We start from the raw sequence: 113,007 nt of genomic DNA on the forward strand, positions 1-113,007 counted from the left end.
TGTCCGTCCGATATGTCGGCGCAATGCCAAACTTGGCATGCGCCCATTCCTGCAATTCGGTCTTGGCATCGCGACGGGCGCCGTCGGCACGGGTCGCCCGCTCTTTCCAGTGAAGCAGCACGAATTTACGCGCCGCCTCCAGCCCGCCGTCGAGATAGATGGCGGCGATGAGCGACTCTACCACATCGGCGCGCACATTCATCATCGCCTTTCCGGTGATTTTCTTCACGTCGGAACCGGTGCGGATAAACTGGTGCAGCGCCAGGTCGTCGGCGACCAGGGCGCAGCTCTCGGCGCTGACGAGCTGGTTCAGCCGCACCGAAAGTTCGCCCTCGTTGGCATCACGAAAGGTCTGGAACAGAAGCTCGGAGACGCAAAGCCCCAGCACACGGTCTCCGAGGAATTCGAGCCGCTGGTAGTTCGATCCCCTGGCATTGCGGGCGCTGGAATGGGTCAGCGCCCGATCGAGCCGTTCCTTCTCGCTGAACTGATAGCCAATCACGGCCTCGAGCTTGGCCCGATCCTCCGCGCTTAGCGACCGCGCCTTCATCATTCGACCGCCTTGAACAGGCGGTCGTAGCGCAGGTTCGCCGGCCACTTCCAGATCTCGCGGAACGAGGTGTCATTGCCGAGCGAGAAGAAGATCAGGCTCGCGCGGCCGACAAGGTTCTCGGCCGGCACGAAGCCGACGTCGAAGCGGCTGTCGGCCGAGTTGTCGCGATTGTCGCCCATCATGAAGTAATGACCTTCGGGCACGATGAACTCGCGGGTGTTGTCACCGCGCGAATCCGGGAACTGATCGAGCGTGTCATAGGAAACGCCATTGTCCATGGTTTCGCGGTAGACCGGAACGTCGCCACCGGTGTCGTACTGATCGTCGGCGCGGAAGACACCGTCAGGCGCGCGATCGATCGGCTTGTCGTTGACGTAGAGAATGCTGTTGCGGACCTGGATGCGATCGCCCGGCAGGCCGACCAGACGCTTGATGTAGTCGATGTCCGGGTTTGGCGGAAAGCGGAAGACGACGATGTCGCCGCGCTCCGGCTCGCTGGCGAAGATTCGGCCCGAGAACAGATCCGGCGAGAACGGCAGCGAATACTTGGAGTAGCCGTAGGCGAACTTGTTGACGAAGATGTAGTCGCCGACAAGCAGGGTCGGCATCATCGAGCCCGACGGAATGGTGAAGGGCTGAAAGAAGACGGTGCGAATGACCACGGCCAGGAGCAGCGCCTGGATGATGACCTTCACATTCTCCCAGAGACCGCTCTGCTTCGCTTCTGTCTTTTCTGCCACGCTGCTGTCTTCCTTTGTCATCGGCGCGCTGGATAGGCGCTCCGCTCAATCAACTGTCATTCGCGCTTTCGGTTCCAGCCTCACCGGCGGATGCGCAATTCTGTATCCATGCTGCAAGGGCGCTCTGCCCCCTGCAATCGGGCACGCCCGGATTTCTCAACGGAATGCTCTAAACCGTTCCCTCTGGCGGGGCAACGGGGAGTGCTTCGATAATCACGAAGGCCTGCGCCAGCGGGAAATCGTCGGTAATCGTCAGATGGATTGCCGCCCGATGCCCCTTGGGCACCATCGCCTGGAGCCGTTCGGCAGCACCACCGCTCAAATGCATCGTGGGCTTGCCACCGGGCATATTGATGACGCCCATGTCTTTCCAGAAGACGCCATGCGCTATTCCGGTGCCGAGCGCCTTGGAACAGGCCTCCTTGGCAGCGAAGCGCTTGGCGTAGGAGGCGGCGCGGTTCTTGCGACCTTCGGACTTGGCAATTTCCACCTCGGTGAAGCAACGATTGACGAAACGCTCGCCGAAACGCGAGAGCGAGTTTTCGATGCGCCTGATGTCGATGAGGTCGCTGCCGATACCGATGATCATGATGTGGACCTTGCACCGGACGCGCGCGCGCGCCTGCGGCGGGACTGGAAAAGACGGGCTGCCTGATAGGCAAGAGGATAGAAGATCAGTGCGCCGGCGGCGGCAAGCGGAACCGATCCGATGAGCATAGGCTTGAACACAGGCCCCCAAAGCGCCGACAATTCGAGGTGCTCGACCATATGCGCGACGTCCGCGCCGGTTGCGGGACCTGACGCCTGCGGTCCCATGATGACCGTGCCAAGTTCGTAGGACGCGGTCAGGATCATCGGGATGGTCACCGGGTTGGCAAGCGCCGTGGTGATCGCTGCCGCAAGCAGATTGCCGGAGAACGCGGAGGCAACCGCGACCGCGATGATGATATGCAGCCCAAAGAAGGGCGTGAAGGAGGACGCGGCACCTGCAGCGACCCCGACCGCAATCGAGTGCGGTGACGACGACAGGCGCAGGATGCGCAGCGCCATGTATCTCGGGCCACGCCGAAAGCCCTTGCGCGGCCATAAAAGCGCGCGAAGCCTCTCGGATATCGTGACCGGTTTTCTACGTCTGAATAACATTATGCCGTCATGACCGCATCTTGAAACCGCCAGTCGGCACAAGACGGCGTGTCCGCCTGTTTAAAGGCCGCAAGATAGGCGTCATGCCCCTTGCTTGCAACCCGCTGGCGTGTGGTGCAGCGATCACGATTGAGCCATTCGCCTGGCGCATGGCTCGCCATTCCCGCCATCATGCGGGAACAGGCAGCGGCTTAGTAGCCGTTGCGGAACAGGCCGCGATCGATCTGGCGCTGACGGTATTCGAGATCGATGCGATCGACCGAACCGTTGAGATAGGCGAGCTCGCGCTCTTCCTGAGTGGCGACGCGCAGAGCGCGGGTGATCTTCTTCAACTGATTTAACATGGCAAACCTCTTCGTTTACCTCCCATGCAGAAGATAGTTTAGAGGTCACTGTTCCACCAGAGCCAGGAAGAGACAGCAGCCATGCGCAACAAGCATGCCTTGCCGTTTTTCAAGCCCCGACCTGCCTGTTTTGAAGGCAACTGCGCAAAACGGACGCGCACAGGCCCAAACTTCACCGCCGAATGCGAGTATCGCCAACCCTCACGGACGGCCAGACAGACGGAGGCAAGAAGAAGAAAGTGCCGGTCATGATCCGCCTGCCAAGGCGAGACCCCGACGGAAGGCGGAAGCAACGGCGCCGGTGGTGACGGTTCGGCAGCTATGCGAAAGTCGAGCGGCGCCCCTTCACTCGAAGAGGCGCTTGACCGTGGAGATGCTCGGCAATTCCTTCAACTGCGTGATCAGGTGGTTCAGCTGCCTCAGATCCCAGACCTCGAGATCGAACTGCAACTCACTGAAGTCGGCAGCCACACGCCCCATGGAAAGCGAGCGGATGTTGACGTCGCTCGTCGCGATCGACTGGGCGACCTCCGCCAGCGTGCCCGGCTCGTTCAAGGCGCTGATGGCGATGCGCGCCATGAAGCGGCTGCTGTTGGCCTCGTCCAGATCCCAACGCACGTCGATCCAGCGCTCCGGCTCGTCGTCGAACTTCTGCAGGATCGGCGACTGGATCGGGTAGATGGTGATCCCCTTGTCCTTCTCCATGATGCCGACGATACGGTCGCCCGGAACTGCACCCGCCGCGCTGAAATGCACGCCGGCGTTACCCGAGAGCCCTCGGATCGGCAGCGCTTCCGGACCTTCCGCTTGCGCCGGCTCGCCCGCCTCCTTGGATCGGCCAGGCAACTTGAACACCATGCCGGCGGCACTGCGCATGTTGAACCAGCCATCGTCGGCGTTCGGCTTGACGGTGACGCGCTCGTCCTGATGGTCGGGGAAAACCGCGCGCAGCACGTCGAGCGACGACAGTTCGCCGCGGCCAACCGACGCGATCGCATCCTCGACCTCTTTATGTCCAAGCCGATGCAGCGCGGGCTTCAGCGCTTCGCGTGAAAACGTCTTGCTGGCGCGCTCGAAGGTTCGCTCCAGAATGCGATAGCCGAGGCCGGCATATTGCTTGCGGATGGCAGCGCGCGTCGCGCGCCGGATGGCGGAGCGCGCCTTGCCGGTGACGACGATTTCTTCCCACGCCGGCGGCGGCACCTGGATGCCCGAACGGATGATCTCGACTTCGTCGCCGTTGTTGAGGCGCGTGACCAGCGGCATGATGCGGCCGTTGATCTTGGCGCCGACGCAGGTGTCGCCGATGTTGGTGTGGACCGCATAGGCAAAGTCGATCGGCGTCGCGCCACGCGGCAGCGCAATCAGCTGCCCCTTCGGCGTGAAGCAGAACACCTGGTCCTGGAAAAGCTCGAGCTTGGTATGCTCGAGAAACTCTTCCGGGTTGTCGCCTTCGGCGAGCGACTCGATCGTGCGCCGCAGCCAGGAATAGGCGTTCGAGGTCGGCGACAGGGCGGTTTCCGTCGAGACCCCCTCGCCGTCCTTGTAGAGCGAGTGAGCGGCGATACCGTATTCGGCGATATCGTTCATCCGGCGCGTGCGAATCTGCAGTTCGATGCGCTGGCGCGACGGGCCGACGATGGTCGTATGGATCGACTGGTAATCGTTCTGCTTTGGCGTCGAGATATAATCCTTGAAGCGGCCAGGCACGACGCGCCAGCGGGTGTGCACGATGCCAAGCGCGCGATAGCACGACGGGATATCGTCGACGACGATACGAAAGCCCCAGACGTCGGAAAGCTGCTCGAAGGACAGGGATTTCGACTGCATCTTGCGGAAGACCGAATAGGGCTTCTTCTGCCGCCCCTTGACTTGCGCGCCCTTCAACCCCTCGGTCTGGAGCAGCTCAGTCAATTCGTCCTCGATCTTCTTGATCAGGCCTTCATTGCGCTCGGACAGCTCTTCCAGGCGGCGGGTGACGGTTTCGAAGGCCTCCGGATTGATATGGCGGAACGAGAGGTTTTCGAGCTCCTCGCGCATATCCTGCATGCCCATGCGGCCGGCGAGCGGCGCATAGATGTCCATCGTCTCTTCGGAGATGCGTGCCCGCTTCTCGGGCGTCATATGGTCGAGCGTGCGCATGTTGTGCAGACGATCGGCAAGCTTGACCAAGAGGACGCGCACGTCGTCGGAGATCGCGAGCAGCAACTTGCGCAGGTTTTCCGCCTGCTTGGCTTTCTTGGTGACGAGATCGAGCTTCTTGATCTTGGTCAGGCCCTCGACAAGCGCACCGATGTCCTCGCCGAAGAGATCATCGATCTCCTGCCGGGTCGCGGTCGTATCCTCGATCGTGTCGTGCAAGAGCGCGACTGCGATCGTCGATTCGTCGAGATGCATTTCCGTAAGGATCGCCGCCACTTCCAGCGGGTGGGAAATGTAGGGGTCGCCGCTTGCCCGCTTCTGCTGCCCGTGCTTCTGCATCGCGTAGACGTAAGCCTTGTTCAACAGGGCTTCATTGACGTCGGGCTTGTATTTCTGAACGCGCTCAACGAGCTCGTACTGGCGCATCATTCGCTGGCGGCTCCATGGGAAAAGACAATAAAAAAAGTGCGCCAATCATACGAGTGGCGCACTGCTTTGAAAACACGCGGGAACGCTTGTTCCGTTACGGATCTCAGTAGTCGTCGCTCTTTTCCGGGGGCACGAGGCCCTCGATGCCGGCCAGAAGTTCCTCTTCCGACATGCGGTCGAAAGTGATTGCCTCCGGCTGGTCGTCGTCTTCCGCCGTCTCGGCAAAAGTCGTGTCGGCATCGGCTTGCACCAGCGAAGCCGGATCGGGCTCGGGCTCGTCCACTTCGACGTGCTTCTGCAGCGAGTGGATCAGGTCTTCCTTGAGGTCGCCGGGCGAGAGCGTCTCGTCGGCGATTTCGCGGAGAGCCACGACGGGGTTCTTGTCATTGTCGCGATCGATGGTGATCGCTGCGCCCTGCGAGATCAGGCGGGCGCGGTGGCTGGCGAGCAGCACGAGTTCGAAACGGTTGTCGACCTTGTCAATGCAATCTTCGACGGTGACGCGGGCCATTGCCTGTCCTTTTGGGCTCAAAGCGCGGCGATCATCGCCGCAGCACGGATTAACGACACGAGACCGGAACGGCCGCCGGATGACGGCCTCGTCGGCTCCGATTTCTGGAATTAGCCGCCCGGATACAATCAAAACAGCATAAGTTCAAGTTTTTCCTGCACGGAGCGCTCACATCATCCTTTACTGCGTGATAAAATGCGACGCGGACGGGCTGGACTTTGTATTCACACACCCTAGTTGCATTTTCTAATACAAACCGGAAACGCCTGGTAGAAACTGCAGATTTCCGATGTGGACGAACTGCAGCAACTGCTAAAACTAGCTATATTCGCGTGCCGCCGCTTGGAATAATGCAAGTGGTTAACTACATTATTTGCAATATCAGCAATTATTAATGTAATCGCCGTATTTTCGCGCATCCGCCGACGGGCCGCTTACCCGAATGTGATGCGCACCAAAAAGGAATAACGATGTTTGACCCTCGCGAGAAAATCGCTCTTTTTATCGACGGCGCCAACCTCTACGCCGCGTCGAAGAGCCTCGGTTTCGACATCGACTATCGCAAACTGCTCAAGGCATTTCAAAAGCGTGGCTATCTGCTACGCGCCTACTACTATACGGCTCTCATCGAAGACCAGGAATATTCGTCGATCCGTCCGCTGATCGACTGGCTTGACTATAACGGTTACAAGGTCGTGACCAAGCCTGCGAAGGAATTCACGGACTCGCTCGGTCGCCGCAAGATCAAGGGCAACATGGACATCGAACTTGCGATCGATGCCATGGAACAGTCAGAAACCGTCGATCATCTGGTGATCTTCTCGGGCGATGGCGACTTCACCACGCTCGTCGAAGCGCTGCAGCGGAAGGGTCGCAAGGTTTCGGTGGTATCGACGATGTCGACCCAGCCACCGATGATCGCCGATGACCTGCGCCGACAGGCGGATCACTTCATCGATCTCGTCACGCTGCGGGCCGAAATCGGCCGTGACCCATCGGAACGCGTTCCCCGGCAACATGTCGAGCCGGTAGCCGACCCCGTTGGGATCTGAGCGAACCAGTCACTCGCCAAACAACGAAAAAAATTTTTAGGCAGGGCGTCGGGGCGAGAGTGCGGCTGCGTTCAGCCGCGCTCTTTCAGCAGTCGGCTCTTCTGCCTGTTCCAATCGCGCTCCTTGGCGCTTTCACGCTTGTCGTGCAATTTCTTGCCCTTGCCGAGCGCCAGCTCGAGCTTCGCCCGGCCCTGATCGTTGAAATAGATCTTGAGCGGAATGAGCGACATGCCTTCGCGATTGACGGCCCCCTGCAGCCGGTTGACCTCGCGCTTGGACAGCAACAGCTTGCGACGGCGGCGGGTCTCATGGTTGAATCGGTTTGCCTGCAGGTACTCCGGCAGATAGGAATTGATCAGCCAGATTTCCCCGCCCTCGTCGGTGGCGTAGGATTCGGCGATGTTTGCCTTGCCTTCACGCAGCGACTTCACCTCGGTGCCGGTCAGAACCAGGCCGGCCTCGTAGGTGTCGACGATCTCGTAGTTGAAGCGGGCCTTTCGGTTTTCCGCGACAATCTTCTTGACCGTGCGCTGGCTTCCCTTGGGTGCCATCAGTTCATCAATCCTGCATGTCTGAGCGCCGAGTCGATTGCGGCTTCCGTTGCCGGCTCCAGTGTCGAAAGCAGCGGCGAACGAACCGCGCGGCTCATACGGCCGAGACGGTTCAGCGCGTACTTGGCGCCGCACAGGCCAGGCTCCATGAAGATCGCCTTGTGCAGCGGCATCAACTTGTCCTGATATTCCAGTGCCTTGGCATAATCGCCAGCAAGGGTGGCCTGCTGGAATTCGGCGCAAAGCCGCGGCGCGACATTTGCCGTGACCGAAATGCAGCCGACCCCACCATGGGCGTTGAAGCCGAGCGCCGTTGCGTCTTCGCCGGAAAGCTGAACGAAATCCTTGCCGCAGGCCATGCGCTGCTCGGATACGCGTTCGATCTTGCCGGTGGCATCCTTCACGCCGATGATCGTCGAATGGGCCTTGGCAAGCGCGGCCATGGTTTCGACGCTCATGTCGACGACGGAGCGACCGGGGATATTGTAGATGACGATCGGCAGCTTCACGCTCTCGGCAATCGCCGAATAGTGGGCAAACAGGCCCTTCTGCGTGGGCTTGTTGTAATAGGGTGTAACGACGAGCACCGCGTCCGCACCCGCCTTTTCGGCGTGCTGCGCAAGCTCGATGGCTTCGGTCGTGTTATTGGAGCCGGCGCCTGCGATTACCGGCACGCGGCCGGCGGCTGCCTTGATGCAGAGCTCGACGACCTGCTTGTGCTCGGCATGCGAAAGGGTCGGGGATTCACCTGTCGTGCCGACGGGCACGAGACCGGAGCTTCCCTCTTTTATCTGCCATTCCACATGCGCGACGAAACCTTCCGCATCCACCGCGCCGGCGGCGGTGAACGGTGTTACGAGAGCGGGAATGGAACCCTTGAACATGCACAACTCCTGACGGCTCAAAGGACGAGCATACACTCACGCTTTGGCCGTAATCGACGGTTAAAAAACTGCCGCACCATAATCATGTGAGGGGGCTGCGGCAAGCGCCGTGACACGGCATTTCATGCCGGTTTTCACGTAAAAGCTTGACGTTCAAGCCGCATAATCCTTGAGGCTCGCCACCCGGTGCTAAGGTGGCGGCGGTGCGATTGCTGTGATCTATAAACCCCGGTAACCTTTCGTTAGGCAATCCGGCGGCAAATGAATGTGAGACACGGGGAAACACGGGGCTCTTGATGCGCGGATCAATTCTTCTGCCTGTCGCCGCCATGATCGGCACAGCGCTTCTGGCCTCGTCGGCCCTCTCCTCCGAAGCCTCGAACACAGTGCCGGTACCGGGCAGCAAACCCGCAATCTCCGACAAGGTCGGGCGCGTTTCGGGTAAGGACATCACCGGCGCGATCCCGGCGACGGTATCGCCCATTCAGGGCGGCTTGAAGGTCGGTCTGGATGCGCTTTCCGACAAGGATCCGACCAAGGCGATCACCGTTCGAAACGGCATGCACGAGGGCACGCTCGATCGTCATATTCTGACTTGGGCAATCGCCGTATCGGGGCAACGTGGCGTCCCCTCCTACGAGATCGCCGACGCCCAGCGCGAACTGCAGGGGTGGCCGGGCCTCAAATCGCTTCGCGCCCATTCCGAGCGCGCACTTTACCGCGAGAACCCGGCAGCCCCCGATATTCTTGCCGCCTTTGGGCAGACGCAGCCCGAAACCACGGAAGGGACGATCATCCTTGCCCGCGCGCTGGTGGCACAGGGGCAGAGTGCGACCGCAGCAACGCGGCTGCGCGCGCTCTGGTTCAAGCAGGGGCTCGACAAGGATGTGGAAACGCAGATCCTGTCGGAATTTTCCGGCCTGCTGACGGTTGCCGACCACAGACGGCGGATGACGATGCTGCTTTATCGCAACCGCGTCGAGCAGGCCGAACGCTTCAGCGATCTCGGCAAGGCGCAGTCGCTCTATCGCGCCTGGGCCGCCGTCAGCCGCGGCAGCACCAATGCCCCTGCGCTGATATCGGCGATCGACGCCTCATGGCATAAGGACCCGGCCTATCTGTTCATCCGTATCGAAAGCCTGCGTAAGCAGGACAAATATGCGGAGGCCGCCAAGCTGCTGGCCACGATGCCTAGGGATCAGGACGCGTTGGTCAATCCCGGTGAATGGTGGACCGAACAACGGATCGTCAGCCGCGGCTTGCTGGACAAGGGGGATTTTCGCGGCGCCTACCGAGTTGCCGCAAACCACAAGGCAACCGAGGCGACCGATATCGTCGATGCAGAGTTTCACGCCGGCTGGTTCGCGCTGCGCGGCATGGAAGATCCGGCCGCAGCATCGCAGCATTTCCGACGGATCCTTGATGTTTCCAACCGGCCGCTTTCGGCGTCCCGCGCTTGGTATTGGCTCGGCCGATCGGCGGAAGCGGGCGGACCGGGCAATGCCAAGGACTATTTCGCCAATGCCGCCCGCTTTCCAGGCACCTTCTACGGTCAACTCGCCGCTGCGCGGCTCGGCCACAAGGCACTCAACGTTACCTATCCCGCCCCTTCAGCGGAAGACCGTGCCCGTTTCGAAAACCGCGAGGCGGTTCGCGCCATCGCACGGCTGGAAGCGGCAGGTCACGGCTGGCGTGCCGACAGCATCTATCGGGCACTTGCGGAAGAACTGACGAGCCCCGGCGAACTGGCGATCCTTTCGGCACGCGCCGAAAAGACCCGCAATCATCAGCTTTCACTCCAGATCGGCAAGACCGCCTTTGGCCGTGGCATCGATGTCGCTGCACTCGCTTTTCCCGTCGGCGTCATCCCGTCGACCGCCAACATCGATGGCTCGGGCAAGGCGCTCGCCTACGCGATCGCGCGCCAGGAAAGCGCCTTCAATCCTGCGGCGGTCTCCACGGCCAACGCGCGCGGCTTGCTGCAACTGCTGCCCGGCACCGCCAAAGGGGTAGCCAGCCGCTACGGCCTTGCTTACTCCAAGGAGCGCCTGACGAGCGATGCCGGATACAACGCCACCCTCGGCGCGCATTATCTCGGCGAGCAGATCAACAGCTTCGGTGGTTCCTATATTCTCACCTTCATTGCCTACAATGCCGGCCCGCGTCGCGTACCGGACTGGCTCAGCCGCTATGGCGACCCGCGCGGCAAACCGATCGACGAGGTCGTCGACTGGATTGAGCGCATCCCGTTCCAGGAAACGCGCAACTACGTCCAGCGCGTGATGGAAAACTATCAGGTCTACAAGGTCAGGCTCGGTCAAGGCGCTGACATAGTCGCCGACCTTAGAATGGGACGACAGTTACCTTAGCGCAATTCCAGCAAGAGTGCGCAGCGGTGGTGCGTCAGACATCGCATAAAAACAAAGAGATAGCGCGCTTCTATGAACCCGTGCCAACGGGAAACGCTACTGCATGTTTCGTTAGATCGTATGCGATTCAAGGATAAAACATGCAGCAATTCACAGTGCTACCGCGACCTTTGCGCGTCTGATAAGACCCGCGGCGCTGTAGGTTCAGATTGGTTGTTCGTCGTTATCGTTGACAAATGGAGATGATCAAATAATCGTGATAGCAGAAGGCGGCACAAAGTACGATGTCACGCATTTCCCTTCTTGAAGGTTCCATCCTCCCCGAAGAAAATGGTGAAGGCAATGAAGACGTTAACAGTTATCGCCCTGTCGGTGGTGACAGTAATGAGTGGCGTTCCGCCAGCACAAGCATTTCCGATCGCCCCGAAGATTGCGTCTCAAGCCACCGATGTCCAACCGGCGCAATTCCCGTACGAGCGCGGTGAAGCGCGGAAGAGTGCTAGCGGATGTGGTTTCCCCTATTGCGGCCGTGGCTATCGGTACAACCGGCACGGTTACTACGGCGACAGACATGGCCATTATCGCGATGGTTACCGCGGATACTATCGGGACCACGATAATGATGCCGGCGCGTTCATCGGCGGACTTGCGGCCGGTGCGATCATAGGCGGCTTGTTGAGCCAGCCAAGATACTACAACCGTCCGGGAGTTGCCGGCGGCAGCTCACATACCAGCTGGTGCTACGCCCGATATCGGTCCTATCGAGCCTGGGACAACACGTATCAGCCTTATGGTGGTCCGCGGCGGCAGTGCAATTCGCCCTACTGAAAAGACTGGATGGGGCGGCGGCCCCTCGCACCCTCCCAATGTTTCCGCTGCTCCGGTATCGGCGCGAAAACGTGGTTTTAAAGCCTGTGACCGGCGATCTCGCGGTCCAAAAGGTAGCGCGAGCGGCGAGTCCTTTCATTCCCTGAACGCCGGACCGCCTGCTTGCCGTTTCCGTTTCAATGGCTACGATCCGCCCGGGTGCAGATGGAGGGCGAGGCTGAAATGAACGAGTATGGGGCGGATGCGTTTCGGGAACATCGCTTCCCCGGGGTTGGCGGATTGCAGCTCTACGCGCGGGCCTACGGACCTGGGCCTCAGCCACGAGCGGCAACTCCGGTTATCTGCCTGCCAGGGCTCACGCGCAACAGCCGAGACTTTCACCAACTTGCCACCTTTCTTGCATCGTCGTCGGGAGGCGGGCACCCCGTTATCTCATTGGACTACCGTGGCCGCGGGAATTCGGAACGCGACGGCGATAAGAGTCGCTATACGGTTGCAGTCGAAACGTCCGACGTCATCACCGCGTGCGCATATTTCGCTATTGAAAAGGCAATTTTTATCGGCACCTCACGTGGTGGGCTGATCCTGCACCATTTGATCGGCCTGGCCCCCGGCTTGATAGCAGGGGCCGTGCTCAATGACATCGGGCCTGTCATCGAAATCGGGGGATTGCTCGGGATCCGGGACTATCTCAACACAGGGACCGGACCGGTAAGTTGGACCGCAGCGCCCAACTACCTGAAAGCCATACACGGAGACGATTTCCCGATCCTTCACGAGGTCGAATGGCTGCAGATGGCAAGGGCGATCTATCGCGACGAAGGCGGCATTCCTGTCGTCGACTTCGATCCAGCAATTGCGGCACAACTGCAGGCGCTGACGTCGGACATGTTGCTGCCGGATCTTTGGCCCCAGTTCCACGCCTTTACCGGGCTTCCGATGATGGTCGTTCGCGGCGAACATTCCAAGCTGCTGTCAAGCACCACGGTCGATGAGATGAAGAGCAGGCATCCCAACTTGACGACCGTGACAGCCGCCGGACAAGGCCATGCACCGCTGCTGCATCTCGACGGCCCCAGGCATGCCATAGCCGCCTTTGTTCACCACTGCATGTTTCCTTAAATCCTATTCGATTTAAGGATAAAAACATGCAGCAATTCAAAGTGCTACGGCGACCTTTGCGCGTCTAATAGGACGCGCGGCGCTGTAGCAGCGAACGCGCGCCTGCGCTCCCGCCTGAGATCGCATTTCCTTTATGGAAAGCGCCAAACGAAAAAGCCCGGCTCGAAAGCCGGGCTTCTCTAAACTGACCGAGGTCAGATCAGATTAGAAGTCGCGCTGCAGGCGGACGAAGCCGAATACCTGGTCGTCGCCGTTGTCTTCATCTTCGTACTGAACCGATACGCGGGTAGCGAGGCCTTCGGTGATCTTGTAGTCAACCGTTACGCCAGCGCGCCATGCATCGTCGCCGCCGAAGCTGTTGACGGAATCCTGCAGGCTACCGAAGTACTGAGCGCCAGGAGTGATCGCCAGCTTGTCGGTTGCGTTGAAGCGGTACGAAGCAGCAACGCTCCACTCAGACTGAGCCCAGTAGGTGTTCGGGTTCGAAGCCCAGATACCAGCAAGCTGGAAGACGCCCGGGCCGAGGTCTGCAGAGAGCAAGCCGCGGATCGCGCCTTCTTCCCACTCGGTGTCGTAGCCGCCGAGCAAGTCGAAGGAAACGCCGCCGAGCGAAGCCGAAACGATACCGGAGATGCCAACGCCGTTTGCCTTGGTGGACCAGCCTTCGAGCTCGTCGATCGAGATACCGGCCTGGAAGGTGCCGCCGTCATAGAGGTAGGCAATCGAGTTGAACTCGGTGACGTTGCCGAGCGTGTCGGTTTCGCCGTTGATGCCCTTATCCCACCAGTTGTAGAAGAAACCGGCCTTCAGGCCACCGAGCTGGATGTAGGCTTCATCAACGTCGATGAAGTCGCTATCGCCAGAGTCGGTGTCGTTGTCGGCATTGAATTCAGCAGCGAAGAAGCCGGTGAGCGTGCCGTACTCGGTGTCGCTCTTGGCATCCCATGCGACGTAAGCGCGCGAGAAGACATCCCAGTCCGACGTGGACTGATCGTTGAAGCCGTCACCGTCGAAGTCATGGTTCGCCTGGTTGTAACGGCTCTGCGATGCCTCAGAACCGAACGAGCCCTGAACGCGGATGAAGCCGCTGAGCTTCAGGCAGGTTTCGGTGCCCGGGATGTAGAAGTAGCCAGTGCCGAAAGCGTCGCAAACGCGAACGTATTCCATGGGCTCCGGCTCGGCGGCGACGATTGCGTCGGCTGCCTGTGCGCCGGATACTGCTGCGAGAGCTGCAGCGGAGCCGAGAAGAAGGCTCTTGATGTTCATTTCTGACCTCCAGTCAAAAGTTTCAAACGGGTCTGGGTATTTTGCTGAAGGACAGCGTTCCCTGCCCCATCCCCAACGTTCAAGAAGTCGGACGATCAACCGCCCTTGCTTCCGGATTTGAAAATACAAGACGCGGTCATCGGCGCAACGTCCAACTGATGAGATCGCGTGCTTTGCCTCGCCCTTCGCCGAACCCTGTTGCTGAAACGACACAAAATCGCCGCATGCGGCCCGAGAAAATTAACAAAGGATTAAGAAAAGCCTTTATTCCCTTGAGCTTAGCGTAAGGACAAGTGGCATCTCCTGTTTCAGAAAGAGGCAGAAAGCGGCCCAAATTGGGGGGAAACGCCGGTCCGGCTGCCAAATTCCTTGGAAGGAGCGACGTGCTGCATCGCCACATTTCTCAGAATCGACATTGCGGGTTGCCCCTCCGACAGCGGGAATCACCAGAATCAATTTGCGAGATTCGCAGTTGATCGTGCGCAGCGCCTGATTCTGAGCGGAGAAAAGCCGAGGAGATTCATGAACATTGGCGCGAATGGCGCTGCGAGTGTTTTCCCGCTCGCGACTAGACCGATGTCACATGGGTAAAGACGAGACCCATCAGCCGATGACCGAGATGCGACGAGTGGGAAAATTCAACCTTGGAAGGTGATGGCGGAGAAGAAGGGATTCGAACCCTCGATACCCTTCCGGGTATACTCCCTTAGCAGGGGAGCGCCTTCGACCACTCGGCCACCTCTCCGTTAGCGCCTGACTAGTGTCAGACCGCAGGCAATGCAAGATTTTTTTGTCGGTTTCCGGGAAATGATCGCATTTTCATGTGGGCACCGGGGGAACCAAGCCCCTCACGCGGCCGAAGACTCACGGGAAGCAGCGGTTCGACTGTGGTCGAGAGCGGCAGCAATGCGAGACGAACAGGACCGAGCCTACTGCATGTTTCCTTAGATCGTATTCGATTTAAGGATAAAAACATGCAGCAATCCAAAGTGCGACAGCGACCTTTGCGCGTCTAATAAGACGCGTGGCGCTGTAGCTTTCACCAGCACGTTTCTATGACTTTCGCGAAAGCCTATCGATCGCATCGAGCGTTGCCGCGCCAAAGTCCCCGTCGACAGGACCACTGTAAAAACCGCGATCCTTCAATAGCGCCTGCATTTCCTTGCGGAAGGCCGGCGTGAAATTGCTCGGCTGGGACTTCAACTCCTGAAGCTTGGCCGGATCGCCGCCCTCGATGCTGGCTGCCGCCCAGCGCACCGCCTCCTTCGCATCCGCCTTGGTGCCCAGGCCATAGTCATAAAGGCGGCTCAGATTTCCCATGGCGTAGGCGCTGCCGGCATTCGCCGCCATCTCGTACCAGGTGCGGGCCTGAGCATAGTCCTGGGTGACGCCGGTGCCGATATCGTAGAACCAGCCGAGCAATGCCATGGAATAGGAATCCCCGACATTGGCCGCCTTTTCATACCAGGTCTTGGCTTCGACATAGTTCTGCTCGGTGCCGAGCCCGTTCTGGTAGGCCCAACCGAGCGACGACATCGCGTTGACGTCGCCACCTTCGGCGGCCTTCTTGTACCACGACAGCGACTGCGTCAGGTCCTTGGGCAGGCCGAGGCCCTCTCTGTAGAACCAGGCCACCGTCGCCATCGCGTTGGCGTAACCCTGGTTGGCGGCCAGTTGGTACCATCTGGCCGCTTCATCATAATCCTGGGCGATGCCGCCATAGCCCTCGCGATAGAGCCAGCCGAGCGATGCCTGGCCATAGGCATTGCCGGCCTTGGCTGCTTGCTCGAACATCCGGCGGCCCTGGTCGACATCGACGGCGCCATCGGTGCCGTAAACGGAGAACCATGCCAGATTGGTCAACGCGTACATATTGCCGCCGTCGGCGGCCTTTTGATAATTGTGGCGTGCCTCGACATAGTCGCGTCCGGCATCCTGTGCCCGGCCCAACATATTGACGAGCATCATGTCATCCGGGTTTTCGTTGACCGCCTGGGCGCAGGCCGTCAGTGCGCGGGCGGAATCAAGCTTCAAGAAATTCACACCAACGAAGCCGGGCATCGACTGAGGTTCACCTGCCAGCAGATAGCAGTCGCGCGAAGCCTGCGTGTCCTTGCCGGTCTGCGAGATGTTGAGGCCCTTTTGTGGTTCGAGGGCGGCGATCTGCTGCTCGGCCTCTGCCTTATGCTTGCTGTCGGGATAGCGCTCGAGGAACCGCGTCAGCGCGGCGGCATCGGTCGATTGCTTGAGGGCATCCCAGGCGATCTCGTCAGGGGTCACGCTCGACATCTGCTCCGCCTCGGCCAGGAGCTTCAGCTTCTTCTCCGCCAACATCTTGTAGACGGGATCGGACCCATGCTTGGCGAGAAAGGCATCGATCAGGTCTTTGTCGGCGAGATCGCGGATGTTCTGCCAGTCGGCAGCGGCAGCCGACTGGCTGTTCGGCGAGAGCTGCTCGCCGTTATTCGTGATGTTGATGTTCACTTCCTTTATATTCAGGAAGATCTGCGCACCGCCAAGCGACCCATAGACAAAGGGCTCCTGACCGCGGTTTGTGACCGAAACCACCTCATCGCGGACCTTGCCCAAGGCGATTCGCACATCGACACCCGGCTCGGTGAGATATTTGGCAAGTGCGGTGGCAAACGGGCTGTTCTTGCCCTCGCCATCAAGCGCCACTGTTCCGGCCTTGGAAGCGAAAGCGACAAGCAGGTCGGCCGATTCCGGCTCGACACGCGCCAGGCCCCGCGAAACTGCGCGCGTCGAGATCGAGCGCGTCATGCTTTGCTCGAACGGATTGTTGCGACAGGCGTCGAGTATCACCAGCTTGAGCTTCGTTGCGCCCTCGAGCGAGCGCTGAACCCGATCAAGGCCAATCGCCTCGTCCTCGATATCCTTGTCCGTCTTCAATTGCACATCGGTCGGCAGCAGGAAGTTCTGGCCGTTCATTTCCATGCCGTGGCCGGAATAGTAGACGATCGCCACGTCGGCGCCCGTCGCCAGATCTTCAAAATCGCGCAGCGCCTTGACCATGTCCTGGCGCCCGAGGTCATGAACGGTGGTGACGGAATCGAAGCCGGCCTCCTCGAACGAAGCCTTCATCAGTTCGACGTCATTGGCGGGATTGTTGAGTTGCGAGGTCGCTTCGTACTTTTCGTTGCCGATCAACAGGGCAACGCGCTTTGCGGCCAAGACCTCGGCCGGCGCAAACGCCGACACCGCCACCAAAAGAATGACGAACGACCGCCAGCGCGACGAATGCCCCGAAAACATGCTCTTCCCTCCGGCGTCACCCCTTATCCACCAACTCCTCGGGAGCAGGATTGAGGAGGCGCACAACCCCAATGACGGCACTTCGGGACGATGCCAACGCCCCACAATCATGCCCAAATGAAACTATTACGTATGAGCCAGGGGCTTTCAATGTCTCCGATCGCCATATTTTTTGAGGTGGCTCGTCGTCTGCGCCGCCGCAAGGTCGAAGCAAGCAGGCGATCTTAACCCGGACGCCGCATCGCTTGCTCCGGGTGATTCCGGCCGAGCCTGATGCGTTTCCTGCGCCAATGAAAGGCTATGCGTTCTCGGAGTTTGCCATGTCGATGAAAATGCACGTCGCGGAAGCGAAGCCAGGACAGCTGGCAACGACGTATCAACACTACTTTATTGAGCGTCCCTGCCGGATTCTCATCATTGGCCAGCACCTCAAGGCAAAGACCAAATATCAATGCCTGCTGCGTCACATTTCGATCGCCGGCGCCATGCTCGATTTCAATGCCGCACTGATCGTGCCGAAACACTTCTTCCTCGAGATCGACGGATTCAAGGAAGAGATCGGCTGTTCCCAGGTCCACCGCAGCGGCGCGGAACTCGGCGTGCGCTTCAACATGCTGCTGGCGCCCGATTTCATCAGCCGGTTGATCCGCATGCAATTTTCAAGCGGTGGCTTTTGATTGTGGCCGGCTCCGGTACACGGAAAATGACCGATGTTAGATTTTTATCGAACTCCTTCAGGGGATTGCAAACTTCTCAACCGAAACTGCACTCGACTTACCTCGGCATTCACGCGAGGATTAAGCGTGGGCGAATGAGTTGCCCACGATCGAAGGCCGAGTTTGGCAATGATCGCATTTCGCGATCCGGCGTTGGCGGAGAATGACAGATGCAGCAGACGATGTATTCCTGCGTGCCCTCGCCGTTCTACGAGCGTCGCTACGAACGCTTTTCCATCGGCCATGCCGCCACCCTGACGACGGTGCAGCCGGGCCTTGGCAGCGTGTCTGTCAGGACCTGTCGGATGATCGACATTTCCCGCGGTGGCGCCAGCTTTGCCGTGCAGACCACCATCGGCCTGCCGCAGCATTATTATCTCCATATCATCGGCACAGCACTCCGCATCGGCTGCGCCGAGGTCTATCGCAACGGCGATCGCGTCGGCGTGCAATTCATCAAGCCGATCGAACAGAGCCTGCTGCGCGAGATCATCCGCCAGGAATTCTTTACCGGCCAGAACGCAAAAACGCCCAAGCGCCGCTGATGCCTCTGCGGCCGGCGCAACGGGCGTCAAAACGCAACAATTCGCGACGGCTTTCTCATCAAGGCGATTCCGCATTGCCGAAGCATGGGTTAAGTTCCGCGAACTTTGTTCGAACGGGGCCTTATATAAAGCATGTCCGCATTCTCTCGCTTCACGCCGCTCATCCAATCCCTGCCCTCCACCATTCCCTTCGTCGGGCCTGAGGCCATTGAGCGCCAGCGCGGGCGCGCCATCGCGGCCCGTATTGGCGCCAACGAAAGCGGGTTCGGACCTGCTGAAAGCGTCGTGCAGGCGATGCGAGAGGCGGCAACGGGAACGTGGAAATATGCGGACCCGGAAAACCATGATCTGAAGCAGGCGCTGGCTGCCCGGCTTGGTGTCCCTGCCGCCAACATTGCGATCGGCGAAGGCATCGATGGCCTGCTCGGGCAGATCGTGCGGCTCGTCATCGAACCCGGCATGCCGGTCGTCACATCGCTCGGTGCCTATCCGACCTTCAACTATCACGTCGTCGGTCACGGGGGCCGGCTGGTGACGGTGCCGTATGTCGGCGATCGCGAGGACCTCGATGGCTTGCTTGCAGCCGTCGAAAAGGAAAACGCCCCGCTCGTCTATTTCGCCAATCCTGACAATCCGATGGGAAGCTGGTGGGACGCCGAGCGCATCGTCGAGTTCGCCAGGGCCTTGCCCGAAACAACGCTCTTCATTCTTGACGAAGCCTATTGCGAAACCGCTCCTGCTGGGGCCCTACCCGCCATCAACAGCTTGATCGACATGCCAAATGTCGTGAGGACTCGGACCTTCTCCAAGGCCTATGGCCTTGCCGGGTCACGGGTTGGTTACGTCATCACCACGCCCGGGACTGCCCAGGCATTCGACAAGATCCGCAATCATTTCGGGATGAACCGGATCGGCGTGGCGGCGGCGGTGGCGGCGCTTGCGGATCAGGATTATCTGAACTCGGTAACGGCAAGGATCGCGCATTCGCGCGAACGCATCGCAGAGATCGCCAGGCGCAACGGATTGTCGCCGCTCGTTTCTGCGACCAATTTCGTTGCGATCGATTGTGGACGGGACGCGGTCTATGCGCGTGCGATCGTCGATACACTGATGAGCGACCACGGCATCTTCATCCGCATGCCCGGCGTAGCCCCGCTCAATCGCTGCATTCGCGTCAGCACCGGGCCGGAAGCGGAGATGGATCTGCTTGAAGCTGCCCTGCCGCAGGTTCTGGCCAAACTGGCAGGCGGCCAATAGGCCTTCATCTCCGGCGCCTGCGCGCTGGCGGGCGCCGCTGGACGGGAGCTTGCTCCCGCCTTGTCGTTCAGTGAACGGTCATCCATTCGCGGGCGGCACGAAGCGCGGCTGCGAGGTCGGATTTGCTCATGGTCATCGAGAGGTCAGCGCGCAGATCAACGGCGCGGTCGCAGCCCTTGATCGCGGCAATGTTCAGCCATTTGTGGGCGGCCACCAGATCGACCGGCCGACCGCGGCCGGTCGCATAGGCCAGACCCATTTCGCAGAACACGTCCGCCTGGTTTTCACCACCCATCGCGGTATTCGAAGCAACCTGCATATCAAAGCGTGCCATTGTCTTGTCCCTGTTTTGCCTGGTTGGTTTTCCGAAGCGGCCCGCCCTTTGGAGGCGGACCATGCTCCAGATCAGCATTCGTTTTTGGTCCCTGTTCGACCGCGCCTCTTTGTGGGCCTTTCCGAACCGCGCCATCTTTTGCAGCGTCGTCTTCGGTCATTTGGCGGGGTGAATTTCTCCGCTCGTCTTATGGGTCTTACTATGCAGCACGGCCTTCAATACGCGCTTAAAATGCATGATTAATTTGCGACAAACAAAGTCCAAACACTTGGTAAACTTGAGTTTTTGTTAAACATCGAAAGGCCGGAAATCCGGCGCATTCGAATAAAAATTTACGAAATATTCAACTGCCGATTTCAACCAAACGGTAACCACGAAACAAGCACCCGGCCTGCCAACGCCGTCCTTCCTCGATTTTTCTCCGCCTGAACCCGGCAAAGAAAAAGCATAAACGGCCTTGTTCAAGCCAGTTTACCTTTACGTACGCGTAAGATATCGTGCGCGCGGCGGTGAGGAGACTGCCTTTCAAACGAGGATATCTGCAGAGATGCCGGCGAAGCGGACCGCGCCGGCAACTTCTATCTGGAGGAATGAATGTACCGTACCCTGTTCATGACCGCGGCTCTCGCTCTTGGCGTCGTCGGAACGGCCGTTGCCGCCGAACCGATCGTCGGCAACTGGAAGACCGCAACCGGCGCTACGGCCGAGATTGCCCCTTGCGGCGGCGCTTTCTGCGTCACGCTGAAGACTGGCAAACACGCCGGCAAGCGGATCGGCAACCTGTCCGGCACGGATGGCAGCTATTCCGGAGAGATCACCGATCCCGAAACCGACAAGACCTATAGCGGCTCGGGTGCAGTCAGCGGCAACTCGCTGAAGATGAAGGGCTGCGTGCTCAAGATTCTCTGCAAATCGCAGACCTGGTCGCGCCTCTAGCTAGAGCATGTCGCGCAAAAGTGTGCCGCGCGTTTGCGATAACGGCATGCGTAAAACAAGAACTTAAATCGCGAGATCGCGACGCGCTTTAAGATCGATACAAAAGGGTGGCCATCGGGGTCGCTCCCAGAGCGTTGACAAACCCGCCGATATTTTCGGTGGGTTTTGTTTTTGAAATGTCAGGCGCATCCAGCCGCCTGCCAAAGACCGCCCATCTGCCGCATCGTTGGCTTGGGCGCGCGCCCTGCCCCGCGAGAACGGCGGCTATTTCAATCGCAAGATGAACGCCAGATGAACGACCGTATCAGCAAGAGTTCAGTTTGGTTGTGCGAAAACACGCTCAATCGATTTGAACCGCCTCCAGACCAACGGACAGAACCATGGACATTCTTGCTCGGCGCCTCACTATTATCAGCCTTCTTATGGTTGTTTTTGCGATGACCCTCGCGGCCGCAGTCAGCGCAGATACCGAACGTCGCCGCAGCAACACTTATCTCGGCTCGCTGACGGATTGCACAGCGCATACAGCGCAATACTGCCAAGCCAAGCTCTAAGGGAGAAACCGACATGCTGGCCGCCCTTTCCACATCCGCCTTTCTCTCGCTGCGTGTTCTTGCACTTGCCAGCCTGCTGATGGCGCCGGTTGGGGCGCTCGCCTATAGCAAGGCCAATGGCCTCGGCATCGGCAAGCAGGGCGCCGGCCTCGTTCTCTTCGTGACGCTGCAGCGTCAATCCATGAGCTGACCGAAGGCGCCACCGGCGCCTTTTAATTTGCCTGTCTCTCTTGCATCGCCGAGCGCCTTCCTGTCCTTTCACGGCTGAAAGGATCTGCTATCGATGCCAGCCTATGCCGTCTATTCCCTTGCCGCCCTTGCCGAGATCGCAGGATGTTTCGCCTTCTGGGCCTGGCTGAAACTCGACAAGCCGATCTGGTGGCTGATCCCGGGCATGGCGTCGCTGGCACTGTTTGCCTGGCTGCTGACACTGATCGACAGCTCGGCAGCCGGCCGAGCCTATGCGGCCTACGGCGGGGTCTATATCGCCGCGTCACTCATCTGGCTGTGGCTTGCCGAAGGCGTGCGGCCCGATCGCTGGGATCTGACCGGAATGGTCGTCGCGCTCATAGGCAGCGCCCTCATCCTTGCTGGACCACGCTAAGACCGCTTCTGCATAATGCCTTAAAGGCATTTATGCAGAGAGTTTAAAGCGTTACAGCGTCCTTTGCGCGTCATATCTGACGCGCAACGCTGTAAAGTTGTTCTGCCAGACGCGGTTGTGCATGCCAGCATCTTGTCGTTTGCTTGTCAGAGGCCTCAGCCTATAATGCGACATGAACAAGCGAATCTCTTCACACTCCGTCCTTTCCGTCTCCACACCCGATCCGTTCGAGCCGCAGTTCTTCGATGATCCGGCGGCGGCAGTCGATTGCCTGGAGGCGCTCTACGATCGCAATACCCGGTTCCTCACAGAGGCTTTCGAGGGGCTGGGCAAGAACGGCGTGACCCTGACGCGCTACCGCGCCTGCTACCCGCAGGTCAGCATCGAGACCAGCAGCTTCGGCCATGTCGATTCCCGCCTGTCCTACGGTTATGTCAGCGCACCGGGCGTCTACACCACGACGATCACGCGACCAAAACTGTTTCGGCACTATCTGAAGGAACAGTTGGGGCACCTGATGCGTAATCACGGCCTCGGCATTACCGTGTCCGAATCCTCCACCCCGGTCCCGCTGCATTTCGCCTTCGGCGAAGGCGCCCACGTCGAAGCGTCGGCGGGCGAAGCCATCGATATTCCGCTACGCGACCTGTTCGACGCACCTGATCTGACGACGACCGACGACGAGATCGCCAACGGCTCCTACGAACCTGGCCCGGGCGAACCCTCCCCGCTTGCACCGTTCACCGCGCAGCGCATCGACTATTCGCTTGCCCGCCTCAGCCACTACACGGCCACGAGTGCGACGCATTTCCAGAACTTCGTACTGTTCACCAACTATCAGTTCTACATCGACGAGTTCTGCGCCTGGGCGCGCCAGCAGATGGCGGAGGGCGGCAACGGCTACACGGCCTTCGTCGAGCCCGGCAACATCATCACGCCTGCCGGTTCCGACAAGCCGGAAACGGACTATACGCTCGCCCGCCTGCCGCAGATGCCCGCCTACCACCTGAAGAAGAAGGGCCACGGCGGCATCACCATGGTCAATATCGGCGTTGGCCCATCGAACGCCAAGACGATCACCGACCATATCGCCGTGCTGCGCCCGCATGTCTGGCTGATGCTCGGGCACTGCGCCGGGCTCAGGAACAGCCAGCGCCTCGGCGACTATGTTCTTGCCCATGCCTATATGCGCGAAGACCATGTGCTGGACGACGACCTGCCGGTCTGGATCCCCCTGCCGGCACTTGCCGAAGTGCAGGTGGCGTTGCAGGACGCCGTGGCGGAGGTCACCGGCTACCGCGACTATGATCTCAAGCAGATCATGCGCACCGGCACCGTTGCCACCATCGACAACCGCAACTGGGAACTGCGCGACCAGCGCGGACCGGTCAAGCGCCTGTCGCAGGCGCGCGCGATCGCACTCGACATGGAATCGGCGACGATCGCGGCCAACGGCTTCCGCTTCCGCGTGCCCTACGGCACGCTGCTTTGCGTTTCAGACAAGCCGCTTCACGGCGAGTTGAAGCTTCCGGGCATGGCAACAGCCTTCTACCGGACACAGGTCAGCCAGCATCTGAAGATCGGGATCCTCGCTTTGCAGAAACTTGCGGCGATGCCGCCTGAGAAGCTGCACTCCCGCAAGCTCAGAAGCTTCTACGAGACGTCGTTCCAGTAACCGTGACGGCGCCTACGGCTTTCTCTGCAGAAGCATCGACAGCATCGTGCCCGCGACAGCGGACACGATGATCAGCAGATGCGCGTTGACGCCGGCGCCGGCCAATTGCTCCAGCGCTGCGCGGTCCGCCCCTGCTCCGAAAGAAACGGCGCCGGCGGCGATCGCTGCGGGATAAGTGCCGACGCCCGCCGGCGCGTGCATCGGCAAGACGGAGGAGAGTTCGCCGCCAAGAGCCCCGCCAAAACAGGCAGCAAGCGGCGCGACACCCATGATCGCCAGAACCCAGGCGAGAACCACCACCTTGACCGCCCAATTCAGAATGGTCATCGCCCAGGCCCTGAGGAATGCCTTTGTCGTGCCGGGCAGACCTGTATCCAGCTCTTCGACGATCGATTCCAGTCTTGCCGGCAGCAACCGCCGCGCCAGGGCGACAACGCGATCCTTCAACAGAAAGAACGGAAGTGGCGCGACCAGCGCCGCGATCCAGAGCGCCCAGGCGACGCCTGATCCGCGGCCAAAAACCAGGCCGACTGCGGCGACCGTCAACAGGGCATGCAGGTCGAGCAGCCGCATGACCAGAAGTGCCGCGGTCCCCCGCGCCAGCGGGATGGAGAATTCCGACCGCATCAACAGTGGAAAGCTCGTCTCTCCGGCGCGAAAAGGCAACATGATGTTCAGGAGATTGTGGACTTGGGTGACGCGAAACAGCGCCAGAAACCGGCCTGACGTTTCCGCCGGGAAATAATCATAGATGCGATAGCAGCGAATGAAATAGGTGGCGACAAGAAGTATCAGGGCCGCGAGCCCGGAACCGACGCCGATTTTCGTCCATTGATCGAGCAGCGTTCGCCAGCCCCAGATCCACTGGACAAAAACCGCATAGGCGACAATCGCCGCGGCCGATATCAGCGTCACACGGTTGCGCGCCAGCCACGATCGCCGCTCGAACTCGCAGCCAGAATTCATCAGACGCCGATTTCCCGTGTTGAAACACAACTTTGCACGTTGGTTATCACCGATAACTGTGCAAGAAAATGATTATGTAAGCGCACCCCTATTCTTCCGGCTCGTGCAAGGCGCGCCGAATGCACGAGCGATCCCATGCTGCCCATCGAGCTATCCGTCGTCATCCCAGTCTTCAACGAAGAGGACAGCATTGAGCCGCTCATCACGCGCGTCAGTGACGCCATGGTGAATTTTTCAGCCCCTTGGGAGCTGATCCTGGTCGATGACGGCAGCACCGATCGCACGCTCACCAATGCAAGGAAGGCGCTCTGTCGCCCCGATCTTCAGCTGAAAATCATCGAACTGCAGAAGAACTTCGGGCAGACCGCCGCCATGCAATCCGGCATCGACGCGGCGTCCGGCCGGTTGATCGCCACACTCGACGGTGATCTGCAGAACGACCCGGTCGATATTCCCGCTATGGTCAAAGCAATCGAGGAGCGGCAACTCGACCTGCTCGTCGGCTGGCGCAAGAATCGTCAAGATGGGCTGTTGCTCAGAAAAATCCCGTCCTGGTGCGCCAACCGGCTAATCGGCAAGATCACCGGCGTCCGGCTGCACGACTATGGTTGCAGCCTGAAGGTTTACCGCGCCTCGATCATCAAGCAGGTCAAGCTGATGGGCGAGATGCATCGCTTCATCCCCGCCTGGGTCGCAGGGGTCGTACCCAGCAGCCGCATCGGCGAAATGCCGGTGACCCACCACGCGCGCCAGCATGGCCACTCGAAATACGGTATCTCGCGCACCTTCCGCGTGATCCTCGATCTGCTTTCGGTTCTGTTCTTCATGCGCTACAAGGCGCGCCCGGGCCACTTCTTCGGCTCGATCGGGCTTGCAGCCGGGGCGGCGAGCGTCCTCATCCTGCTCTATCTTGCCTTCGACAAGTTCCTTCTCGGCAACGACATCGGCACCCGCCCGATGCTGATCGTTGGCGTGATGCTGTTTCTGTCGTCGGTGCAACTCGTGACAACAGGCATTCTCGCCGAGATGATGGCGCGTGCCTATTTCCGCGACGACGAAACCACCAGCTATATCGTGCGTGAGGTCTTTGTACGGGATCAAACGAATGTTTGAGTTCGTCGAGCGGCGACCCAACCTCGTCACCGCCCTACTCGCCGGCTATTTCCTGCTCTGCATCAGCCTGCGTCTCGCCGTTTCGAATTCGCTCGAAATCGACGAGGCGGAGCAGGCATTCGTGTCGCAGTTCCTGCGGCTCGGTTACGGCGCGCAACCGCCCTTCTACAACTGGCTGCAATACGGGCTTGCATCCGTTTTCGGACCGTCTCTCGCGACGATGACGGTGCTCAAGAACCTGCTTCTGTTTCTTTGCTGTCTCTTCTATGGCTTCGCCGCGCGCGAAGTCCTTGCAGAAAAGCGCCTGGCGCTGATTGCCATGCTCGGCGTGCTGACACTGCCGCCGATTTTCCTACTTGCGCAGCGTGACCTTTCCCATACGGTCGCGGCACTGTTCGCCGTATCACTGTTTCTCTACGGCTTCCTGCGGACATTGGTCCGGCCGAGTCTCGCGGCCTATCTGCTGACCGGCCTTGCTGTCGGCATCGGCTTCATCTCCAAGTACAATTTTGCGCTTGTACCCGCCGCTGCCGTCCTTGCCATTCTGCCGGAACCCAAGCTACGCGAGCGCCTTTTCGACTGGCGTATCCTGGTCTCGCTGTTGGTTGCGGCACTGATCGCTTTGCCGCATGGCTGGTGGATCCTCGAAAACCTCGGCTCCGCCTCAAACAACACCTTTCTTGAGATGCGCGAGGCCCATTCCGAAGGCCGCCTCGCACAGGCGTTCGGCGGCGTGGTTTCGCTCATTGCCGCCACGATCCGCGGCGGTATCGTGCCGCTGATCGTGTTCGGACTCATATTCCGCAAGAGCATTCCTGCGATTTGGTCGGCGCAAAGCCAATGGACTCGCGTTGTCGGCCGTATGCTTGCAATCTGCCTCGTGGCAGTCCTATTGATTGTTCTGGGGGTCGGAGCCACGCATATCCGGGAAAAGTGGCTCGTGCTCTTCCTGATTCTCCTGCCGCTCTATCTCTGCCTCAAGGTCGAAGCGGCTGGCGTCGATGCCGCGTTTAAACTTCGACCGTTCCTGTGGCTCGTGGCCTTCATCGTGCTCACTACGCTGATGGTGGTTTCCGCCCGCGCAATCGTGCGGCCGCTCTTCGGCAAATATTCGCGATTGAGCATTCCCTACGCCACGCTGGCCGAAGCGGTCGTTAAGCTCGGGGGTCGCGAACCGGCCCTGATCCTTGCGAAAGACAGGTTGATCGGTGGCAACCTTCGCACGCACCTTCACGATGCTCCCGTGCTCACCCCCGGCTATCTTGACGCAGGGACGGCCAGCGCATCGTTGCCGCTGCTCGTCGTCTGGAGCGATGACGGCAAGGCGGAGCCAATCCTGCCCGAGGCGCTGGCAAACGCCATGAAAACGCGTGGATTTTCGACGACGTCGGCAACGCCACAGGTTCTGTCCCTGCCCTACCTGCACGGCAAGGCTGAAGACCGGTACACTTTCGGCTACCTCTGGGTCAGGGACTGACCCGGGGTCACGAACTAGACCGGTCGGCGCCGACGAGCAGTTTGAGTTCGCCGGGATGGATCCTCAACGCGACGTCGCGGCCCATTGGCAGAAGTTCGCCATCGATAACGCAGTTGATCTTCCGGTCGACCTTGGGGAAATGCAGGTCCAAAGCATGGCCGCTCATCTCGGTAATAACCGGATTGTCGCGGAACTTGCCGCGCAGCACGTCGAGCGCAAGCTTGGCAACGCCGGGCGGGCTCAACGGCGGTGCCGTGTAGAAGCCGAGATGGCCGGCGGTCACGTCATCAGCATACATCAGCGTATCGCGCCCGAACGGGTTGTTCGACACGGACACAGCCGAAACGTGCCGGCTTTCATGGTGACCATCCACGTCGAACTCGATCTCGAAATCCGGCGGATTGAGAATGACCCCGACCGCAGCGCGTGTGCTCGCCGTGATCTTGCCCAGGCGCGATCGAAAACTGAACGATTCGCGGTAGCGCACCATGCGAGCATGCAGACCCATCGAGAACTGGTGGACGAAGGCTCGGCCATCGGCGCTGCCGATATCGCCGTCGATGATCGTGCCCTGCGCCAGAACTTCCGGCACCTTCCAGATATCGAGCGGCAATTTCAGCGTGCGCGCAAAAAGGTTCATCGTCCCCGCAGGAACGACCCCAAGCGGCATGCCGGTTTTCCAGGCAACGCCCGCGGCTGCCGAAATCGTACCGTCGCCGCCACCCGCCACGATTGCGTCGAGATCGTCGCGCCGGCAGGTCTTTTCCAGGGTCTCCTGCATCTCGGCGCCCGAGACGGTCGCGATCTCGATCTGGTGACCCGCATCGCGAAAGACCGCCTCAACCCTGTTGCCATAGGCCGCCATGTCCGTCGTTCGGAAGGTCCCACCATCCCGATTGAAGATAGCTTTGATTTTCATGAAAGGCTTACAGGCTCCATTGCCGTGGCACACGGGCGTCCACTGCGATGAGATAATCGCAATCGGCGCCGTTTCCAGAGCCTTACCAAAACTTAACCTTGAACCCGCGTCGGCGGGCGCTCGAATTCACCGTCGCTGCCCACCTTTGTCTGCAGGGCGGCAACGTCGCCGACCTGCTTCGGCGTCACTCCGGCAGCTTGAGCGGACCACCTGTCTTGATCGAGCGGATGGCGAAGTTGGAACGGATGTCAGTCACGCCGGGCATGGCCAGCAATGTCTCCGTCAGCAGCGTCTCATAGGCGGAGAGATCTTCGACGACGACCTCAGCAAGAAAATCGGCATTTCCGGAGATCAGGAAGCAGGAGACAACTTCGGGAATGGCAAGCAGCGCCTCTTGCTGACGCTGGGCATTCTCGCGGCTGTGCTGGCCGACCTTGATTTCCACGAAAACGGTCAGGCCGAGCCCGACTTCCTTGCGATCGATGTCGGCCCGATAACCGCGCAGGATCCCCGATTTCTCCAGATTGCGGATGCGCCGCAGGCATGGCGACGGCGACAGATTGACACGTTCGGCAATCTCCACGTTCGTTGCCCGCGCGTCCTCCTGTAAGATCTTGAGAATCGCGAGATCGAATTTATCTAGACTTGGCATAGTTGATAATCCAGTGAGGCCGTATTGGCATATGATTGCGCACCATGGGCCATTTGAAGCATAAATCGCAAGGACATGCCCCGCCCCCAGGCAGTAATCTTCTTCCCAGGCCCAAGCGATTGTGGGCATTTAAATCGGGAAGGAAAATCAGATGGTTGCGCTCACACTCGATCGCGGCAACGCCACGCCTGTCGCCGCCGGCTATGCCGGCGCCTTCGTCACCGTCCTGATCTGGGCGGGGTGGATTCTTGCGACACGGCATACCGCCGGCACCGCACTCGGCACAATCGATCTCGGCCTCATCCGCTACGGCGTTCCTGCGCTGGTTCTTGCACCGGTTTGGCTCAAGATCGGGCTCCTGCCGCGCAAGCTTCCGCTGCTCCTGCTTCTCCTGATGGTGGCTGGTTCCGGCGCGCTGTTCTTTCAGGTCGCGGCCTTCGCCATCCATGCGACGCCCGCCTCTTCGGTCGGCGTGCTGCTCGGGGGCTCGATGCCGCTGGCGACGGCGCTGATCGGCATCACCCTCTTCGGAGAGCGTCCAGACCGGATGCGCATCGTCGGCTTTGCCGCCATCGTTGCGGGCGTTGCCCTTCTGCTCGCCCGCAGCCTTGCCGGCACCACTGGCACCGGCTGGACCGGCTACGCCCTCCTTCCGGCGGCAGCCACGCTCTGGGCGATCTATACCCACGCCTTCCGGCGCTCCGGCCTCAGCCCGCTCGAAGGCAGTGCACTGATCGCCGTCTGGTCTTTTCTTATCCACCTGCTGCTTGCCGGCATCTTCGGCAGCACGCTTGCAAGCGTTCCGCTGAAGGAGATCGCGCTGCAAATCACCAGCCAGGGCCTGCTCTCGGGCCTCGTCGCGATGGTCGCCTATGGCGTGGCCGTTCGCAGCCTCGGCGGAACTCAGGCCGCCGCCTTCACCGCGCTGACCCCGGTACTGGCAATGTTCGGCGGCGCAATTCTTCTCGGTGAACAGATCGGCCCGTTCGAAATTGTCGCCGCCATTGTCACGGCGGTCGGCGTGGCGCTCTCGACCGGCATCCTTTCACCGCGCAAGGCGTGAAGGATCAGAACGGAAAATGGCCCGGAAGCGAAAGCTTCCGGGCCACTCTGTTGCTTGGTACCGTCATTTTCAGCCGTGAACGATCTCGCGATGCTTCTGCAGCCGGTGGCCATAGGCCTGGCTGACGCGGTCGAAGATGATGGCGATGCCGACGATGGCCAGGCCGTTGAAGATGCCGAGCGTGAAGTACTGGTTGGCGATCGCCTTCAGCACCGGCTGCCCGAGCCCTTGAACCCCGATCATCGAGGCGATGACCACCATGGCCAGCGCCATCATGATCGTCTGGTTAATGCCGGCCATGATCGTCGGTAGCGCCAAGGGCATCTGCACATTCTTCAGTTTCTGCCAGCCCGAGGAGCCGAAGGCGTCTGCCGCCTCCAGCACATCCTTGTCGACGAGGCGGATGCCGAGGTTGGTGAGCCTGATCATCGGCGGGATGGCGTAGATCACCACCGCAATCAGCCCCGGAACCTTGCCGATCCCGAGCAGCATGACCACCGGAATCAGATAGACGAAGCTCGGCATGGTCTGCATCACGTCGAGAATCGGATTGACGACATTCTGGACTCGGTCCGAGCGCGACATGACGATGCCGAGCGGTATGCCGATGGCGATCGACAGCACGGTACAGACGAAGATCATCGAGATCGTCTTCATCGTATCGTCCCACATGTCGAAATAGCCGATGAGCAACAGCGTGCCGATACAGCCGGCGACGATCTTCCAGTTCCGGCTCGCAAACCAGGCGAGAACCGCGATCAGCAGGATGATGATCGGCCAGGGCGTGCGCGTCATGAAGCGCTCCGACTGGATCAGAAAGAATTGCAACGGCTCGAAGAACGCTTCGATACCGTCGCCATAAGCGCGCGTGAAGGTGCGAAAACCCTCGTCGATCGCCTTTTTCAACGCCCGCAGGCGGTCGTCATCCATATGCGGAAACTGGGTCAGCCATTCCATCAAATTGCCCTTCACTGCTCCCCGACGGCGGCCCCGTTTGTTTGTTTTTGTCCGCCGACAATCACCTAGAGCGTTTCCGGATCAAGCGGAGATTCGGAAACGCTCTATCTCCTTGTTTTCACAAATTTCCTTGCGGAAAATCGCTTCGCACTTTTCCAGGAAATGCTTTAGCAGGCGGCGCACTGAACGGTGCGCCGCCCAATTGCGTCAGTCGATGGCCATCAAAGCGCCGACTTCACCTTCTCCGCGACATCAGACGAGACCCAGGTGGTCCAGATGTCAGGGTTTTCCTGGAGGAAGTGCTTTGCACCTTCCTCGCCGCTGGCCTGGTTGTCGGTCATCCAGGCCATCAGCTTGTTGACGGTGTCGTTGGTCCAGGCACGCTTGTTCAGGTAGTCCAAAGCCGGGCCGGCGCGATCGGCGAACGTCTTGGTCAGGAGCGTCTGGACCTTGTCCTTCGGCCAGTCGTTCTTCTTCGGGTCCGGGCAATCGGCAACCGTGTTGCACCGCTTCCACTCCGCTGCATCCGCCTCGACGCCGTGGCCGAGCTTCACCATCTCGTATTTGCCGAGAAGTGCCGTCGGCGCCCAGTAGTAGCCGACCCATCCCTGCTTGCGTTCATAGGCCTTGGCAATCGAGCCATCGAGGCCGGCGGCCGAGCCGGTATCAACAAGCGTGAAGCCGGCTGCCTCGCCGCCATAAGCCTTGTAGAGCTGGGTCGTAACAACCGTGCCGCCCCAACCCTGCGGGCCGTTGAAGACGGCGCCCTTGCTGGCATCTTCCGGATCCGGGAACAGTTCCTTGTGCTTCAGCACATCGTCGATCGTCTTGATGTCGGGATTGGCGTCGACGATATATTTCGGCACCCACCAACCCTGGACGGCGCCGTCGGAAAGCGCGACGGCGGCGCCGACCAGCTTGCCTTCTTCAAGGCCGCGATTGACGACGTCGGGCAGAAGGTCCACCCAGCCTTCCGGCGCAATATCGGGCTGGCCCTTTTCGATCATCGAGGTGATCGTCGGCACGGTATCGCCGACGACGAGCTCGGCGTTGCAGCCATAGCCTTCCGTCAGAATGATCTTGTCGACATTCGCCAGAACCTCGGCGCTTTGCCAGTTCATGTTGGCGATCGTCACGTCGCCGCATTCGGCCGCCGAGGCCGTGCCGGCAAGGCCAAGAAGGCCGGCGGCCAGGCAAGTCGTTGCTAGAAGCTTGTTCATTTCTGTTCCCTCTGTTCTGGCGGTACGTCCCGTCGGACGACCGATCTCACCGCAGTGATCGGTCGCGTGTCAACAGGCTTGGGCCCTACTCAAGAACAACAGGGACCGAACGGCCTGCAGGTCCGTCGGCGCGCTTGGCGCGACAACGGCACCCTCAAGGCTATAGGGTCTTTCCGGCAAGGACTTTCCCATTTGCGTCAACGATTGCCTTTCCCAATGCTCCCGCATTTGTCGGGGCGCCGGAGATGTGGGCTCACCGCTGAGCAGGATGACGTTGCGCCGAGAAAAGCGCGCCGCACACGGGTCCGGTCGTGTGCTTGAAATGAAAGAGGCGCCGAGCCAGAGCTCGACGCCTCCAAATGTTTCCTTTTGCGCGGTCGCGCGAAAACCCGCCCTCACATGTTGGGATAGACCGGTCCCTCGCCGCCCTGCGGCGGCACCCAGTTGATGTTCTGGTTCGGGTCCTTGATGTCGCAGGTCTTGCAGTGCACGCAGTTCTGCGCGTTGATGACGAAGACCGGCTGGCCGTCCTTTTCCACCCATTCATAGACCCCGGCGGGACAGTAGCGCGTCGACGGACCGGCAAAGACGTCGAGCTCCGACGTGCGCTGCAGCTCCGGATTCTTCACCTGCAGGTGGATCGGCTGGTCTTCCTCGTGGTTGGTGTTCGACAGGAACACCGAGGACAGCCGATCGAAGGTCAAAACACCGTCGGGCTTGGGATAGTCGATCTTTTTGTGCTGGGCGGCCGGTTCGAGGCTCTGCGCGTCGGTCTTGCCGTGTTTCAGCGTGCCGAAGAACGAGAAGCCGAACAGCTGGTTGGTCCACATGTCGAGACCGCCGAGCGCTACGCCGACCGCCGTGCCGAACTTCGACCACAGCGGCTTGACGTTCCTGACCCGCTTCAGGTCCTGGCCGATGGCGCTGTCGCGCCAACCACGCTCGATTTCGATCGGCTCGTCATTGGCGCGACCGCTGGCGATTGCCGCCGCCAGCTTCTCAGCCGCCAGAATGCCCGACAGCACCGCATTGTGGCTGCCCTTGATGCGCGGCACGTTGACGAAACCGGCCGAACAGCCGATCAGCGCGCCGCCGGGGAACGACAGTTTCGGCACCGACTGGTAGCCGCCTTCGGTGATCGCCCGGGCGCCATAGGACAGCCGCTTGCCGCCCTCGAAGGTGCCGCGAATGGCCGGATGGGTCTTGAACCGCTGGAACTCCTCGAACGGGAAGAGATAGGGGTTCTTGTAGTTGAGGTGCACGACGAAGCCGACGGCGACCATGTTGTCTTCGAGGTGGTAGAGGAACGAACCGCCGCCGGTCTTCATGCCGAGCGGCCAGCCGAACGAGTGCTGCACCAGACCGGGCCTGTGGTTCTCGGGCTTGACCTGCCACAGTTCCTTGAGACCGATGCCGAATTTCTGGACGTCGCGATCCCTAGAGAGATCGAATTTTGAAATCAGCTCTTTGGCGAGCGAGCCGCGCACGCCCTCGCCGATCAGCACGTACTTGCCGAGCAGTTCCATGCCGCGGGCAAAGTTCGGGCCCGGCTCGCCGTTGCGCTCGATGCCCATGTCGCCGGTGGCGACACCGATGACGGCGCCTTCGTCGTTATAGAGCACCTCGGTTGCGGCAAAGCCCGGATAGATCTCGACGCCGAGCGCTTCGGCATGGCCGGCAAGCCAGCGGCAGACATTGCCGAGTGAGACGATGTAGTTGCCGTGATTGTTCATCAACGGCGGCATGGCGAAGTTCGGCAGGCGGATCGAGCCGGCGGGACCGAGCAAGAGGAAATGATCGTCGGTAACCTCGGTCTTGAACGGATGGTCGGCCTCGTCGCGCCAGCCCGGCAGCAACCGGTCGATGCCGATGGGGTCGACGACGGCACCCGACAGGATATGCGCGCCGACTTCGGCGCCCTTTTCCAGCACCACCACCGAAAGCTCGGGATTGACCTGCTTCAACCGGATCGCAGCCGAAAGCCCCGCAGGCCCCGCGCCGACGATCACCACGTCGAACTCCATACTCTCGCGCTCGGGTAGATCCATCGCCTCGCTCATACCGTCTCTCCAGTCTCGCCGGTCTTCTGCCAGCTCAGTTCCCAGGCCATATCATCTCGTCATGGCAAATGCAGTTTGGCTTGTCGAGCCGGGATGCGACAGTCGATGCCCGCTTTTGCGCATGAGGTCATGAGTTTAGCACAAATGTCTATATGACGTGAACGTAAACGTAAATACGTGATTTCACCCATGTCCTTGTGGGCCGCCGCCTTGCAGCCTTGCTTTTGCCGAATAGCCATGTCAGGAGGCCGGGCATTCATTTTCCGGCGGAAGACGCCGGCAATCCCATCCGCAACCAGCATTCGGCAAGGCGCCCTACGGCGCCGGAACGGCATGCCTTTCGCTTCATTCCGGGCTCCGCCGACCTTCCCGGCACCGGCCCAGAAGGCGGCGTGCGGAACAGAGCCGTGTCGCCTTCGCAAGCCCCGGAAGGGCGCGTCGCGAAGCGACACCAAAACACAGGCGTCAGGAGACATCATATGGCCAGAGCACTGGGCTTCGATTTCGGCACCACCAACTCGGTCCTCGCGGTTTCGGCAGGCGACACCACCCATTCGATGAACTTCGACAGCATGGCTGGCAGCACCGATGCGATGCGCACGGCACTCTCCTTCATGAAGGATTCCAACCTCGGCGCGTCCGCCCTGAAGGTGGAAGCCGGACAGGCGGCAATCCGCTCGTTCATCGACAATCCCGGCGACTGTCGTTTCCTGCAGTCGATCAAGACCTTCGCCGCAAGCCCGCTGTTCCAGGGCACGCAGATCTATGCCAAGCGCCATAGTTTCGAAGACCTGATGCGGGTGTTCCTCTCCAAGCTGAAGGACTATGCCGGCGACGACTGGGCGAGCCAATACAGCCGCATCGTCGTCGGAAGGCCCGTTCGCTTTGCCGGCTCCAGCCCCGATCCGGCACTGGCGCTCGAGCGCTACAGCGCCGCCCTTTCCGAATTCGGCTTTCCCGAGATCCACTATGTCTACGAGCCGGTGGCGGCCGCATTCTACTTTGCCCAGAACCTCAAGCGCGACGCCACGGTGCTGGTCGCCGACTTCGGCGGCGGCACCACCGACTATTCGCTGATCCGTTTTGAGACCAAGGCGGGACGTCTGACGGCAACGCCAATCGGCCATTCGGGCGTCGGCATCGCCGGCGACCATTTCGACTTCCGCATCATCGACAATGTGATCTCGCCCCTCATCGGAAAGGGGAGTCTGTTCAAGAGCTTCGACAAGCTGCTTGAAGTCCCGTCGAACTACTATGCGAATTTCGGCCGCTGGAATCAGCTTTCGATCTTCAAGACGTTGAAAGATTTCACGGATCTGAAGAAGCTGGTGCGCCAGAGCCTGGAGCCGGAAAAGCTCGAGGCCTTCGTCGACCTGATCGAGCATGACGAGGGTTATCCGCTCTACCAGGCGATCTCGGCGACGAAGATGCGCCTGTCGCAGGAGGAGGAAACCGAGTTCTACTTCTCGCCGCTTGGCGAGATGTCGCGCCGCACGGTGCGCCGCGCCGACTTCGAAAGCTGGATTGCGCCTGAACTTGCGCGCATCGAAGACGCGCTCGACGAGGTGTTACAGACAACGGAAACGCCGCCCGAAAGCATCGACAAGGTCTTCCTCACCGGCGGCACCTCGTTCGTGCCGGCGGTGCGCAACCTGTTCGAGCGGCGCTTCGAAAAGGACCGGATCGAAAGCGGCGGCGAACTGCTGTCCATCGCCCACGGCCTGGCGCTGATCGGAGAACATGAGGATATCGGCCACTGGACCGCGAATGCCGCATGAAGCCATTGGACCACATTTTCTGACGTGCTAGGTTGGCGCCCATGACTTCTGCCGACAACCTCTCCCCCGGCCAACTCGCCGCCCTGCTCGCATTCCACGCGGATGCGGGTGTCGAGTGGCTGATGGAGGAGGAGCCTGTCGATCGCCTCGCCGAGTTCGAAGCGATGAAGGCGGCGCGTTCCGACGTGCGCCAACAGGCCGATTCGCGCCCACAGACGAGCGCAAGCCAGCCGGTTGCGCGCCCGGAGGCCTCGCCTGCTACGCGGCAGCCGGCCAGCTCGGCCGGTGGCCAAGCTCGCGAAACGCGCGCGCCAGCACCTGCCGTCAACGCCCCTGCTGTGGCCATCCCCGACGCCCAGGCCGTCAAGGAGGCGCAGTTTGCCGCCGAATCGGCGCGGTCGCTCGCCGAGCTGCGGTTGGCAATGGAAGGCTTCGTCGGTTGCAATCTCAGAAACAGCGCCCGCAATCTGGTCTTTGCCGAAGGCGATCCGTCAAACGGCATCATGATCGTCGGCCCGATGCCCTATGCGGATGACGATCGCGACGGGCAGCCTTTCTCGGGCAGGCTGGGCGACATGCTCAACCGCATGCTCGCCGGCATCGGACTATCGCGCGAGGGCGTTCTGCTCAGCAATGTCGTGCCGTGGCGCCCGCCGGGCAACCGCGTGCCGACCGCCCGCGAGGCCGATATCTGCCGCCCCTTCATCGAGCGCCAGGTCGCTTTGGCCGAGCCCAAGCACCTGTTGTTGCTCGGCAATTTTACGGCGCGCTTCTTCTTCGGCGGCAGCGACACAATCCACCAGCTGCGCGGCGAATGGCGTGACCTTCAGATGGGCGGACACAGCGTCCAGACCCTTGCGACCCTGCACCCGCAGGACCTGGTGACAGCGCCGATCAACAAGCGCTTTGCCTGGCAGGATATGCTTGCCTTCAAGGCCCGCATCAACGGCTGACGGCCGCCTGCCCGTTTCATGAACAAAGTGTGAAGAAAGCCATGCGGTTTGCGCATATCTGCGCAGCGTTCTAGTGCATTGCAAAATCCATGTTGCAGCGCAATATATCAACACGGGAGGAATGGAATAAGGAACAAGAACCATGACTGCCCGCTTTCGCCCGATCCACAGCAGCTTTGAGACGCTCCGTCATACGGACGCTGCCCGGCGGACGCCGTTCAACCGCTTCGGCTCGGCAGCCAACGAGCAGATGACTGCAATCGGCCTTGCCCGGACCACCCGTCCGTCGCAGCTCTTCGCCGACTTCATCCAGCGCTGATCCCCACGCGATGCGCCAAAAGGCGTGTCGCGCGAAAGAGACGACGTAAGACAAGGAACAAGATCATGACCAAGCCCATTGCAAGCCTCAAGGTCCTGTTCGATTCGATCGCCGATATCGGCACTGCCGTACGTGCCTCGCGCGAATACACCGCGCTCAGCACCACCAAGGACGCCCGCCGCGCCCATCGCTCGGCGATCAGACCACTGCTGCCGAACTGATAGCGCCCGAGGACGGACCGTTACCGTCTTTTTGCTATCGGCTGTCGCAATCGACAGCGCCTCGAAAACTGGATAGAGCCACAATCATTTCGAGTTCGAAGCGATCGGTCACTCCGGCAACCCCGTCTGACTGCCCTCGCTCCGCATCGCGCCTTCGTTGCCAGCCACCCGGTTGGTCAAGTCGGCGCGTCTTTGTTTTCAGGAGCGCCGATGCTGGCCAGTCTCGCTTCCGTCCTCAGCCTGATGCTGTCCACTTTGTTGATGATGGTGGCCTTCGGGCTTCAGAGCTACGTCATCCCGGTTCGCTCCGTCGCCGAGAACTGGTCGACGCTGACGGTCTCGGTCATTGCCACCGGCTACACGGTCGGCTTCACCCTCTCCTGCATCATCACGCCGAAATTCGTGTTGCGCGTTGGCCATGTCCGCGTCTTCACCGCACTCATAACCCTGCTTTCGATCGCCATCCTGCTTTGCGGGCTGGTCGTCGACTGGCGTGCCTGGATCGCCTTTCGCGCCATATCCGGTTTCGCGATCTCCGGCAGTTATCTCGTCATCGAGAGCTGGCTCAACGAACGGGTGACCAACGAGAACCGCGGCATGCTGTTCTCGCTCTACCTCATCACCACGATGGTCGGCACCATCGGCGGGCAATACATGGTGCCGCTGGGAGACCCGACCAACACATCGCTCTTCATCCTTTGCGGCGTGCTGTTTTCGCTGGCACTACTGCCCACGGCGCTTTCTTCCTCGCCGATGCCGGCACCGCCGGCGCAGGCGCGATTCGACATTCCAGGCCTGTTTCGCCGCTCTCCGGTTGCCGTGGTCGGCGGCTTTCTCGCAGGCGCGCTCTCGGGCGCCTGGCTGAACCTCGGCGGCGTGTTCACGCAGAAGATCGGCCTGTCGACCGGCGAAGGCGCAACATTGCTCGCATCGCTCCTGACCGGCAGCGCCCTCTCGCAGATCCCGATCGGCCGCGCCTCCGACCGCATCGACCGGCGTATCGTCATGGTCGGCTGCGGCATTGTCGGCGTGATCTCCTGCCTGGTCATGTCCGCGTCGATCGGCAGCAGCCCGACGGTGCTCTATATCGTCGCCGCCCTCGTCGGCTCGGTCCTGTTCCCGATCTATGCGCTGAACGTCGCCCATGCCAACGACCTCGCCAAGCCGGACGAATATGTCGAGATCTCCTCGGGCCTGATGATCACCTACGGGCTTGGCACGATCTCCGGCCCGTTGATGGTCGGCCCGGTCATGGATCGGTTCGGGCCGGCGGCGCTGTTCATCGTGCTTGCCGTCTATTTCGCACTCTATGCAGGCTACGCCGCCTGGCGCATCCTGCGGCGGGAGCAGCACGAGGGTCTCGTCGCCAAGACCGACTTCCAGGCGACCACGGTGCTGCCGACACCCGGACCCGACGTTACCAGCCCGACCGCCCAGCAGGCGTCGCAGGACGGCCTGATCGAGGACGACACGGTGCCTGCTTGGGAACGACAGCCGGAATGAATGAAACAGGGGCCGTCAGCCCTGTGGCGTGACGTGCTTGCGCGCACCCCTGCGCTCCAATCCAAGCCGATGCTCGCGGAAGATGATGAAAATACCGGCGCCGACAACGATGGCGGTGCCGATCAGCATGGTGCTCGTCGGGATGTCCTCGAACAGAAAATAGCCGATGATCAGGCCCAGCACGATCGAGGTGTATTCGAACGGTGCGATCGTCGACATGTCGGCGTGACGGTAGCTTTCGGTCAAGAGGAGCTGCGCGACGCCGCCGCAGAAGCCGGCGATCATCAGCAACAGGAAGGCTTTCTGCGAGATGCTCGGCCAGCCGAACGGCAGGGTCGCGAGCGAAAAGACCGAGGCCGAGAGCGAGAAATAGAGCACGATCGTGTGGGTGCGCTCGGCCCTCACCAGCTTGCGCACCAACACCATGGCGATCGCGCCGAGCGCCGCCGACAGCAAGACCGCCGCCGCCCCGAGCGCCTCGGACGACCCGAGACCGCCTTCGCGAAACAGCGTCAGCCGCGGCCAGGTGATGATCATGACGCCGACCAGACCGATGACGACGGCCGACCAGCGATAAAGCCGAACGGTTTCGCCGAGAAAAATCGCGGCAAAGGCAACGGCGATCAACGGCATCGCATAGCCAATGGCGATCGCTTCGGGGAGCGGCAAGTGCACGAGGCCGTAAAAGCCGAAGCTCATCGCCAGGATGCCGACGAAGCCGCGTGCGATGTGAGCGCCGATATCCTTCGTCTTGAAAGCGTCGCGCAACTGTCCGCGAAGGGCGAGATAGCCGAGGATCGGCACCATGGCGAAGGCGGAGCGGTAGAAGGTGATCTGGCCGGTGGCGATCTCGCTCCCGGCCGCCTTGATCAAGGTCGACATGCAAACGAAGATGACGACCGAAAGGACCTTGAGCAGGATCCCCTTCATCGGGTTTTCGACTTCGGCATCCATGGAAAACGCTTTTCGAGCCTTAGCGGAGGACCGCGGCGGCGACAGTTTGGGAGATTTGGGTGAGAGGCTCACCGGAGAACGATGTCACTCTAGCTGCGCCGGCCGCGAAAGTCGGATCAATCTTCTTGATGAACCGACTTTTTTCTTGATGAGTTCATCGCAGCAAAGACAATCGCCGAGAATTCTTTAGCGGGGTCGAAAAAAACCTTTCCGGTTTATTTCTTGTTAGTGCCACTTCGATACACGTCAAGGCGATAAGGGAGCGGGAAGAATACCGGACACCATGTCTTTTCTGCCGGAAGTGCGGTCGCCGGCATCACAATCGTGTGGCATATCCGGCTTTTCGCCCTTTGGCCTTTTCACCATCACAAGCGCCCTCTACAAATCCACCAGTAGCAAGGCGCGAGCGGGACTGACCATGCGGACAAATACTGGCCAGATCATTCATCTGGAAGACTACCGGCCGACCGACTTCGTACTTGAAAGAGTGGATCTGACCTTCGAGCTTGACCCGAAGGAAACCAAGGTCGAAGCGCGGTTGATCCTGCATCGGCGGGAAGGCGTGGACGCATCGGCCCCGCTGGTGCTTGACGGCGACGAGCTGGTCATGACCGGCCTGCTGCTCGACCAGGAAGAGCTTGCAGCCGCGCTCTACGACGTGACCGACGACACGCTGACGATCCGTGGCCTGCCCGAGACCGCCCCGTTCGAAGTCACCATCACCACGATGCTCTCGCCCGAGACGAACACCAAGCTGATGGGTCTCTACCGCACCAACAGCGTCTATTGCACGCAGTGCGAGGCGGAAGGCTTCCGCCGCATTACCTACTTCCCTGATCGTCCTGATGTACTTGCCGTCTATACGGTCAACATCATCGCCGACAAGAAATCCGCTCCGCTGCTGCTGTCCAACGGCAACTATCTCGGCGGCGCCGACATGGGCGATGGCCGGCATTTCGCCGCCTGGTTCGATCCGCACCTGAAGCCCAGCTATCTCTTCGCGCTGGTTGCCGGCGATCTCGGCGTGGTCGAAGACACGTTCACCACCATGTCCGGCCGCGAGGTCGCGCTGAAGATCTATGTCGAACACGGCAAGGAGCCGCGCGCAGCCTACGCCATGGACGCGCTGAAGCGCTCGATGAAGTGGGACGAAGAGACGTTCGGCCGCGAATACGATCTGGATATCTTCATGATCGTCGCCGTCTCCGACTTCAACATGGGCGCCATGGAGAACAAGGGGCTCAATGTCTTCAACGACAAGTACGTGCTGGCCGATCCGGAAACGGCCACCGACGCCGACTACGCCAATATCGAAGCGATCATCGCGCACGAATACTTCCACAACTGGACCGGCAACCGCATCACCTGCCGCGACTGGTTCCAGCTCTGCCTCAAGGAAGGCCTGACGGTTTATCGCGACCACGAGTTTTCCGCCGACATGCGCTCGCGCGCCGTCAAGCGCATCGCCGAAGTCCGGCACCTGAAATCAGAACAGTTCCCAGAGGATGCAGGCCCCCTTGCCCATCCGGTCCGGCCGACGAAATACCGTGAAATCAACAACTTCTACACGACCACGGTCTATGAGAAGGGCTCCGAAGTCACCCGGATGATCGCGACCCTTCTCGGCCGCGACCTGTTCAAGAAGGGCATGGATCTCTACTTCGAACGCCACGACGGCCAGGCTGTGACGATCGAGGATTTCGTCGCCTGCTTCGCCGATGTCAGCGGCCGCAATCTCAGCCAGTTTTCGCTCTGGTACCATCAGGCGGGAACGCCGCTGGTGACAGCCTCCGGCGCCTATGACGCAGGCAAGCAGACCTTCACCCTGTCGCTCGAACAGACCGTGCCGCCGACGCCGGGCCAAAGCGCCAAGGAGCCGATGTACATTCCGCTGCGCATGGGCCTGCTCCTTGGAAACGGCGCGGAAGCCGACCTTTCGAGCGTGGCGGGCGCAGATATCACCGGCGACGTGCTGCACCTCACCCAACGCAAGCAGACGGTGGTTTTCTCCGGCATTACTTCGCGCCCGGTGCCTTCATTCAACCGCGGCTTTTCCGCTCCGATCAACCTGCATATCGAGCAGACCGACGACGACCTGGCGCTGATCGCGCGGCACGAAAGCGATCTCTTCGCACGCTGGCAGGCACTCAACGCCATTGCACTTGCCAATCTGGTATCCGCGACGGCCAACGCCCGTGCGGGCAAATCCGTGACCTGCGAAAAGGCGCTGCTCGACGGCCTTGTCGCCGCGGCGGCTGACGACGGACTGGAGCCGGCTTTCCGGTCGCAGGCGCTGTCGCTGCCGAGCGAAGCCGACATCGCCCGCGAGATCGGCGCCGACAACGACCCCGATGCCATCCATACCGCCCGGCAGCAGATCCTCAAGGCGATTGCGGTTTCCGGCCGCGGAACCTTCCTTCGGCTTGCCGACGAAATGGCGTCGACGAGTTCCTTCAGTCCGGATGCGGAAAGTGCGGGACGTCGAGCCCTGCGCAACGCCGCACTCACCTATCTCGTCCATGGCGAGGATGATCCGAAACGGGCAGCAGAAGTCTTCGCAGCCGCCGACAACATGACCGACCTCAGCCATGCACTGGCATTGCTCGCGCACCGGTTCCCGGATGCGCCAGAGACGGCTCAGGCACTGGCAACCTTCCGGAAACGGTTTGCCGACAACGCGCTCGTCATCGACAAGTGGTTCGCGGTGCAGGCGACAATCCCCGGGGCCGGGACGCTCAATCGCGTCAAGGCGCTGATGACCGAGCCGCTATTCAATGGCAATAATCCGAACCGTGTCCGGTCTCTGGTCGGCAGCTATGCCTTCGCCAACCCGACAGGCTTCAACCGCGCCGATGGCGAGGGCTACCGTTTCCTCGCGAAGCAGATCCTCGATATCGATCCGCGCAATCCGCAGCTCGCGGCACGCATCCTGACTTCGATGCGCTCCTGGCGCTCGCTTGAAGACACGCGCGCCGATCATGCCCGCAATGCGCTGAAGGAAATCGCTGGCGCGACCAAGCTTTCGGCCGATGTCAGCGACATCGTCGAGCGCATGCTCAAGGCCTGAAAAGGCCGGGAATGCAGGCATTTTTCAAGGGCCGGGTCGCTCGCTCGACCCGGCCTATTATTTCCCAACGATTAGAAATGGTTAAGAAATCTTTACCATTACCTCTGGACAAGGCGAATCGCCCTGTGATTCATTGAGTCAGATTCGGGCGAGCGGCGCGCCGAATCATCAGAGGGTTTCACATTGGGTAAGATGGCGGACGCGCGACCAGCGAGCGCAGCCGACGGGCGGTTGCGACTCAAGTTTTCGGGCTTTTCCGGCCTGGAACGCGAGTTCATCTCGCAGGCGAAGATTTTCGCCGAGCCGACGTCGCAGCGTCTTGCGAGCGCGGAACCTATTCTCAAGCGCTCTATCCCCATCCTCATCATCGCATTCCTGATCATAGTCGCCGTTTCGCGCATGTCCGGCATCATGGGCGAGCACGCCCGGATGGAAGACAACTCGCGCCAGACGGTCGGGCTTGCCGCGGCAACGGCGGTCGCGGCGTTCCAGGCTGACGGCATGACGCTGTTCGAAGAGGGCCGGCGTTGGGATGCCGAACAGCGGCTGACCCAATACCTGCCCAACACCATGCTCGACGCGGGCATGTTTCTTTTGACCGTGCGCAAGGATGGACGGATCTTCGCCAGCACACCTGATGGTGTGCCGCTGATCGGCCGGACGCTTGCCTCGGTTGCACCCGATATCGCCACGCTGCAGTATTACGGCGAACATTCCAGCGTCATGAAGACGGCCATCAACGGCGTCGACCATATCGTCGCTTTGGCGCAGTTGCCGGAAGCGGCCGGCGTCGTCCTGGCGGCAACGCCGGTGACCCAGCTCGAAACGGCCTGGCGCGACGAGGTTTCGCTGAATGTGACGCTGTTTGCCGGCATCTCGGCGATCCTGCTGGTGGTGCTTTACGCTTATTACATCCAGGCCAAACGCGCCCGCGACGCCGACGGGGTGTTTGCGGAATCGAACCTGCGGGTCGAAACCGCCCTGTCGCGCGGCCGCTGCGGCCTCTGGGATTTCGATCTTGCCAACCGACGGCTGTTCTGGTCGCGGTCGATGTATGAGATGTTGGGCATGCCCGGCGAAAGCAGCGTGCTTTCCTTCGGCGACGCCGCACGGCTGATGCATCCGGACGATCGCGGTATCTATGGCGTGGCGCGGACAATTGCCCGCGGCGATGCGCGACAGATCGACCAGGTGTTCCGCATGCGGCATGCGGACGGCCATTATGTCTGGCTGCGCGCCCGCGCCGAGATCATCCGCACCGTTTCAGGCCGCGCCCATCTCATCGGCATCGCCATGGATGTCACCGAGCAGCACCGCCTCGCCCAGCGCTATGCCGAAGCTGATCAGCGTCTGGCCGATGCCATCGAATGTACGTCCGAGGCCTTCGTCCTCTGGGACAAGCAGGACCGCTTGGTCATGTGCAACACGCACTACCAGGAAGCCTACAAGCTGCCGGATCACGTTCTGGTGCCAGGCACCGAACGCATCGCCGTACACGCCGCTGCGGCACGCCCGGTAGTGGAACGCCGCATTGCGGATCCTGACCGTAGCAACCATTCGCAGACCACCGAAGTGCAGCTCGCCGACGAGCGTTGGCTGCAGATCAATGAGCGGCGCACGCGCGACGGCGGCCTCGTTTCTGTTGGTACCGACATCACGCTGCTCAAGCGTCACCAGGTGCGGCTGCGCGAATCCGAGCGCCGGCTGATGGCGACCATCGGCGATCTCTCGGCTTCGCGCATGACCCTGGAGCGGCAGAAGACCGAGCTGTCGATCGCCAACGCCAACTACCAGGCGGAAAAAGAACGGGCCGAGGCGGCGAACCACGCCAAGTCGGAATTCCTGGCCAATATGTCCCATGAGCTGAGGACACCGCTCAACGCCATTCTCGGTTTTTCGGAGATCCTGCAGACCCAGATGTTCGGGCCGCTCGGCTCGGAGAAATACGATGAATACTCGCGCGACATTCACGACAGCGGCAAACACCTGCTGAACGTCATCAACGACATCCTGGACATGTCGAAGATCGAAGCAGGCCATATGCGCATCAGCCGCGAGACCATCGATCTCGCGCCGCTGATCGAGGAGACGCTGCGTTTCACCACGATCCCGGCGCAGCAGAAGAACATCCATGTGGTGCAGCAAATCGCCTCGGGCCTGACCGTGGTCGCGGATCGGCGGGCGATGAAGCAGGTGCTGCTCAATCTCTTGTCGAACGCGGTCAAGTTCACCAATGAAGGCGGGCGCATTTCGCTGCGCGCCCGCAAGGTCACGGGCGCTGTGACATTGACGATCGCCGACTCCGGCATCGGCATCCCGCGTGATGCCCTGCAGAAGATCGGCCAGCCCTTCGAGCAGGTGCAGAGCCAGTATGCCAAGAGCAAGGGCGGCTCCGGCCTCGGGCTTGCCATCTCCCGGTCGCTGACGCGCCTTCACGGCGGAACGATGAAGATCCATTCCGCCGAAAATGTCGGCACCATCATTTCATTGCGCATGCCCGATCGCGACAGCGACCCGCAGCCCTATCCCGAAACCACCGACTGAAAAATACGCCGGACGGCCTTCGACAGCCGCCTGATATCCGCCTCCAGCGTTTTCAGGTCGGGATAGTCCCCTGCCCGGCAGACGAGATCGACAAGACCGGCAGGCGCCTCCTTCGGGTCGAACTCGCCTTCGATGCACAGGCGCACGATCTGCGACAGCTCGGTAAAGAGGCTCAGCGCCTCCATCGTCGTGTCGAGATCATTGGGGTTCATCATCGCACCGCCGAGGACCTTCAAGGCGTCGGCCGTGTGGGCGCCGGCCTCAAGCGGCGGCACGCCCTTGGCGGGAGCGATCAGCGCCAGGTACTGCGCAATGAACTCGATATCGACCAGGCCGCCGGGGATCAGCTTGAAATCCCAGATGTCGCTTGGCGGCTTCTCGCTGTCGATCATCTCGCGCATCGAGATCACGTCAGTGCTGACCTTGGCGACATCACGCGTGTGGCCGAGCACTTCGGCGAAGATGGCATCGGCTTGCGCCTTCAGACTGTCGTCGCCGCAGATGCAGCGCGCCCGCGTCAGGGCCAGATGCTCCCAGGTCCAGGCCTCTTCCCGCTGGTACTTGGCAAAGGCGTTGATGCGGGTGGCGACCGGGCCCTTGTTGCCGGACGGCCGCAGCCGCATGTCGACCTCATAGAGTACGCCCTCGGCTGTGGGCGCTGAGAGCGCTGCAATCAACCTCTGCGTCAACCGGGTAAAATAGCGCATCGGATCGAGCGGCTTGCCGCCATCCGATTCCGGGGCCGCGTCGTCATAGTCGTAGAGCAGGATCAGGTCGACGTCGGAGCCCGCCGTCAACTCGTGGCTGCCGAGCTTGCCCATGCCGACGACGACAATGCGCCCACCCGGAAAATCGCCATGGACCGAACGGACCTCGGCGAGCACCGCGTCCACTGCGGCAGCGATGATCAGGTCGGCGAGATCGGTAAAGGCGCGACCGGCCTGCGCGCCCGAAATCGAGCCGGTCAACAGGCGGATGCCGATCAGGAACCGCTGTTCGGCGGCGATGATGCGCAGCCGGTCGAGCACCTCTTCATAGTGGCGGGCGCCGGCAACGAAGTTGGCGATGCGCGGCGCCAGATAATCCCGGGTCGGCAGCTCCGCCAGAAGGCCCGGGTCGAGCATGCCGTCGAACACATGCGGCCGCGCCGCGATGATCTCGGCCAGCCTTGGTGCCGAGGACATGATGTTGACGATCAATGACAAGAGCCGCGGATTGTTGCCGAGCAGCGAAAACAGCTGGATGCCGGCCGGCAGGCCCGAGATGAAATGGTCGAAACGCAGGAGCGCCTCGTCGGCGCGCCGGCTTTCGCCGAAGACGCGCAGGAGCTGCGGCGTCAGCTCCGTCAGCCGCTCGCGCGCCTCGACCGACTGCGTCGCGCGGTAGCGGCCGTAATGCCAGGTGCGGATCGTGTGCGAGATGTCCGACGGCCGCTGGAAGCCGAGCTTTCTTAGGGTCTCGAGCGTATCGGGATCGTCGCGCTGGCCGGTGAAAACCAGATTGCCCGTCTCGCTCGAAAGCTTCGCCTCCTGCTCGAAGAGCTGGGCATAACGGCGCTCGACGGTGCGCAGCACCTTCGACAGCGCCTTGGAGAAGGAAGCCGTATCCTCGAAGCCGAGCATGAAGGCGATCCGCTTCAGCTCTGCCTCGGTCTCCGGCAGCACATGGGTCTGTTCGTCACGCACCATCTGAATGCGGTGCTCGACATCGCGAAGGAACCAGTAGGCCTCGACCAGTTCGGCCGCGGTCGTCTCGTCGATCCAGCCGGCCGTTACCAGCGCATGCAGCATCGGCTCCGTCGCCTTCAGCCGCAGTTCGGGCATGCGTCCACCGGCGATCAGCTGCTGGGTCTGAACGAAGAACTCGATCTCACGAATGCCGCCGCGGCCGAGCTTGATATTGTGTCCCTTGACCGCAATCTCGCCATGGCCCTTGTGGGCGTGAATCTGCCGCTTGATCGAATGGATGTCGGCGATTGCCGCATAGTCGAGATACTTGCGGAAGACGAACGGCGTCAATTCCTTCAAGAAGGCATCGCCCGCAGCTATGTCGCCGGCAACGGGCCGCGCCTTGATGAAAGCTGCGCGCTCCCAGTTCTGCCCCCTGCTCTCGTAATAGAGCATCGCCGCCTCGACGGGGATTGCGAGTGGCGTCGAGCCGGGATCCGGGCGCAGCCGCAAGTCGGTGCGAAAGACGTAGCCGTCGCCGCTGCGCTCCTGGAGAATGCGGATGAGGCGGCGCAGAAGCCGGCCGAAGGTCTCGGATGCATCGTCGCGATCGATGATGATGCCGGACTGCGGATCGTAGAAGACCACGAGATCGATGTCGGAGGAGTAATTGAGCTCGAAGGCGCCGAGCTTGCCCATGCCGAGCACGACAACGCCAGACCCCCGGCTCGGGGCCGTCACGTCCTTGAGCGCGAGCTTGCCGCCCTGGTGACCGCTCAGCAGCAGATGATCGATCGTTGCCGAAACGGCAGCGCCGGCAAATTCGCTCAGCCAGCGCGTCGTCTCGCGACCGTCGAAATGTCGTGAGAGGTCCGCAAGCGCAACGGCGAAGGCTAGCTCGCGCTTGGCCTTTCGAAGCCGCGTCATGATCTCGGTATCTGGCAGTGCCACGCCGGGCTCTGCCGATACCCAGGCATCCCGCGCCCGCCGGACCCTTTCGGTGAGAAATTCCTGCAGCGGCTCCGACAGGAGCTGTTCGAGTATGCCGGGCTCGCTGCCGCCGGTGTCGCGCAGGAATGGCGACAGGGCAAAGGCAGCGACGATGAACGCCTTGAACGGCGTTTCGGATGCCAGCAGACGGCTGATCTGGTCATGGCCCTTGGCCATATCCTTCAGCACCGACAGCGCGGATTTGGCGTCAGCCTGGCTTGCCGGTTTGATCGGCGCCGTCTCCATGCCCCACCAGTGCCCTGCCATCGTGTCCTGCATACCGTTCCCCCGTGTTCTCCGCAAACCGGTCTATCAGGTCGCGGACGCCGGGAAAACCATGTGTACCGTCAGTCCCTTGCAGTTGTCAGCGCCATCAGCATCGGTTGCAGCCAGATCCAGCACACCATGATGCATCTCCATCACTGCCTCGACGAGCGACAGGCCGAGACCCGTGCCGGGCTTGGAGCGGCTCTCATCCAGCCGAACGAAGCGCTTGACGACTTCGTCGCGCTTTTCCCTAGGAACACCCGGCCCGTGGTCGGCAACCGAAAGAACGACTTTGCCGTCGCGCCTGCCGAGCGAAACCTTGATCAGCGGATCGGCGGCGCCTTCGGCATATTTGATCGCATTGTCGAGTAGATTGCCGAGCGCCTGGCCGACAAGCTCGCGATTGCCCGAAATCACCATGCCTGGCGCCACATCCGCCTCCAGCCGCAGGCCGACATCTTCGGCGACTGGTTCATAGAGTTCGACGCAATCCGACACAATCTGCGAAAGGTCGATCTCGCTCATCTCGGCAGCAGCCGAACCCGCTTCGACGCGCGAAATCATCAGGAGCGCATTGAAGGTGCGGATCAGCTGATCCGACTCGCCGATGATTTCCTCCAGCGCGCCGCGCTGACTTGTACCCTTGCGCGCAAGTGCGGCTTCCGCCTTGTTGCGCAGCCGCGTCAACGGTGTCTTCAGGTCGTGGGCGATGTTGTCGGAGACCTGGCGCAGCCCCTCGTTCAGCTTCTCGATGCGGCCGAGCATCGCGTTCAGCGATTCGGAAAGCCGGTCGAATTCGTCGCCGGAACCGCTGGTCGGCAGACGCTGCGACAGGTCGCCCGCCATGATCTTGGTGCTCGCCTCGGACATGCGGTCGATGCGCTTCAGCGCATTGCGGCCGATGGCAAACCAGATGATCAGCGCACCGAGGCCCATGATGCCGAGGGCGACCATCAGCGCCTGGCGCACCAGCGCACGAAACTTCTGCGGCTCCTGCAGGTCACGGCCAACAAGGATGCGCAGGCCGTTGTCGAGCATCAGCACATGGGCAAGTGCCACATGGCTGTCCTGGCGGGTCTCGTCGGTATAGCGCTGGTAGGCAAAGGGTTTCTCCGTCCAGCCTTCGCGATCGAGAAGGCCCGGCTCCAGGCTCGCCACATTGCCAGCAAGGATTTCACCGCTTGGCCCGGCGATCACATAGAGATTGGCGCCAGGCTGGCGCGCGCGCCGTTCCAATGAGCGCAGCAGCCCATTGATCCCCGCACGGGTATAGACCTGCTCGATCTGGGTCACCTCTGCGGTCACTGCGTCGCGCGTCTGCTGCTGTAGCAGACGCTCGGACATGCCGGTGACATAGAAGACGAGAAAGGCGGCGCAGAGCGAGAAGAGGATCAGATAGAGCGCGGACAACCGGACGGCGGTTGTCCTCAACAGGACGCCGAGTTTGCTCATGCGCTGGCGGTCCGGTCATCCTTGATCATATAGCCGGCGCCGCGCACGGTTCGGAGCAGCGGCAGATCGAAGTCCTTCTCGATCTTGGAACGCAGTCGCGACACGTGCACGTCGATGACATTGGTCTGCGGATCGAAGTGATAGTCCCAGACGTTTTCGAGCAGCATCGTGCGGGTCACGACCTGGCCGGCATTTTTCATCAGGTACTCGAGCAGCCGGAACTCGCGCGGCTGCAGCGGGATTTCCTTGCCCTGGCGGCGAACCGAGTGCGACAGGCGGTCGAGCTCGAGATCTCCGACCCGGTAGACCATGTCCTGTTCCGGCGTACCCTTGCGGCGGCCGAGCACTTCAACGCGGGCGAGAAGCTCGTTGAAGGCATAGGGTTTCGGCAGGTAGTCGTCGCCGCCGGCGCGCAGACCCGTCACCCGATCATCGACCTGGCCGAGCGCCGACAGAATGAGCACCGGCGTATGGACTTCCTTGCGACGCAGCTCCGAAATCACCGACAGGCCATCGCGGCGCGGCAACATGCGGTCGACCACGAGAACGTCGTAGCTGTTTTCGCTGGCCATGAAGAGGCCGCTTTCGCCGTCGCTCGCGTGATCACAGACGATGCCGGCTTCCCGGAACGCCTTTGCCAGATAGGCGGCTGCCTCGATATCGTCTTCAATAATAAGAATCTTCATACGCGTGACCATAGTCCCGGACCCCTGTCTGTCTCAACCGGTTTCGGTTCTTCCGACAACCGGCATGGCGATCACTTCGCCCCAAACGGCCGGCGCCGCGAAATCGCTTGGATATCGCGGCGCCCTGGTCATTCATTCGCAGCCGCGATCAACCCTGATCGATGGGAAGCGCCACGAAGCGGCTGCCGTTCTCGGCCTCGATCTGGAAGAGCGCCTTGCTGCGACCGTCCTTCTTGGCGATGTTGATCACCTTGAGGATATCGTCCGCCGACTTCACTTCCTGATTGTTGACGGAAACGATCTTCTCGCCCTGCTTCAGGCCACGGTCGCTGGCGTCCGAGTCCTCGTCCACCGAGGCAATCGTCACGCCCTTGCCGTCATCCGACGGCGTCACCGTCATGCCAAGGTCGGCCAGGGCCTGCTCGCTCGACGGCTGGGTTTCCTCGGACTGGTTGCCCTGATCCGTGGCCGCTTCCTTGTCGTCCTTCGGCAGCGTGCCGATCTCGAGCTTGACGGTTTCCGACTTGCCGTTGCGCCACAGTGCAACGTCGACCGTGGTGCCCGGGCGCATGCCGGCTACCTTGCGGGCAAGATCGCGCGGATCCTTGATCGTGTCGCCGTTGAGCGCAGTGACCACGTCGCCCTTCTTGATGCCGGCCTTGTCGCCCGGCGAGCCGGCCTGCGGCTCGACGACGAGTGCGCCGGCTGCCTCAGACAGACCGAGCGATTCGGCGATATCCTTGCTCACCGGCTGGATCTGAACACCGAGCCAACCGCGCGATACCGAGCCGTCCTTCATCAGGTCGGCAACGACGTCCTTGGCGACGGATGCCGGAATGGCGAAGGCGATGCCGACATTGCCGCCCGACGGCGAGAAGATCGCGGTGTTGATGCCGACCACTTCGCCCGAAAGGTTGAAGGTCGGACCACCCGAGTTGCCGCGGTTCACCGCTGCGTCGACCTGCAGATAGTCGTCATAGGGACCCGAACCGATATCGCGGCCACGGGCCGAGATGATGCCGGAGGTTACCGTGCCGCCGAGACCGAAGGGGTTGCCGACGGCAACGACCCAGTCGCCGACGCGGACCTTGTTGTCGTCGGCCCAGCTGACATAGGTGAACTTGCGCTTGTCATCGACCTTGAGCACGGCGAGATCGGTGCGGCTGTCCTTGCCGATCAACTTGGCGTCAAGCTCGGTGCCGTCATTGAGGATGACCGTGAACGCAGAGCCATCGGAAACGACGTGATTGTTGGTGACGAGGTAACCGTCTTCGGAGATGAAGAAGCCGGAGCCTTGCGAAGTCGGGCGCAGGCGACCTTCGCCGTGCGGGCCACGACGGCCGGGGCCGCGTTCGGCACGGTCATCGCCGCGCGGGCCGCCGAATTCCTTGAAGAAACGCTTCAGCGGGTGATCGTCGGGAAGCTCATCCAGACCGCGACCGCCAAAATCGAAGGTGAAGCCATTGCCCTCGTCGGAAACGGGATTAGCACGCGACTGGACGCGGACGGAGACTACGGCCGGGGAAACCGCGTCGACGACATTGGCAAAGCTCGGCACCTGGGGCGCATCGACCTTGACGGGTTCGGCGAAGGACTGGGCAATCGTGGCCGGCAGGCCGGAGGTCAGCATGACGGCCGCAAGACCCGCAACGGTCGAGGTCTTCAGAACAGTCTTGAGGGAGGGACGCAGGAGTTTGGTCGTAATCATCCGTTTTGCCTTTTCTCTTCCTTGAAGCCGCTGGAAGCAGCTTCGGCATCTTGATTTCGAGGATCGCCGCGGGGGTAGCGATTTCGCTCTTGGCTGACTGGAGGAACAGCCGATGACGAAAGATGTAACGGATTGGACCTTACTGAGTTCTGTCCGGAGGATGAATTTTTGGTAATGTTGGTGGCGGGCGTCTGCAACGGCGCATTGCCCGTGGGATCGAGAGCGTTTCCGCCTTAGGCGGAGTCGCAGAAACGCGCTATCTCTCTGTTTTACGCATTTCCTGGCGGAAAGCCGCTTCGCACTTTTCCTGGAAATGCTCTACGGCTGAAGCAGCTTCTTCAGCTTTTCCTTCTCGTCGTCGGAAAGCGGCGTGCCGCGCGATTGCCGGCCGCGTTTGAGTGCCGCCACCAGCAACGTCGCGGCGCCGACCAGCAAAAGCAGGATCGGCATGCCCCACAGGATCATCGTCTTGGTTTCGAACCGCGGCTTCAGCAACACGAACTCGCCATAGCGCGAGACGACATAGTCGATCACCGCCTCGTCGCTGTCGCCATTTGCCAACCTCTCGCGCACCAGAACCCTGAGATCCTTGGCAAGCTCTGCGTTGGAATCGTCGATCGACTGGTTCTGGCAGACCATGCAGCGGAGCTCGGCCGAGATCGCCCGCGCCCGTGCTTCGAGTGCCGGATCGGACAAGACCTCATCCGGATTGACCGCGAAGGTCGGGCCGAGCGACGCCAGAAACAGAAAGAACGCCAGCAGCAATCGGTTCATTCGGCCGCTCCCACCGGGATCGTCTTCGGCCGCTTGGCGCGCGTCGGCGCGCCAACGCGCAGGCGGCGATCGCTGAGCGAGACGAAACCTCCCGCCATCATCAACAGCGTGCCGCCCCAGATGCACAGGATCATCGGCTTCCACCAGATGCGCACGACGATGCCGCCTTCGCTGATCTGGTCACCGAGCGAAACGTAGAGCTGGCTCAGGCCGAAGGTACGGATACCGGCTTCGGTGGTCGGCATGCGCCGCGCCTGATAGAGCCGCTTCGACGACCAGATGTCGGTGACGACGACGCCACCGCTGCTGATGGTGAAATGGCCGGATTCCTCGGAATAATTCGGACCGCTACCGTTGCGCATGCCGTCGAACCGCAGGGTGTAGCCTCCCGCGTCCACGGTCATACCCGGCTTCATCTCGACGACGGTCTCGGTTTCGAAGGCGGTGACGGCGACGATGCCGATCAGCGTGACGCCGAGGCCGATATGCGCAAGTGCGGTGCCGAAGGCCGAGCGCGGCAGGCCGGAGAACCGCCGCCAGGCGACGTTGCCCGCGACCTTGCCGAGCCCCGAGCGCAGCGCCAGATCCGTCACCGAACCGGCGATCAGATAGACGCCCAGCGCAATGCCGAACAAAGCGAGGATCGGTCCGCCGTTCATGGCGTAGTAATAGACGCAGCCGACGACGAGGCCGACGGCAACCGCTGCAAACAGCCGCTGGGCAACGCCCATGAGATCTCCGCGCTTCCAGGCCAGCAGGGGACCGAAGGGCACCGCAAACAGGAGTGGCAGCATCAACAGCCCGAAGGTCATGTTGAAGAAGGGCGGCCCGACCGAAATCTTGTCGCCGGTCAGCGCTTCAAGCACCAGAGGGTAGAGCGTGCCGGTCAGCACGGTCGCGGCCGCGGTCGTCAGGATGAGGTTGTTGAAGACAAGAGCGCCTTCCTTCGAAACCGGCGCGAAGATGCCGCCGGCTTTCAGCCGCGATGCGCGGTAGGCAAACAGCGAAAAGGCGCCGCCGATGAAAAAAACGAGGATGGCGAGGATGAAGATGCCGCGGGTCGGGTCGGTCGCGAAGGCATGAACCGAAGTCAGCACGCCAGAGCGAACGAGGAAGGTGCCAAGCAGCGACAGCGAGAAGGTCATGATCGCCAGCAGCACGGTCCAGATCTTCAGCGCTTCGCGCTTCTCCATGACCAGAGCGGAATGCAGCAGCGCGGTGCCGGCAAGCCACGGCATGAACGAGGCGTTTTCGACCGGATCCCAGAACCACCAGCCACCCCAGCCAAGCTCGTAATAGGCCCAATAGGAGCCCATCGAAATGCCGGCCGTCAGGAACGTCCAGGCAGCAAGGGTCCAGGGACGCACCCAGCGCGCCCAGGCAGCGTCGATACGCCCTTCGATCAGGGCGGCGATGGCAAAGGAGAAGCAGACGGAAAAGCCGACATAGCCCAGATAAAGTAAGGGCGGGTGAATGGCGAGACCGACGTCCTGCAGGATCGGGTTCAGGTCCTTGCCTTCGCCCGGTGCCGGGATAAGGCGGGCGAAAGGGTTGGATGTCAGCAGGATGAACAGCGTGAAAGCCACGGCAATCCAGGCCTGCACCGCGAGCACATTCGCCTTCAGCGTTTCCGGCAGATTACGACCAAATGTGGCGACCAGCGCCGAAAAGAACACCAGGATCAAGAGCCAGAGCAGCATTGATCCTTCATGGTTCCCCCAGACGCCGGAAATCTTGTAGATCAGCGGCTTCAGCGAATGCGAGTTCTCCCAGACGTTGCGGACCGAAAAATCCGACGTGACATAGGCGAAGGTCAGCACGGCGAAGGAGAAGGCGACGAGCAGGAAACAGGCAATCGCCGCGCTGGAGGCGAGCTCCATCAGGGCGCGATCGTTGAGCCTGGCGCCAAGGATCGGCAAAGCCGCTTGCACGAAGGCGGTCGCAAGCGCCAGAACCAGCGCATAATGTCCAAGTTCGATAATCATCGAACGGTTTCCTTCCCGCTGAGTTCGACACCCTGCGCCTTCAAGCGGTCGGCGACATCCTTCGGCATATAGGTCTCATCATGCTTGGCGAGCACGGAGTCTGCAACGAAGACCGAGCTGCCGGCAACGAACGTGCCCTCGGTGACCACGCCTTGCCCCTCACGGAACAGGTCCGGCAAGATGCCGGTATAGGTCACCGGCACCTGGCCGAGCGTATCGGTAACGGTGAAGGTCACGGTCTTGCCGTCGCCGCGCTTGACCGAACCGGCCTCGACCAGCCCGCCTAGACGGATGCGGGTTCCCGGCGGCACGTCGGTCTTGGCGAGATCGCTCGGCACGTAGAAATAGGCGATCGCCTGGCTGAAGGCGAACATTACGAGGAGGACGGCAAGCGTCAGAAAGCCGACGCCACCGCCGATGATCGCCAGTCGCTTCTGTTTTCGCGTCATTGCGTCTCTCCGTCCGTCTTGATCCCGAGTTCACGGGCCAGCGCAAGCAGCTGTTTTCCCTGTTCGCCGTCCGCCGGGAAGGTTTTCAGGCTTTCCTTTAGGGCGGCCGCCGCCTGGTCTCTTTGATCAAGCACAACATGCGAACGGATCAGCCGCGCCCAGCCTTCGGCGTTGGCGGGGTCTTCCTTAAGCCGGCTCGCCAGGCTTTCGACCATGCCGCGGATCATCTCCTGGCGGTCGCCGGCGTTCATGTCCTGTGCGGCGGCGATATCGTCCGCGCTCGGATTTCCCGGTGCAGCGCCCGCAACATTGCCGGCAGCGCCACCTGAAAGCTCGGCCACGTGCTGCTTGACGAGCGGCACCCAGGGCGCATCCGCCGGGGAACTGGCGATCAGCCTGTTGAAGGCTGCAAGCGCCTCGTCCTTCTTGCCTTCCTGCTTCAGGCCAAGGGCAAGATAGAATTCGGAACGCGGGTCGTTCGGGTCGATGGCGAGGGATCTGCGGAGAGCCGACTGCGCTTCGGTGGTCACAAGTCCGCCGGACAGCGTGATCACCGCCTCGGCATAGCCACCCAGCCGCGCCGGCGTCGGCCCCAGCAGGCGCACGGCGCTGTCATAGGCGGCGACCGCCTCCTCGACGCGACCGTTGCGCATGTAGATTGGCGCCAGCACGTCCCAGCCGGCACCGTCGTTCGGGTTCTGCGCCAGGTGATTTTCCGCCCGCGCAATCAGAATGTTGATATCGGCACCGGGATCGGCAAGGCGCGCCGCCAAAGGCTGCGCCGGAACCCCTGGGCTGCCAGTGAACATGTAGAGACAGAGCCCAATTGCGGGAAGACAGAGAAGCACGAAGGCCTGCGCCACGATGTTGACGCCGCGGCGCGTGGCTGCGGCCGGCTCGGCGGCATTGTCGATCTCGCCAGCCGCAAGCAGCCGGCGGGCGACCTCGGCGCGGGCGAGTTCGGCATCGTCGCCGCTGATCAGGCCGCTCTCCTGGTCACGCGTCAGTTCATCGAGCTGATCGCGATAAACTTCGATATCATGACTATGGGGAGACGATGCGGGCGCTGCCGCCCGCAAGAGCGGGAGGATGAGTACGACAGCTACAGCCGCCGTCAACGTGGCGACGAGGATCCAGAACAACATGGATGCTCAATACTATGGCACCCATGCCATTCCAACTCGAAAACCTGCAATGACAGAGATTTGAGGCGTTTCGCCGCAACCGGAAATCCGGTCAGCTGAGCGGCGTCCAGCTTCCGTCGGAATTCCGGCAGGCCGCACCACGCGCCGTCGTCGGTTGTCCCTTGACGGTCACGGTGTGGCTGTATTGGCGGCAGTTCTGCGAACCGACCTGATAAGGTGCGGCGGCGACGACCGAACCGGTGACGCTACGCCCCTGCCAGTTGACCGGCTGACCGCCCGGAGCAGCCTCCAGGGCGCGGTACTCGGCCTCGAGCGCACGCTGGCGGTCCGACGTTCCGATATCGAGATTGCTGAGCCGGCCGATAACGCCGCCCTGCAGGGCCGTGATGTAGGTCGTCGAAGACACGCTGCGGGTCGCGGTCGTGCCCAACCCGGCCGCCGCGGTCTGTCCGCCCGAGGTGGTGCTGCAGCCGGCAAGAGCCACCGCCGACGCGATCAACGCGATCCTGCCGCTGACGACAATAGTTCGTGTCATTTCTGCCTGGTTCCTCATGATCCGCGACATGTACTTTCTAACGCGGGGCTCCGCCTGCGCCGACCGGCGGGGCCGAGCGGAGACTTCCCTTTGATTTTCTTTTGGCATTCCCTGTTGGCAGAGGCAACTGGAAGGGCAGTCGACGCGATACTTTCGCGCGCCAGTGTGACACCTAAACCGCAGCCGGCAGCACGAGCTCGGCGCGCAGCCCGCCCTCTTCCCGGCGCGACAGCGTCAGCGTGCCCTGATATTCCCGTACGATTTCACTGACGATCGACAGACCGAGGCCCGTTCCCGGCTTGCTCTCATCCAGCCGCTTGCCGCGCTTCATCGCCAGCGCGATCTGATCCGGGTCGAGGCCAGCTCCGTCGTCGTCGACGTCGAGAACGATCCATTGCCGACCGGTTTCCTTTGCGTGCTCTTCGTTTGTAGCCGGACGAACATTCAGCCAGACCTCGCCCTTGGCGTGGCGAGCGGCGTTTTCGAGCAGGTTACCGACAGTCTCCTCGACATCCTGCAGCTCCATCGCTAGCACCAGGCCCGGCGGGTTGATCGACAGATGAACCTCTTTTTCCGGATTGAGCTTGCGCATCACGCGCACAAGCCGCTCCAGCGCCGGCTGCGCTTCTGTGCGGGCGAGAATGGATTCGCGCTGGGCGGCGATCCGCGCGCGGCCCAGATAGGATTGAACCTGCATCTGCATCGCATCGACCTGGTTTCTGACGAGTTCGCCATGCGACGCCTCAAGCACGCGGGCCTCGTTGAGGAGGACCGCGATCGGCGTCTTCAACGAGTGCGCGAGGTTGCCGACCTGCATGCGCGCCCGCTCGACGATGCGGCGGTTGCTGTCAATCAGCGCATTCACTTCGTTTGCAAGTGGCTGGATCTCGCGCGGAAAGGCACCATCGAGCCTTTCGCTTTCGCCGGCCCGGATCTTCTCCAGCGAGCGGCGGACCTGGTCGAGCGGTCTGAGACCGAAGAGAATGGTCAGCGCGTTCATGCCGAGCCCGCCGAGGCCGAAGATCGAGAGCGCGATGGTCAGATTGCGGGTAAAGCGGTTGATGTCCGCCTCTAGAACGTCACGATTGCCGGCAACGCGGAAACGGGCGGTGTGGCCCTGAATGTCGAGAACGACTTCGGTCTCGGCCACTTCGACCTCGTTTCCGAACGGGTCCTTGGTGGTGTAGAAACGGACGTAACCGGTATCGAAGGGGACTTCGTCGACGCTCGCGATCGGCAGCTTCGCGTTGCCGAGCGAGGTAGAAATCAGCGGCGGCGTGTCGAACTCGCCGATCGGATCGACGATCCAGTACCAGCCGGTCTGCGGCTGGGAGAAGCGCAGGTCGCCGAGCTGGGGACTGCCGGCAAGCACCGTCTTCTCATTGACCGAAATCGAGTTGACGACGTTGAAAAGCTGGGCACGCAGCAGGTCCTTGAAGCCGCGTTCCGATCCTTGCCGGTAGAGGGCTGAGATGACAACCCCGATCACCACCAGGGCAACGACGGCCCAGACGGTCGAAACCGCCAATACGCGGGCCGTAAGGGATCTAATTGCCATTGCCGGGCGCTTGCATGCGGTATCCGAGGCCGCGCACCGTCTCGATCAGGTCGTTGCCGATCTTCTTGCGAAGACGGCCGACAAAAACTTCGATCGTGTTGGAATCGCGGTCGAAGTCCTGATCGTACATGTGTTCGACCAGTTCCGTCCGGGATACGACCTGGCCCATGTGGTGCATGAGGTAGGAGAGCAGCCGGAACTCGTGCGACGTCAGCTTCAGCGCCGTTCCGTCGACGGTTGCCTTCGACCCCTTTGTGTCGAGCCGCACCGGGCCGCAGACAATTTCCGAGCTTGCGTGGCCGGCCGCCCGGCGGATCAGCGCGCGGATGCGGGCAAGCACCTCCTCGACATGGAACGGCTTGGCGACATAATCGTCGGCACCGGCATCGATGCCGGCCACCTTGTCGCTCCAGCGATCACGCGCCGTCAGGATCAGCACCGGCATGCTCTTGCCGCCGCCGCGCCATTTTTCAAGAACGGTGATGCCGTCCATCTCGGGCAGGCCGATATCGAGGATCACGGCGTCATAGGGCTCGGCATCGCCGAGATAGTGACCCTCTTCGCCGTCATAGGCCTGATCGACGACGTAGCCGGCCTCCTTCAGCACTTCGGCGAGCTGCCGGTTCAGGTTGACGTCGTCCTCGACTATCAGAATGCGCATTCGTACCCACTTTTCCTCTTTCGCACCGTCGTCACGGGCGAATTACATCGGCACCCTTACGGTCACCTTTTTCGGTCGCCCGCCATTGCCCGGCACAAGCACCGTGATCACGCACTGGCCATCGGACGTCGGCTGTGCCGACAGCAGTTCGCCGCCGGTTTCCGAAACGACTTGCTGAGCAGCCGCGCTGCAATCGCCGGCCACGCGGACGACAAAGTCCGTGGGCACGTTGACCTCAGGCGGAGCAAAGCCCGCAAGGCCTGCGGCAAGCGCGGCTATGATCACTGGTGAAGACATGAACGCACTTTCGACTTGGGAAGCATCATGGCAAAAGCAATAACCGATAGAGGCTGAATGGCAAATGAATGTCGGCCGCCCAGCCGGGCGAACAGCCACCTGTGAATGGCTGTATCCACAGTGACCCGACCGCAGATTGCAACGATTCCTTCGACGGTGAAACTCGACGGAAGAAAACCTCCGCCTGACAGCGGTCCGTGCCGAACATCGATCCGCTGCAGCGCCGTGCCAGCCGCCAATCAACGAGGCGCATTCCGCGACGGAGCCGCCGGCTTGACGATCAGCCATTTGTTAAGCCCTTCCTGCTATCGTTGGGTACTCGGTCGAGAACCAGATGGCCGCAGCCTCCGTCGCTCGGCTTACGGCAAGACTTGAAGTGGGCTCGAAATCCCGAGTCCTTTGAATCTCTTGGCCGCACATCTTCCAAAGTTGAGTCCGGCTCTTGCGGGGTTGAATGAGCGCGATCCGGCGAAGAGTCCGACCCCTCATCTAAGCCTCTGCATTGTTTGGTGTTGCCGCGCGCACGTCGGGCCTTCAGGCCGCCTCATGGGGTCAAATACTCTCATCTCACAGCCAGATCGCGATTATCGAAACGCCGTTCGCAACTGAACTTGCTCGCTTTGCGGTGACGTCGCGCACGCGCGCTATCAACCCACTACAGCGCCTGATCGCCAAAGCCGCTTGCTCAAAAGACCGCCCTCCCGACTCACCGAGCGCCAAATTGGCCCGCTGTCCCCGGTCGGCTGAATGCAACTGTGGATCATTGAAAAATTAATCGATTTAAAGATTTTTCAATCGTTTAAATGATTTAAGCCACTGATTTACAAAGCGTTTACGATGTGAAATTGTCCGCCCGTCAACTAGTCATGAATTTGCAACAGGCCCGGGAGGATCGGATGCAGACGCTCGTAAACAACCAGCCGGCATCTCAGCAGTCCAAGGTACCGCAGTCGCTGCTGGACCGTTTCGAAAGCGAATGGCGCGAAATGCGCTCAGCCACCCAGACAACACCGAAGCCCGTTCAGCCGGCTGAATAAGCCTGCGCTAGCGCGCGAGAATAGGCTTGTCGACACGACTATGCCCATCGACCTTAAAGCCGCCCGCGGTCAACGCCGCGAGCGGCTTTCGCTTTTTGGCTTAATGCAGCTCTAAAAGCGCCTTGTGTCTTGAAGAGCCTTCTCGTTCTCGGGGGTGATCGGTCGCATCCAGCTGGTATTCCCCCCGCCCGCGCAGCCCCAAAAGAAGCTGACAACGCTGTGAATCCCGCCTCCCGCGGTGGCGTATCGAGCCGCGCGTATGGCCAGCCGTGTGGCGATTTCCTGCCTTTTGGCCAATCGGAAAAACCGTGTTACTCTTTTTCCATGCTGACCGACGAGATTGAAAAACTGGCGCTGAGCCTGCCGGGAACGGAAGAAAATGCCCATTTCGGCACGCGGGACTTCCGTGTGGGCAAGCGCATCTTCATGTCTCTGCCCGAGGCAGGGCGGGCGGTTTTCAAGTTCACACCGGATCAGCAGCGCATGCTGCTGGAAATGGAACCCGGCGTCTGCGCTGCGGTCCCCGGTGGCTGGGGCAACAAGGGCTGGACCTCGCTCTACTTTGTCGAGGCCGACGAGGATCTCGTTCGCCAGTCGATGGAAACCGCGTGGCGCAATGTTGCCCCCAAAAGCCTGGTGAAGAAGAACGGCCGTCATTGACGCGGCCGGCATCGACGTTTCGAAAGCCGTCTGCAGACGACCTTCTATCCGCAGGCAATCGTCTCAGAGAACATAGTCGAAAAGCGTGACCGGCTTGTCGTGATACTCCGTCTGCGCGAACGGCCGCATGCCGAGTTTCTCCACGATTCTGATCGATGCCGCATTGGCCGGGCTGACGATAGCGGTTACGCGGCGTCCGGCGTGATGTTCCCGCGCCCAGCCGAAAGCCGCATGCGCAGCTTCGCTGGCATAACCGCGTCCCTGCGCCTCAGGCGCGATCGTCCAGCCGGTCTCCATCGTCCCGGTCAGGGCGGGAGAAATCTCGCGGCGCAGTTCCTGAAAGCCGACCTGCCCGACGAAGCGCCCGGAGCTTCTCTCTACGATCACGAAATAACCGAAGCCAAAGAACTGCCAGCCGCCCTCCTGACGCAAAAACCGCGTCCACATCTGTTCGCCGGAAAAGGGGGCCGGTGCGATATGACGAAGGATCTCTGGATCCGACCACATCTGCTGATAGGGCTCGAAATCCTCCAGCTGCGGTCTGCGGAGAATGAGGCGGTCGGTGCTGATCATCGGAATGCCTGAGAACGATGGAATACCACCGATCTCTAGCTGCTCTCCGCAGTGCCTGCAATGGCGCCCCGTTCCAAAACCGATTCCGCAAGGGCAGCTAACAGGCTGTTAACCCAAACTTTTCTCGCCGACTTCCAGCGGCCAGGTCACGAGGTAATCCTCGTAGTCCTCGATGTCGATGCCGTCTTCCGCAACGGTGCGGCCACGCACGGAAATGCCGGCGGTGTGCACCGTCTCGGCATCGCCCGAGAGCAGCGGATGCCACCAATAGAGGTCGCGGCCTTCCGCCACCAGCCGATAGCCGCAGGTCGGCGGCAGCCAGGTAATCTCGCGCACCGCGTCCGGCGTCAGCTGAATGCAATCCGGCACCGTTGCCTGACGGTTCGGATAGTCCTTGCACCGACAGCTCTCGCCGTCGAGCAGCGTGCAGCGGATCGAGGTCCAGGCGATCTCTGCCGTTTCCCAATCCTCGAGCTTGTTGAGGCAACAGAGCCCGCAGCCGTCGCAGAGGCTTTCCCACTCCGCGTCATTCATCTCGTCAAGGCTCTTCGCCTTCCAGAAAGGCATTTCGCCCATCGCCATCACACTTTCGTCAAATCGGTCGCGCTACTGCGCGGCACGTCTTATCAGACGTGCAAAGGTCACAGTAGCGATTTGAGTTGCTGCAGGTTTGTCCTTTAATCGGCGACGACCAAAGGAAACATGCAGGAGAGAAATTTCGCAGAAAATTGCCGGTTTTTTAAGGCCACCGGCGCGATATGCAAGTAGATTGGAATTTGACGCCGTGCAAATATCGCGCGGCACCGGCATGATGCCAAAAGCCTTCAGGACGTTGAGACCGTGCGGGAACCGAGGAAAGACGATAACCGGCCGAAAAAGCGGCACATCTTTCTGAGAATCGATTCCTGGATCGATTCGACGGTCTGGAATGCCGGGTTCAAACTCTCACAATGGTGGGAAGATACCACTATTTTCTTCCGCCGCTTCCGCGTCACGGGCTGGAAGAAGGCGGTCTTCGAGGTCCTCGGTGAAGGTATGACCTGGGGAACGGCCGGCTCGGTGCTGATGCTGGCTCTCGCTCTTCCGGCCTTCGAGGAGACCAAGGGCAACTGGCGGGCGCAAAGCGATTTCGCCGTCACCTTCCTTGACCGCTACGGCAACGAAATCGGCCATCGCGGCATCATTCACGAAGATTCCGTGCCGATCGACGAATTGCCGGATCATCTGATCAAGGCTGTGCTCGCAACGGAAGACCGGCGCTTCTTCGACCACTACGGCATCGATTTTCTCGGGCTCGCCCGCGCCATGACCGAGAATGCACGCGCCGGCGGTGTCGTCCAGGGCGGCTCGACGCTGACGCAGCAGCTCGCCAAGAACCTGTTCCTGTCGAACGAGCGCACGATCGAGCGCAAGATCAAGGAAGCGTTTCTGGCCATCTGGCTCGAATCCAACCTTTCGAAGAAAGAGATCCTGCGGCTCTACCTCGACCGCGCCTATATGGGCGGCGGGACGTTTGGTGCTGCGGCAGCGGCGCAGTTTTATTTCGGCAAGGCGATCACCGACGTCAACCTGGCGGAATCCGCCATGCTCGCCGGCCTCTTCAAGGCACCGGCGCGCTACGCCCCGCACGTCAACCTGCCGGCCGCCCGCGGCCGCGCCAACGAGGTTTTGACAAACCTCGTCCAGGGCGGGCTGATGACTGAGGGCCAAGTGATTGCGGCACGTCTCAACCCGGCAACCGTCATCGATCGCGCCCAGGTGAAGGCGCCCGACTTCTTCCTCGACTGGGCGTTTGACGAAGTGCAGCGCATCGCCCGGCCATTTGCCCAGCATTCACTCATCGTGCGCACCACCATCGACATGGGGCTGCAGAATGCGGCCGAGGATTCGGTCGAGTCCAGCCTTCGGCAATATGGCGAGAGCTTCCATGTGAAGCAGGGCGCACTGGTGATGGTCGAAAACGGAGGTCCTGTCAGGGCGATGGTCGGCGGCCGCGACTATGGCGAGAGCCAGTTCAACCGCGCCACGCGGGCGCTGCGCCAACCGGGGTCTTCCTTCAAGGTCTACACCTACGCGGCGGCCATGGAAAAAGGCATGACGCCGGAGACCATCGTCGTCGACGCACCGATCACCTGGCGCGGATGGTCACCGCAGAATTACGGCCGCAGCTATGCCGGCCGCATCACCATCCTGACGGCGATCGCTAGGTCGATCAACTCGATCCCGGTGCGCCTCGCCAAGGACAAGCTCGGCACGGAGCTGATCGCGCAGACCGCCAAGAACATGGGCATCGAAACGCCACTGCGCACCGACAAGACGATGCCGCTCGGCACCTCCGAAGTGACGGTACTCGACCAGGCGACGGCCTATGCCGTGTTCCCAGCCGGCGGCCTACAATCACGCCGCCACGGCATCAGCCAGATCCTGAATTATGACGGCGACATCCTCTACGACTTTTCCCGCGACGAACCGCCGGCCAGACGCATCCTTTCCGAGCAGGCCAACGCATCGATGAATTCGATGCTGACGCAGATCCCGGTGATCGGCACGGCACGCAAGGCGGCCCTCGACAACGGCATCGTTACCGGCGGCAAGACCGGCACCACCCAGGCCTATCGCGACGCCTGGTTCGTCGGTTTTACCGGTGACTACACGACGGCGGTCTGGTTCGGAAACGACGACTATACTTCGACCAACAACATGACCGGCGGTTCGCTGCCGGCAATGACCTTCAAGCGGCTGATGGATTATGCCGAACAGGGCATCGAGCACCGCCAGATACCGGGGATAACGTCCCCGGCGCCTGCACCGAGCAAGCAACCGGAGGTCGCCAATGCCAAGCCGGATGAAAATGCCCTGCCGCCGCTGGTGCGGCCGCGGTCGCTATCGGCAGACGTGACACGGCTCCTGCGTTCGGTGGGCGATACCTTCGAAAAGGCCCCCGCCTTGAAGGCGCCGGAAAGGAGCGGCGGCAAAGTCGCCGTACTCGGCGCCGCCGACGGCGGGTCCTCCCAACAGGCTCTCCCGAATGCCGCCAGCAATTGAACGCGCTCGAAACCTTGAATTGAACGGCCGGATCGATACCGGTTGCCAGGTCGGCGCGATGATCGCCGTTGCGTCGCGCGCCCGTTTAGGCGAGACATGGGCTGCGCGGCGCATTGCGCCTATGCATAACCATATTCGATAGAGCCGCCCTTGTTCCGAATTCCCCTCCTCGTCGCCCTTGCCCTTGCCATCGCCTTCGGCGGCGGCATCGCTTCAGCCGTCTGGGCGCTGAAGGCGACGGTCGGTTTCGGCTCGATCTCGATCGGCCCGTGGGTCGCCTTCCCCGAAGCACAGACCGAGAATGCCGACCCCTATGCCAAGGCACATCGCGCCCGGGCCGGCGAACTGCTCTATGGCGGCGCCGAAGGGCTGATGTTCATGGCACAGGTCGACGACAGGGGCGAGAAGCTGTCGGCCGCCTGCTCCTACGATGTCTCGGGGCTGACGCCGCAGGCGCGATTCTGGACGCTCTATGCAGCGAATGCCGATGGCGTGCCGCTGCGCCCCGGCTCGGATCTGCCTTCGGCGATCAACTCGTGGACGGTGCTGCGCGCCGAAGACAGTTCCTTCACCATCCATGTCTCGCCGAACGCCAAGCCGGACAACTGGGTAGCGTTACGGCATTCCGGAACCTTCCGGCTGGTCCTGACGCTGCTCGATACCCCGACGGCAGGTTCCTCCGGCCTTATCGATCTCGCCATGCCGAAAATCGTGAAAACGGGATGCGGCGATGCGTAGTGTTCTGTTCGCTTCCATCCTTGGTCTCGTGGGCGCAGCACTGCTGCATATCATCATCGTGCTGGTGCTGCCGCAATTTACCGGTCGCGACGCCTATACGCGCGTTCTCGGTCTTCTCGAGATGGACAGCTTCTTTTCTTTGACGAGTACCCCTGGACCGACCGGCCTCAGCAACGACGACCCTTATCTCCGCACGGCCGTCTGCAGCTTTTCGATCACCGACGGTCCGGCGCGGTTCCTCGCCAGAGGCGCGGTACCTTTCTGGTCGCTTGCGGTTTTCGACAGCGCATCGAATGAGGTCTTCAGCATGAACGACCACACCGCCGTCAACGGCAGGCTCGACCTCGTGGTTGCGACGCCGATCCAGCTGGTGGAACTGCGCAAGACGCCGCCGGAAGCTCTGGCACAATCGATCATGGTGGAGATGAAGGAAGAGGATGGCTATGCGGTGCTGCGCGCCATGGCGCCGCTCGACAGCTTCGAGGATCAGGTCCGGAACTTCCTGGCGGAATCAAGCTGCGAGCCGTTCCGTCGTTAGTCAGCGCAGTCCCTCGGACAGGGTACGCGGCCTTCAGCCTTGCCGTTCCTATCTCGATGTCGTGGAGAAGATGAACGCGACCGCAAGGGGCGGAGCGTTGTTGGCACAAGCAAAGCCGTGCGCAGGCCGGCCGATGCAGCCGACACATGGGCGGTGGATATAACTACTGCTTCTTGATCCGACGTCCGTCGGGCGCGGTTGGCTGCGGATCGCGGCCATCGAGACGCTCGTAGCGGATTCCGGTAAACAGAAGCACTTTTGCTCCGCCCGATATGGCCGGAGGTCTGCGTGGTGGCATTTGGACCTTGTGGTCCTGCATTCTGATCACGTCTGCCATGCTCGTCTCCATATAGGCTTGAGACGGATGAACTACCGTACAGATTTCACCCTGCCCTTTCGGGGCCAGCGCATTTTCCCGGGCAGTGCCCGGACAGGCGCGCTTTTCTCATCTTCTCCTTCTTCCGGTCGCCCGGAGGTTGCTGCATGCTCAAGTGGTACAGACCAATCATAGACGGTCCGCTTCGATTGAGCCATAGGCTGGTTAACAGATGGTTAACGCCGCATCTGCACCCCTAACCTGTGGGAGTATGTCCCCCGGAAAAACAAAACACTGTATCCGGGGTAACAGCTTCGGGCGGAACGGGAATGGCTAGCGCCTGGACAACAGTCCAAACAGGAAGGAAACGCCGGCAACGGTCAGAAGCGTCGAAATCGGCTCTTCACGGACGCGCTCTCGCACCCGCTCGGTCATCAACTCCGCTTCGCTCTGAACAACCGCTTTTGCACCGGACCCGATCGCCGACACGCTATCGGTCAGCCGGGCAATCTCGGCGCGCAACTCGGCAATCTGCGCTTCCAACTCGACGCGAGCAGCCGATGCTTCGACTTCACTCTCGACCGTGTCACGCACCGCCTGCAGTTTCTTTTCTACCATTGCAACGCTCCTTCTCTTGCCCGCTTTCAACGCATCGCAACGGCAATGGTTCCGACCGAGAGCAGCGAAAATCCGAACGCCAACGAAAAACGGGCGGCCCTTGGGCCGCCCGTCCGAAAGCTGGGCGCATCGCCCACCACTCGCATCACTCCACGCAGGATGGGTCCATCGCCTGGCATCGAATCAATGGAACCGGGCGAGCGCCGCCGTAACCATCTTCGAAGTCCTCGCGCACGCGGGTGCCATCGCGGTCCCGTTGACGTTCCCAGTCGCGGCGGTCATCGCCGCCTGCCTGATCGTCCCAGCGCTCGCCGTCTCTGCGGTTACGCTCCCAGTCCTGCCGGGTGCGGTCGCGTTCCCACTCGCGGCGATCGCGGTCACGCTGACGTTCCCAGTCCCGCGGGCGACGGTTGTCGTCGACCCAATCCGGCCCACGACGCCACCGGTCACGGTCGCGATAGAAGTCACGGCCGCGATAGTTGCGGTCCCAGTAGCGATCGAATTGGAAGACCACCGTCGGGATACCGAGCGGGCGGTAATATTGCGGTTCGACATAGACCCTGTTGCGACGATAATCCGCCTGCACATAGCGTCCGGCGACCCAGCCGCGGCCGCCAAAGAAGGAAACGTCACACCAGGGCAGATCGGCAAGACAGCCGTGGATTTCGACGGCTTCTCCGGCCGGGATCAACGACACTGCCGGATAGCGCGTGCTCGGACCGGACCGCATATTGACGTTGGCGGTTGCAAACCCCTCTGCCGCCTCGGCAATCGCCGGCGCCAGGAAAAGCGCGCATATGGCCGCTGCGCGCAACACTATTTTCTTCACAGTAAGCTTTCTCCCATCGGAAGGCCCCTCTTCACTAAGCCCTCTTGCGTCGGCGGGCGTCCGGAACCCTTCACCGTCACCGCGATCACTTAAAGCCGCTTGTGGATTTTTTAAGGCTGGAAACGATCGAGCCCACAGGAAGCAGGGCTTTGCGATAGAAAGCGCACAAAATCACCAGCCGCTCGCACGCCGCAAGCCTGAATAAAGCCCCAACGTCCATAGTTAACAGTACGCTAACGCTTTTCTTTTATTTTTAGTGACGTGTGCCGTTCCGGATCGCCGGCAATGGCGATCATGTTTTGCGTGCAAGGATTTATCGTGACGGATCGCTTTCGTGAGTTGGAAAGGCCACAGACGGGCCGCTTGAAGGACGTCGTCCTGATGGCAACCGTCAGCGGTTTCGAAAGCCTGCGGATCCCTCGCAAGTCCGACATGAAGCAATTTTCCGAATTGTTCGAGCCGCTGTTCCTCGGCTCCAGCAGCGAAGCGCGCCGTCAGGCCGCCGCCGCGCTGTCGCAGTGCCCCCATGTTCCGGAGCCGGTCGCAGCCCTGATCGGCAGCATGCCGATCTCGATCGCCGCCATTTTCCTGACCCGTTCGCAGGCCCTGTCGGATCGAACGCTTATCGGCATCATCCGCCAGCAGGGAGCGGCCCACGCCGGTGCAATCGCCCGCCGCACCGCTCTGTCGCCTTCCGTGATCGATGCCCTGGTCGAGCACCACAACCCCGCCGGCCTTTCCGCCCGCCCGGACGTGCGGCAACAGACAGTCGCTGCGCCTTCAACGCTGGCCGAGCCGGATGTCGATGCTGCAAGGGCCGCGCGCGAGGAAACCTTGCGCACCGAAATCAAGACACTTGCCCGTGTCGCGGCGCACGAGGCGGCTGCCGCCGCATCTACCATTATACCGATCAGCACTACGCTAAGCGCCCTCCTGGTGCGCTTTGCCCGCAGCGGCGAGATCATCCTGTTTTCGCGTGCGCTGGCGACGGCGCTCGATGCCGGAGGGCACCTGGTCGAGCGCATTCTTCTCGACGTTTCCGGCCAACAGCTGGCGACGAGCCTGATCGCCCTATCGCTGCCGACCGACGATCTCACCTTCGTGCTGCAGTCGCTTTATCCGCACCTCGCCGAACGCATCGGCGGCACCACGCGCGCTGAAGCCTTGACCGGCGCCATGGACCCGACATCGAGCCGCGAACAGCTTGACGCCTGGCTGCAATCCGAGGAACGGGACGCGCCCGCGGCACGGCACCAGCCCTATCTTGCGGATGACCATGCCAATGATGCGTGCCAGCTGACCGTCCGCAAGGTAGCCGGGGCCGCCGGCGGCGCCAAGCCGCAACGGGTGTTCGGCCGCCGTTAGAGCGTTTCCGATTTAGACGGAACCGAACAAACGCTCTATCTCTTTGTTTTTACGCATTTCCTGACGGAAAACCGCTTCGCACTTTTCCTGGAAATGCTCTAGTCCTGGTCACGACCGAGCCGGCCCAGCTCTCACATATGGTTCAAGAGTGGTTTGCGCCGTCTTCCGGCACGACATCGAACAGGTCGGCGCGATCGTCCAGCTCGATCTCGACGATCCAGCAATCCGGATCGAAACGGATTTCACGGGAGAGTGCATCATCCACGGCGTCGCCATCGCGATCCTTCAAGCGGATCTCGAACTTGCGACCGATATTGGCGTCGTCATCGAAGAAGTTCTGCGGCGCCGGTGCAAACAGCGTTTCGGTACCCATCCGCGTGCGTTGACGAATAAAGATCGCGCCAGCGTCCTCCGCCCCCTTGCGCAGGATAGCTGCGTACCCACCGAGCGCAAAGGCGCGGCGCAGCAACGCGGAGACGAAAATGTGGGATTTGAGACGCATGGACATGCCTGTACACGGGCGGAGCCAGGCATGCAAATTGGCTGCCGCGACAAGAATGTGTTCAACGGATGGGAGACGCGCCCGTGAGAAGGTCCCTCAAAGCGCGCCGATCTCCTTGAGCTTCTTCAGCACTTTGGCATTGGGCTCACCGGTCTGCGGCAACCGGTAGTGCTTCTCGAAATGGCGAATCGCTGCACGCGTCTGGTCCCCCGCAACGCCGTCGACGACGATGTCGGCATAGGCGAGGTTGCTTAAGCCCTTCTGGATGTCCAGGACCAGCTCGCTCGACACCGGGATCTCGGCACGCGGAATCAGCATCTTGTCGGTCTCGGCCGAGCGGATGGCTGCGGCGACAGGGTCGACATCGGCAACTGCACGTTTCGGATCGGCGTAGGGCCGGCTTGCCGGCAGTGCCGCGGCCATCTTCTGGCCAGATGTCGTGCGCAGGGCGCGCAGCAGTTCGGCGCTCACGGCGCCTGTCTCGGTGCGTCCGGCCTGCTTCTCAAATCGCAGGATTGCGGCTGACGTGCGCGGGCCTGTGCGTCCATCCGGCACGCCATCATAAAGGCCGATGCGGTTCAGTTCCTTCTGGATATCGGCGACCAGTGGTGACGCGGACGTCTCCGGCACCGAGGCGACACGTTCGGGCGACGGCTTTTCGGCAGGCGCCTCAGACGGGACCGCCGCGATCACCTCCTCGACGTTTTCCGTCGCCTTGTCGTCCTCGCGCTTGATGACGAAGGTGGTGACGTTGCGCGGCTCGATCTCGGCGCCCTTGGCGACGGCGATGCGCTCGGCGGTCTCTGGACTGACAAGCGGCACGCGGGTGCGAAGCAACGGCGATGGATGGGCGCCATGCTGGTACCACATGGCGTTTGCAGCAACGAAGGAGAAGACCACAACAAAGGCAGCCGAACCGCCGGCACTCAACGGGTGCCGGGCCGCCAGCCGTCCAGCAAGCGCAACCCCGCGGCCGGCGAGAGCCAGCCCACGCATGGCAAGGCCTGGCGCGGAACGCGCCGCCTTCTTGCGATCAGGCTGTTTTCGCTTGCGCGGCGCCATATCCCCGTTCCTCGTTCAAACCCGTCCTTTCGAATCGGTCGCCATCGGCAACCGCCTGCGTGTCACTATCTCTCAGCCGCGGCGGAAATTCGACGGTCACGGCCGAGCGCGGTTCCTCGCGATTGGCCTCGACGATGCCGGACCCGTCGCTGGGCAGCGTAACAGTGATGACTGTGCCTTCGCGCTCGCGGCTGCGGATCGCGACCTCGCCGCCGTGAAGCGCCACGAGGCCCTTGACCAGCGAGAGACCGAGACCGGTGCCCTCGTAACGGCGGGTGTAGTCGTTCTGGATCTGGACGAAGGGTTGCCCCAACATCTGCAATTTGTCGGCGGCGATGCCGATGCCGGTGTCGCTGACGGTCAGCTTCAAGGCCGGACCGTCAAGCTCGGCGTCGATCGTCACCATGCCGCCGTGGTCGGTGAACTTGATGGCGTTTCCGACAAGGTTGATCAGAACCTGCTGGAAGGCGCGTTGGTCGGCATTGATCTCGCCGACACTGCGGGTCACGCGGCTCGCCAGCTTGACGCCCTTTTCCTGGGCCTGATGCGACAGCATCGCTTCGCAGGCCGCGACCGCCTCGGCCACGCGGAAGGGCTCGGGAACCAGCTCGTAGCGGCCCGCTTCGATCTTGCTCATGTCGAGCATCGTATTGACGACCGACAGAAGGTGCTCGCCCGACTTGTGGATCAGGCTGACATATTCGCGCTGGCGGTCGTTTTCGAGCTTGCCGAAATACTCGCCCGTCAGCACGTCGGAGAAGCCGAGGATGGCGTTGAGCGGCGTGCGCAGTTCATGGCTGACGGCGGCAAGGAAACGGGTCTTGGCATCGTTGGCCGATTCCGCTTCTGCGGTTCTCGCCGCAGCTTCGACGCGCAGCCGTGCTTCCTGCGATACATCGCGCGACTGTGCCAGGATCGCCGTCAGACCGCCGTTGCGGTCGAGAAGCGGTGCGAGTTCGCAGCACATATGGACGAATTGTTCGCCTTCAGCCGGCAGCGACCGGCGCTCGATGCGAATGTTGACGGTCGCCCGCTCGCCGCCCTGGCGCAGAATATCGATCGCGCTCAGGAAGGTGATGCGATCGGAGACGTGGATCTGCTCGATGAAGCCGCGGCCGCCCGGGTCGCGCATCAGGGTCAGATGCTCGGCCGAGTCACGGCCGTGAATGGAGAGAACATTGCCGCGCAGATCGTGCACGGTGACAAGACCGGCAAAAAGGTCGTAGGCGGCCGAAAGATCCGGAAGATCTGGTACAGCCGGCTCGAGCGTTTCCGAGGCCTGGTTGCCGCGTCCACGAGCAATGGCGGTAGCAGCGGCCAGCAGCGAGGCGGACGCCCAAAGAGCGGTCCCAAGCGGCAATGCGGAGGAAACGGGCATGGCGAGCGCAAGCGCCAGCGGTACTGCCGGAAGTGTTGTCAGGGAGACGGCAGCGACCGTACGCAGACGCTTGAGGTCCCGACGGCCAATGGCGGAGCCAGCCTCGCGGCGGGGCAACCACAGGGCAGCGGCCTCGTCCACGCGGGACGTCCATCTGCCAGCCATGTCACGCAATACGCTCACGCCTTACCCTGCCACATTTGTTGTTCTTGCGAGACTGAGCGTGACCGATTTCCGCTTCATGCGGGCCGCCATTCGAACTGCCTCGTGACATGTCGGAATCTCGCATCCCCGGCTTAATGAAAGAATAAACGGGACTGTCCCGGAACGGCGCCAAATGCCTGAAAAATCCCGTTTTGAGGCAATTCGGGCGACCTTCATTTCTTGTGGTTAACGGGGCGTAAGCAACGGATTTCCGTGCATTTTCCGCCTCACGTTAAGGATTTGGGCAGGGCGCCCCGGTGCCGTTGCCCACGCTTTCGGCCTTTGCCGGCGGCCCGCCGCCATGAACCTTAACGGCGAAAGCTAAAATGCGACACAAATGCCCGGCAAATCCTCAAAATCGGGAATTTCATTAAAATTCGAAACAAATGCTGCGGGTTTTTGAAAAGCGGTCTTGTGATTCCCTGCCTAATGTCAGTCTCAACAAAGGGCCGGGCGACGAAAGACGGCGGTCCTCATGCAAACGACGGCGGGCGTGAACGGGTATCAGGGGATACTGCGGCGCTCCAGGATGCCGAAAGCAGTAAAACCGGCTAGAAGACCGGCGGGCGCGGCAGCCGAATATAGGATGGGCAGAACATGTGGTTTCTCATCAAGGCGACATTCTGGTTTTCGATGGTGCTGGTGCTGCTGCCGTTCCTCGATCCGTCGAGCGCGCAGAAGCTGGAGCACGGACCGAAGGTCGAGCTCGGCGATACCTTCTCGGCCGCCAATGAGGCATTCCAGTATATCAGCGCCATCTGCATCCAGAAGCCGGAGGTCTGCGAGAAGGGTGCTGAAACCTTCGTCGCACTTGGCCATCGGGCCCGGGAAGGCGCCCGCATCGCCTATGAATTCCTTGACACCCAGTTTGCCGAAACCGATGCGATCAAGCCCGATGCCAAGGTAACGACCGGCACTGTCGGTCAGGCGACCGAGGCTGCCGCCACGCTGGTGGCGCCGGTCGAACAGACCGCTGCGGAGACGGCTCCGGTGTTCAAGCGTACGCCGGTTCCGGAAAAGCGCCTCGACCCGAAGGCGTCCCTCGCCAAGTAAACATTTCTTGCCGTGGCAGCAGGTCCGCGCGACCGCCGCCGAGCCATCCTTTGACACTGCCTGACTTGCCGCCTTCTTGCGGCCGCCGCGAGGATCCCATCCCCTCGCGGCGTTTTCTTTTTTCGGTTTGCAACCGAGGGGCGGTCCAGCAACAGGTCCGCACAAGACATGGCTGTTTAGGTCCCCGCACATTCAGCGGAGACTGCCCCGATGCAGATATACGGGTTCTTTTCAAATGCGAGCGCAACGCGTGTCCCCGCGGCCGGATCGCAAGCGGGCACCGACGTGGCGCCGCTGGAGCAAAAGAGCAGATCTTCCCTTCTCAATCTTTTGCGTACGGACGATGAGACCGCCGCCAACCGCAAGGCCATTGCCAAGAAGAAATTGGACGAGTTGAAGGAGCAGATGCAGATGCTGCGGTTCTGGGCCTCGGACCCGGAGACGCTTGCAAGGCTTGCAAAACAGTTGGCCCAGCAGCTTGGCGCGGCCGCACAGCAATTCGCCGGTGGCGGCTCGTCCGGCCTGGCCGGTGGCGACACGGCGGCCGGTGCCGCATCCGCAGCAACAACGGTTGCATCGGCGGCGATGGAAGTGAATGCCGACGAGATGGCGAATGCCGGCGGCGAAGAAGGCAACAGCGCCGACAAGACAGAGCCATCGTCCCTTGCCGAACGCGCCTACCGCGAATTCAGCTCCGGGAGTTCGGAGGAAAACTCCGATGCGAGGACGGTTGCAGAGTTCAAGGCACTTGCCGAACAGCTCAAGCAATTGCTGAGGAAAGCGGAGCAGGATCTGCGCGCTGAGGGCGCTGGCAGCGACGCGGACGACGCCAGGAAAGCAAGCGCCTCCCTCACCACCTCGATTGCATCTCTGGATTCAACAGTCGGCGCGGCTGCCGGTGCCATCGCAATTCCTACAAGCGTTTCGATCTAGCGCTACTGCATGTTTCCTTAAATCCCATTCGATTTGAGGATAACAACAGGCAGCAATTCAAAGTGCTACAGCGACCTTTGCGCGTCTAATAAGACGCGCGGCGCTGTAGATCCTCGCCCGAATCGAACTCTGATGCGTCCGAGTTGGCAATTCGCGGTTCTCATCTGTGCTACCATCACCTATATGAGGGTCACAACGATCCCGGCACCGTAAGGACTGCTGGGGATCGGAGCAGAGGCACTGACCTCGGGCGGACAAGCGCGCCGCCTGACGGTGTCGACAAACGGACCGGACCATGACCACGCTTGACCAGATCATCGACGACTTCGCCTTCCTGGACGAATGGGAGGATCGCTACCGCTATGTGATCGAACTCGGCAAGGCCCTGCCCGAGATGCCGGACGCCAAGCGCACCAGTGAGAACAAGGTGCAAGGCTGCGCCAGCCAGGTCTGGCTCGCCACCCAGGCGACCGGCGACCCGGAAGATCCGGTATTGCTCTTCGAAGGCGAGTCCGACGCCCACATCGTGCGCGGACTGGTCGCCATTGTGCTTACGATCTATTCCGGCAAGCGTGCCTCCGAGATTTCCAGGCTGGATGCCATCGTTACTTTCAGCAAGATCGGCCTGATCGAACATCTGTCGACGCAACGGGCGAACGGCCTGCGCTCGATGATCCGGCGGATCAAGAACGAAGCCGAGACCCGCCTCGCCGCCTGAGATCGCGGCCGTCCCCATGCATTCACACAATCGCCGAACTTGCGCGAATGTGAGCGTCGCCCGGCACCACAAGCGTTGCGCGACGCAGCCATTTTGACGCTGACAATGCCTGAGGATCCGTGCCGGCCAATCGCTACCGGCCGAATGCCTGGCGAACAGCTATTCACCCCGCTCCGCTTGTGCGGTGAACGCAGATGACACCAGGCGCTCGATCGTCTCTATGAACGCATCGAAATCGGCAGCATCCCGTCGATCCTCGATGACGGAGCAGGCATGCCGGACGGTCGTCCGGTCTCGCTCGAAAGCGTTGGCGATATCGCCTTGCGATATTTGCAGGACGACATGGCAGACATACATGGCGATCTGGCGCACATGGCATTTGGCGCGTCTCCTATCACGAAGAAGCGGTATCCGGTCTGCGGCAAGATGCACCGCTTCGGCCGTCAGATTTTGCACGAGGCGGCAGGTCAACCGCGTCGACATCTCACGCGCGCCGCCCTGCCCGCGCTTCACTGCAGCAACCTGCCCTGCCGTCAACGCGGCCGTCTTGAGATGATGGACCGTCCCGGATGAAAATTCGTTTCGGCCGTCGGCTTCGATAAAGGACATATGAAAACCCCTTCAATAGGAATTAATTCATATATCCATTTCTCGGGAGGGGAATAAGGAAATTTTTTGCACACTTTCCCGCCCCTTTTGCGTCCAGTTGCAGCTACAGCCTACTGCATGTTTCCTTAAATCGTATCCGATTCAAGGATAAGAACATGCAGCAATTCAAAGTGCCACAGCGACCTTTGCGCGTCTAATAAGACGCGCGGCGCTGTAGCGTCGCGAATAGGCGCATTTTCCCAAGCTGAACACACAAAGGCCGGGCGACAGCCCGGCCTTTGTGTGTTCAGTTACGCTCCGCCCCTCGAACCAGACCGGCGCAGGGCGCGGTCGTGGCGATGGGCGGCAGGTCAGCTTACTTGCCGCGACGCTTGCGACGCTGGCCGAGACCCATTTCCTTGGCGAGCCGCGAACGTGCTTCGGCATAGGCAGGAGCAACCATCGGGTAGTCGGTCGGCAGATCCCACTTCTCGCGATATTCTTCCGGCGACAGGCTGTGATGCGTCATCAGGTGGCGCTTCAGCGACTTGAAGGTACCGCCGCATTCCAGGCAGGTGATCTGATCGTCCTGCACGGATTTGCGGACCGATACGGCCGGCTTCGGTTTTTCAACGGGGACCACGACCGGCGTAGGTGCCGCCGTGTTGTTGAGAGCCAAATGGACGTCGGCGATCAGCGTGGAGAGCTCGGCAGCCGGAACGACATGGTTGCTGACGTAAGCGGACACGATCTCAGCCGTCAGCTCAACCAGAAGTTCATGGCTCGCGCCAAGCGTTGTTTCAGTCATTTCTTTCTCCTATCGGAATACAGCACAAGCCCGAAACATGTTTCAGGGAGAGGAATACGTGCAAATGCCGTCGGGAAGCCTTCGCTGCCTTGGGATAGACCATCAATCGTACAGCAAGGACAAATTCTTGCCGCAATATCAAGAGTTGGAATTTTGATCACGAAACCTATTGCCGAGTCGCTGGAACAACCAACCTCTCAAAGCAACAGCCAATATTCACAACTCAAGCTGGAATTTCAGCTCTAAGTATTTTTCACAACGACACTTTACATTTACTCGATTAACATTGATCAGCGAAAATTCCAAACATAAATTTGCCCGCCGCTAGCAACTTTATTTCGAAATTGCTGACGCGGCGGCGCTCTATCGGAATGTTCTGAAATACAAAATCAGAAACGTTGCCGTTCAATGCCGGCGCGGCTCTTCCTTTTGCGGAAGCTGATCTATGACCGACTGTTTCGCCAGCCTGTAACCCGCCTGATGAGCAGCCTTTGCCAAGAGATGGGCAGAAATCGGAGCGGTCAGTACGAAGAAGAAGAAGCCCGCCAGCGCCCGAAACAATATTGCCACGTCGAGCGAGTGCAGTCCCGCGGCCAGAAGCAGCAGGCCCGAACCGACGGTGCCCGCCTTGGAGGCCGCATGCATGCGGGTGTAGAGGTCGGGAAAGCGCACGATGCCGATTGCCGCCAGCAGGGAAAAGGTGGCGCCGCCGACAAGCAGGACAGCAACAGAAAGCGTAATGATGGCCTCAAACATCGGTTCTATCAGCGTCCCCCTTTGCGTTTGCGTCGGGCAACTTTCGCCTGCGGCGTCCGACCTCGCTTTCCGGCACCGGCCGCAGCCTGCTCCGGGCTCGCCTTCTCCGGCGAGAGACCGCGCGCCAGAACAAAGCGGGCAAAGGCGACGGTTGCGAGAAAGCCGACCAGTCCAAGGGCGATGGCGATATCGATATAGAGATTGAAGCCGGTGCGGATGGCAACGACCGCAATCAGGCCTATGGCGATCGCCACGAGCATATCGAGGCCCAGGACCCGATCGGGCAGTGTTGGGCCGCGGATGATGCGCCACACGGTCACCAGCAGCGCCAGTGACAAGAGCGCGAGCGCGAAGACGGTGGCGCCGCTGAGTATCTGCTCCGGCATCGTCATTCGAAGGCCTCCTTGATCCGACGCTCGAAGCCGTTGGCAAGATCGCGCCTGAGGCCACCGGGGTCCGCACAATCAAGCGCGTGCACATAGAGGGTCTTGCGATCCTCGGAGACGTCGACCGAAAGCGTGCCGGGCGTCAGCGTGATCAGGTTGGCAAGCAACGCAATCTCGAAGTCGCTCTTGATCGTCAGCGGGTAGGAGAAGATGCCCGGCTTCAGCCGCATTTTCGGCTGAACGACCAAGAGAGCGACCTTGGTCGCCGAGACTGCCAGCTCTTTGAAGAACAATGCGGTCAGCAGCAGGATCTTCAGCGGTCGAACCGGATAGGCAACAGGCTGCAATTCGCGCCGGATCAGCCACAGGGATAGCGCGCCGACTGCAAAGCCGAGCAACAGGTTCGGCACGCTGAGACTGCCGCTGATTGCAGCCCAGATCGCAGTGAAGATCAGATTGATCCAAAGGAACTTGATCATCGGGCGGCTCCCGGGAAGACCGAGTTCAGATAGCTCGACGGTTCCGAAAGCCCGGCGGCAGCATTCTGGATCGTTGCAAGCAGCGGCTCGGGATAAAGGCCGATCGCGAGCGTCAGCATCGTCAGCGCCGCAAGCGGCAGAAGAATGGCGGCCGGGATCTGCGTCTCGGCCGTTGCCGCCTGCCCGTCTGCCGTGTCCCGCCAATAGGCAAGCAGGAAGAAACGACCGGTGGCGATCGTCGTGAGGAAACCGGTGACGAGCAGCACTGCGGCAAGCCACCAGGCGCCAATGTCGAGTGCGGCCTTGACCAGCATGACCTTCGGCCAGAAGCCCGAGAACGGCGGCAGGCCGGACACGGCAAAGGCAAGCATCAGGCTGATCGCAGCGAAACCGACATGGCGGCGGTAAAGACCGGCAAGCGAGGACAACGAGAAGCTGCCGCCGAGTTTCGCTGCCACGCCGGAAGCAAAGTAAAGCGCCGTCATCACAAGCATCGAATGCAGCGCATAGAAGATCGCGCCGCCGATGCCACCCGGCCCGCCAACGGCGATGCCGGCGAGGATCGAGCCGATGCCGGAGATCACGAGATAACCGAGCATGCGACGGAAATCCGACTGCGCCAGCGCCCCGAACACACCGACCAGCATCGTCAGGGCGCCGACCGCCGCGATGACGAAACTGAGTTCTTCCCGTTCCAACGGCAACAGCATCACCGTCACACGGATCAGAGCGTAGATCCCGACCTTGGTCAGCAGACCAGCAAAGAGCGCGGACACGACGACACGCGGCGTATGATAGGACGCCGGGAGCCAGAAATTGACGGGGAATGCCGCAGCCTTCATGCCGAAGGCCAAAAGGAACAAGGCCGTCAGCGTCATCAGCGGCGCGGTGCCGCGCAGGCCCTCCGCCTTGCGGGCAATATCGGCCATGTTGAGCGTGCCGAAGCTTGCGTAGAGATAACCGGTGGTGATCAGGAAAAGCGTCGTCGCGACGAGGTTGAGGAAACCGTATTTCACCGCGCCGTCGATCTGCTCGCGCTCGGAGCCGAGCACGATCAGGCCGAAGGACGAGATCAGCAGCACCTCGAACCAGACATAGAGATTGAAGACGTCGCCGGTCAGAAATGCACCGGAGACGCCCGCCATCAACAGCATCAGGAAGGGATAGAAGCCGTATCGCCGGCCGCTGTCGTTGATATCGGCAAGCGAGTAGATGCCGCCGGCAAGCGCGACGATGGAGGCCGCAAGCGCAAAGAGCGCGCCGGTCAGATCGACGGTAAAGGCTATCCCGAAAGGCGGCAGCCAGCGCCCCATGACCATCGTCACCGGGCCGCTGGCGATCACGTGTTGAAGCAGCAGCCCGTCGATCACCACCAGACCGGCAAGCCCGGCCACCGCGACGAACGGGTGCAGGCCGATCGGACGGCGCAGCATGACCAGCAGCGCGCCGATCGCCAGGCACCAGGCAACCGGAAGGATCACCAGCCAGTCGGCAGCCGCAACCGGCTCGAGAACGAGGGCAGCGGAGAGATCGGCGGGAGGTGAAGTCGAAACGGCCATGGGTCGGTCAGTATCCAAGCGGCGGAGCCGGCTCTTCTTCCGGCTCGGCGACGCGCATCTCGTCGGTGTTGTCGGTCGAAAGATCCTCGTAGGCGCGCCAGGCCAGGACCAGCAGGAAAGCAAAGAAAGAGAAGGAGATGACGATCGCCGTCAGGATGAGAGCCTGCGGCAGCGCATTCGCCGCCGGCCCTGCGAGCGTATCGGCGCCCTCCGGAATGACGGGCGGCACGCCGCGCGTCAACCGGCCACCGGTGAAGATCAAAAGGTTGACGGCATTGCCGAGGACCGCCACGCCCAAAAGAACGCGAATGATGTATTTCGACAGCAACAGGTAGATGGCAACGGTAAAGAAGATGCCGACGAGCAGCGCGAACCATGCCTCCATCATTCACCTCCCCGCTCTTCGAGCGACAGGGCGATCGAGCTGATGGCGCCGACGACGACGAGATAGACGCCACCATCGAACAGCATCACCGTCGACAGCGGCACCTCCACGCCAAGCAAGGAAGGATAGATCCAAAGCCCGGTCATGAACGGCACGCGCGCAGCCATCGAGATCAGGCCGGCGATGGTGGCAGCGAAGAGGCCGGCGCCGGCAATCGCCATCGGATGGAAATAAATGGCGCGACGTACCGTCTCCACGCCGCAGGCGATACCGTAGATCGCCAGCGCCGACACGGCGATCAGCCCGCCGATGAAGCCGCCACCCGGCTCGTTGTGGCCGCGCAACAGGACGAAGATCGAAAACAGCACCATCAGGCTGGTCAGAAACGGCGCAACGGCACGGAAGATCACCGATCTCATGCGCCGTCCTCCGCGTCCGGGTCATTATCGGCGATGCGCCGCAGCGAGCCGGCCCTGAGGCGAACGAGAGACAGGATGGCGAGACCCGTCACCATGACGACGGCAATCTCGCCGAGCGTATCAGTGCCGCGGAAATCGACGATGATGACGTTGACGACATTGGCGCCATGCGCAACCGTCTTCGAATAGAGATTGAAGAAATCGGTCAACGAGGCATCGAAGGGCACGCCGGTCACCTTCAGCAGCATAAGCCCGAAACCGATGCCGCAGGCGAGCGCGATGGTGAAATCAGGAAGTCTCTGGCCGAGCGGCCGATGATCGGAGGGCGAGAGCCTCAACCGCGTCATCACCAGCGCAAGCACCACGACCGAAAGGGTCTCGATCATGAACTGGGTAAAGGCGAGATCCGGCGCACCGTAAAGCAGGAAGATGACGGCGACTGCAAAGCCCTGAATGCCGAGCGAGACGATCGCGGTCAGCCGGTCGGCGGCGAGAACGACAGCGAAGAGCCCGATGACGGCGATCGCCATGATCGCGAGCTCATGCAGCGGCACGTCGCCCGCAAAGAACGGTGCGCGCGGCAATTCGCCATAGTAGATCGGCGCGCCCAGGAGCACGGCGGCCACCAGCACGAAGGTCGCCGTCATATAGACTTCAAGGCGACCTGACTGCAGCCGGCGGGTCAGCGCGACGGAAAAGCGCACGAGGTTTCGCATGAACTGATCGAAACCGCGATCCGGCCCCCAGCCGATGTCACTCAGGATGGTCGCGATGAAGGCACGCAAGCGGGCGAGGTTGAGATAGCAGACAATGCCCAGAGCGATGGTGGCAAAGGACAACACCAGCGGCATGCCGATATCGGGGATCGCCGAGATCGTGATCTGCCTGGGCTCGCCGGCAATCGCCGTCGCCATCGGTGTCGACACAAGCTCGTGGGTGAGGTTGGACAACAGGGCAGCCGACAGTCCCTTGGCAGCCAGGAGTGCAGGCCCGAGCCAGAGAAGCAGCGGCGCCTCATGCGGCGACTTCGGCGTTTCGATCTTTGCGCCGATGAAGGGCTTGAGCGCGACGGCGAAAGCGACGGCAAACATCAGCGCATTGCCGAGGATGGCAAGTGAAGCGAAAACCATCGCGCGCCGGTCAAAACTAGGCAGCGCGTAGTAGATCTCCTCCTTGGCGAGGAAACCGAAAAACGGCGGCAGGCCGCCCATGGAAAGTGCTGCGGCAAGTGCGATCACGAACGTCAGCAGCATGGCGGAGCGCAGTCCGCCGAGCTTTGTGACATCGCGCGTGCCGGTTTCGTGGTCGATAATGCCGGCGACCATGAACAGCGCGCCCTTGAACAGCGAATGCGCCACCAGATAGAGCGCCGCCGCCTCGATGGCATGCGGAAAACCGAGACCGGTCAGCATCACGAGCAGGCCGAGAGATGCCATGGTGGTGTAGGCGAGCATCAGCTTCAGGTCAGTCTGGCGACAAGCGAGAACCGCGCCGATGATGAGCGTGGTGCCGCCGAAGAGCGGCAACAGCATCTGCCATTCCGGCGTTCCGCCGAGCACCGGGTTGAGGCGCATCAACAGATAGACACCGGCCTTAACCATCGTTGCGGAATGCAGATAGGCCGAAACGGGTGTCGGCGCTTCCATCGCGTTGGGCAGCCAGAAATGGAACGGAAACTGGGCAGACTTGGTAAAGGCGCCACCGAGCACCAACAGCAACGCGGCGAGATAGAACGGGCTCTCGCGCATCTCCGGACCGAAAGACGTCAACAACGAAAGCTGGGTGACACCGGTGACATTCCAGATGATCAACAGGCCCGCGAGCAGAAACAGCCCGCCTCCCCCGGTGACCACCAACGCCTGCAGGGCGGCGCGCCGGGCGGCTTCGCGCGAATGGTCGAAGCCGATCAGCAGGAACGAGGTGATCGAGGTCAGCTCCCAGAAAACGAAGAGCATCAGGAAACTGTCGGACACGACGAGCCCGAGCATCGATCCCATGAACATCAGGATGAACGAGAAGAACCGCCCCTGCTGGGGGTGGCCCTTCAGGTAGCCCCCGGAATAGAGCACGATCAACGCGCCGATACCGGCAATCAAAAGCACGAAGGTCAGGGACAGGCCATCGATCAGCCAGGAGAAACTGACATTGAACGACGGAATCCACTCATAGCCGCCGGTGACGACTTCGCCACGAGAGACTTCCGGCCAAAAGCCCATGAAGTGCAGGACGATCGCGGCAGGAAAAAGCGCCAGGATCCAGGCCGCGTTATGCCCAAGGAGTCGGGTCAGGAGCGGCGCGACGAGTGCCGCGACGAAAGGGAGAGCAAGAGCCAGCAATGTCAGGGCCGCAACATCCATCGTCCGGGCCAGCTCCTTTGCGCTTTGATTGATTGATCGACGAACGAACGAACACCCGACATAAAAGAAGGGTAAAGGCGCCTCAAGGGTAAATCGGGTAAAATCGACGTTATGCGCTGTTAAGTCCGGCAAATGCCCGGAAAATCTCCAGTTTTCTCGTGAGATTGGTGGTCACGTTTGACCGACAAGGCAAAATCATCCGATGCGACATCGCCTTGGCATACACGTCCGCACAACACCGGTCATCGCCGCCGATCGGCCTGCGCATGCGATTAAAGTGTTGTTAGCAACATCCAGTGGTATCGATGGCATGAAACGCGCTGTATCTGGTAATTCGTCGCGATTGGATGGTATCTCCGATATAAGATACGCAGCGGCACAGATGCCGACTTCGACCGAAGGCCAACGCCCTTTCCTCGATAAGTTGAAGATAGGCAAGCATTTGAATTTTCAGGGGCTTCAGCGCCATTTCATGCTTCCCGCCGGGCGTGGCATGCTGTAATTCAAAGTGCTACAGCGACCTTTGCGCGTCTAACAAGACGCGCGGCGCTGTAGATCGTTCGTTATCGCTGATTGACTGATGCACCGAATTGCACGGCGTTTCTCTTGAACCTGCGAGGTCTGGCTTGGAACGGTCTCACATTGTGGCGGTGACCAGTGTACTTGCGGCGCTGGGCGCCATCCTTCCGATCGTCGCCGCGTTCTATCTCTCCTGGTCAGTCGCCACCAGCAGAGAGGAGACCCGCCTCAGCCGCCTTGCCGAATATGCGATCATGCGTACCAATACGGCGTTCGGCGAAGCAACATCCGCGCTCAAGTCTGCCGACCAATTCAGCTTCACGCCCTGCTCCCAGCAACATATCGCGGCGATGCGCGCTCTGGTTGTCAACACGCGCTCCGTCGAGGATATCGGTTACTTCGAGGGCGATGCGCTCAAATGCTCCTCCTGGGGCAAGCCGGAAACGAGCGTCGGCCGCGGGCAAGTCGACTTCACCACAGCCAGCGGCATCGGCGTGTCGGCCCGGGTTCATCCGACGATCAGCAACGGTCGGGCGATGCTGGGATTCCGGTACCGATCCTACAGCGTGCTGACCGATCCGGCTCGGCTCGTCGACGTGCTCGCCACCCCGGATACGCGCCTTGCGATCGCCAGCGATACCGGCACCCTCGTCAGCGAATTGAACAACCCGGATGCATCGTTGATCAAGCGGCTGATCGAGCATACGCAGACCGGCACCGATGCGGACAATCTGTTTGCCACCGCGACCGGCTCCGGCTGGATTGCCATTGCAACATCGTCACGGGCGTTGCTGCTGAAAGATCTCGGCCGCGAACGGCTACTGCTCCTGCCGCTCGGCGCGATCGTCGCTGCGCTAATGGTCGGCCTCGTCTTCTGGCTGTCGCGGCGGCGTCTGTCGCCGCTCGGCGAACTCTCGATCGCCGTGCAACGCCGCGAATTCATCGTGCACTACCAGCCGCTCATCGAGATGAAGACCGGCATCTGCGTCGGCGCGGAAGCGCTGGTCCGTTGGCGCAGACCCGACGGTTCGCTGGTCAGGCCCGATACCTTTATCCCGCTCGCAGAGGAAAGCGGCCTGATCCAGGCCATTACCGATCAGGTCATCGGCAGGGTTATCAAGGATCTCGGGCCGGTCCTTGTCGCCGACCGCTCGCTACACATCGCCATCAATCTGTCGGCCGACGACATCAAGTCCGGGCGCGTCCTGCCGGTTATCCAGGCGGCGCTTGCAAACTCCGGCGTCCTCACCGAGCAGATCTGGCTCGAGGCGACCGAACGCGGTTTCATGGACGTGAAATCCGCCCGCGCAACGATCGAGGAAGCCCGTCGGCTCGGCCATTCGGTAGCGATCGACGATTTCGGCACCGGCTATTCCAGCCTGCAATATATCCAGGACCTGCCGCTCGACGCATTGAAGATCGACAAGTCGTTTATCGATACGGTGGGTCTCGTCTCGGCGACCAGCGCCGTTACTCCGCACATCATCGACATCGCCAAATCGCTGAACCTCTACATCGTCGCCGAAGGCATCGAACGACAGGAGCAGGCGGACTATCTGCTCGCGCGCGGCGTGCAATACGGCCAGGGCTGGCTCTATTCCAAGGCCCTACCAGCGCCCGAGTTCATCGCATTCTACAACGACAGCAAACGTGTTCACGGTGCCGGCCCAACCGTGATCCGACGAGATATTCCCGAGGTGCCGCCGGCCGTCGGCGGCGATTGAAAACGGCGCCCGGCCAGTCCACGATCAATCCGTTGCGATTGCGGCGCGAAGGCACGCTGATCGGCCAAACTGACGGTCGCGGTCACACGACGAGGCTGTCGAGATAGGCTGCAGCCTCGTTGGCGCCGATGCGCACCCATATCGGCACGCGAGCGTGATTTGCGGCGCGTCACCGCCGATCCTATATAGTCGCGAAAATCACAGGGAGATCTTCGATGAGAGACGCAAGGGCGGCGAAAGTGATCAAGAGCGAAGCGGAGTGGCGCGCGCAGTTGTCGCCCGAACAGTACCGCATCACCCGCGAGCACGGCACCGAGCGCCCTTTCACCGGCCCGTTCCTCGCCAACAAGAAGGCGGGCACCTATGAATGCGTCTGCTGCGGCCGGGCGCTGTTCCGCTCCGATACCAAGTTCGATTCCGGTTGCGGCTGGCCGAGCTATTTCGCGGCGATCGACGACGAGGCGATCCGCGAGATCGAGGACCGTTCGCACTTCATGGTGCGCACAGAAATCCGCTGCGCCGACTGCGATGCCCATCTCGGACACGTCTTTCCCGACGGCCCGCCGCCGACCGGTCTGCGCTACTGTCTCAATGGTCACGCGATGACGTTTACCGAGGATTGACGCAAACAGACGGAAGCATTCGCAAGCTCAGCGCTGTTCCAATAGAAACAGCTGTTCGTGCACGGATGTGCTATTGATAGTGAAACCGTCGAAGCAAGCCGGAAGGAGGTCCGCATGCGTCGCATTCTGGCTGCATTCGTTCTTCTGTTCTCGGCTGCTTGCCCGGCCGCGGCAGACAATGACTGGCACGCCTACGCCAATCCCCGCTTCGGCTATATTCTCGACATTCCGCCGGGCTTCGAAGTGCAAGGTGAAGCCGACAATGGCGACGGTGTCAGCTTTCATGCCAACGATAACGGCGCCACGCTCTCCGTTTTTGGCAGTGAACTTGTCGATGGCGATTTCGAGATCGACGTCAACGACCGCATGGCGACCGAGCGGGAAGACCAATGGCGGATTTCCTATTCACGCGTGACCTCAGCCTGGGCCAGTTTCTCGGGCGTACGCGGCGAGGAAGTGTTTTACACACGCGCCATCGCACTCTGCGACGGCAGCGCCGCCTATTTCCGTCTGCAGTACCGCAAGAGCCGGTTGACCAGCTTCGATGGCGTCATCTCGCGGATGGCGGAGGCTCTGAGGCCCTCGGAAGGCTGCCAGCAGACGCCAGTGGCGGCAGCCCCCGTAGCCGCCCCGAACTGAGCGCCCGGATTTTTTGATCAGGAAATCGCCGTGCCGCTCAGACAGCTGACGACGGCCGAATAATGCACTGCGGCGCCGGTGACGACGAAGGAATGCCAGATGGCGTTCTGGAACCGCAGCTTTTCCCAGACATGGAAAATCACGCCGGCGGAATAGATGATGCCGCCGATCAGGATCAGCACGAACGTTGTCGCCGAGAGTGCCGACAATAACGGCCCCACCGCAAGCACGCCGCTCCAGCCCATGGCGAGATAGAGCAGGATCGCAAGCCGGTCGAAGCGGCCGGGGAAGAGGCACTTGATCACCACGCCGAGGGTGGCGATCGCCCAGATGCCAATCAACATCGCAAACAGGAACGGATCCTCCCAGCCGCGCTGGAGGAAGGGCGTGTAGGTGGCGGCGATCAGCACGAAAATGGACGAGTGGTCGAAACGGCGCAGAAACCATTTGGTCCGCGAAACCGGGTAGAGGTTGTAGAGGAACGAAATCGACAAGGTTGCCAGCAGTCCCGCGCCATAGATCGCGGCGGCAGCAAGCTGGCCGGTCGTGCTCCAGAGCATCGCGTAAAAGATAAGTGCTGTTACGCCGACGAGGGCCGCTGCAAGGCCGACGCCGTGCACGATGCCATCGGCAATCAGTTCCGATCGATCGTAGTTCCACTTGACGCCGGCGAATTCCACTTTACCCCGCTTCCGACCTTCTTTCGCGCTCAGGCGGCGGTCGTCTTGCTTATTTGCCTTATCCTGCCACAGCCTGGCGCCGTGGCAAAGTGCTCGACGATGGCGAAAGCATCAACTTTTGCAACGCATTACAACAGAGACATGACGTGATTGCGAAGACGGACGTCCCTTGTCTGCAGCACGGGTTGCGACCAAATTGTCCGCAGAGGCGGGAGAACAACGTCCAAAGGAGAGTTTTGCTGCGCACGCCGGAGCCGGGACAGGCAGCAATCCTGACGGCGCTTTGCCTAAGATCAAAGGCCGTCTGGGGCTATGACGAGGCCTTCATGGCCGCCTGCCGCCCGGCCTTGACGGTGACGGCGGACGACTGGATGCAGTCGGATATCCAGATTGCCGTTCAGGATGACGATATCGTCGGCATGGCGCAGGTCCTGTATCACGGAGAGATCGCCGATCTCGACAAGCTGTTCGTCGATCCGGCCGCGCTGGGTGGCGGGATCGGCCGACGCCTGTTCGAATGGAGCGTGGAAACGGCGCTGCGCAAGGGTGCGAAGGTCATGACTGTCGATGCCGACCCGGGCGCAGCCGATTTCTATCGCCGGCTGGGGGCGGTCGATGACGGAGTGGTCGCCTCTGTTATACCAGGACGGTTCTTGCCGAGATTGAAGCTCGACCTGACGAGCGTCAGGTAAGTCCGGATCACCTACTGCATGTTTCGTTAAATCCTATTCGATTTAAGGATAAAAACATGCAGCAATTCAAAGTGTTACAGCGACCTTTGCGCGTCTAGTAAGACGCGCGGCGCTGTAAGACGTAGCAGCGAGGCTGCCTATCGCAAGCAGCCTCTAGGGCAAGTAACAGTCGCCGAAAAACATCGTCACTTCGCGCCGGCGGCGACCTCGGCGGCGCATTCCTGGCAGAGCGGCGCATGGGGCACGGCATTGAGCCGTTCTGCGGAAATCGGTAGGCCGCAACGCACGCAGGTTCCGAAGGTGCCGGCCGCAATACGGTCGAGCGCCGCGTCGATCCCACGGATCTCCTCCTGACCGGCAAGGCCAATGCCCTCCAGCACCTCGTCGTTCTCCCGTTCGGTTACCCGATCCGGCACGTCGGCATTCATCGGCTCATCGAGATCGTGCTCGATCTTCACCAGTCGGCCGTAGAGTTCGCGTTTGCGGCTGCTCAGCCGTTCACGAAAGTCGTCAAGCGCAAGCTTGTCCATGGGAAGACTCCTTGAAGTCGTGGCGCTTCGGGCGCGCCCCGCTCCTGTTCTTGATTGTTGGCGGCTCACCGGTCGACGAGAACGGCGCAGGGGCAATGGCTGACGACCCGGCTGGCGGTCGATCCGATGAAATAGTCAATGAGACCCGGCCGGTGCGAGGCAATGATGACGAGGTCGGCGTTTTCTTCGTGGGCGAGCGCATTGATCGTGCCGGCCGCGCCGCCGGTGCGGATCTCGATGCGTCCATTGATTCCGTGCTTGGCCTTCATCGCTTCCAGCGTCTTCGTCGCATGCTTGCGCGATTCCTCGACCATCTCAAGCGGGAAATCGACGATCATGTAGCCCTGGGCATAGGCGTTCAGATCCTCGACGACATTGAGCAGAACAATCTCGCCCCCTTCATCGATCAGCTTTTCTGCAATGCCGAGCACGGACTCGCCATGCTCCAGCTGATCCATGGCAATAGGGACGATGATCTTCTTGTACATGCTGCACTCCTTTGCGTTGCCTACCCGGATCGCCGGCACCGAAATGCGGGGGCAAATCCCACGCATTCGAGACTGAGCCCAGACGGTTCTTCCGGCATTGATTGAAATCAAATCGAAAGCGCCGCGATCGCATTGCCCTGTGTAATTGAGCTAGGGCGACAACGGCCACTGTCAACGCTCATCGAACACAACATCAAATGACTGACGGTCTTCCGTGAACGCCGACTTCGGCCCATATTCACCGGGCAGTTTCAACGAAACTGAGGCCCGAAAGGGCCACCGGTTTCGCCGCGCAAGGAGACAACAGATGATATCCACCCAGAGCACACCGCCTATCGACATTGCGGCCAATCACGCATTGGCGATGCCGGCGCATGTCGATCATTCGCATCTGGTCGTGGAGGATCTGGCGACAGTGTCGCAGTGGTATCAGCGCATCATGGGTCTTAAGCCGCTTGAGACGAGCGCCAGCGGCGAGACGCTGGGCGTTGGCGCCCGGCCGCTGTTGACGCTGACCACGGCCGGCAATGTCGCCAGGGCGCCACGAAACGCACCTGGTCTCTTTCATACCGCTTTCCTCGTTCCGAACCGTCAGGAACTAGGACGCTGGCTCGCCCATGCCGCCCATAACAATGTCCGCCTGCAGGGCGCGTCCGACCATCTCGTCAGCGAAGCGATCTATCTCGCCGACCCGGAAGGCAACGGCATCGAGGTCTATCGTGATCGGCCGCGGACCGATTGGAACTTCAAGCCGGACGGAACCGTCGGCATGGATACGCTGCCGCTCAACCTGCAGGCGCTCTATGACGAGGCGCCGAAAGACGACTGGAACGGGCTTGCCGACGGTACCGGCATCGGGCACATCCATCTGCAGGTGTCCGATATCCCCGAGGCAGACGCGTTCTTTCGGGACGTGCTGGGGCTCGGGTTGATGGCGCGCTACCCGGGCGCAAGCTTCTTCGGCTCGGGCAAATATCACCACCATGTCGCGGCCAACATCTGGAACTCTCGCGGCGCGCCCAAGCGCGAGAACAATATGACCGGCCTCTCCGACTACACGATCCAGTTCAAGGATCCGGCAGAGCTTGCAAAGGCGGTTGGCAAGCTCGACGAGATGGGCATTCAGGTCGAGCGAAACGGCACTGCTTACAATCTCGTCGATCCCTGGGGGATCGGCCTCAGGCTTGCAGCCTGACGCCGCCTCGCGACCCCTCCTCCACCGCCGCCACGACTGCGCTGCGTCGCTCACTCCGCAACGCGGTCGTATTTCTGCTGGACGACCAGTTCGACCGAGCGGCGGGGCCTTTCTGAGCGGATTCGGCAGCCGAGACGAATTCCCAGATTATCGCCAGGATTGTAAACACGCGGCACTGGCGCGCCCTGCGTCATCACGCCGCTGGAAAGATTTTGGATAATCTATCAATAAACTTGAGTAAAATAGTCTTATAATCTAACCGCACCGCCATGGGCGTCGCCACGCCCAGTGTATGCGGAGTTAATAATATGAAATACAACACTATTTTAGCGTTTGCGCTTGCAGACGCCACGATGCTTTCGTCCCCGGCCCTGGCTGTGGAGTTCAGGCCGCAGGCCGAAATCGAAGGCGGTTTCTTCAGCGGCGGTTCGGCTGTCAGTGGCGGCTTCTTCCTGCCTTTCGTGCTCGACTCCGGCAACGCCATTTTCATCGATACACGCGGAACGATAGAAAACGATAAGGTCCGGCAGGGCTCGATCGGCGCCGGTTACCGCTTCCGCGCCAATGACCAGTGGGTCATCGGCGCCTATGGCTACTACGACTATCTGAAGAGCGAGTACGGCAATTCGTTCAGCCAGGTATCCTTCGGTCTCGAGGCGCTCAGCGGCGACCTCGAAATGCGCAGCAATCTCTATCTGCCGCTTTCCGGCGCCAAGACGCTGAGCGCCTTCAATGCCGCCTATGTTCGCGACCATGTGCTCGTCGTCCAGGAAGGCAAGGAGCGCGGGCGGCGCGGGCTCGACGCCGAAATCGGCCGGCGGCTTCCGGTCTTCGACGAAGGATCAGACGTCCAGCTGAAAGTCTTCGGCGGCAGCTACTGGTACGGCGGCAAGAACCTCGACGACATGTTCGGCGCCAAGCTGCGCGCGGAGCTGACCTTCGCCAACCTGCCCGGGCTTTCCGAGGGATCGACCGTCTCACTCGGCGTTACCGGCACCTACGACAATGAGGACAAGCTCAAGGGTGCCGTCATGGCACGCCTGCGCATCCCATTCGGGGCGACGGCGAAGGCAAGTGATGCCTTCGACCCGATGGTCCAGCGTGTCGAGCGCTCGAGCAAAATCCGCACGCATGCCGGCCCAACCGGCGATGTCGAGGCGGCGCAATTCGTTGCCAACGGCCGCAACCCCGGCAAGGTCGTCAACATCTCCTCGGCGAACGGCGACGCGGCCTCGATCAACGCTCTGATCGGCGCAGCCGGGGCCGATGCGCTCATCCTTGCCGATGGCAATCTCGGTCTCAACCAGTCGCTGACGCTCGGCTCCGGCCAGGCGCTTGTCGGTGGCGGTGGCTCTATTGCGGTGCGCGGCGCAAGGAGAGGAGCAACCGCATCCTTCGTCAACCACGGAGCGGCAACGACCCTCACCGGATACAATCCGGCACAAGACGTCGTCACCATGGCGTCCGGCAGCAGCATCGCGTCGCTGTCCGTGCGCGGCGGTCTCGCCGGCATCGCCGCAGCCGATGCTGGAAACGTCTCGATCGACAATGTCGACATCTCCGCCACCAATCATGACGGCATTCGCTTCACGCGCGTCGACGGCGCGGTGGTTGAGAACAGCCGCATCCATGACCTGTTCATCTGCGAAAACAACACAGCCTGCGAGTTCTCGGTCTACAATCCCAACAAGGCACCCTATGCCGCCGTCAGCGCGATCGGCAGCACAAACGTGACCGTACGCGACACGACGATCGACAAGGTCACCTATGGCGTGTTTGCCGGCGGCGAATTCAAGAAACTCAGCCGCACCGAATACGAGCTAATCACCGGCACGACAGATATCAAGCTCGACAACGTCACCATCAGCAACTCTCGTCGCGAAGGCGTGCTGCTCGTCGCCGGCAAGGACATCCAACTCGACCGCGTGACGATCGACAATTCCAAGCAGGACCGCGACATGGATCTGGTGGTGCTGCAGGGCACGTCGAACGTTGCGATCAACGACATGCGCCTCGCCGGCGGCATCAATGGCCTGATGTTGATCTCCAGCCCGAACCTCGATGCGACGACCACCAATGTCGACGTCAAGGGCCTGAAGATCGACGGCACGCGCAACGCCGGCATCTTCTTCAACCCGGTCTCGGGCATTTCGCTGCAGGACGTCACCGTCACCAATGCCGGCACCTATGGCGCCTATATCTACGGCAGCGACTATGAGTTCCTCGGCGGCGCCGCGAGCAACATCGTTCTCAACAACATGACGGTCGACAAGGCCGGTACGGCGGGCCTCTACTTCTCCGGCCCGGCTGCCGACATAAAGGGCAATGTCAGCGTCACCAACACACCGAAGGATTGCCTGCTCGACACCGGTTGGGCACCCGGCACCATCACGCAGGCTCCCGGCTCGGTGCTGACCGTGAACGGTTCGCCGCTTGACCAGAGCAACGCCGCAAGCCGTTGCCGATAACATTTGCGGCCACGCCCTCCATGTGGGGGCGTGGCTTTCTTTTGCTGGAGAACGCTGTCGGCTACCGCGGCCGGCGGCACTCGAAGGTGACAACCTCGTCGCCATGCTTCGGCGCGCTGCCGAAGTCGTAATTGCCGGAAACGACGAGATCGACGAAGCCGGCAGCACGCAGGGTCAGCGCCATTTCCTCCACGCCCCACCAGCGCATCGTCAAGAATTCGAGCTCGCTCGACGCCAGCTTGCCTTCGCACCAGAGTTCGTAGCGCAGATGCGACACGGTCGTCTGGGCGATCAGGTCGGCCTTGACCCGTTGGCTGGTCAGCGTCAGCAGGTCGCCCGCCTCGGTCTGCCAATTGCGGATGCTCGGCTGGGTGTCGGCGAAAAGATCATGCGGATACAGGTCGAAGATCAGGCGACCGCCCGGCCGAAGATGGTCTAGGAAACGTTTGACGGTCGCAATCGCCGTGGCATGGTCGGCGATCAGCTGCAGCGATCCGGCGGGAATGACGATCGCCTCGAAGCGCTCCTCATGGGCAAAGGCCTCGAAAGTCTGCTGCGATAGCGCCGGTGTCAGCGAGCGTTCCTTGCAATGCGCCCGGCAATAGCCGAGCATTTCTGGCGACGCGTCGAAGCCTCTGACGTCAAGGCCGGCTTCAAGCAGCGGAATCAGCGCGCGACCGTTGCCGACAGCCGGTTCCAGTATCGGGCCGGAACACTCGTTCAAACGCTCGAGATAATACTCGACGTCGCCGAAGGACTTTCCAATATATTTGTCTAAATTATAAACATGAGAGGCAAGCTTGCCGTAAGAATTGTTCAACATGCATTCGTCCAAACTGCTGAAGAAAGTGAAACGCCTATCCTATACAGCAGCATGCTCCGATGCGGTGTCGTTCAATTGTCACGCCGATCGCTTTTGTGATGCGACGAGCTTCGCGCATGGCACCATCGGCTGCGGCAAGCCGACGACAGTTCTGACTTGACAGCCGCCCCGGAAATCCGGGACGGACCCGCACGCTCAGCCAGGCATGCGGCAGACGGCACCGACGAGTTTTAGCACGAAGGGGCGGACTGTCAGCACGCAAAGGAAAGCGACCGGCATCGCCAGCGCATAGGTGCTGAGCACACGGCCGGGGTAGCCGGCATCGATACCGGTGTTTACGCCGACGATGACGCAGCACATCAGAAACGCCATGATCGCCGACATGAAGAAGGCAAAGGTAATCGGCACCGCCCGCGGTGGCAGCTTGCGGCTGCGCGCGATCCGCGGCGGTGGCATCGTATCTTCCATGGTGAGGATCTCCATAGCTTGCCCGCAGGGACCATCCCAGCGGCATGGCCGGCACTATACGGATGACGTCGCGCGGAGGTAGGCCATTGCAGCCTTGCTCAGAGTTAGGCAAAACCATCGAATGGGAATACACAGTCGATGGATGTCATTATGGATACGTTGCGCGGCATCGAGAGTTTCGTTCGAAGCGTGGAGGAAGGCAGTATCGCCGCGGCGGCGCGCAAACTCGGCATCACGCCGGCCTCGGCAAGCCAGAATATCGCCCGACTGGAGCGGGCGCTCGGCGCCAGACTGCTTAGCCGCACGACCCGGCAATTGGGCCTCACGGAAAGCGGCCGGGTCTATTTCGACCGGGTGCGCAGCGTTGTCCATGATCTCGAACTCGCAGCCGTTGCAGTCGCATCGCTGAGCCAGGAGCCGCGGGGATCGCTGAAGATCGCGTCCTCGGTCGCCTTCGGCCGTCATGTGGTGGCGCCTCTCGTGCCATCCTTTGCCGCACGCCATCCGGAGGTCTCGATCGAACTCGTCGTCACAGATCGGGAGATCGACCACATCGGCGAGGGCATCGATATCAGCGTGCGCTTCGGCCTGCAGCTGGAGCCTGGGCTGATTGCGCGCAAGCTTGCCTCGGTGCCGATGGTCATCTGTGCCTCCCCGTCCTACATCGAGCGGCGCGGCCGGCCCGAGCACCCGGAAGACCTGATCCATCATCATTGCCTCGTCTACCGCTATGCCGGGCACGGGCGAATCTTTCGCTGGGGTTTCGTGCGGGATGGACTGCGTTTTGAGCCGGAACTGAAGGCAACGATCGTTAGCAACGATATCGACACACTTGCCGAAATGGCGATCGCCGGCGCCGGCATCACGCGGCTCGGTGCCTTCATCGCAACGGACCTGATTGCGCGCGGCCTGCTTGTGCCGCTGTTCGGCGGCGCACCGCGCGAAGGCATTGCCAACACCGACCACGAGCCCTTCGACTTCTATGCCTGCTTCGTCGATCGCCAGGCGGAAACGCCGAAGGTTCGCGCCTTCATTGAGCATGCGGCGCAGTCCCTCAAAGGTCGGTGGTAGCCGTCACGATCGCGCAACATCCCGCCGTCAGGCGAGCTCTACCTGGGCGACATTCTGCGCGGCTTCCTTTGCAAGCTTTGCCTCGCGGCGAAGCTTGAGCTTGTAACCGACTTCGACGATCGCATGGATCGCCGGGACGAATTCCTGACCGAGATCGCTCAGCCTGTATTCGACCGAAGGTGGCGATGTCGGCATGATCCGCCGTTCGATCGCACCCTTTTCCTCCATATCCTTCAGGCGCGTGCTCAGCACCTTCGCCGAAATGCCGGGAATATCGATCTTGAGTTCGCTGAAGCGGCGTGGACCGCCGCTCAGATACCAGATGATGTTGGGCGCCCAGGCGCCGCCAAGCATGACCATGCACTCCCCGACCGGGCAGGTCGGCGGCAATGCCGCAGCTCTATTCTTTCGAATTTTCAAGCTCATGGGCAAAATTCTCCAGTTACCGTGGGGAAACCGCAAACGTCGGTAACATAAAGTAATCTCATATACAAAAGTTATCGCTTCGGTTTAGGTTCCGCCGTCTTCGACAGAGACCATCATTGCAAAAGGAACATGGCCATGAAGCTTTATTACGCCCCCGGCGCCTGCTCGCTCTCGCCCCATATCAGCCTGCGCGAAGCGGGCGTCGAGTTCGAGATCGTCAAGGTCGATACCGCGACGCACCTCACCGAAAGCGGCGCCGATTTCAAGGCGGTCAACCCCAAGGGCTATGTGCCGGCACTGGTGCTCGAAACCGGCGACGTCGTCACCGAAGGTGCGGCCGTCGTGCAGTACATTGCCGATCGCTTTCCGAAGGCCGGGCTTGCCCCTGCCAACGGCACGCTGGAACGCACCCGCCTGCAGGAGCAGCTGAACTTCATCGCCTCCGAACTGCACAAGGCGTTCTCGCCGCTGTTCAGCAAGACGGCAAGCGTCGATGCCAAGGAGACGGCCGCGGCGCAGGTTTCCAAACGGCTCGGCAACGTCGAAACCCTGCTTTCCGATGGCCGCGCCCATCTGCTCGGCGAAGCCTTCTCCGTTGCCGACGCCTATCTCTTCACCGTCGTCAATTGGACCAGCGTCACCGGAATTTCGCTTAGCCCGTGGCCGCACCTGACGGCCTACATGCAGCGTGTTCGCGAGCGCCCGGCAGTGCAGGCAGCCATGAAGGCCGAAGGGCTGATCGCGGCATGAGCGGCACCCACAACGATCCGCACTTTGCGGCCGTCATCGATGTGCTCGGGCGCTACTTCGACGGGCTCTACCACAGCGACACGGCGATCCTGCGCGAGGTTTTTCACCCGAAAGCCCACTACGCCACCGCGACTGGGGGAGAACTGCTCGAACTCGACATGAACAGGTATTTCCCGATCGTCGACAAACGTCCCTCGCCGGCAAGCCGTGGCGAGGTGCGCGCAGACAGGATCGTCTCGATCGAATTTGCCGGCCCGGTGACGGCCTTCGCCAAGGTACAATGCGCAATCGGCGAGAAGGCGTTCACCGACTTCCTGTCGCTGATCTTCGTTGACGGACGCTGGCAGATCATCGCCAAGGTCTTTCACTACGACATCCGACAACCAGGCTAAGGAGCCAGCAATGCCCTATGTAAACATCAAGATCACCCGCGAAGGCGCGACCAGCGAACAGAAGGCGGCGCTCATCAAGGGCGTCACCGACCTGCTCGTCACGGTGCTCGACAAGAACCCGGCCACCACCTTCGTCGTCATCGACGAGGTGGCATTCGAAGACTGGGGCGTCGGTGGCCTGCCGGTGGAGGAATATCGAAAGCAACTGAAAGCAAAGAGCTAGTCGTTCCTCACTGCCTTGGGTCTGCCCAGCGAACGATCGAACGCTTGCCCGGTCGCGTTCCACTGCCTTCTCCCCACCGATGGGGAGAAGGAACCATCGACCGGCGAAGTCCTTTCCGCTTGATCGTCGCAGCCGGGCTCTCTATCTCATTGTCTCCCGCCGCATAAATCCCGGAGACACGCCTTGTCCGTTTTCAAGAACCTGCCCGAAGCTCCCGTCGCCGCGAAAAAGCCGGTGACCGATACGCGCCACGGCATCACCCGCACCGACGACTACGCTTGGCTGCGGGACGACAACTGGCAGGCAATGTTCAAGGATCCCTCGATCCTCAACCCTGACATCCGCAAGCATCTGGAGGCCGAAAACGCCTACATGAACGCGGCGATGGACGACACCAAGGCGCTGCAGAAGACGCTGTTTGCCGAGATGCGCGGCCGCATCAAGGAAGACGACAGTTCGATACCGGTGAAAGATGGCCCCTTTGCCTATGGCAGCCTCTACGTAACCGGCGGCGAGCAGCCGCGTTACTTCCGCATCCCGCGCGACGCCGACAATAAGGACGAGACCATCCGGCAGGTGCTGCTTGACGGCGACAAGGAAGCCGAAGGCAAGTCCTATTTCCGCCTTGCGGGCCTCGACCACTCGACCGACCACAGCCGCGGCCTTTGGGGGTACGACGACAAGGGATCGGAATATTTCACGCTGAAGGTGCGCGACCTTTCGACCGGCGAGGATCTTGCCGACGTGATCGAGAACACCGGCGGCGGCGGCGCCTGGGCGCCTGATGGCAAGAGCTTCTTCTACACCGTGCTTGACGACAACCACCGTCCGTCGAAGATCTTCCACCACGTGCTCGGTACGCCCCAGGCGGACGATCGGCTGGTCTATGAAGAAAAGGACCCAGGTTTCTTCATGTCGGTCGGCGGATCGCTCCTCGACGACTTCATCTACATCGACATCAACGACCACGAGACCAGCGAGTATCGCCTGCTTTCGACCAAGGATCTCACGGCCGAGCCGAAGCTGGTCGCCGGTCGCGTCATCGGTCTCGAATATGCCATGACCGAAGGCGGCGACGTCTTCTACATCCTCACCAATGCCGACGGCGCCAAGGATTTCAAGATCATGGAAGCGCCGGTGGAAGCACCGGGCAAGGAGAACTGGCGCGAGGTCGTGGCCCATAGGCCGGGTACGCTGATCCTCAGCCACATGGCCTATGCCCGCCACCTCGTCTGGCTGCAGCGCCGCGACGGTCTGCCGGAAATCGTCATCCGCGACCGCAAGACCGGCGAAGAGCACGCGATCGCCTTTGCCGAGGAAGCCTATTCGCTTGGGCTCTCCGGCGCTGCCGAATACGACACCGACGTCATCCGCTTTTCCTATTCGTCGATGACGACGCCGTCGCAGCTCTTCGACTATGACATGGCGACGCGTAAGCGCACGCTGCTCAAGACACAGGAAGTACCATCAGGGCACAATCCCGACGACTATGTCACCCGCCGCGTCTTCGCGCCGTCCTGGGATGGAACGAAGGTGCCGGTGACGTTGCTTTATCGTAAGGATACGCCGCTCGACGGTTCGGCACCGTGCCTGCTCTATGGCTACGGCGCTTATGGCATCACCATTCCTGCCGGCTTCAATACCAACTGCCTGTCGCTCGCCGACCGTGGCTTCGTCTATGCCATCGCCCATATCCGCGGCGGCAAGGACCGGGGCTTCTCCTGGTATGAGGACGGCAAGATGGCCAAGAAGACCAACACCTTCAAGGACTTCATCGCCGCCGCTGACTATCTGAATCAGGAGAAGTTCACGTCCTACGCGAACATCGTCGCCGAAGGCGGATCGGCCGGCGGCATGCTGATGGGCGCCATCGCCAACATGGCTCCGGAAAAATTCACCGGCATCATCGCCGCGGTGCCCTTCGTCGACGTGCTCAACACCATGCTCGACGACACCCTGCCGCTGACCCCGCCGGAATGGCCGGAATGGGGCAATCCGATCGACAGCCCTGAGTTCTACGACATCATCGCCGGCTATTCGCCCTACGACAATGTCGGGGCAAAACCCTACCCTGCAATCCTTGCGCTCGGCGGCTTGACCGACCCGCGCGTGACCTATTGGGAACCGGCGAAATGGGTCGCCCGCCTGCGCGAAAAGACCACGGGCGTTGAGCCGATCCTGATGAAGACCAACATGGACGCCGGCCACGGCGGCGCCTCCGGCCGCTTCCAGCGACTTGAAGAGATCGCCTTCGAGTATGCCTTCGCCATCAAGGTCGCCGGCAGAATGTAAAACCTACAGCGCCGTGCGTCGTTTCAGACGCACAAAAGTCGCTGTCGCACTTTGAATGGTTGCATGTTTTAGCCTTAGGTCGGATACGATCTAAGGAAACATGCAAGAGGAGACGCACCATGCCCGTTCACGTCGCCCTCCTTCGTGCCATCAATGTCGGCGGGGCCGGCATGCTGGCGATGGCCGACCTCAGAGCGATCTGCGAGGGGCTCGGCTTTAACGACGTGAAGACCTATATCCAGAGCGGCAACGTGCTGTTCCGCTCCGATTTGCCGGCGCCGGAGGCGGCGGCAAAACTCGATGCTGCGCTTGGCGAGAAGCTCGGCAAGGCGCCCGGCGTGATGATCCAGAACGCCAGGCAGCTGCAGACGGTTGCCGAGAACGCCCCCTTCCCCGACGCCAAGACCAATCTGCTGCATGTGGTCTTCCTGCCGAATGCGGCGCCGGCGGACGCGCTCGACAGGCTTGTCGCGCCCGACGGTGAGGAAGTGCAGGTCGCCGGGCACGAAATCTATGTGCACTATCCTGGTGGATCCGGGCGATCGAAGCTGAAGCTGCCGGCGTTGAAGCCGGGCACCGCGCGCAACCTCAATACGGTGCGCAAGCTCGCCGAAATGGCGCAGACCATGGAAGACGACAAAGACTGATGCTCACGGGGCTGCCGGCTGGAACAGCAGCCGGACAAAGGTGCGGAAGACCAGCAGCTGGGCGGGCAGGTTCTTAGGCTCCTTCAGCGCCTTCGACAGGATGATGCCACCCTCGATCACCGTTGAGACCATGTCGGCAAGCTGGTCGACATCCAGCGGCTCACGTGGCCGGTAGACCTGCATGATATCGCGGAACATCGCTCCGAAACGGCGGCGCCACATCAGCGCCGCTTGCCGATTGATCTCCTGTATGTCGCGGTCGAAGGCACGCTCGTGGCTACAGATCACCGCAACCAGGCAGCCGGGGTGACCGTTCGGAAGATCGGAGAGCAGTTCCGACAACAGCTTGAGGCCAAGCAGAAACGCCTGGAGCGGATCGTCCGCAAGCTCGCGCGCCCGGCTGAAGATCTCGTCATAGATCCGCTCGTCGTTTTCAACGTAGCGTTCGAGCAGCGCCTTCGCCAGCTCGTTCTTGTCGCGAAAATGGTAGAAGAAACCGCTCTTGGTGATACCGGTCTCGGCGATCAACTCATCGATCGAGGTCCCGCCAAATCCCTTCGCCAGCACCGAGACTTCGGCGGCGTCGAGAATCTTGGCGCGCGTTTCCTCACCCTTTCGCATTAGCCGTTTCCCTACCTTCGGTACAGTTTCCACCAATGACATGGCGACCAGCGAGCAATGCCGCGGCAAATCGCAACCAGCAAGCCTATGATTTCACTGAGATATTTACGTATATTAGCAATAGTATACCTTAAGTCGCCTAGTTTAGAAGACGATAAAAAGGCAGAAATTTAACCATCCTTGCGGGAATGGGAGCGCTCCGCCGGGATCCAACGCTAGCAAAAAACGGGTGGAGACCGACATGGCCAAATACCGACGCAGCCTGCCGCTCATGAAAGGTGCAACCTTTCTCAGCGACGGCGGCATGGAAACGACGCTGATCTTTCACGAAGGCGTCGAGCTCCCGCACTTTGCCTCCTTCGTCCTGCTGTCGACGTCCGAAGGACGACGGCGGCTGCTAAACTACTACACGCGCTATCTCGACATCGCACAACACCACGGCACTGGCTTCGTGCTCGACTCTGCGACCTGGCGTGCGAGCGCCGACTGGGGCGCCAAGCTTGGCTATGATGCCAGGGCGCTCGCCGAACTGAACCAGGATGCCGTCTATTTGCTGACGGAACTGCGCGCCGAGTACGAGCGGCCGCGGGCCCCGATCGTGCTCAGCGGTGCGATCGGCCCGCGTGGCGACGGCTACAGGGCTGGTCGCATGAGCCCTGACGAGGCCGAGGATTATCATGCCGCACAGGTCGCTGCCTTCGCCGTCAGCGACGCCGACATGATTTGCGCCTATACGATCACCAATATCGACGAGGCAATCGGCATCGCCCGCTCGGCGCAGAGCCACGGCATGCCCTGCGCCATCTCGTTTACGGTGGAGACAGACGGGCGGCTGCCGAACGGCCGCGCGCTCAAGGATGCGATCGAGACCGTCGATGCGGCGACCGGCCGGTTTCCGCAATACTACATGATCAATTGCGCCCATCCCGACCACTTCGACGCGAGTCTCGATGCCGGTAGCGCCTGGGTCCACAGGATCGGCGGCATCCGCGCCAATGCCTCGACGAAAAGCCACAGCGAGCTCGACGAAAGCGAGACGCTCGATCCCGGCGATCCGACGGCGCTCGGCCAGCAGTATCGGATGCTGACCGATCGTTTGCCGCGACTGCGCGTTCTCGGTGGCTGCTGCGGCACCGACCACCGCCATATCGCGGCGATTTGCGAGGCCTGCCTATCGCCGACGGCGCTTAGCGCCTGAAACGAAGACGGTACTCGCCCTCCCGGCCCTCCCGCGAACGACCTCTCGCGGGAGGGCGCCGCCTCGTCTGTCAACCCTCGCGAAACGGGGACAGCTCGTGTAGACTTGGCGCGAAAGGGCGGTGGCCGGAAGTCCCGGCAGAAACCGCTGACCGCAGAACCATGAACTACGCGCCTCCTTCGCCGACCGCCGAAACCGACGTCTTTCGCTTCGACAACAGTTTTGCGCGGTTGCCGCAGCAGTTCTTCGCCCGTGTCGACCCGACACCGGTTGCCGAACCCTGGCTGATCAAGCTCAACCGGCCGCTTGCCGAAGAACTCGGCCTCGACGTCGACAGTCTCGGGCGCGACGGCGGGCAGATCTTTTCCGGCAACAGCGTGCCTGCCGGTGCCGCGCCGCTCGCCATGGCCTATGCCGGCCACCAGTTCGGCACCTTCGTGCCGCAGCTCGGCGATGGCCGCGCGATCCTTCTTGGCGAGGTCATCGATCGGAACGGGCAGAGGCGTGACATCCAGCTGAAGGGACCGGGACAGACCCCGTTCTCGCGACGCGGCGACGGGCGGGCAGCGCTTGGCCCGGTGCTGCGTGAATACATCGTCAGCGAAGCCATGTTCGCGCTCGGCATCCCGACGACGCGAGCGCTTGCCGCCGTGGTAACCGGCCAACCTGTTTATCGCGAGCAGATCCTGCCGGGTGCCGTCTTTACCCGTGTTGCGGCAAGTCACATCCGCGTCGGCACCTTCCAGTTTTTTGCGGCGCGCGGCGACATGGCTTCGGTCCAGGCCCTGGCCGACTATGCGATCGACCGCCACTACCCGGAGGTACGGGATGACGAGCGCCCCTATCTCGCCTTCTTCAAGGCGGTGGTCGCGCGGCAGGCGGTATTGATTGCCCGCTGGCTGCATGTCGGCTTCATCCATGGCGTCATGAACACCGACAACATGACGATCTCGGGTGAGACCATCGACTTCGGCCCCTGCGCCTTCATGGATGCCTACGATCCGAAGAAGGTGTTCTCCTCGATCGATCAGTTCGGACGCTACGCCTATGCGAGCCAGCCGGCGATCGGCCAATGGAACCTGACGAGGCTTGCCGAGACGCTGGTGCCGCTCTTTGATCCGGTGGCGGCGACCGCGGTCGATCTCGCGAACGATGCGCTCGGCGAATATGGCGCGATCTTCCAGCGGCATTGGCTCGACGGCATGCGCCGCAAGATCGGGCTTGTCGGCGAGGAGGAAGGCGACCTTGATCTCGTCCAGGCGCTGCTGACGGCGATGCATCACGGTGAAGCCGACTTCATCCTCACCTTCCGCCGGCTTTGCGACTGTGCGGCCGATCCAGCGGCGGACGCTGCCCTGATATCCCTGTTCACCGACCCTGCCAGGATTGCCTCATGGCTTGCCGATTGGCGACAGCGCCTGGAGCGAGAGCCCGGCGCAGCAGGCGAGCGCACCGTGGCAATGAGGGCGGTCAACCCGGCCTATATTCCGCGCAACCACCGTATCGAACAGGCGATTGCAGCAGCGACGGAAGATGCCGACTTCTCGCTGTTCGAAGCGCTCGTCGACGTGACGTCCAAGCCCTACGAAGACCAGCCGCGTTTTACCGCCTATGCCGATCCGCCGCAGCCGGAAGAGGAAGTGCGGCAAACCTTCTGCGGCACGTGAGGTAAATCGACGGCAGCATAGTGCGCGCGCCCGGTAGTCGTGGCCTATGGCTTTCGGCCATAGGCCGACAGGAATATCCGCACGCTTTCCCTTGCGTGGGCGCGAAGAGCACCGGCATCGGGAATCGCCCGATCGCCGAGCAGCATGGCATCGTTGACGGGCTCGCCCATCACCAGCCAGTTGAAGAAGGACGCAGCGGCGCGCAGGTCCTGCGCCTCGACATCGCCGGCCTCGCGGTAATGAGCAAGGGCCTTTCTGAGCCTGTCGATCGAACGACGCGGCCCCTTCGCATGCAGTCTTTTGCCCAATTCCGGAAAGCGTTCCGCCTCGCCAATCACCAGGCGCCGCAGTTGCATCAGCCGCGGCGTCATGACGATCGCCAGCTGCTGCTCGGCGAAATCGAGCAGAAAATCCTCGATCGGGCGCCCATCTATGGGATCGGCGACCTGCTCCTCCAGCTCATCACCGGCCACGCCCGTCATGCCGGTGACAATATCGAGGAAGAGCGCCTCCTTGGTTCCGAAGTGGGCATAAACGGTCTGTTTCGACACGACGGCCATCGCCGCCACCTCGTCCATGTTGGTCGCGAGGAACCCGCGCTGCAGAAACAGCTCAGTGGCGGCAGTCAGGATGGACTGGCGCTTTCTCGTCATTCGCGTCTCGACGGGATTCGTCATTCTCAACCACGACCTCTCAGATGAGCACGCGATAGCACAAGTTCCTGACTACAGCGCCGCGCGTCTTATTAGGCGCGCAAAGGTCGCAGTAGCACGACCGCATTGACAAATCAAACTGGACGGTACAGTTTGATTTCTTATGAAGGCGGAGACGGCGGGTGAGCAAGAGCGAAAACCGGACCTTGAATGCGCAATGCAACTGCGGGCGGGTGCAGATGCACGCCGTCGGCAGGCCGATCGTGGCGACCGCCTGCTATTGCGCGAGCTGCCGGAAGGCAGGCGCACTGCTCGAGGCAATACCCGGCGCCGCACCAGTACTCAACAGCGATGGGTCCACGGACTTCGTGCTCTTCCGCAAGGATCGGATAGACTGCGTGCGTGGGGCCGATCAGCTTCGCGAGCACCGGCTGACGCCGACGTCGAAGACCCGCCGTGTCGTCGCCACCTGCTGCAATGCGCCGATGTTTCTCGAGTTTACCAGCGGCCATTGGCTGACGCTCTACCGGCATCGTCTCGACAAGGACGCCCGCCCACCCCTGCAGATGCGGGTAATGACGCGGGACCGCCGGGCAGATGTCAGCGTCAAGAACGACCTGCCGAGCTACGCCGGTCATTCCGGAAAATCCATGCTGAAGCTGATCGGCGCCTGGGCGGCAATGGCTTTCCGGTCCCCGAAGATCGACTATGTCAAGGGAGAGCTTGATGGCCATGGAACGTGAAAAGGTCGAGATCCAGAACATCGTTTCCCCAGGACACGTCACACGTGTCGACAAGGTGAAGTACGATGCAATGAAGGATGCGCTTCTCACCGCCCTATCGCGTGAGCAGTCCGCCCTCACGATCGCGGAAGCCAAGCAGAAGCTGCTGCCATTGCTGCCGGACGATCTTTTTCCAGGCGGCGCGAAGGCCGGTTGGTGGCTGAAGGCCGTCCAGCTCGATCTCGAGGCCAAGGGCGTGCTGCGTCGGGAAAACACCAAACCGCTGCGCCTTCGGCTCGCTTAGTCAGCCGAGACCGCGCGGTGAGCGCGCGACAGTGATCGTCTGCCGCGTGACGACGGCTGCCCCCTCACATCAAAGCAGCAAAGCGTCACTCGATCCCTCGGCGCGCAACTTCATTGCGGGCACCCTAATTTTTTGCGCTGCGAAATTATGGCTATTGAAAGGCAGGACCGGCGCGTTAGGTGCTAGGGGGCGGGCAGTCGCGTGACTTGCCCAAGCCCGATCTGACGGCCGCGGCCTCCTTCGCGACCGCCGACCCCGAAACCGATTTTTTCCCGCGCGGCCGCTCATTCGCGCCGCCTCAATGAAAAAGCCGTGCCACGGCGCCGTTCTTCAATTCGGGAGTTCCCACCATGCTCATTCTGGCGGCCATCGTCTTCGCCCTCATTGGCCTTGCGCTCGGCGGCGGCGGAGCCAAGCTCCTGATGCTTGGCGGCAGTCCCTATTATCTCATCGCCGGCATCGGCTTCCTGCTGACGGCCATCCTTCTCTTCATGCGCAAGGCCGCCGCCATCTGGCTTTATACGCTCGTCATCCTTGGCTCGCTCACCTGGGCCGTCTGGGAAGTCGGTTTCGACTGGTGGCAACTGGGCCCTCGTGGCGGCATCATCGTGCTGCTCGGCCTGTGGCTGATGCTACCGGCGGTCCGGCGTCCGCTCGGATTTGAGAGCCCGACAGGAGAACGGTATGCCGCCAGTGCCTGGCCGCTGGCGCTTGCCGTGCTCGTGTCGATCGGCATTGCCGGCTACTCGATGACCCAGGATCCGCACGACATCCGCGGCGATCTGCCGAGCGACGTGGTCGCCGCCAATCCGCCTCTCGGCGGCAACGTACCATCAGGAGAATGGCATCAATACGGGCGCACGCCATTCGGTCAGCGTTATGCGCCGCTCGATCAGATCACGCCCGAAAATGTCGCCAATCTCAAGGTCGCCTGGCAATATCAGACGGGCGACATCAAACGCCCCGAAGACGTGGGCGAGACCACCTATCAGGTGACGCCGATCAAGGTGAAGGACACGCTCTTTGCCTGCACGCCGCACAACTGGGCGATCGCGCTTGACGCGGCGACCGGCGAAGAGAAGTGGAAATATGACAGCAACTCCGGCATGAACCCTGACCGGCAGCACCAGACCTGCCGCGGCGTCACCTATTGGGCCGACCCGGCGGCAACCGCCGGCAGCGTCTGCGCCGAGCGGGTCTATCTGCCGACATCCGATGCCCGCCTGATCGCGCTCGATGCGGCAACCGGCGCCGTCTGCACCGGCTTTGCCGACAACGGTGTGCTGCACCTCGAAAAGGGCATGAAATACAATCCGGCCGGTTATTACTACTCGACCTCGCCGCCGGTTGCGGTTGCCGGAAAGCTGATCATTGGCGGCGCCGTCAACGACAACTATTCCACCCAGGAGCAATCCGGCGTCATCCGCGCCTTCGACATCAACACCGGCGCGCTCATTTGGAACTGGGACAGCGGCAATCCCGATGTAGCGACGCCGCTTGCCGAGGGCCAGACCTACAGCACCAACTCGCCCAACAGCTGGTCGGTATTCAGCTACGACGAGGGCCTTGGCCTCGTCTATATTCCCATGGGCAACCAGGTGCCGGACCAGCTCGGCATGGGGCGCAGCGAGCACGTGGAGAAATATTCCTCCTCCATCGTCGCGCTCGATATCAACTCCGGTGCTGTGCGTTGGGTGCAACAGACGGTGCACCACGACCTCTGGGACATGGACGTGCCCGCACAACCGGCACTGCTCGACGTCACCAAGGAGGATGGCACGGTCGTGCCGGCACTCGTCGGTCCGACGAAGCAGGGCGACATCTATGTGCTCGATCGACGGAGCGGCGAGCCGATCATCCCGATTGCGGAAGTCGCGGCACCCAAGGGCGCAATCCCGGAAGATTTTACCGCACCGACCCAGCCGGTCTCCGGCCTGACCTTCATGCCCGCCCCGCTGCAAGAGCGGAACATGTGGGGCGTGACGATGTTCGATCAGCTCGCCTGCCGCATATCGTTCCGCTCGTTGAAATACGAGGGTCGCTATACGCCGCCGTCGCTTGAGGGAACGCTCGTCTATCCCGGCAACTTCGGCACGTTCAACTGGGGCTCGGTCGCGGTCGACCCGGAGCGACAGGTGATGTTCGGCATGCCGACCTACCTCGCCTTCACCTCTCGTCTCGTTCCGCGCGATCAGATCCCGCCGAAGGGCCAGGACGAAAAGGGATCCGAGCAAGGCCTCAACCGCAACGACGGCGCGCCCTATGGCGTCTTCATGGGCCCGTTCCTCGGCCCGCTAAAAATCCCCTGCCAGGCGCCGCCATGGGGCTATGTTGCCGGTGCCGACCTCAGGACCGGCAAGATCGCCTACAAACACAAGAACGGCACCGTCGAGGACATGACGCCTTTGCCGCTGCCCTTCAAAGTCGGCGTTCCCGGCATCGGCGGACCGATGATCACCAAGGGCGGCGTCGCCTTCCTTGGGGCGGCAGTCGACGATTATCTGCGCGCCTATGACGTGACGACCGGCGAACAGCTCTGGGAGGCGCGCCTTCCGGCCGGCGGCCAGTCGACGCCGATGAGCTACACGGTCGGCGACAAGCAATATGTGGTGATCGTCGCCGGCGGCCACGGCTCGGTCGGCACAAAGCCCGGAGACTACGTCATCGCCTATACCCTACCCTAAAACGCGAAAAGGCATCCCTAATTCTCGCTAATGGGTTGCATCGGCAAGCCCCGCGCAAGCCACCAGAAGCAGCCTCCCCCGGACAGCAGATTCCGGGGGCTTCCCATGAAGATCGATAGCAGCATCTCCAACTATTATTTCTCGCAGCGCCGTGCCCAATCGGGAACGGTCATGCCGCTCGAAGAAACTGGCGGCGGTGACACGCGCCCGCGGCTCTCGCCGACCATTGCGCCGGCATCCACGTCGGCCTCGCTATCGAACGCCTTCTGGATCAGCGCATCCCGGGAAGAAGAGGCCAAGCCTTCGATCGGAAGCGGCGAACAGACCGCCTCCGGCGATTCAGTCAGCGACGAATTCCTGAAACGCGCCAAGATGAGCCTGGCGGAACAGATCCGTGCACAGATCCTGGAAGCGCATGGCATCACCGAAGACGAGCTGAAGGCGATGGATCCGGAGCAGCGCGAAGCGATCGAGGAGGAAATCCGCAAGGCGGTCGAACGCGCGATGGGCATCGACCAGCAGCGCGACGATACCGCATCCGATATCGCCGACGGAAGCGCCGCATGAATCGCCTGCAAGCTTCAACGCGACGACATTTCTGGGGCTTCATGCCCGGAATGCTGTAGATCGCCTTGACTATAACAATGCTGGACGTCGCAGCGGCCAGGTTATCAGATTGAAGACAGCTGAAGACGCCATGACCAGTGCTCACCTGACGATCGGCGGTTAGACCATCTCCGCCGCCATCCGGCCGACATCGGCAAAGACGGTGTTCAGCTCAGCCAGCGGCGCCGTCGCCTCAGCGATGTAGACCGCGATCAGGAGCGGTCCCCTACCCTCGGGCCAAACGATGGCGATGTCAGACGCGGCGCCGTTGCCGTTGGTTCCCGTCTTGTCGCCGACCTTCCAGGCCTTCGGCAGGCCGGCGCGGATGCGCAGGTCGCCAGTGGTATTGGCGACCATCCACTCGATCAACAGCTTGCGCGACGCTTCCGCCAGCACGGGGCCGAAAGCAAGATTGCCGAGCGTCTCCAGCATTGCGGCAGGCGTGGTCGTGTCGCGTGGGTCACCCACTTTCGCCTCGTTGAGTGCGGGCTCGTTCCGGTCGAGGCGCGTGGTCTCATCGCCGATCGTGCGCAACCAGGCGGTCAGCGCCGGCGGACCGCCGAAATTTTCCAGCAAAAGGTTTGCCGCCGCGTTGTCGCTTGTCGTCAACGTCGCGGCACAGAGTTCGGCGATCGTCATGCCCTCGCCGCCGACATGCTTCTCGGTTACCGGCGAATGGGCGACGATATCCTTCTGCGCAACGACGATACGGCGATCAAGCTTTTCGGCGCCCTGATCCGCACGGGCGAGCGCGAATCCCGCCGCCAGCGTCTTGAAGCTCGAGCACATGGCGAAACGCTCGCTCTCGCGGCGGCCGAACGACACGTTGGTTTCCATATCGAGAACGGAAACGCCAAGCCGTCCGCCCGTGCGCTTTTCGAGTTCGGCAAGGCGTGTATCGACATCGCCGCCGGTGGCGGCTTTTGCGGCCGGGCCGAGGGCGATTGCCGGATAGATCAGCGCGGAGCCGACGAGCAATTGGCGGCGATTGATGAGCAGCGGCACGTGTTCCTCCGTCGTGCGCCACGCATATATGCCGACGCTCTAACTAACTGTTGCAAAACATGCATTCGGATCGACGCTGGGCCGAATCGAGTGCCGTGCAGATCGCTAGGCGGTGATTGTGGCGTCCTTGTGCCACCTTTTTTCGAATGAGAGGATGACGGCCCGAATGTCTCGATTCGACGGTTGCGGCTCAACAGAGCGGACTGGTATGAAGTCGCAACAAAACAGGGATACTGATCCGTGCGCCTGATCCGTTAGCGACGCTCACCGGCAAGAAAGAACCACCGACGCCAAGGCCGCCTCGCGGCACCGTTTGGCGTGGGCATTTTTTTAAGGCCGATGAGAGCGCCAACCATTGAGCCATCGTTCTCCGGCCGTTTGCAGGATCATATCCATGACAACGACCAGTTCATCCCTGCCTGAAACCGGTAGCCTGCGCGCCGGTCCGTTCGAGCTCGGCTATCGCATCGAGGGCAGCGGCATGCCGCTGCTCGTCATTGGCAGCGCCGCCTACTATCCCAGTACCTTCTCGAAGCAACTGCGCCAGCGGACAAAGCTCCATTTCATCGATCACCGCGGCTTCGCGCCGGCGCATGCGTCCTACACGCGCGATGATATCGGCTTCGACGTGGTCCTCGACGATATCGAGTGGATGCGCCGGCATCTCGGTCTCGATCGCTTCGCCGTCCTCGGGCACTCCGGCCACGGCTACATGGCGCTCGAATACGCCAAACGCCATCCCCAGAATATCAGCCACGTGATCATGGTCGGCACCGGACCGAGCCATTCCGCCGCGCATACGGCGCTTGCCGATCGCCGGTGGGAGGAGCTGGTCGCGCCGGAGCGCAAGGCGATCTTCGAGCGCGAGATGGCCGAACTTGGCACCGATATCGCCGCCCGACCGGAGGAGCGGTTCAAGTCGCTGCTCATCCGTCTTGGCGCCAAGAGCTGGCATCTACCCGCCTTCGACGCGGCACCGCTATGGCGTGATGTCACCGTCAACAATCCCGTCTTCGACCATCTCTGGGGCGAAGTGTTTCGCGACATCGATATTCGGGACGGGCTCGACCGGCTTGCGATGCCGGTGCTCTTGGCACTCGGGCAATGCGATTATCTCGTTGCGCCGGCCGAGACCTGGGACGCCTATCGCCGGGACTTTCCGGATCTGACGGTCCGCATGTTCGAAAAAAGCGGCCACACACCGCAGCTTGAGGAAAGCGATCTCTTCGACGAGACGCTGCTTGCCCTTCTCGCACGCTAACCGGCATCGCCAAGGGAAAGGCCCGATCGGGCCTTTCCTCCCAGCCCCACATTGACCGTCGCCGGAAAGCGATTATCTAATGCTCCAGAAGCTATAGGTTTGGAGCATGGACATGTATTCGATCGGCGATCTCTCCCGCCGCACGGGCGTAAAAATTCCGACAATCCGCTACTACGAGCAGATGGGGTTGATTGCGGCCCCGGAACGCTCCGAAGGCAACCAGCGGCGCTACGAGAAACGCGAACTCGAACGTCTCGCCTTCGTCCGCCATGCACGCGATCTGGGGCTTTCGATCGAATCGATCCGCGATCTGCTGGCCTTGAGCCAGCATCCGGAGCGCCCCTGCGGCGAAGCAGACCGTATCGCCAGGGAACACCTGATCACCGTGCGGGAGAAAATCGCCCAGTTGCAGAAACTGGAACGCGAGCTCGAGCGCATCGTCGCCTGCAACGGCGACCACACGATCGGCGATTGCTACGTCATCCGTGCGCTTGCAGACCATTCCATGTGCGACAGCGACCATTGAGCGCCGGCGCGAGGCTGCAGACTTGGGCCGACTTCGAACGGAGTCGCGACCCGTCTCCAACTCAGTGCAAAAATCCCCGTTGACAAAAGCGCGGAAACGGACAATCTACGCACATGATCAAGAACGCACCCATCTGCCGCGCGTATTTTTGGCTGTTCCCATAGGAGCGGCCTGCTGATCAATTTCAACAAGGCCGCCATCAGGCGGCTTTTGTTTTTCACGGCACCTGATGGCTAGAGAACCATGAGGAGCCGACAATGCTACAGACCGCCATCCCCTCTCTCCATCCTCTGCCATCGACGCGGCCGCCGATGGTGACGATCCGTTGCGCCAAACAGCGCGACCTTCCCGAACTGCGCGAAATGATCGCGGAACTCGCCGCCCATCACGGCGACGCAGCCCCGATCACGCCGGAGCAGCTCGAGCGCGACCTCTTCGGTCGCACGCCCTGGATCACCGCGCTTGTCGCGGAGGCCGGCAACCGACTGATCGGCTACGCCATCCTCGTGCCGATCTACCGGGCTGCGGAAGGCGCGCGCGGCATGGAGCTGCATCATCTCTTCGTGCGCTCCGACAATCGCGGCACCGGCATCGGCCGCCACCTCGTCGCCAAGGCGCGCGAACAGGCGAAGATGGCCGGCTGCGATTACCTGTCGGTCAGCGCCGCCACGGGTAATTTCAAGGCCCATCACTTCTACGAATCCGAGCGCTTCGTACCTCGCCCGGTAACGGGCATGCGCTATATGCAGAAACTTGGCTGAGGATGAGGCGATGCGGCTTGCAATCGTGCTTCATGAAGGGTTTGCGGATTGGGAATGCGCGTTGTTGATGGCGACGGCGCGCGCTCACCTCGGCGTCGATATCGACGTCGCCACCCTGGACGGCGCGGCAGTCACGTCGATGGGCGGGCTCGACGTCTCCGCGCATCTGTCGATCGACGCGCTCGACCCCGCGGGCTTCGATGGCCTGGTGATCTGCGGCGGCGCGATCTGGGGAACCGCCGACGCCCCCGACCTCTCCACCACGATCCGCTCCTTCCATCGGCAGGAACGGCTGGTCGCCGCCATCTGCGGCGGCGTCGATGCGCTGGCGTCGAGCGGAATTCTCGACGCCACGGATCACACCGGAAACAGCGCGGACAGCCTTGCGTCACTCCGCGGCTATCACGGACACGGCTCCTATCGCGATCAGCCGCAGGCTCTCAGCCACAACCGTGTGGTCACGGCTGCCGGCACGGCGCCGGTCACCTTTGCGGTCGAGATCTTTCGCGCGCTCGGTCTCGGCTCGCCCGAACTCGACGGCTATGCAGCGCTTTATGGCCGGGAACATGCGGCAGCAACGACAGCCGCATGAGCAAGTTAAAGCGCATCACGATCTCTACAGCGCCGCGCGTCTTATTAGACGCGCAAAGGTCGCTGTAGCACTTTGAATGGCTGCATGTTTTAATCCTTAAATCGAATAGGATTTAAGGAAACATGCAGTAGGATTCGCTTGCCGCGCTTCAAAATCTTTGTCTTTTGCGCCTGTCGGCATCGCAAAACCGCTGAACACTTTTGCGCGACATGCTTCGGCGATCACAACCAGGTCGATATCTGCTCAAGCGGCTTCTTCACCTTGCCGGCCACCGGCACGGTCGCGTCGGGCGCGGGGTAACCGACCACCAGGATCAGAAACGGCTTTTCGCTGTCCGGCCGTCCGCAGATTTCGTTGAGAAAATTCATCGGCGCCGGCGTATGGGTCAGTGTCGCGAGCCCGGCATGGTGCAGCGCCGCGATCAGAATGCCGGTGGCAATGCCGACGCTTTCGTTGATGTAGTAGTTCTTCTTCGTGTCGCCCGGATTGGGGCCACCACGCTTCTGCGAGAAGATGGCAATCAGGTAGGGCGCCGTCTCCAGAAACGGCTTGTCCTCATCGGTGCCAAGCGGCGCCAGCGCGTCGAGCCACTCCTGCGGGGCCTTCTGCTGATAGAAGACGCGCTCCTCCTCTTCGGCGGCTTCACGCACCTTCGCCTTGATGCCAGGGCTTTCGATGACCGC

General features: G+C 61.4%; 113 protein-coding genes, 1 tRNA gene and 1 pseudogene (2 of these 115 only partly in view). 54 read left to right on the forward strand and 61 right to left on the reverse strand.

Annotated elements, in window-relative coordinates; all coding sequences use genetic code 11:
* From rnc to rpoZ, 7 genes are all read right to left on the reverse strand, one after another.
* A protein-coding gene (gene rnc / locus IB264_RS05715) for a ribonuclease III (RefSeq protein WP_107028450.1) crosses the window boundary here: on the reverse strand, positions 1-550 show its 5' portion. 167 nt of this gene lie to the left of the window's left edge; only the first 550 of its 717 coding nucleotides appear in the window; its start codon is at positions 548-550; the stop codon falls past the left edge of the window.
* Positions 550-1,293, reverse strand: coding sequence for a signal peptidase I (gene lepB / locus IB264_RS05720; protein ID WP_025426386.1), 744 nt, complete (start codon positions 1,291-1,293; stop codon positions 550-552). Before lepB ends, rnc begins: the two co-directional genes overlap by 1 nt.
* A 169-nt stretch (positions 1,294-1,462) precedes the next feature.
* A complete protein-coding gene (gene acpS / locus IB264_RS05725; RefSeq protein ID WP_025426385.1) occupies positions 1,463-1,882 on the reverse strand; it encodes a holo-ACP synthase in 420 nt (139 codons plus the stop codon).
* Positions 1,879-2,343, reverse strand: coding sequence for a DUF2062 domain-containing protein (locus tag IB264_RS05730; RefSeq protein WP_234907713.1), 465 nt, complete (start codon positions 2,341-2,343; stop codon positions 1,879-1,881). Before IB264_RS05730 ends, acpS begins: the two co-directional genes overlap by 4 nt.
* A gap of 284 nt (positions 2,344-2,627) precedes the next feature.
* Positions 2,628-2,780 carry a DUF3563 family protein gene (locus IB264_RS05735; RefSeq protein ID WP_067698885.1) on the reverse strand — a complete coding sequence of 51 codons (153 nt, stop codon included), beginning with the start codon at positions 2,778-2,780 and terminating at the stop codon, positions 2,628-2,630.
* Positions 2,781-3,125: 345 nt separating this feature from the next.
* Complete coding sequence (locus IB264_RS05740; RefSeq protein WP_025426383.1) at positions 3,126-5,351, reverse strand: bifunctional (p)ppGpp synthetase/guanosine-3',5'-bis(diphosphate) 3'-pyrophosphohydrolase; 2,226 nt, start codon at positions 5,349-5,351, stop codon at positions 3,126-3,128.
* 103 nt (positions 5,352-5,454) lie between these two features.
* Positions 5,455-5,862 (reverse strand): DNA-directed RNA polymerase subunit omega, encoded by a 408-nt coding sequence (rpoZ, locus tag IB264_RS05745; protein ID WP_025426382.1) that lies wholly within the window; start codon positions 5,860-5,862, stop codon positions 5,455-5,457.
* Between the two features lie 470 nt (positions 5,863-6,332).
* Here rpoZ and IB264_RS05750 point away from each other — a divergent pair, with 470 nt between their 5' ends.
* Positions 6,333-6,914, forward strand: coding sequence for an NYN domain-containing protein (locus IB264_RS05750; protein ID WP_025426381.1), 582 nt, complete (start codon positions 6,333-6,335; stop codon positions 6,912-6,914).
* 71 nt (positions 6,915-6,985) lie between these two features.
* On the opposite strand, the gene smpB is transcribed toward IB264_RS05750, so the two are convergent.
* Together smpB and dapA are read right to left on the reverse strand one after the other, a co-directional pair.
* Complete coding sequence (gene smpB, locus IB264_RS05755; RefSeq protein ID WP_025426380.1) at positions 6,986-7,465, reverse strand: SsrA-binding protein SmpB; 480 nt, start codon at positions 7,463-7,465, stop codon at positions 6,986-6,988.
* Positions 7,465-8,349 (reverse strand): 4-hydroxy-tetrahydrodipicolinate synthase, encoded by an 885-nt coding sequence (gene dapA, locus IB264_RS05760; protein ID WP_025426379.1) that lies wholly within the window; start codon positions 8,347-8,349, stop codon positions 7,465-7,467. The genes smpB and dapA overlap by 1 nt, the downstream gene beginning before the upstream one ends.
* A gap of 296 nt (positions 8,350-8,645) precedes the next feature.
* Here dapA and IB264_RS05765 point away from each other — a divergent pair, with 296 nt between their 5' ends.
* The 3 genes from IB264_RS05765 to IB264_RS05775 all read left to right on the forward strand — a co-directional run bounded on the left by IB264_RS05765 (position 8,646) and on the right by IB264_RS05775 (position 12,668).
* On the forward strand, positions 8,646-10,718 hold the full coding sequence (locus tag IB264_RS05765) for a lytic transglycosylase domain-containing protein (protein ID WP_025426378.1): 2,073 nt from the start codon (positions 8,646-8,648) through the stop codon (positions 10,716-10,718).
* A gap of 342 nt (positions 10,719-11,060) precedes the next feature.
* The gene (locus tag IB264_RS05770; protein WP_081788894.1) at positions 11,061-11,546 is read left to right on the forward strand and encodes a BA14K family protein; all 486 of its coding nucleotides are present in this window, start codon (positions 11,061-11,063) and stop codon (positions 11,544-11,546) included.
* Positions 11,547-11,768: 222 nt separating this feature from the next.
* The gene (locus IB264_RS05775; RefSeq protein WP_025426377.1) at positions 11,769-12,668 is read left to right on the forward strand and encodes an alpha/beta fold hydrolase; all 900 of its coding nucleotides are present in this window, start codon (positions 11,769-11,771) and stop codon (positions 12,666-12,668) included.
* Between the two features lie 204 nt (positions 12,669-12,872).
* Here IB264_RS05775 and IB264_RS05780 read toward each other — a convergent pair whose 3' ends face one another.
* The 3 genes from IB264_RS05780 to IB264_RS05790 form a co-directional block, all read right to left on the reverse strand.
* Positions 12,873-13,934, reverse strand: a complete 1,062-nt coding sequence (locus IB264_RS05780) for a porin (RefSeq protein ID WP_025426376.1) — start codon at positions 13,932-13,934, stop codon at positions 12,873-12,875.
* 655 nt (positions 13,935-14,589) lie between these two features.
* Positions 14,590-14,679: transfer RNA gene (locus IB264_RS05785), tRNA-Ser, on the reverse strand.
* Between the two features lie 308 nt (positions 14,680-14,987).
* The gene (locus IB264_RS05790; protein WP_025426375.1) at positions 14,988-17,207 is read right to left on the reverse strand and encodes a caspase family protein; all 2,220 of its coding nucleotides are present in this window, start codon (positions 17,205-17,207) and stop codon (positions 14,988-14,990) included.
* Positions 17,208-17,461: 254 nt separating this feature from the next.
* Here IB264_RS05790 and IB264_RS05795 point away from each other — a divergent pair, with 254 nt between their 5' ends.
* The 3 genes from IB264_RS05795 (at position 17,462) to IB264_RS05805 (ending at position 19,725) form a co-directional block, all read left to right on the forward strand.
* Positions 17,462-17,884, forward strand: a complete 423-nt coding sequence (locus IB264_RS05795) for a hypothetical protein (protein ID WP_244445421.1) — start codon at positions 17,462-17,464, stop codon at positions 17,882-17,884.
* Between the two features lie 209 nt (positions 17,885-18,093).
* Entirely contained in the window at positions 18,094-18,468 is a 375-nt protein-coding gene (locus tag IB264_RS05800) for a PilZ domain-containing protein (RefSeq protein WP_025426373.1), read from the forward strand.
* Between the two features lie 132 nt (positions 18,469-18,600).
* On the forward strand, positions 18,601-19,725 hold the full coding sequence (locus tag IB264_RS05805; RefSeq protein WP_025426372.1) for a pyridoxal phosphate-dependent aminotransferase: 1,125 nt from the start codon (positions 18,601-18,603) through the stop codon (positions 19,723-19,725).
* 67 nt (positions 19,726-19,792) lie between these two features.
* Here IB264_RS05805 and IB264_RS05810 read toward each other — a convergent pair whose 3' ends face one another.
* Positions 19,793-20,059, reverse strand: coding sequence for a sel1 repeat family protein (locus IB264_RS05810; protein WP_025426371.1), 267 nt, complete (start codon positions 20,057-20,059; stop codon positions 19,793-19,795).
* Positions 20,060-20,653: 594 nt separating this feature from the next.
* Here IB264_RS05810 and IB264_RS05815 point away from each other — a divergent pair.
* From IB264_RS05815 to IB264_RS05835, 5 genes are all read left to right on the forward strand, one after another.
* Positions 20,654-20,995 carry a DUF2147 domain-containing protein gene (locus IB264_RS05815; protein WP_025426370.1) on the forward strand — a complete coding sequence of 114 codons (342 nt, stop codon included), beginning with the start codon at positions 20,654-20,656 and terminating at the stop codon, positions 20,993-20,995.
* 380 nt (positions 20,996-21,375) lie between these two features.
* Complete coding sequence (locus IB264_RS05820) at positions 21,376-21,549, forward strand: hypothetical protein (protein WP_025426369.1); 174 nt, start codon at positions 21,376-21,378, stop codon at positions 21,547-21,549.
* A gap of 13 nt (positions 21,550-21,562) precedes the next feature.
* Positions 21,563-21,739 (forward strand): hypothetical protein, encoded by a 177-nt coding sequence (locus IB264_RS05825; protein ID WP_162174731.1) that lies wholly within the window; start codon positions 21,563-21,565, stop codon positions 21,737-21,739.
* Between the two features lie 93 nt (positions 21,740-21,832).
* Positions 21,833-22,153: a YnfA family protein gene (locus IB264_RS05830; protein ID WP_025426367.1), complete on the forward strand. Its 321-nt coding sequence runs from the start codon at positions 21,833-21,835 to the stop codon at positions 22,151-22,153.
* A 172-nt stretch (positions 22,154-22,325) separates the two neighbouring features.
* A complete protein-coding gene (locus IB264_RS05835) occupies positions 22,326-23,828 on the forward strand; it encodes an AMP nucleosidase (RefSeq protein ID WP_025426366.1) in 1,503 nt (500 codons plus the stop codon).
* Between the two features lie 12 nt (positions 23,829-23,840).
* Here the strand turns inward: IB264_RS05835 and IB264_RS05840 are convergent, their stop codons facing one another.
* Positions 23,841-24,794 carry a lysylphosphatidylglycerol synthase transmembrane domain-containing protein gene (locus IB264_RS05840; RefSeq protein WP_025426365.1) on the reverse strand — a complete coding sequence of 318 codons (954 nt, stop codon included), beginning with the start codon at positions 24,792-24,794 and terminating at the stop codon, positions 23,841-23,843.
* 135 nt (positions 24,795-24,929) lie between these two features.
* On the opposite strand from IB264_RS05840, the gene IB264_RS05845 reads away from it, so the two are divergent.
* Together IB264_RS05845 and IB264_RS05850 are read left to right on the forward strand one after the other, a co-directional pair.
* Positions 24,930-25,907 carry a glycosyltransferase family 2 protein gene (locus IB264_RS05845; protein WP_025426364.1) on the forward strand — a complete coding sequence of 326 codons (978 nt, stop codon included), beginning with the start codon at positions 24,930-24,932 and terminating at the stop codon, positions 25,905-25,907.
* A complete protein-coding gene (locus IB264_RS05850) occupies positions 25,900-27,384 on the forward strand; it encodes a glycosyltransferase family 39 protein (protein WP_025426363.1) in 1,485 nt (494 codons plus the stop codon). Before IB264_RS05845 ends, IB264_RS05850 begins: the two co-directional genes overlap by 8 nt.
* Before the next feature lie 7 nt (positions 27,385-27,391).
* Here IB264_RS05850 and IB264_RS05855 read toward each other — a convergent pair whose 3' ends face one another.
* Both IB264_RS05855 and IB264_RS05860 read right to left on the reverse strand, forming a co-directional pair.
* Complete coding sequence (locus IB264_RS05855) at positions 27,392-28,303, reverse strand: diacylglycerol kinase family protein (RefSeq protein ID WP_025426362.1); 912 nt, start codon at positions 28,301-28,303, stop codon at positions 27,392-27,394.
* Positions 28,304-28,487: 184 nt separating this feature from the next.
* Positions 28,488-28,955: an Lrp/AsnC family transcriptional regulator gene (locus IB264_RS05860; RefSeq protein ID WP_025426361.1), complete on the reverse strand. Its 468-nt coding sequence runs from the start codon at positions 28,953-28,955 to the stop codon at positions 28,488-28,490.
* Between the two features lie 151 nt (positions 28,956-29,106).
* Here IB264_RS05860 and IB264_RS05865 point away from each other — a divergent pair, with 151 nt between their 5' ends.
* Positions 29,107-30,018, forward strand: a complete 912-nt coding sequence (locus tag IB264_RS05865; protein ID WP_025426360.1) for a DMT family transporter — start codon at positions 29,107-29,109, stop codon at positions 30,016-30,018.
* A gap of 69 nt (positions 30,019-30,087) precedes the next feature.
* On the opposite strand, the gene IB264_RS05870 is transcribed toward IB264_RS05865, so the two are convergent.
* The 4 genes from IB264_RS05870 to IB264_RS05885 all read right to left on the reverse strand — a co-directional run bounded on the left by IB264_RS05870 (position 30,088) and on the right by IB264_RS05885 (position 34,557).
* Positions 30,088-30,975, reverse strand: a complete 888-nt coding sequence (locus IB264_RS05870; protein ID WP_025426359.1) for a proline/glycine betaine ABC transporter permease — start codon at positions 30,973-30,975, stop codon at positions 30,088-30,090.
* Between the two features lie 221 nt (positions 30,976-31,196).
* Complete coding sequence (locus IB264_RS05875) at positions 31,197-32,195, reverse strand: ABC transporter substrate-binding protein (protein ID WP_025426358.1); 999 nt, start codon at positions 32,193-32,195, stop codon at positions 31,197-31,199.
* 395 nt (positions 32,196-32,590) lie between these two features.
* The gene (locus IB264_RS05880) at positions 32,591-34,255 is read right to left on the reverse strand and encodes an electron transfer flavoprotein-ubiquinone oxidoreductase (protein WP_171519758.1); all 1,665 of its coding nucleotides are present in this window, start codon (positions 34,253-34,255) and stop codon (positions 32,591-32,593) included.
* Between the two features lie 59 nt (positions 34,256-34,314).
* The gene (locus tag IB264_RS05885; RefSeq protein ID WP_128090422.1) at positions 34,315-34,557 is read right to left on the reverse strand and encodes a hypothetical protein; all 243 of its coding nucleotides are present in this window, start codon (positions 34,555-34,557) and stop codon (positions 34,315-34,317) included.
* 177 nt (positions 34,558-34,734) lie between these two features.
* Here IB264_RS05885 and IB264_RS05890 point away from each other — a divergent pair, with 177 nt between their 5' ends.
* The 5 genes from IB264_RS05890 (at position 34,735) to IB264_RS05910 (ending at position 39,029) form a co-directional block, all read left to right on the forward strand.
* Positions 34,735-36,033 carry an Hsp70 family protein gene (locus IB264_RS05890; RefSeq protein ID WP_025426357.1) on the forward strand — a complete coding sequence of 433 codons (1,299 nt, stop codon included), beginning with the start codon at positions 34,735-34,737 and terminating at the stop codon, positions 36,031-36,033.
* Between the two features lie 41 nt (positions 36,034-36,074).
* Positions 36,075-36,986 carry a uracil-DNA glycosylase family protein gene (locus IB264_RS05895; protein WP_025426356.1) on the forward strand — a complete coding sequence of 304 codons (912 nt, stop codon included), beginning with the start codon at positions 36,075-36,077 and terminating at the stop codon, positions 36,984-36,986.
* A gap of 142 nt (positions 36,987-37,128) precedes the next feature.
* Entirely contained in the window at positions 37,129-37,305 is a 177-nt protein-coding gene (locus IB264_RS05900; RefSeq protein ID WP_107026881.1) for a hypothetical protein, read from the forward strand.
* A gap of 65 nt (positions 37,306-37,370) precedes the next feature.
* On the forward strand, positions 37,371-37,526 hold the full coding sequence (locus IB264_RS05905) for a hypothetical protein (protein ID WP_164474923.1): 156 nt from the start codon (positions 37,371-37,373) through the stop codon (positions 37,524-37,526).
* Positions 37,527-37,736: 210 nt separating this feature from the next.
* A complete protein-coding gene (locus tag IB264_RS05910) occupies positions 37,737-39,029 on the forward strand; it encodes an MFS transporter (RefSeq protein ID WP_025426355.1) in 1,293 nt (430 codons plus the stop codon).
* A gap of 15 nt (positions 39,030-39,044) precedes the next feature.
* Here the strand turns inward: IB264_RS05910 and IB264_RS05915 are convergent, their stop codons facing one another.
* Positions 39,045-39,983, reverse strand: coding sequence for a DMT family transporter (locus tag IB264_RS05915; protein WP_025426354.1), 939 nt, complete (start codon positions 39,981-39,983; stop codon positions 39,045-39,047).
* 418 nt (positions 39,984-40,401) lie between these two features.
* On the opposite strand from IB264_RS05915, the gene pepN reads away from it, so the two are divergent.
* Complete coding sequence (gene pepN / locus IB264_RS05920; protein ID WP_025426353.1) at positions 40,402-43,050, forward strand: aminopeptidase N; 2,649 nt, start codon at positions 40,402-40,404, stop codon at positions 43,048-43,050.
* Positions 43,051-43,233: 183 nt separating this feature from the next.
* The gene (locus tag IB264_RS05925) at positions 43,234-45,594 is read left to right on the forward strand and encodes an ATP-binding protein (RefSeq protein WP_025426352.1); all 2,361 of its coding nucleotides are present in this window, start codon (positions 43,234-43,236) and stop codon (positions 45,592-45,594) included.
* Here the strand turns inward: IB264_RS05925 and IB264_RS05930 are convergent.
* The 12 genes from IB264_RS05930 to IB264_RS05985 all read right to left on the reverse strand — a co-directional run bounded on the left by IB264_RS05930 (position 45,573) and on the right by IB264_RS05985 (position 59,768).
* Positions 45,573-48,530, reverse strand: a complete 2,958-nt coding sequence (locus IB264_RS05930; RefSeq protein ID WP_025426351.1) for a bifunctional [glutamine synthetase] adenylyltransferase/[glutamine synthetase]-adenylyl-L-tyrosine phosphorylase — start codon at positions 48,528-48,530, stop codon at positions 45,573-45,575. The two genes, IB264_RS05925 and IB264_RS05930, sit on opposite strands and share 22 nt — an antisense overlap.
* Before the next feature lie 33 nt (positions 48,531-48,563).
* Positions 48,564-49,970 (reverse strand): HAMP domain-containing sensor histidine kinase, encoded by a 1,407-nt coding sequence (locus IB264_RS05935; protein WP_025426350.1) that lies wholly within the window; start codon positions 49,968-49,970, stop codon positions 48,564-48,566.
* Positions 49,967-50,668 carry a response regulator transcription factor gene (locus tag IB264_RS05940; protein WP_025426349.1) on the reverse strand — a complete coding sequence of 234 codons (702 nt, stop codon included), beginning with the start codon at positions 50,666-50,668 and terminating at the stop codon, positions 49,967-49,969. The genes IB264_RS05935 and IB264_RS05940 overlap by 4 nt, the downstream gene beginning before the upstream one ends.
* 136 nt (positions 50,669-50,804) lie before the next feature.
* Positions 50,805-52,364 carry a Do family serine endopeptidase gene (locus tag IB264_RS05945; protein WP_025426348.1) on the reverse strand — a complete coding sequence of 520 codons (1,560 nt, stop codon included), beginning with the start codon at positions 52,362-52,364 and terminating at the stop codon, positions 50,805-50,807.
* 318 nt (positions 52,365-52,682) lie between these two features.
* Entirely contained in the window at positions 52,683-53,138 is a 456-nt protein-coding gene (locus tag IB264_RS05950) for a cytochrome c-type biogenesis protein (RefSeq protein ID WP_025426347.1), read from the reverse strand.
* Positions 53,135-55,123, reverse strand: a complete 1,989-nt coding sequence (locus tag IB264_RS05955; protein ID WP_025426346.1) for a heme lyase CcmF/NrfE family subunit — start codon at positions 55,121-55,123, stop codon at positions 53,135-53,137. The genes IB264_RS05950 and IB264_RS05955 overlap by 4 nt, the downstream gene beginning before the upstream one ends.
* On the reverse strand, positions 55,120-55,572 hold the full coding sequence (ccmE, locus tag IB264_RS05960; RefSeq protein ID WP_025426345.1) for a cytochrome c maturation protein CcmE: 453 nt from the start codon (positions 55,570-55,572) through the stop codon (positions 55,120-55,122). The genes IB264_RS05955 and ccmE overlap by 4 nt, the downstream gene beginning before the upstream one ends.
* Positions 55,569-56,717, reverse strand: coding sequence for a c-type cytochrome biogenesis protein CcmI (ccmI, locus tag IB264_RS05965; protein ID WP_025426344.1), 1,149 nt, complete (start codon positions 56,715-56,717; stop codon positions 55,569-55,571). Before ccmI ends, ccmE begins: the two co-directional genes overlap by 4 nt.
* Positions 56,718-56,808: 91 nt before the next feature.
* Positions 56,809-57,252, reverse strand: a complete 444-nt coding sequence (locus IB264_RS05970) for a membrane protein (protein WP_025426343.1) — start codon at positions 57,250-57,252, stop codon at positions 56,809-56,811.
* Between the two features lie 172 nt (positions 57,253-57,424).
* Complete coding sequence (locus IB264_RS05975; protein ID WP_192433211.1) at positions 57,425-58,810, reverse strand: HAMP domain-containing sensor histidine kinase; 1,386 nt, start codon at positions 58,808-58,810, stop codon at positions 57,425-57,427.
* Positions 58,800-59,471 carry a two-component system response regulator FeuP gene (gene feuP, locus IB264_RS05980; protein WP_025426341.1) on the reverse strand — a complete coding sequence of 224 codons (672 nt, stop codon included), beginning with the start codon at positions 59,469-59,471 and terminating at the stop codon, positions 58,800-58,802. Before feuP ends, IB264_RS05975 begins: the two co-directional genes overlap by 11 nt.
* 42 nt (positions 59,472-59,513) lie before the next feature.
* Positions 59,514-59,768: a hypothetical protein gene (locus IB264_RS05985; RefSeq protein ID WP_025426340.1), complete on the reverse strand. Its 255-nt coding sequence runs from the start codon at positions 59,766-59,768 to the stop codon at positions 59,514-59,516.
* An 896-nt stretch (positions 59,769-60,664) separates the two neighbouring features.
* On the opposite strand from IB264_RS05985, the gene IB264_RS05990 reads away from it, so the two are divergent.
* Positions 60,665-60,805 (forward strand): hypothetical protein, encoded by a 141-nt coding sequence (locus IB264_RS05990; RefSeq protein WP_164474924.1) that lies wholly within the window; start codon positions 60,665-60,667, stop codon positions 60,803-60,805.
* Positions 60,806-61,129: 324 nt separating this feature from the next.
* Entirely contained in the window at positions 61,130-61,465 is a 336-nt protein-coding gene (locus tag IB264_RS05995; RefSeq protein ID WP_025426338.1) for an MmcQ/YjbR family DNA-binding protein, read from the forward strand.
* Between the two features lie 63 nt (positions 61,466-61,528).
* Here IB264_RS05995 and IB264_RS06000 read toward each other — a convergent pair whose 3' ends face one another.
* Both IB264_RS06000 and IB264_RS06005 read right to left on the reverse strand, forming a co-directional pair.
* Positions 61,529-62,038, reverse strand: coding sequence for a GNAT family N-acetyltransferase (locus IB264_RS06000; protein ID WP_025426337.1), 510 nt, complete (start codon positions 62,036-62,038; stop codon positions 61,529-61,531).
* 108 nt (positions 62,039-62,146) lie between these two features.
* Positions 62,147-62,614 carry a YcgN family cysteine cluster protein gene (locus IB264_RS06005; protein ID WP_025426336.1) on the reverse strand — a complete coding sequence of 156 codons (468 nt, stop codon included), beginning with the start codon at positions 62,612-62,614 and terminating at the stop codon, positions 62,147-62,149.
* 264 nt (positions 62,615-62,878) lie between these two features.
* Here IB264_RS06005 and IB264_RS06010 point away from each other — a divergent pair, with 264 nt between their 5' ends.
* The 3 genes from IB264_RS06010 (at position 62,879) to IB264_RS06020 (ending at position 66,359) form a co-directional block, all read left to right on the forward strand.
* A complete protein-coding gene (locus IB264_RS06010; protein WP_025426335.1) occupies positions 62,879-65,083 on the forward strand; it encodes a transglycosylase domain-containing protein in 2,205 nt (734 codons plus the stop codon).
* Between the two features lie 150 nt (positions 65,084-65,233).
* Positions 65,234-65,821, forward strand: a complete 588-nt coding sequence (locus IB264_RS06015) for a DUF1214 domain-containing protein (protein ID WP_025426334.1) — start codon at positions 65,234-65,236, stop codon at positions 65,819-65,821.
* On the forward strand, positions 65,814-66,359 hold the full coding sequence (locus IB264_RS06020; protein WP_025426333.1) for a membrane protein: 546 nt from the start codon (positions 65,814-65,816) through the stop codon (positions 66,357-66,359). The genes IB264_RS06015 and IB264_RS06020 overlap by 8 nt, the downstream gene beginning before the upstream one ends.
* Before the next feature lie 163 nt (positions 66,360-66,522).
* Here IB264_RS06020 and IB264_RS06025 read toward each other — a convergent pair whose 3' ends face one another.
* The 3 genes from IB264_RS06025 to IB264_RS06035 form a co-directional block, all read right to left on the reverse strand.
* Complete coding sequence (locus IB264_RS06025; protein WP_164474925.1) at positions 66,523-66,696, reverse strand: hypothetical protein; 174 nt, start codon at positions 66,694-66,696, stop codon at positions 66,523-66,525.
* Positions 66,697-67,008: 312 nt separating this feature from the next.
* Positions 67,009-67,293: a hypothetical protein gene (locus IB264_RS06030; protein ID WP_025426332.1), complete on the reverse strand. Its 285-nt coding sequence runs from the start codon at positions 67,291-67,293 to the stop codon at positions 67,009-67,011.
* A 145-nt stretch (positions 67,294-67,438) separates the two neighbouring features.
* Positions 67,439-68,122: an SH3 domain-containing protein gene (locus IB264_RS06035; protein ID WP_025426331.1), complete on the reverse strand. Its 684-nt coding sequence runs from the start codon at positions 68,120-68,122 to the stop codon at positions 67,439-67,441.
* 294 nt (positions 68,123-68,416) lie between these two features.
* On the opposite strand from IB264_RS06035, the gene IB264_RS06040 reads away from it, so the two are divergent.
* Positions 68,417-69,487 (forward strand): DUF2336 domain-containing protein, encoded by a 1,071-nt coding sequence (locus IB264_RS06040; protein ID WP_025426330.1) that lies wholly within the window; start codon positions 68,417-68,419, stop codon positions 69,485-69,487.
* 142 nt (positions 69,488-69,629) lie between these two features.
* On the opposite strand, the gene IB264_RS06045 is transcribed toward IB264_RS06040, so the two are convergent.
* From IB264_RS06045 to IB264_RS06055, 3 genes are all read right to left on the reverse strand, one after another.
* Positions 69,630-69,989: a DUF1491 family protein gene (locus tag IB264_RS06045; protein ID WP_025426329.1), complete on the reverse strand. Its 360-nt coding sequence runs from the start codon at positions 69,987-69,989 to the stop codon at positions 69,630-69,632.
* A gap of 96 nt (positions 69,990-70,085) precedes the next feature.
* On the reverse strand, positions 70,086-71,051 hold the full coding sequence (locus IB264_RS06050; protein WP_025426328.1) for a peptidoglycan-binding protein: 966 nt from the start codon (positions 71,049-71,051) through the stop codon (positions 70,086-70,088).
* Complete coding sequence (locus IB264_RS06055; RefSeq protein ID WP_192433223.1) at positions 71,023-72,594, reverse strand: HAMP domain-containing sensor histidine kinase; 1,572 nt, start codon at positions 72,592-72,594, stop codon at positions 71,023-71,025. The genes IB264_RS06050 and IB264_RS06055 overlap by 29 nt, the downstream gene beginning before the upstream one ends.
* A 636-nt stretch (positions 72,595-73,230) precedes the next feature.
* Between IB264_RS06055 and IB264_RS06060 the strand changes: the two genes are divergently transcribed.
* From IB264_RS06060 to IB264_RS06070, 3 genes are all read left to right on the forward strand, one after another.
* Positions 73,231-73,686 carry a DUF5330 domain-containing protein gene (locus tag IB264_RS06060; protein WP_025426326.1) on the forward strand — a complete coding sequence of 152 codons (456 nt, stop codon included), beginning with the start codon at positions 73,231-73,233 and terminating at the stop codon, positions 73,684-73,686.
* 210 nt (positions 73,687-73,896) lie between these two features.
* A complete protein-coding gene (locus IB264_RS06065) occupies positions 73,897-74,619 on the forward strand; it encodes a hypothetical protein (protein ID WP_025426325.1) in 723 nt (240 codons plus the stop codon).
* Positions 74,620-74,914: 295 nt separating this feature from the next.
* The gene (locus tag IB264_RS06070) at positions 74,915-75,337 is read left to right on the forward strand and encodes a SufE family protein (RefSeq protein WP_025426324.1); all 423 of its coding nucleotides are present in this window, start codon (positions 74,915-74,917) and stop codon (positions 75,335-75,337) included.
* Between the two features lie 159 nt (positions 75,338-75,496).
* Here IB264_RS06070 and IB264_RS06075 read toward each other — a convergent pair whose 3' ends face one another.
* From IB264_RS06075 to IB264_RS06115, 9 genes are all read right to left on the reverse strand, one after another.
* Positions 75,497-75,946, reverse strand: a complete 450-nt coding sequence (locus IB264_RS06075) for a helix-turn-helix domain-containing protein (RefSeq protein WP_025426323.1) — start codon at positions 75,944-75,946, stop codon at positions 75,497-75,499.
* A gap of 355 nt (positions 75,947-76,301) precedes the next feature.
* Positions 76,302-76,733, reverse strand: coding sequence for a MucR family transcriptional regulator (locus tag IB264_RS06080; protein WP_025426322.1), 432 nt, complete (start codon positions 76,731-76,733; stop codon positions 76,302-76,304).
* Positions 76,734-77,138: 405 nt separating this feature from the next.
* Entirely contained in the window at positions 77,139-77,489 is a 351-nt protein-coding gene (gene mnhG, locus IB264_RS06085) for a monovalent cation/H(+) antiporter subunit G (protein ID WP_025426321.1), read from the reverse strand.
* Between the two features lie 8 nt (positions 77,490-77,497).
* Entirely contained in the window at positions 77,498-77,875 is a 378-nt protein-coding gene (locus IB264_RS06090) for a cation:proton antiporter (protein WP_371412233.1), read from the reverse strand.
* Between the two features lie 2 nt (positions 77,876-77,877).
* Positions 77,878-78,351, reverse strand: a complete 474-nt coding sequence (locus tag IB264_RS06095; RefSeq protein WP_025426319.1) for a Na+/H+ antiporter subunit E — start codon at positions 78,349-78,351, stop codon at positions 77,878-77,880.
* Complete coding sequence (locus IB264_RS06100) at positions 78,351-79,913, reverse strand: Na+/H+ antiporter subunit D (RefSeq protein ID WP_025426318.1); 1,563 nt, start codon at positions 79,911-79,913, stop codon at positions 78,351-78,353. Before IB264_RS06100 ends, IB264_RS06095 begins: the two co-directional genes overlap by 1 nt.
* Positions 79,914-79,920: 7 nt before the next feature.
* Positions 79,921-80,298: a Na+/H+ antiporter subunit C gene (locus IB264_RS06105; protein ID WP_025426317.1), complete on the reverse strand. Its 378-nt coding sequence runs from the start codon at positions 80,296-80,298 to the stop codon at positions 79,921-79,923.
* The gene (locus tag IB264_RS06110) at positions 80,298-80,717 is read right to left on the reverse strand and encodes a Na(+)/H(+) antiporter subunit B (RefSeq protein ID WP_025426316.1); all 420 of its coding nucleotides are present in this window, start codon (positions 80,715-80,717) and stop codon (positions 80,298-80,300) included. The genes IB264_RS06105 and IB264_RS06110 overlap by 1 nt, the downstream gene beginning before the upstream one ends.
* Positions 80,714-83,074, reverse strand: coding sequence for a putative monovalent cation/H+ antiporter subunit A (locus IB264_RS06115; protein WP_025426315.1), 2,361 nt, complete (start codon positions 83,072-83,074; stop codon positions 80,714-80,716). The genes IB264_RS06110 and IB264_RS06115 overlap by 4 nt, the downstream gene beginning before the upstream one ends.
* 202 nt (positions 83,075-83,276) lie before the next feature.
* Between IB264_RS06115 and IB264_RS06120 the strand changes: the two genes are divergently transcribed.
* The 4 genes from IB264_RS06120 (at position 83,277) to IB264_RS06135 (ending at position 86,579) form a co-directional block, all read left to right on the forward strand.
* A complete protein-coding gene (locus IB264_RS06120) occupies positions 83,277-83,576 on the forward strand; it encodes a hypothetical protein (RefSeq protein WP_057221497.1) in 300 nt (99 codons plus the stop codon).
* Positions 83,577-83,700: 124 nt separating this feature from the next.
* Positions 83,701-85,317 (forward strand): EAL domain-containing protein, encoded by a 1,617-nt coding sequence (locus tag IB264_RS06125; protein WP_192433213.1) that lies wholly within the window; start codon positions 83,701-83,703, stop codon positions 85,315-85,317.
* A gap of 215 nt (positions 85,318-85,532) precedes the next feature.
* Positions 85,533-85,940: a peptide-methionine (R)-S-oxide reductase MsrB gene (msrB, locus tag IB264_RS06130; RefSeq protein WP_025426313.1), complete on the forward strand. Its 408-nt coding sequence runs from the start codon at positions 85,533-85,535 to the stop codon at positions 85,938-85,940.
* A 114-nt stretch (positions 85,941-86,054) separates the two neighbouring features.
* Entirely contained in the window at positions 86,055-86,579 is a 525-nt protein-coding gene (locus IB264_RS06135) for a hypothetical protein (protein WP_025426312.1), read from the forward strand.
* A gap of 17 nt (positions 86,580-86,596) precedes the next feature.
* Here the strand turns inward: IB264_RS06135 and IB264_RS06140 are convergent, their stop codons facing one another.
* Positions 86,597-87,259, reverse strand: coding sequence for a hemolysin III family protein (locus IB264_RS06140; RefSeq protein WP_025426311.1), 663 nt, complete (start codon positions 87,257-87,259; stop codon positions 86,597-86,599).
* Positions 87,260-87,495: 236 nt separating this feature from the next.
* On the opposite strand from IB264_RS06140, the gene IB264_RS06145 reads away from it, so the two are divergent.
* Positions 87,496-87,951: a GNAT family N-acetyltransferase gene (locus tag IB264_RS06145; RefSeq protein ID WP_025426310.1), complete on the forward strand. Its 456-nt coding sequence runs from the start codon at positions 87,496-87,498 to the stop codon at positions 87,949-87,951.
* A 185-nt stretch (positions 87,952-88,136) separates the two neighbouring features.
* Here IB264_RS06145 and IB264_RS06150 read toward each other — a convergent pair whose 3' ends face one another.
* Both IB264_RS06150 and IB264_RS06155 read right to left on the reverse strand, forming a co-directional pair.
* Positions 88,137-88,481, reverse strand: a complete 345-nt coding sequence (locus IB264_RS06150) for a TraR/DksA C4-type zinc finger protein (RefSeq protein ID WP_025426309.1) — start codon at positions 88,479-88,481, stop codon at positions 88,137-88,139.
* Between the two features lie 65 nt (positions 88,482-88,546).
* Positions 88,547-88,969, reverse strand: a complete 423-nt coding sequence (locus IB264_RS06155; RefSeq protein WP_025426308.1) for a universal stress protein — start codon at positions 88,967-88,969, stop codon at positions 88,547-88,549.
* 307 nt (positions 88,970-89,276) lie between these two features.
* On the opposite strand from IB264_RS06155, the gene IB264_RS06160 reads away from it, so the two are divergent.
* Both IB264_RS06160 and IB264_RS06165 read left to right on the forward strand, forming a co-directional pair.
* On the forward strand, positions 89,277-90,164 hold the full coding sequence (locus tag IB264_RS06160; protein ID WP_025426307.1) for a VOC family protein: 888 nt from the start codon (positions 89,277-89,279) through the stop codon (positions 90,162-90,164).
* Between the two features lie 308 nt (positions 90,165-90,472).
* Positions 90,473-92,632, forward strand: coding sequence for an inverse autotransporter beta-barrel domain-containing protein (locus tag IB264_RS06165; protein ID WP_025426306.1), 2,160 nt, complete (start codon positions 90,473-90,475; stop codon positions 92,630-92,632).
* A gap of 61 nt (positions 92,633-92,693) precedes the next feature.
* On the opposite strand, the gene IB264_RS06170 is transcribed toward IB264_RS06165, so the two are convergent.
* Together IB264_RS06170 and IB264_RS06175 are read right to left on the reverse strand one after the other, a co-directional pair.
* Complete coding sequence (locus tag IB264_RS06170) at positions 92,694-93,455, reverse strand: bifunctional 2-polyprenyl-6-hydroxyphenol methylase/3-demethylubiquinol 3-O-methyltransferase UbiG (RefSeq protein ID WP_225906455.1); 762 nt, start codon at positions 93,453-93,455, stop codon at positions 92,694-92,696.
* A 195-nt stretch (positions 93,456-93,650) separates the two neighbouring features.
* Positions 93,651-93,923: a DUF2798 domain-containing protein gene (locus tag IB264_RS06175; RefSeq protein WP_025426304.1), complete on the reverse strand. Its 273-nt coding sequence runs from the start codon at positions 93,921-93,923 to the stop codon at positions 93,651-93,653.
* 138 nt (positions 93,924-94,061) lie between these two features.
* On the opposite strand from IB264_RS06175, the gene IB264_RS06180 reads away from it, so the two are divergent.
* A complete protein-coding gene (locus IB264_RS06180) occupies positions 94,062-94,994 on the forward strand; it encodes a LysR family transcriptional regulator (protein ID WP_107026877.1) in 933 nt (310 codons plus the stop codon).
* Between the two features lie 27 nt (positions 94,995-95,021).
* On the opposite strand, the gene IB264_RS06185 is transcribed toward IB264_RS06180, so the two are convergent.
* Complete coding sequence (locus IB264_RS06185) at positions 95,022-95,420, reverse strand: helix-turn-helix domain-containing protein (RefSeq protein ID WP_025426302.1); 399 nt, start codon at positions 95,418-95,420, stop codon at positions 95,022-95,024.
* 135 nt (positions 95,421-95,555) lie between these two features.
* Here IB264_RS06185 and gstA point away from each other — a divergent pair, with 135 nt between their 5' ends.
* The 5 genes from gstA to IB264_RS06210 all read left to right on the forward strand — a co-directional run bounded on the left by gstA (position 95,556) and on the right by IB264_RS06210 (position 99,724).
* The gene (gstA, locus tag IB264_RS06190) at positions 95,556-96,170 is read left to right on the forward strand and encodes a glutathione transferase GstA (RefSeq protein ID WP_025426301.1); all 615 of its coding nucleotides are present in this window, start codon (positions 95,556-95,558) and stop codon (positions 96,168-96,170) included.
* Positions 96,167-96,562 carry a nuclear transport factor 2 family protein gene (locus IB264_RS06195; protein WP_025426300.1) on the forward strand — a complete coding sequence of 132 codons (396 nt, stop codon included), beginning with the start codon at positions 96,167-96,169 and terminating at the stop codon, positions 96,560-96,562. Before gstA ends, IB264_RS06195 begins: the two co-directional genes overlap by 4 nt.
* Positions 96,563-96,572: 10 nt before the next feature.
* The gene (locus tag IB264_RS06200; RefSeq protein ID WP_025426299.1) at positions 96,573-96,785 is read left to right on the forward strand and encodes a 4-oxalocrotonate tautomerase family protein; all 213 of its coding nucleotides are present in this window, start codon (positions 96,573-96,575) and stop codon (positions 96,783-96,785) included.
* Between the two features lie 183 nt (positions 96,786-96,968).
* Positions 96,969-99,077: a S9 family peptidase gene (locus IB264_RS06205; RefSeq protein WP_025426298.1), complete on the forward strand. Its 2,109-nt coding sequence runs from the start codon at positions 96,969-96,971 to the stop codon at positions 99,075-99,077.
* Between the two features lie 119 nt (positions 99,078-99,196).
* Positions 99,197-99,724 (forward strand): DUF1697 domain-containing protein, encoded by a 528-nt coding sequence (locus IB264_RS06210; protein ID WP_025426297.1) that lies wholly within the window; start codon positions 99,197-99,199, stop codon positions 99,722-99,724.
* A gap of 116 nt (positions 99,725-99,840) precedes the next feature.
* Here IB264_RS06210 and IB264_RS35550 read toward each other — a convergent pair whose 3' ends face one another.
* Positions 99,841-99,912, reverse strand: coding sequence for a hypothetical protein (locus IB264_RS35550; protein ID WP_354006113.1), 72 nt, complete (start codon positions 99,910-99,912; stop codon positions 99,841-99,843).
* A gap of 274 nt (positions 99,913-100,186) precedes the next feature.
* A pseudogene (locus IB264_RS35555) lies at positions 100,187-100,387 on the reverse strand (TetR/AcrR family transcriptional regulator); the annotation flags it as partial.
* 199 nt (positions 100,388-100,586) lie between these two features.
* On the opposite strand from IB264_RS35555, the gene IB264_RS06220 reads away from it, so the two are divergent.
* The gene (locus IB264_RS06220) at positions 100,587-101,543 is read left to right on the forward strand and encodes a homocysteine S-methyltransferase family protein (RefSeq protein ID WP_025426295.1); all 957 of its coding nucleotides are present in this window, start codon (positions 100,587-100,589) and stop codon (positions 101,541-101,543) included.
* Between the two features lie 161 nt (positions 101,544-101,704).
* Complete coding sequence (locus tag IB264_RS06225; protein WP_025426294.1) at positions 101,705-103,210, forward strand: YdiU family protein; 1,506 nt, start codon at positions 101,705-101,707, stop codon at positions 103,208-103,210.
* A 44-nt stretch (positions 103,211-103,254) separates the two neighbouring features.
* Here IB264_RS06225 and IB264_RS06230 read toward each other — a convergent pair whose 3' ends face one another.
* Positions 103,255-103,863 (reverse strand): TetR/AcrR family transcriptional regulator, encoded by a 609-nt coding sequence (locus IB264_RS06230; RefSeq protein WP_225906244.1) that lies wholly within the window; start codon positions 103,861-103,863, stop codon positions 103,255-103,257.
* A 182-nt stretch (positions 103,864-104,045) separates the two neighbouring features.
* Between IB264_RS06230 and IB264_RS06235 the strand changes: the two genes are divergently transcribed.
* The 4 genes from IB264_RS06235 to IB264_RS06250 all read left to right on the forward strand — a co-directional run bounded on the left by IB264_RS06235 (position 104,046) and on the right by IB264_RS06250 (position 108,140).
* Positions 104,046-104,606: a GFA family protein gene (locus IB264_RS06235; RefSeq protein WP_025426292.1), complete on the forward strand. Its 561-nt coding sequence runs from the start codon at positions 104,046-104,048 to the stop codon at positions 104,604-104,606.
* Positions 104,590-104,889: a DUF6958 family protein gene (locus tag IB264_RS06240; RefSeq protein WP_025426291.1), complete on the forward strand. Its 300-nt coding sequence runs from the start codon at positions 104,590-104,592 to the stop codon at positions 104,887-104,889. The genes IB264_RS06235 and IB264_RS06240 overlap by 17 nt, the downstream gene beginning before the upstream one ends.
* A 350-nt stretch (positions 104,890-105,239) precedes the next feature.
* The gene (locus tag IB264_RS06245; protein WP_025426290.1) at positions 105,240-107,573 is read left to right on the forward strand and encodes a glucose/quinate/shikimate family membrane-bound PQQ-dependent dehydrogenase; all 2,334 of its coding nucleotides are present in this window, start codon (positions 105,240-105,242) and stop codon (positions 107,571-107,573) included.
* Between the two features lie 105 nt (positions 107,574-107,678).
* Complete coding sequence (locus IB264_RS06250) at positions 107,679-108,140, forward strand: hypothetical protein (protein ID WP_025426289.1); 462 nt, start codon at positions 107,679-107,681, stop codon at positions 108,138-108,140.
* Positions 108,141-108,299: 159 nt separating this feature from the next.
* Here the strand turns inward: IB264_RS06250 and bla are convergent, their stop codons facing one another.
* Positions 108,300-109,184, reverse strand: a complete 885-nt coding sequence (gene bla / locus IB264_RS06255) for a class A beta-lactamase (protein ID WP_025426288.1) — start codon at positions 109,182-109,184, stop codon at positions 108,300-108,302.
* 394 nt (positions 109,185-109,578) lie between these two features.
* Between bla and IB264_RS06260 the strand changes: the two genes are divergently transcribed.
* The 4 genes from IB264_RS06260 (at position 109,579) to IB264_RS06275 (ending at position 112,324) form a co-directional block, all read left to right on the forward strand.
* Entirely contained in the window at positions 109,579-110,445 is an 867-nt protein-coding gene (locus IB264_RS06260; RefSeq protein ID WP_025426287.1) for an alpha/beta fold hydrolase, read from the forward strand.
* Between the two features lie 112 nt (positions 110,446-110,557).
* The gene (locus IB264_RS06265) at positions 110,558-110,971 is read left to right on the forward strand and encodes a helix-turn-helix domain-containing protein (RefSeq protein WP_025426286.1); all 414 of its coding nucleotides are present in this window, start codon (positions 110,558-110,560) and stop codon (positions 110,969-110,971) included.
* Positions 110,972-111,228: 257 nt separating this feature from the next.
* Positions 111,229-111,732 (forward strand): GNAT family N-acetyltransferase, encoded by a 504-nt coding sequence (locus IB264_RS06270; protein ID WP_025426285.1) that lies wholly within the window; start codon positions 111,229-111,231, stop codon positions 111,730-111,732.
* Positions 111,733-111,742: 10 nt separating this feature from the next.
* Positions 111,743-112,324 (forward strand): DJ-1/PfpI family protein, encoded by a 582-nt coding sequence (locus IB264_RS06275; RefSeq protein WP_025426284.1) that lies wholly within the window; start codon positions 111,743-111,745, stop codon positions 112,322-112,324.
* 221 nt (positions 112,325-112,545) lie between these two features.
* Here the strand turns inward: IB264_RS06275 and IB264_RS06280 are convergent, their stop codons facing one another.
* Positions 112,546-113,007: the 3' portion of a nitroreductase family protein gene (locus tag IB264_RS06280; protein ID WP_025426283.1), read on the reverse strand. The gene runs 213 nt beyond the window's last position; 462 of the gene's 675 nt are visible here — the last part of the coding sequence; its start codon lies off the right edge, out of view; the stop codon is at positions 112,546-112,548.

The organism is Ensifer sp. ENS11 (assembly GCF_014851895.1).
In the GTDB taxonomy this organism is placed as follows: Bacteria; Pseudomonadota; Alphaproteobacteria; order Rhizobiales; family Rhizobiaceae; genus Ensifer; species Ensifer canadensis.

Coding starts and splice junctions, on each gene's coding strand:
- IB264_RS06115 (WP_025426315.1), bottom strand. CDS start 83,074: ATGGATGTTGCGGCCCTGACATTGCTGGCTCTTGCTCTCCCTTTCGTC.
- IB264_RS06005 (WP_025426336.1), bottom strand. CDS start 62,614: ATGGGCGAAATGCCTTTCTGGAAGGCGAAGAGCCTTGACGAGATGAAT.
- IB264_RS05810 (WP_025426371.1), bottom strand. CDS start 20,059: ATGGCACGCTTTGATATGCAGGTTGCTTCGAATACCGCGATGGGTGGT.
- IB264_RS05820 (WP_025426369.1), top strand. CDS start 21,376: ATGGACATTCTTGCTCGGCGCCTCACTATTATCAGCCTTCTTATGGTT.
- IB264_RS06240 (WP_025426291.1), top strand. CDS start 104,590: ATGGCCATGGAACGTGAAAAGGTCGAGATCCAGAACATCGTTTCCCCA.
- IB264_RS06165 (WP_025426306.1), top strand. CDS start 90,473: ATGAAATACAACACTATTTTAGCGTTTGCGCTTGCAGACGCCACGATG.
- IB264_RS06050 (WP_025426328.1), bottom strand. CDS start 71,051: ATGGCGCCGCGCAAGCGAAAACAGCCTGATCGCAAGAAGGCGGCGCGT.
- IB264_RS06020 (WP_025426333.1), top strand. CDS start 65,814: ATGCGTAGTGTTCTGTTCGCTTCCATCCTTGGTCTCGTGGGCGCAGCA.
- IB264_RS06090 (WP_371412233.1), bottom strand. CDS start 77,875: ATGCCGGAGCAGATACTCAGCGGCGCCACCGTCTTCGCGCTCGCGCTC.
- IB264_RS06105 (WP_025426317.1), bottom strand. CDS start 80,298: ATGGAGGCATGGTTCGCGCTGCTCGTCGGCATCTTCTTTACCGTTGCC.
- IB264_RS05905 (WP_164474923.1), top strand. CDS start 37,371: ATGACCAAGCCCATTGCAAGCCTCAAGGTCCTGTTCGATTCGATCGCC.
- IB264_RS05985 (WP_025426340.1), bottom strand. CDS start 59,768: ATGTCTTCACCAGTGATCATAGCCGCGCTTGCCGCAGGCCTTGCGGGC.
- IB264_RS06055 (WP_192433223.1), bottom strand. CDS start 72,594: ATGGCTGGCAGATGGACGTCCCGCGTGGACGAGGCCGCTGCCCTGTGG.
- IB264_RS05930 (WP_025426351.1), bottom strand. CDS start 48,530: ATGCAGGACACGATGGCAGGGCACTGGTGGGGCATGGAGACGGCGCCG.
- IB264_RS06195 (WP_025426300.1), top strand. CDS start 96,167: ATGAGCGGCACCCACAACGATCCGCACTTTGCGGCCGTCATCGATGTG.
- mnhG (WP_025426321.1), bottom strand. CDS start 77,489: ATGTTTGAGGCCATCATTACGCTTTCTGTTGCTGTCCTGCTTGTCGGC.
- IB264_RS05830 (WP_025426367.1), top strand. CDS start 21,833: ATGCCAGCCTATGCCGTCTATTCCCTTGCCGCCCTTGCCGAGATCGCA.
- IB264_RS05955 (WP_025426346.1), bottom strand. CDS start 55,123: ATGATTATCGAACTTGGACATTATGCGCTGGTTCTGGCGCTTGCGACC.
- IB264_RS05900 (WP_107026881.1), top strand. CDS start 37,129: ATGACTGCCCGCTTTCGCCCGATCCACAGCAGCTTTGAGACGCTCCGT.
- IB264_RS06045 (WP_025426329.1), bottom strand. CDS start 69,989: ATGCGTCTCAAATCCCACATTTTCGTCTCCGCGTTGCTGCGCCGCGCC.
- IB264_RS05855 (WP_025426362.1), bottom strand. CDS start 28,303: ATGAAAATCAAAGCTATCTTCAATCGGGATGGTGGGACCTTCCGAACG.
- IB264_RS06060 (WP_025426326.1), top strand. CDS start 73,231: ATGTGGTTTCTCATCAAGGCGACATTCTGGTTTTCGATGGTGCTGGTG.
- IB264_RS06225 (WP_025426294.1), top strand. CDS start 101,705: ATGAACTACGCGCCTCCTTCGCCGACCGCCGAAACCGACGTCTTTCGC.
- IB264_RS06065 (WP_025426325.1), top strand. CDS start 73,897: ATGCAGATATACGGGTTCTTTTCAAATGCGAGCGCAACGCGTGTCCCC.
- IB264_RS05780 (WP_025426376.1), bottom strand. CDS start 13,934: ATGAACATCAAGAGCCTTCTTCTCGGCTCCGCTGCAGCTCTCGCAGCA.
- IB264_RS05945 (WP_025426348.1), bottom strand. CDS start 52,364: ATGATTACGACCAAACTCCTGCGTCCCTCCCTCAAGACTGTTCTGAAG.
- IB264_RS05865 (WP_025426360.1), top strand. CDS start 29,107: ATGGTTGCGCTCACACTCGATCGCGGCAACGCCACGCCTGTCGCCGCC.
- msrB (WP_025426313.1), top strand. CDS start 85,533: ATGAGAGACGCAAGGGCGGCGAAAGTGATCAAGAGCGAAGCGGAGTGG.
- IB264_RS06175 (WP_025426304.1), bottom strand. CDS start 93,923: ATGGAAGATACGATGCCACCGCCGCGGATCGCGCGCAGCCGCAAGCTG.
- IB264_RS05880 (WP_171519758.1), bottom strand. CDS start 34,255: ATGAGCGAGGCGATGGATCTACCCGAGCGCGAGAGTATGGAGTTCGAC.
- IB264_RS06250 (WP_025426289.1), top strand. CDS start 107,679: ATGAAGATCGATAGCAGCATCTCCAACTATTATTTCTCGCAGCGCCGT.
- IB264_RS06180 (WP_107026877.1), top strand. CDS start 94,062: ATGGATGTCATTATGGATACGTTGCGCGGCATCGAGAGTTTCGTTCGA.
- IB264_RS06000 (WP_025426337.1), bottom strand. CDS start 62,038: ATGATCAGCACCGACCGCCTCATTCTCCGCAGACCGCAGCTGGAGGAT.
- IB264_RS05895 (WP_025426356.1), top strand. CDS start 36,075: ATGACTTCTGCCGACAACCTCTCCCCCGGCCAACTCGCCGCCCTGCTC.
- IB264_RS05995 (WP_025426338.1), top strand. CDS start 61,130: ATGCTGACCGACGAGATTGAAAAACTGGCGCTGAGCCTGCCGGGAACG.
- IB264_RS06185 (WP_025426302.1), bottom strand. CDS start 95,420: ATGAGCTTGAAAATTCGAAAGAATAGAGCTGCGGCATTGCCGCCGACC.
- IB264_RS05885 (WP_128090422.1), bottom strand. CDS start 34,557: ATGCTGGTTGCGGATGGGATTGCCGGCGTCTTCCGCCGGAAAATGAAT.
- IB264_RS05840 (WP_025426365.1), bottom strand. CDS start 24,794: ATGAATTCTGGCTGCGAGTTCGAGCGGCGATCGTGGCTGGCGCGCAAC.
- IB264_RS06170 (WP_225906455.1), bottom strand. CDS start 93,455: ATGTTGAACAATTCTTACGGCAAGCTTGCCTCTCATGTTTATAATTTA.
- IB264_RS06110 (WP_025426316.1), bottom strand. CDS start 80,717: ATGAGATCGGTGATCTTCCGTGCCGTTGCGCCGTTTCTGACCAGCCTG.
- IB264_RS06135 (WP_025426312.1), top strand. CDS start 86,055: ATGCGTCGCATTCTGGCTGCATTCGTTCTTCTGTTCTCGGCTGCTTGC.
- IB264_RS05975 (WP_192433211.1), bottom strand. CDS start 58,810: ATGGCAATTAGATCCCTTACGGCCCGCGTATTGGCGGTTTCGACCGTC.
- IB264_RS06270 (WP_025426285.1), top strand. CDS start 111,229: ATGCTACAGACCGCCATCCCCTCTCTCCATCCTCTGCCATCGACGCGG.
- IB264_RS05765 (WP_025426378.1), top strand. CDS start 8,646: ATGCGCGGATCAATTCTTCTGCCTGTCGCCGCCATGATCGGCACAGCG.
- IB264_RS06275 (WP_025426284.1), top strand. CDS start 111,743: ATGCGGCTTGCAATCGTGCTTCATGAAGGGTTTGCGGATTGGGAATGC.
- gstA (WP_025426301.1), top strand. CDS start 95,556: ATGAAGCTTTATTACGCCCCCGGCGCCTGCTCGCTCTCGCCCCATATC.
- pepN (WP_025426353.1), top strand. CDS start 40,402: ATGCGGACAAATACTGGCCAGATCATTCATCTGGAAGACTACCGGCCG.
- IB264_RS05845 (WP_025426364.1), top strand. CDS start 24,930: ATGCTGCCCATCGAGCTATCCGTCGTCATCCCAGTCTTCAACGAAGAG.
- IB264_RS06070 (WP_025426324.1), top strand. CDS start 74,915: ATGACCACGCTTGACCAGATCATCGACGACTTCGCCTTCCTGGACGAA.
- IB264_RS06160 (WP_025426307.1), top strand. CDS start 89,277: ATGATATCCACCCAGAGCACACCGCCTATCGACATTGCGGCCAATCAC.
- IB264_RS05970 (WP_025426343.1), bottom strand. CDS start 57,252: ATGACACGAACTATTGTCGTCAGCGGCAGGATCGCGTTGATCGCGTCG.
- IB264_RS06155 (WP_025426308.1), bottom strand. CDS start 88,969: ATGTACAAGAAGATCATCGTCCCTATTGCCATGGATCAGCTGGAGCAT.
- IB264_RS05790 (WP_025426375.1), bottom strand. CDS start 17,207: ATGTTTTCGGGGCATTCGTCGCGCTGGCGGTCGTTCGTCATTCTTTTG.
- IB264_RS06220 (WP_025426295.1), top strand. CDS start 100,587: ATGGCCAAATACCGACGCAGCCTGCCGCTCATGAAAGGTGCAACCTTT.
- IB264_RS05735 (WP_067698885.1), bottom strand. CDS start 2,780: ATGTTAAATCAGTTGAAGAAGATCACCCGCGCTCTGCGCGTCGCCACT.
- IB264_RS06040 (WP_025426330.1), top strand. CDS start 68,417: ATGTTTTGCGTGCAAGGATTTATCGTGACGGATCGCTTTCGTGAGTTG.
- IB264_RS06100 (WP_025426318.1), bottom strand. CDS start 79,913: ATGGCCGTTTCGACTTCACCTCCCGCCGATCTCTCCGCTGCCCTCGTT.
- IB264_RS05770 (WP_081788894.1), top strand. CDS start 11,061: ATGAAGACGTTAACAGTTATCGCCCTGTCGGTGGTGACAGTAATGAGT.
- IB264_RS05950 (WP_025426347.1), bottom strand. CDS start 53,138: ATGAACCGATTGCTGCTGGCGTTCTTTCTGTTTCTGGCGTCGCTCGGC.
- IB264_RS06030 (WP_025426332.1), bottom strand. CDS start 67,293: ATGGTAGAAAAGAAACTGCAGGCGGTGCGTGACACGGTCGAGAGTGAA.
- IB264_RS06120 (WP_057221497.1), top strand. CDS start 83,277: ATGCGACATCGCCTTGGCATACACGTCCGCACAACACCGGTCATCGCC.
- IB264_RS05730 (WP_234907713.1), bottom strand. CDS start 2,343: ATGGCGCTGCGCATCCTGCGCCTGTCGTCGTCACCGCACTCGATTGCG.
- IB264_RS05870 (WP_025426359.1), bottom strand. CDS start 30,975: ATGGAATGGCTGACCCAGTTTCCGCATATGGATGACGACCGCCTGCGG.
- IB264_RS05910 (WP_025426355.1), top strand. CDS start 37,737: ATGCTGGCCAGTCTCGCTTCCGTCCTCAGCCTGATGCTGTCCACTTTG.
- IB264_RS06210 (WP_025426297.1), top strand. CDS start 99,197: ATGCCCGTTCACGTCGCCCTCCTTCGTGCCATCAATGTCGGCGGGGCC.
- IB264_RS06075 (WP_025426323.1), bottom strand. CDS start 75,946: ATGTCCTTTATCGAAGCCGACGGCCGAAACGAATTTTCATCCGGGACG.
- IB264_RS05800 (WP_025426373.1), top strand. CDS start 18,094: ATGCAGCAGACGATGTATTCCTGCGTGCCCTCGCCGTTCTACGAGCGT.
- acpS (WP_025426385.1), bottom strand. CDS start 1,882: ATGATCATCGGTATCGGCAGCGACCTCATCGACATCAGGCGCATCGAA.
- IB264_RS05825 (WP_162174731.1), top strand. CDS start 21,563: ATGCTGGCCGCCCTTTCCACATCCGCCTTTCTCTCGCTGCGTGTTCTT.
- IB264_RS05815 (WP_025426370.1), top strand. CDS start 20,654: ATGTACCGTACCCTGTTCATGACCGCGGCTCTCGCTCTTGGCGTCGTC.
- IB264_RS05875 (WP_025426358.1), bottom strand. CDS start 32,195: ATGAACAAGCTTCTAGCAACGACTTGCCTGGCCGCCGGCCTTCTTGGC.
- IB264_RS05775 (WP_025426377.1), top strand. CDS start 11,769: ATGAACGAGTATGGGGCGGATGCGTTTCGGGAACATCGCTTCCCCGGG.
- dapA (WP_025426379.1), bottom strand. CDS start 8,349: ATGTTCAAGGGTTCCATTCCCGCTCTCGTAACACCGTTCACCGCCGCC.
- IB264_RS05935 (WP_025426350.1), bottom strand. CDS start 49,970: ATGAGCAAACTCGGCGTCCTGTTGAGGACAACCGCCGTCCGGTTGTCC.
- IB264_RS06150 (WP_025426309.1), bottom strand. CDS start 88,481: ATGGACAAGCTTGCGCTTGACGACTTTCGTGAACGGCTGAGCAGCCGC.
- IB264_RS05740 (WP_025426383.1), bottom strand. CDS start 5,351: ATGATGCGCCAGTACGAGCTCGTTGAGCGCGTTCAGAAATACAAGCCC.
- IB264_RS05835 (WP_025426366.1), top strand. CDS start 22,326: ATGAACAAGCGAATCTCTTCACACTCCGTCCTTTCCGTCTCCACACCC.
- IB264_RS06265 (WP_025426286.1), top strand. CDS start 110,558: ATGTATTCGATCGGCGATCTCTCCCGCCGCACGGGCGTAAAAATTCCG.
- rpoZ (WP_025426382.1), bottom strand. CDS start 5,862: ATGGCCCGCGTCACCGTCGAAGATTGCATTGACAAGGTCGACAACCGT.
- IB264_RS06080 (WP_025426322.1), bottom strand. CDS start 76,733: ATGACTGAAACAACGCTTGGCGCGAGCCATGAACTTCTGGTTGAGCTG.
- IB264_RS05860 (WP_025426361.1), bottom strand. CDS start 28,955: ATGCCAAGTCTAGATAAATTCGATCTCGCGATTCTCAAGATCTTACAG.
- feuP (WP_025426341.1), bottom strand. CDS start 59,471: ATGCGCATTCTGATAGTCGAGGACGACGTCAACCTGAACCGGCAGCTC.
- IB264_RS05915 (WP_025426354.1), bottom strand. CDS start 39,983: ATGGATGCCGAAGTCGAAAACCCGATGAAGGGGATCCTGCTCAAGGTC.
- IB264_RS06200 (WP_025426299.1), top strand. CDS start 96,573: ATGCCCTATGTAAACATCAAGATCACCCGCGAAGGCGCGACCAGCGAA.
- IB264_RS05890 (WP_025426357.1), top strand. CDS start 34,735: ATGGCCAGAGCACTGGGCTTCGATTTCGGCACCACCAACTCGGTCCTC.
- IB264_RS05750 (WP_025426381.1), top strand. CDS start 6,333: ATGTTTGACCCTCGCGAGAAAATCGCTCTTTTTATCGACGGCGCCAAC.
- smpB (WP_025426380.1), bottom strand. CDS start 7,465: ATGGCACCCAAGGGAAGCCAGCGCACGGTCAAGAAGATTGTCGCGGAA.
- IB264_RS05990 (WP_164474924.1), top strand. CDS start 60,665: ATGCAGACGCTCGTAAACAACCAGCCGGCATCTCAGCAGTCCAAGGTA.
- IB264_RS06230 (WP_225906244.1), bottom strand. CDS start 103,863: ATGACGAGAAAGCGCCAGTCCATCCTGACTGCCGCCACTGAGCTGTTT.
- IB264_RS05940 (WP_025426349.1), bottom strand. CDS start 50,668: ATGGTCACGCGTATGAAGATTCTTATTATTGAAGACGATATCGAGGCA.
- IB264_RS06245 (WP_025426290.1), top strand. CDS start 105,240: ATGCTCATTCTGGCGGCCATCGTCTTCGCCCTCATTGGCCTTGCGCTC.
- ccmE (WP_025426345.1), bottom strand. CDS start 55,572: ATGACGCGAAAACAGAAGCGACTGGCGATCATCGGCGGTGGCGTCGGC.
- IB264_RS06260 (WP_025426287.1), top strand. CDS start 109,579: ATGACAACGACCAGTTCATCCCTGCCTGAAACCGGTAGCCTGCGCGCC.
- IB264_RS05850 (WP_025426363.1), top strand. CDS start 25,900: ATGTTTGAGTTCGTCGAGCGGCGACCCAACCTCGTCACCGCCCTACTC.
- IB264_RS05805 (WP_025426372.1), top strand. CDS start 18,601: ATGTCCGCATTCTCTCGCTTCACGCCGCTCATCCAATCCCTGCCCTCC.
- IB264_RS06025 (WP_164474925.1), bottom strand. CDS start 66,696: ATGGCAGACGTGATCAGAATGCAGGACCACAAGGTCCAAATGCCACCA.
- ccmI (WP_025426344.1), bottom strand. CDS start 56,717: ATGTTGTTCTGGATCCTCGTCGCCACGTTGACGGCGGCTGTAGCTGTC.